The sequence below is a fragment of the Croceitalea sp. MTPC5 genome, from assembly GCF_036985505.1.
GTDB lineage: Bacteria > Bacteroidota > Bacteroidia > Flavobacteriales > Flavobacteriaceae > Croceitalea.
This window is the reverse complement of the sequence record NZ_BTGQ01000008.1, coordinates 1-115343: the sequence shown is the minus strand read 5'-3', so window position 1 is coordinate 115343 and position 115343 is coordinate 1. Positions and strand designations below refer to the sequence as shown.

The 115343-nt window shown below is 39.9% G+C and carries 112 protein-coding genes and 1 other RNA gene (1 of these 113 running past the window's edge); 74 read left to right on the top strand and 39 right to left on the bottom strand.

The genetic code is table 11. The features are described 5' to 3' along the window. The 3 genes in view from recF to AACM45_RS19685 are tightly spaced (at most 1 nt apart) and all read left to right on the top strand, a layout consistent with a single transcriptional unit that may run on beyond the window. Positions 1–563 carry the 3' portion of a DNA replication/repair protein RecF gene (gene recF / locus AACM45_RS19695; RefSeq protein WP_339144866.1) on the top strand. The gene continues 517 nt to the left of window position 1, outside the view, so only the last 563 of its 1080 coding nucleotides appear in the window; the start codon falls outside the window, past its left edge; it ends in the stop codon at positions 561–563. A gap of 1 nt (position 564) precedes the next feature. Next, positions 565–984, top strand: a complete 420-nt coding sequence (locus AACM45_RS19690; RefSeq protein WP_339144863.1) for a hypothetical protein — start codon at positions 565–567, stop codon at positions 982–984. Then, complete coding sequence (locus AACM45_RS19685; protein WP_339144861.1) at positions 984–1280, top strand: DUF721 domain-containing protein; 297 nt, start codon at positions 984–986, stop codon at positions 1278–1280. The genes AACM45_RS19690 and AACM45_RS19685 overlap by 1 nt, the downstream gene beginning before the upstream one ends. Before the next feature lie 58 nt (positions 1281–1338). Here AACM45_RS19685 and AACM45_RS19680 read toward each other — a convergent pair whose 3' ends face one another. Next, on the bottom strand, positions 1339–1758 hold the full coding sequence (locus AACM45_RS19680; protein ID WP_339144859.1) for a nucleoside-diphosphate kinase: 420 nt from the start codon (positions 1756–1758) through the stop codon (positions 1339–1341). Between the two features lie 50 nt (positions 1759–1808). Further along, a complete protein-coding gene (locus AACM45_RS19675) occupies positions 1809–2849 on the bottom strand; it encodes an alkaline phosphatase D family protein (protein WP_339144857.1) in 1041 nt (346 codons plus the stop codon). 75 nt (positions 2850–2924) lie between these two features. Between AACM45_RS19675 and AACM45_RS19670 the strand changes: the two genes are divergently transcribed. The 10 genes from AACM45_RS19670 (at position 2925) to AACM45_RS19625 (ending at position 14517) form a co-directional block, all read left to right on the top strand. Then, positions 2925–3941: a DHH family phosphoesterase gene (locus tag AACM45_RS19670; protein WP_339144855.1), complete on the top strand. Its 1017-nt coding sequence runs from the start codon at positions 2925–2927 to the stop codon at positions 3939–3941. Next, positions 3938–4486, top strand: a complete 549-nt coding sequence (gene gldI, locus AACM45_RS19665) for a gliding motility-associated peptidyl-prolyl isomerase GldI (protein ID WP_339144853.1) — start codon at positions 3938–3940, stop codon at positions 4484–4486. The genes AACM45_RS19670 and gldI overlap by 4 nt, the downstream gene beginning before the upstream one ends. 14 nt (positions 4487–4500) lie before the next feature. Further along, positions 4501–5607 (top strand): peptidylprolyl isomerase, encoded by a 1107-nt coding sequence (locus AACM45_RS19660; RefSeq protein WP_339144851.1) that lies wholly within the window; start codon positions 4501–4503, stop codon positions 5605–5607. Between the two features lie 86 nt (positions 5608–5693). Beyond that, the gene (locus AACM45_RS19655) at positions 5694–6767 is read left to right on the top strand and encodes a DUF3810 domain-containing protein (RefSeq protein WP_339144849.1); all 1074 of its coding nucleotides are present in this window, start codon (positions 5694–5696) and stop codon (positions 6765–6767) included. A gap of 75 nt (positions 6768–6842) precedes the next feature. Continuing rightward, complete coding sequence (locus tag AACM45_RS19650; RefSeq protein ID WP_339144847.1) at positions 6843–9788, top strand: amidohydrolase family protein; 2946 nt, start codon at positions 6843–6845, stop codon at positions 9786–9788. A 34-nt stretch (positions 9789–9822) separates the two neighbouring features. Beyond that, positions 9823–11112 (top strand): amidohydrolase family protein, encoded by a 1290-nt coding sequence (locus AACM45_RS19645; protein WP_339144846.1) that lies wholly within the window; start codon positions 9823–9825, stop codon positions 11110–11112. A 262-nt stretch (positions 11113–11374) separates the two neighbouring features. Next, positions 11375–12016: a hypothetical protein gene (locus tag AACM45_RS19640; protein WP_339144844.1), complete on the top strand. Its 642-nt coding sequence runs from the start codon at positions 11375–11377 to the stop codon at positions 12014–12016. Between the two features lie 192 nt (positions 12017–12208). Continuing rightward, the gene (locus tag AACM45_RS19635; protein WP_339144842.1) at positions 12209–12940 is read left to right on the top strand and encodes a helix-turn-helix domain-containing protein; all 732 of its coding nucleotides are present in this window, start codon (positions 12209–12211) and stop codon (positions 12938–12940) included. Between the two features lie 22 nt (positions 12941–12962). Continuing rightward, positions 12963–13433 (top strand): GNAT family N-acetyltransferase, encoded by a 471-nt coding sequence (locus tag AACM45_RS19630; protein ID WP_339144840.1) that lies wholly within the window; start codon positions 12963–12965, stop codon positions 13431–13433. 259 nt (positions 13434–13692) lie between these two features. After that, positions 13693–14517 carry a carboxypeptidase-like regulatory domain-containing protein gene (locus AACM45_RS19625; RefSeq protein ID WP_339144839.1) on the top strand — a complete coding sequence of 275 codons (825 nt, stop codon included), beginning with the start codon at positions 13693–13695 and terminating at the stop codon, positions 14515–14517. Between the two features lie 80 nt (positions 14518–14597). Here the strand turns inward: AACM45_RS19625 and AACM45_RS19620 are convergent, their stop codons facing one another. Beyond that, positions 14598–14783: a hypothetical protein gene (locus AACM45_RS19620; protein WP_339144837.1), complete on the bottom strand. Its 186-nt coding sequence runs from the start codon at positions 14781–14783 to the stop codon at positions 14598–14600. Positions 14784–14970: 187 nt separating this feature from the next. Here AACM45_RS19620 and AACM45_RS19615 point away from each other — a divergent pair, with 187 nt between their 5' ends. The 5 genes from AACM45_RS19615 (at position 14971) to AACM45_RS19595 (ending at position 17882) form a co-directional block, all read left to right on the top strand. Continuing rightward, positions 14971–15489 carry a nuclear transport factor 2 family protein gene (locus AACM45_RS19615; RefSeq protein ID WP_339144835.1) on the top strand — a complete coding sequence of 173 codons (519 nt, stop codon included), beginning with the start codon at positions 14971–14973 and terminating at the stop codon, positions 15487–15489. 244 nt (positions 15490–15733) lie between these two features. Further along, positions 15734–16291 carry a DUF5655 domain-containing protein gene (locus tag AACM45_RS19610; RefSeq protein ID WP_339144833.1) on the top strand — a complete coding sequence of 186 codons (558 nt, stop codon included), beginning with the start codon at positions 15734–15736 and terminating at the stop codon, positions 16289–16291. 2 nt (positions 16292–16293) lie between these two features. Next, positions 16294–16710 (top strand): SRPBCC family protein, encoded by a 417-nt coding sequence (locus AACM45_RS19605; protein WP_339144831.1) that lies wholly within the window; start codon positions 16294–16296, stop codon positions 16708–16710. Next, a complete protein-coding gene (locus AACM45_RS19600; RefSeq protein WP_339144829.1) occupies positions 16707–17033 on the top strand; it encodes an ArsR/SmtB family transcription factor in 327 nt (108 codons plus the stop codon). The genes AACM45_RS19605 and AACM45_RS19600 overlap by 4 nt, the downstream gene beginning before the upstream one ends. A 291-nt stretch (positions 17034–17324) precedes the next feature. After that, a complete protein-coding gene (locus tag AACM45_RS19595; protein ID WP_339144923.1) occupies positions 17325–17882 on the top strand; it encodes a DUF1572 family protein in 558 nt (185 codons plus the stop codon). A 161-nt stretch (positions 17883–18043) separates the two neighbouring features. Here AACM45_RS19595 and AACM45_RS19590 read toward each other — a convergent pair whose 3' ends face one another. Next, a complete protein-coding gene (locus AACM45_RS19590) occupies positions 18044–18850 on the bottom strand; it encodes a DUF6503 family protein (RefSeq protein WP_339144827.1) in 807 nt (268 codons plus the stop codon). A gap of 68 nt (positions 18851–18918) precedes the next feature. On the opposite strand from AACM45_RS19590, the gene AACM45_RS19585 reads away from it, so the two are divergent. From AACM45_RS19585 to AACM45_RS19520, 14 genes are all read left to right on the top strand, one after another. After that, positions 18919–19713 (top strand): TrmH family RNA methyltransferase, encoded by a 795-nt coding sequence (locus AACM45_RS19585; protein ID WP_339144826.1) that lies wholly within the window; start codon positions 18919–18921, stop codon positions 19711–19713. Positions 19714–19718: 5 nt separating this feature from the next. Continuing rightward, on the top strand, positions 19719–20951 hold the full coding sequence (locus AACM45_RS19580) for a M48 family metallopeptidase (RefSeq protein ID WP_339144825.1): 1233 nt from the start codon (positions 19719–19721) through the stop codon (positions 20949–20951). Positions 20952–20995: 44 nt separating this feature from the next. Then, positions 20996–23200 carry a RelA/SpoT family protein gene (locus AACM45_RS19575; RefSeq protein WP_339144824.1) on the top strand — a complete coding sequence of 735 codons (2205 nt, stop codon included), beginning with the start codon at positions 20996–20998 and terminating at the stop codon, positions 23198–23200. A 35-nt stretch (positions 23201–23235) separates the two neighbouring features. Then, the gene (locus AACM45_RS19570; RefSeq protein WP_339144823.1) at positions 23236–23691 is read left to right on the top strand and encodes a Fur family transcriptional regulator; all 456 of its coding nucleotides are present in this window, start codon (positions 23236–23238) and stop codon (positions 23689–23691) included. 12 nt (positions 23692–23703) lie between these two features. Next, complete coding sequence (locus AACM45_RS19565; protein ID WP_339144822.1) at positions 23704–24972, top strand: adenylosuccinate synthase; 1269 nt, start codon at positions 23704–23706, stop codon at positions 24970–24972. Between the two features lie 61 nt (positions 24973–25033). After that, positions 25034–28192 carry a PVC-type heme-binding CxxCH protein gene (locus AACM45_RS19560; RefSeq protein ID WP_339144820.1) on the top strand — a complete coding sequence of 1053 codons (3159 nt, stop codon included), beginning with the start codon at positions 25034–25036 and terminating at the stop codon, positions 28190–28192. A 28-nt stretch (positions 28193–28220) separates the two neighbouring features. Continuing rightward, positions 28221–29210: a ThuA domain-containing protein gene (locus AACM45_RS19555; RefSeq protein ID WP_339144818.1), complete on the top strand. Its 990-nt coding sequence runs from the start codon at positions 28221–28223 to the stop codon at positions 29208–29210. A 108-nt stretch (positions 29211–29318) separates the two neighbouring features. After that, entirely contained in the window at positions 29319–31019 is a 1701-nt protein-coding gene (locus AACM45_RS19550; RefSeq protein ID WP_339144817.1) for an OstA-like protein, read from the top strand. Positions 31020–31043: 24 nt separating this feature from the next. Further along, positions 31044–32237 carry an aspartate aminotransferase family protein gene (locus AACM45_RS19545; RefSeq protein ID WP_339144815.1) on the top strand — a complete coding sequence of 398 codons (1194 nt, stop codon included), beginning with the start codon at positions 31044–31046 and terminating at the stop codon, positions 32235–32237. An 86-nt stretch (positions 32238–32323) separates the two neighbouring features. Continuing rightward, positions 32324–33724: a tetratricopeptide repeat protein gene (locus tag AACM45_RS19540; RefSeq protein ID WP_339144814.1), complete on the top strand. Its 1401-nt coding sequence runs from the start codon at positions 32324–32326 to the stop codon at positions 33722–33724. A gap of 20 nt (positions 33725–33744) precedes the next feature. After that, on the top strand, positions 33745–34662 hold the full coding sequence (locus tag AACM45_RS19535; RefSeq protein WP_339144813.1) for a DUF368 domain-containing protein: 918 nt from the start codon (positions 33745–33747) through the stop codon (positions 34660–34662). A gap of 12 nt (positions 34663–34674) precedes the next feature. Then, a complete protein-coding gene (locus AACM45_RS19530) occupies positions 34675–35694 on the top strand; it encodes a DUF368 domain-containing protein (RefSeq protein WP_339144811.1) in 1020 nt (339 codons plus the stop codon). Continuing rightward, positions 35666–36415: a shikimate dehydrogenase family protein gene (locus tag AACM45_RS19525; RefSeq protein ID WP_339144810.1), complete on the top strand. Its 750-nt coding sequence runs from the start codon at positions 35666–35668 to the stop codon at positions 36413–36415. The genes AACM45_RS19530 and AACM45_RS19525 overlap by 29 nt, the downstream gene beginning before the upstream one ends. A 150-nt stretch (positions 36416–36565) precedes the next feature. Continuing rightward, positions 36566–38617: a DUF349 domain-containing protein gene (locus tag AACM45_RS19520; RefSeq protein WP_339144809.1), complete on the top strand. Its 2052-nt coding sequence runs from the start codon at positions 36566–36568 to the stop codon at positions 38615–38617. Between the two features lie 112 nt (positions 38618–38729). Here AACM45_RS19520 and rny read toward each other — a convergent pair whose 3' ends face one another. The 4 genes from rny to AACM45_RS19500 form a co-directional block, all read right to left on the bottom strand. Continuing rightward, positions 38730–40301, bottom strand: coding sequence for a ribonuclease Y (gene rny / locus AACM45_RS19515; protein ID WP_339144808.1), 1572 nt, complete (start codon positions 40299–40301; stop codon positions 38730–38732). Positions 40302–40351: 50 nt separating this feature from the next. Next, a non-coding RNA gene (gene ssrS / locus AACM45_RS19510) (6S RNA) lies at positions 40352–40462 on the bottom strand. Between the two features lie 52 nt (positions 40463–40514). Then, complete coding sequence (locus AACM45_RS19505) at positions 40515–40811, bottom strand: cell division protein ZapA (protein WP_339144807.1); 297 nt, start codon at positions 40809–40811, stop codon at positions 40515–40517. A 15-nt stretch (positions 40812–40826) separates the two neighbouring features. Then, positions 40827–41117, bottom strand: coding sequence for a hypothetical protein (locus AACM45_RS19500; protein ID WP_339144806.1), 291 nt, complete (start codon positions 41115–41117; stop codon positions 40827–40829). Positions 41118–41285: 168 nt separating this feature from the next. Between AACM45_RS19500 and AACM45_RS19495 the strand changes: the two genes are divergently transcribed. Genes AACM45_RS19495 through AACM45_RS19485 form a run of 3 tightly spaced genes read left to right on the top strand, consistent with a single transcriptional unit; the run spans position 41286 to position 46116 of the window. After that, positions 41286–42977 (top strand): M23 family metallopeptidase, encoded by a 1692-nt coding sequence (locus AACM45_RS19495; protein ID WP_339144805.1) that lies wholly within the window; start codon positions 41286–41288, stop codon positions 42975–42977. Continuing rightward, on the top strand, positions 42952–45450 hold the full coding sequence (locus AACM45_RS19490) for a TonB-dependent receptor (RefSeq protein WP_339144804.1): 2499 nt from the start codon (positions 42952–42954) through the stop codon (positions 45448–45450). Before AACM45_RS19495 ends, AACM45_RS19490 begins: the two co-directional genes overlap by 26 nt. 3 nt (positions 45451–45453) lie before the next feature. Then, entirely contained in the window at positions 45454–46116 is a 663-nt protein-coding gene (locus tag AACM45_RS19485; protein ID WP_339144803.1) for a hypothetical protein, read from the top strand. Here the strand turns inward: AACM45_RS19485 and AACM45_RS19480 are convergent. After that, entirely contained in the window at positions 46109–47257 is a 1149-nt protein-coding gene (locus AACM45_RS19480; protein WP_339144802.1) for a cysteine desulfurase family protein, read from the bottom strand. The two genes, AACM45_RS19485 and AACM45_RS19480, sit on opposite strands and share 8 nt — an antisense overlap. A 113-nt stretch (positions 47258–47370) precedes the next feature. Here AACM45_RS19480 and AACM45_RS19475 point away from each other — a divergent pair, with 113 nt between their 5' ends. Further along, on the top strand, positions 47371–47898 hold the full coding sequence (locus tag AACM45_RS19475; protein WP_339144801.1) for a hypothetical protein: 528 nt from the start codon (positions 47371–47373) through the stop codon (positions 47896–47898). Here AACM45_RS19475 and AACM45_RS19470 read toward each other — a convergent pair. Continuing rightward, the gene (locus tag AACM45_RS19470) at positions 47895–48434 is read right to left on the bottom strand and encodes a Smr/MutS family protein (RefSeq protein ID WP_339144799.1); all 540 of its coding nucleotides are present in this window, start codon (positions 48432–48434) and stop codon (positions 47895–47897) included. The genes AACM45_RS19475 and AACM45_RS19470 overlap by 4 nt on opposite strands. 89 nt (positions 48435–48523) lie before the next feature. Between AACM45_RS19470 and AACM45_RS19465 the strand changes: the two genes are divergently transcribed. The 3 genes from AACM45_RS19465 to AACM45_RS19455 are packed head-to-tail and all read left to right on the top strand — an operon-like array spanning position 48524 to position 49496. Further along, complete coding sequence (locus tag AACM45_RS19465) at positions 48524–48829, top strand: DUF2752 domain-containing protein (RefSeq protein WP_339144797.1); 306 nt, start codon at positions 48524–48526, stop codon at positions 48827–48829. A 12-nt stretch (positions 48830–48841) separates the two neighbouring features. Then, positions 48842–49180 carry a CCC motif membrane protein gene (locus tag AACM45_RS19460; protein WP_339144796.1) on the top strand — a complete coding sequence of 113 codons (339 nt, stop codon included), beginning with the start codon at positions 48842–48844 and terminating at the stop codon, positions 49178–49180. Positions 49181–49187: 7 nt separating this feature from the next. Continuing rightward, a complete protein-coding gene (locus tag AACM45_RS19455; protein WP_339144795.1) occupies positions 49188–49496 on the top strand; it encodes a CCC motif membrane protein in 309 nt (102 codons plus the stop codon). 35 nt (positions 49497–49531) lie between these two features. On the opposite strand, the gene AACM45_RS19450 is transcribed toward AACM45_RS19455, so the two are convergent. Further along, complete coding sequence (locus AACM45_RS19450) at positions 49532–51733, bottom strand: RecQ family ATP-dependent DNA helicase (RefSeq protein ID WP_339144794.1); 2202 nt, start codon at positions 51731–51733, stop codon at positions 49532–49534. Positions 51734–51925: 192 nt separating this feature from the next. On the opposite strand from AACM45_RS19450, the gene AACM45_RS19445 reads away from it, so the two are divergent. The 3 genes from AACM45_RS19445 (at position 51926) to lptB (ending at position 54590) form a co-directional block, all read left to right on the top strand. Beyond that, positions 51926–52891 (top strand): KpsF/GutQ family sugar-phosphate isomerase, encoded by a 966-nt coding sequence (locus tag AACM45_RS19445; protein WP_339144792.1) that lies wholly within the window; start codon positions 51926–51928, stop codon positions 52889–52891. Beyond that, positions 52891–53730 (top strand): twin-arginine translocase subunit TatC, encoded by an 840-nt coding sequence (gene tatC, locus AACM45_RS19440; protein WP_339144791.1) that lies wholly within the window; start codon positions 52891–52893, stop codon positions 53728–53730. The genes AACM45_RS19445 and tatC overlap by 1 nt, the downstream gene beginning before the upstream one ends. Before the next feature lie 119 nt (positions 53731–53849). Beyond that, positions 53850–54590 carry an LPS export ABC transporter ATP-binding protein gene (gene lptB / locus AACM45_RS19435; RefSeq protein WP_339144789.1) on the top strand — a complete coding sequence of 247 codons (741 nt, stop codon included), beginning with the start codon at positions 53850–53852 and terminating at the stop codon, positions 54588–54590. A 189-nt stretch (positions 54591–54779) separates the two neighbouring features. Here the strand turns inward: lptB and AACM45_RS20400 are convergent, their stop codons facing one another. From AACM45_RS20400 to AACM45_RS19425, 3 genes are all read right to left on the bottom strand, one after another. After that, complete coding sequence (locus tag AACM45_RS20400) at positions 54780–55019, bottom strand: DUF4198 domain-containing protein (RefSeq protein ID WP_445227738.1); 240 nt, start codon at positions 55017–55019, stop codon at positions 54780–54782. Beyond that, entirely contained in the window at positions 54995–55270 is a 276-nt protein-coding gene (locus tag AACM45_RS19430; RefSeq protein ID WP_339144787.1) for a hypothetical protein, read from the bottom strand. Before AACM45_RS19430 ends, AACM45_RS20400 begins: the two co-directional genes overlap by 25 nt. Positions 55271–55412: 142 nt before the next feature. Further along, complete coding sequence (locus tag AACM45_RS19425; RefSeq protein WP_339144785.1) at positions 55413–56135, bottom strand: CDP-alcohol phosphatidyltransferase family protein; 723 nt, start codon at positions 56133–56135, stop codon at positions 55413–55415. 98 nt (positions 56136–56233) lie between these two features. Between AACM45_RS19425 and AACM45_RS19420 the strand changes: the two genes are divergently transcribed. From AACM45_RS19420 to AACM45_RS19375, 10 genes are all read left to right on the top strand, one after another. Continuing rightward, positions 56234–57400, top strand: coding sequence for a lipoprotein N-acyltransferase Lnb domain-containing protein (locus AACM45_RS19420; protein ID WP_339144783.1), 1167 nt, complete (start codon positions 56234–56236; stop codon positions 57398–57400). A gap of 32 nt (positions 57401–57432) precedes the next feature. Continuing rightward, a complete protein-coding gene (locus AACM45_RS19415) occupies positions 57433–59310 on the top strand; it encodes an ABC-F family ATP-binding cassette domain-containing protein (protein ID WP_339144781.1) in 1878 nt (625 codons plus the stop codon). Between the two features lie 65 nt (positions 59311–59375). After that, entirely contained in the window at positions 59376–59876 is a 501-nt protein-coding gene (locus tag AACM45_RS19410; RefSeq protein WP_339144778.1) for a hypothetical protein, read from the top strand. Positions 59877–60214: 338 nt separating this feature from the next. Continuing rightward, positions 60215–60667 carry a YHS domain-containing (seleno)protein gene (locus tag AACM45_RS19405; RefSeq protein ID WP_339144776.1) on the top strand — a complete coding sequence of 151 codons (453 nt, stop codon included), beginning with the start codon at positions 60215–60217 and terminating at the stop codon, positions 60665–60667. Between the two features lie 439 nt (positions 60668–61106). Continuing rightward, the gene (locus AACM45_RS19400; RefSeq protein ID WP_339144774.1) at positions 61107–61664 is read left to right on the top strand and encodes a cob(I)yrinic acid a,c-diamide adenosyltransferase; all 558 of its coding nucleotides are present in this window, start codon (positions 61107–61109) and stop codon (positions 61662–61664) included. A gap of 124 nt (positions 61665–61788) precedes the next feature. Then, positions 61789–62013 carry a DUF2795 domain-containing protein gene (locus tag AACM45_RS19395; protein ID WP_013551418.1) on the top strand — a complete coding sequence of 75 codons (225 nt, stop codon included), beginning with the start codon at positions 61789–61791 and terminating at the stop codon, positions 62011–62013. A gap of 132 nt (positions 62014–62145) precedes the next feature. Next, positions 62146–65508: a preprotein translocase subunit SecA gene (gene secA / locus AACM45_RS19390; RefSeq protein WP_339144772.1), complete on the top strand. Its 3363-nt coding sequence runs from the start codon at positions 62146–62148 to the stop codon at positions 65506–65508. A 256-nt stretch (positions 65509–65764) separates the two neighbouring features. After that, positions 65765–66643: a sensor histidine kinase gene (locus AACM45_RS19385; RefSeq protein ID WP_339144771.1), complete on the top strand. Its 879-nt coding sequence runs from the start codon at positions 65765–65767 to the stop codon at positions 66641–66643. A gap of 60 nt (positions 66644–66703) precedes the next feature. Further along, complete coding sequence (locus AACM45_RS19380) at positions 66704–69220, top strand: M14 family metallopeptidase (RefSeq protein ID WP_339144770.1); 2517 nt, start codon at positions 66704–66706, stop codon at positions 69218–69220. A gap of 58 nt (positions 69221–69278) precedes the next feature. Further along, the gene (locus AACM45_RS19375) at positions 69279–70862 is read left to right on the top strand and encodes an amidohydrolase family protein (protein ID WP_339144769.1); all 1584 of its coding nucleotides are present in this window, start codon (positions 69279–69281) and stop codon (positions 70860–70862) included. A 9-nt stretch (positions 70863–70871) separates the two neighbouring features. On the opposite strand, the gene AACM45_RS19370 is transcribed toward AACM45_RS19375, so the two are convergent. Together AACM45_RS19370 and AACM45_RS19365 are read right to left on the bottom strand one after the other, a co-directional pair. Continuing rightward, positions 70872–71114, bottom strand: coding sequence for a hypothetical protein (locus AACM45_RS19370; RefSeq protein ID WP_339144768.1), 243 nt, complete (start codon positions 71112–71114; stop codon positions 70872–70874). 293 nt (positions 71115–71407) lie between these two features. Next, positions 71408–72085: a peptidoglycan DD-metalloendopeptidase family protein gene (locus tag AACM45_RS19365; protein WP_339144766.1), complete on the bottom strand. Its 678-nt coding sequence runs from the start codon at positions 72083–72085 to the stop codon at positions 71408–71410. 83 nt (positions 72086–72168) lie between these two features. Between AACM45_RS19365 and msrA the strand changes: the two genes are divergently transcribed. Then, on the top strand, positions 72169–72852 hold the full coding sequence (gene msrA / locus AACM45_RS19360) for a peptide-methionine (S)-S-oxide reductase MsrA (RefSeq protein ID WP_339144765.1): 684 nt from the start codon (positions 72169–72171) through the stop codon (positions 72850–72852). A 45-nt stretch (positions 72853–72897) separates the two neighbouring features. Here the strand turns inward: msrA and AACM45_RS19355 are convergent, their stop codons facing one another. Genes AACM45_RS19355 through AACM45_RS19345 form a run of 3 tightly spaced genes read right to left on the bottom strand, consistent with a single transcriptional unit; the run spans position 72898 to position 75482 of the window. Further along, the gene (locus AACM45_RS19355) at positions 72898–74388 is read right to left on the bottom strand and encodes a hypothetical protein (RefSeq protein WP_339144764.1); all 1491 of its coding nucleotides are present in this window, start codon (positions 74386–74388) and stop codon (positions 72898–72900) included. Continuing rightward, the gene (locus tag AACM45_RS19350) at positions 74360–74956 is read right to left on the bottom strand and encodes a hypothetical protein (RefSeq protein ID WP_339144762.1); all 597 of its coding nucleotides are present in this window, start codon (positions 74954–74956) and stop codon (positions 74360–74362) included. The genes AACM45_RS19355 and AACM45_RS19350 overlap by 29 nt, the downstream gene beginning before the upstream one ends. Then, on the bottom strand, positions 74940–75482 hold the full coding sequence (locus AACM45_RS19345) for an RNA polymerase sigma factor (RefSeq protein ID WP_339144761.1): 543 nt from the start codon (positions 75480–75482) through the stop codon (positions 74940–74942). Before AACM45_RS19345 ends, AACM45_RS19350 begins: the two co-directional genes overlap by 17 nt. 275 nt (positions 75483–75757) lie before the next feature. Between AACM45_RS19345 and meaB the strand changes: the two genes are divergently transcribed. The 3 genes from meaB (at position 75758) to AACM45_RS19330 (ending at position 78702) form a co-directional block, all read left to right on the top strand. Beyond that, positions 75758–76792, top strand: coding sequence for a methylmalonyl Co-A mutase-associated GTPase MeaB (gene meaB / locus AACM45_RS19340; protein WP_339144760.1), 1035 nt, complete (start codon positions 75758–75760; stop codon positions 76790–76792). An 88-nt stretch (positions 76793–76880) separates the two neighbouring features. Further along, the gene (locus tag AACM45_RS19335) at positions 76881–77843 is read left to right on the top strand and encodes a glycosyltransferase family 2 protein (protein WP_339144758.1); all 963 of its coding nucleotides are present in this window, start codon (positions 76881–76883) and stop codon (positions 77841–77843) included. After that, entirely contained in the window at positions 77824–78702 is an 879-nt protein-coding gene (locus AACM45_RS19330; protein WP_339144756.1) for a lysylphosphatidylglycerol synthase transmembrane domain-containing protein, read from the top strand. The genes AACM45_RS19335 and AACM45_RS19330 overlap by 20 nt, the downstream gene beginning before the upstream one ends. On the opposite strand, the gene AACM45_RS19325 is transcribed toward AACM45_RS19330, so the two are convergent. From AACM45_RS19325 to AACM45_RS19295, 7 genes are all read right to left on the bottom strand, one after another. Next, complete coding sequence (locus AACM45_RS19325) at positions 78696–80354, bottom strand: ArnT family glycosyltransferase (protein ID WP_339144755.1); 1659 nt, start codon at positions 80352–80354, stop codon at positions 78696–78698. The genes AACM45_RS19330 and AACM45_RS19325 overlap by 7 nt on opposite strands. Further along, positions 80351–80926, bottom strand: a complete 576-nt coding sequence (locus tag AACM45_RS19320; protein WP_339144754.1) for a phosphatase PAP2 family protein — start codon at positions 80924–80926, stop codon at positions 80351–80353. The genes AACM45_RS19325 and AACM45_RS19320 overlap by 4 nt, the downstream gene beginning before the upstream one ends. A 3-nt stretch (positions 80927–80929) precedes the next feature. Then, a complete protein-coding gene (locus tag AACM45_RS19315) occupies positions 80930–81157 on the bottom strand; it encodes a hypothetical protein (protein ID WP_339144753.1) in 228 nt (75 codons plus the stop codon). Positions 81158–81193: 36 nt separating this feature from the next. Then, a complete protein-coding gene (locus AACM45_RS19310; RefSeq protein ID WP_339144752.1) occupies positions 81194–82576 on the bottom strand; it encodes an MATE family efflux transporter in 1383 nt (460 codons plus the stop codon). Between the two features lie 43 nt (positions 82577–82619). Beyond that, on the bottom strand, positions 82620–83405 hold the full coding sequence (gene mazG / locus AACM45_RS19305; protein WP_339144751.1) for a nucleoside triphosphate pyrophosphohydrolase: 786 nt from the start codon (positions 83403–83405) through the stop codon (positions 82620–82622). 247 nt (positions 83406–83652) lie between these two features. Then, positions 83653–84012 (bottom strand): CoA-binding protein, encoded by a 360-nt coding sequence (locus AACM45_RS19300; protein ID WP_339144750.1) that lies wholly within the window; start codon positions 84010–84012, stop codon positions 83653–83655. Between the two features lie 559 nt (positions 84013–84571). Beyond that, positions 84572–85579: a 3-oxoacyl-ACP synthase III family protein gene (locus AACM45_RS19295; protein ID WP_339144749.1), complete on the bottom strand. Its 1008-nt coding sequence runs from the start codon at positions 85577–85579 to the stop codon at positions 84572–84574. Positions 85580–85776: 197 nt separating this feature from the next. On the opposite strand from AACM45_RS19295, the gene AACM45_RS19290 reads away from it, so the two are divergent. After that, a complete protein-coding gene (locus tag AACM45_RS19290; RefSeq protein ID WP_339144748.1) occupies positions 85777–88221 on the top strand; it encodes a S9 family peptidase in 2445 nt (814 codons plus the stop codon). A gap of 3 nt (positions 88222–88224) precedes the next feature. Here AACM45_RS19290 and AACM45_RS19285 read toward each other — a convergent pair whose 3' ends face one another. Beyond that, positions 88225–89535, bottom strand: coding sequence for an ABC1 kinase family protein (locus tag AACM45_RS19285; RefSeq protein WP_339144747.1), 1311 nt, complete (start codon positions 89533–89535; stop codon positions 88225–88227). Between the two features lie 13 nt (positions 89536–89548). Then, complete coding sequence (locus AACM45_RS19280) at positions 89549–90208, bottom strand: TetR family transcriptional regulator C-terminal domain-containing protein (protein WP_339144745.1); 660 nt, start codon at positions 90206–90208, stop codon at positions 89549–89551. Between the two features lie 374 nt (positions 90209–90582). On the opposite strand from AACM45_RS19280, the gene htpG reads away from it, so the two are divergent. The 3 genes from htpG (at position 90583) to AACM45_RS19265 (ending at position 94285) form a co-directional block, all read left to right on the top strand. Continuing rightward, the gene (htpG, locus tag AACM45_RS19275) at positions 90583–92472 is read left to right on the top strand and encodes a molecular chaperone HtpG (RefSeq protein ID WP_339144744.1); all 1890 of its coding nucleotides are present in this window, start codon (positions 90583–90585) and stop codon (positions 92470–92472) included. Between the two features lie 115 nt (positions 92473–92587). Next, positions 92588–93922, top strand: a complete 1335-nt coding sequence (locus AACM45_RS19270) for a hypothetical protein (RefSeq protein ID WP_339144743.1) — start codon at positions 92588–92590, stop codon at positions 93920–93922. Between the two features lie 3 nt (positions 93923–93925). Next, positions 93926–94285: a DoxX family protein gene (locus tag AACM45_RS19265; protein WP_339144742.1), complete on the top strand. Its 360-nt coding sequence runs from the start codon at positions 93926–93928 to the stop codon at positions 94283–94285. On the opposite strand, the gene AACM45_RS19260 is transcribed toward AACM45_RS19265, so the two are convergent. Together AACM45_RS19260 and AACM45_RS19255 are read right to left on the bottom strand one after the other, a co-directional pair. Then, the gene (locus AACM45_RS19260; protein WP_339144741.1) at positions 94282–94680 is read right to left on the bottom strand and encodes a hypothetical protein; all 399 of its coding nucleotides are present in this window, start codon (positions 94678–94680) and stop codon (positions 94282–94284) included. The genes AACM45_RS19265 and AACM45_RS19260 overlap by 4 nt on opposite strands. Beyond that, positions 94673–95251, bottom strand: a complete 579-nt coding sequence (locus tag AACM45_RS19255; protein WP_339144740.1) for an RNA polymerase sigma factor — start codon at positions 95249–95251, stop codon at positions 94673–94675. The genes AACM45_RS19260 and AACM45_RS19255 overlap by 8 nt, the downstream gene beginning before the upstream one ends. Before the next feature lie 136 nt (positions 95252–95387). On the opposite strand from AACM45_RS19255, the gene AACM45_RS19250 reads away from it, so the two are divergent. After that, positions 95388–95741 (top strand): DUF6249 domain-containing protein, encoded by a 354-nt coding sequence (locus tag AACM45_RS19250; RefSeq protein WP_339144738.1) that lies wholly within the window; start codon positions 95388–95390, stop codon positions 95739–95741. 66 nt (positions 95742–95807) lie between these two features. After that, a complete protein-coding gene (locus tag AACM45_RS19245) occupies positions 95808–96440 on the top strand; it encodes an MOSC domain-containing protein (protein WP_339144737.1) in 633 nt (210 codons plus the stop codon). A 55-nt stretch (positions 96441–96495) separates the two neighbouring features. Here AACM45_RS19245 and AACM45_RS19240 read toward each other — a convergent pair whose 3' ends face one another. Further along, positions 96496–96867 (bottom strand): hypothetical protein, encoded by a 372-nt coding sequence (locus tag AACM45_RS19240; protein WP_339144735.1) that lies wholly within the window; start codon positions 96865–96867, stop codon positions 96496–96498. A 198-nt stretch (positions 96868–97065) separates the two neighbouring features. Between AACM45_RS19240 and AACM45_RS19235 the strand changes: the two genes are divergently transcribed. From AACM45_RS19235 to AACM45_RS19225, 3 genes are read left to right on the top strand one after another with little or no spacing between them, the layout of a single operon-like run. Further along, the gene (locus tag AACM45_RS19235; protein ID WP_339144734.1) at positions 97066–97956 is read left to right on the top strand and encodes an AraC family transcriptional regulator; all 891 of its coding nucleotides are present in this window, start codon (positions 97066–97068) and stop codon (positions 97954–97956) included. 1 nt (position 97957) lies between these two features. Beyond that, positions 97958–98560: an alpha-ketoglutarate-dependent dioxygenase AlkB family protein gene (locus tag AACM45_RS19230; RefSeq protein WP_339144733.1), complete on the top strand. Its 603-nt coding sequence runs from the start codon at positions 97958–97960 to the stop codon at positions 98558–98560. A gap of 39 nt (positions 98561–98599) precedes the next feature. Beyond that, on the top strand, positions 98600–98878 hold the full coding sequence (locus tag AACM45_RS19225; protein ID WP_339144731.1) for a TIGR03643 family protein: 279 nt from the start codon (positions 98600–98602) through the stop codon (positions 98876–98878). A gap of 6 nt (positions 98879–98884) precedes the next feature. Here the strand turns inward: AACM45_RS19225 and AACM45_RS19220 are convergent, their stop codons facing one another. Then, positions 98885–99658, bottom strand: a complete 774-nt coding sequence (locus AACM45_RS19220) for a S1/P1 nuclease (protein WP_339144729.1) — start codon at positions 99656–99658, stop codon at positions 98885–98887. A 145-nt stretch (positions 99659–99803) separates the two neighbouring features. Here AACM45_RS19220 and AACM45_RS19215 point away from each other — a divergent pair, with 145 nt between their 5' ends. The 9 genes from AACM45_RS19215 (at position 99804) to AACM45_RS19175 (ending at position 109127) form a co-directional block, all read left to right on the top strand. Beyond that, positions 99804–100664, top strand: a complete 861-nt coding sequence (locus AACM45_RS19215; protein WP_339144727.1) for an SPFH domain-containing protein — start codon at positions 99804–99806, stop codon at positions 100662–100664. Between the two features lie 4 nt (positions 100665–100668). Continuing rightward, complete coding sequence (locus tag AACM45_RS19210) at positions 100669–101169, top strand: hypothetical protein (RefSeq protein ID WP_339144725.1); 501 nt, start codon at positions 100669–100671, stop codon at positions 101167–101169. After that, positions 101156–101314 carry a DUF4177 domain-containing protein gene (locus AACM45_RS19205; protein WP_339144724.1) on the top strand — a complete coding sequence of 53 codons (159 nt, stop codon included), beginning with the start codon at positions 101156–101158 and terminating at the stop codon, positions 101312–101314. Before AACM45_RS19210 ends, AACM45_RS19205 begins: the two co-directional genes overlap by 14 nt. Then, positions 101311–102243 (top strand): alpha/beta hydrolase, encoded by a 933-nt coding sequence (locus AACM45_RS19200; RefSeq protein ID WP_339144723.1) that lies wholly within the window; start codon positions 101311–101313, stop codon positions 102241–102243. Before AACM45_RS19205 ends, AACM45_RS19200 begins: the two co-directional genes overlap by 4 nt. Continuing rightward, positions 102236–102409, top strand: a complete 174-nt coding sequence (locus AACM45_RS19195) for an Arc family DNA-binding protein (RefSeq protein WP_339144721.1) — start codon at positions 102236–102238, stop codon at positions 102407–102409. Before AACM45_RS19200 ends, AACM45_RS19195 begins: the two co-directional genes overlap by 8 nt. Before the next feature lie 65 nt (positions 102410–102474). After that, positions 102475–104673: a DUF5916 domain-containing protein gene (locus tag AACM45_RS19190; protein WP_339144719.1), complete on the top strand. Its 2199-nt coding sequence runs from the start codon at positions 102475–102477 to the stop codon at positions 104671–104673. Between the two features lie 109 nt (positions 104674–104782). Further along, positions 104783–106978, top strand: a complete 2196-nt coding sequence (locus AACM45_RS19185) for a DUF5916 domain-containing protein (RefSeq protein ID WP_339144717.1) — start codon at positions 104783–104785, stop codon at positions 106976–106978. A gap of 39 nt (positions 106979–107017) precedes the next feature. Continuing rightward, a complete protein-coding gene (locus AACM45_RS19180; RefSeq protein WP_339144715.1) occupies positions 107018–108277 on the top strand; it encodes a DUF819 family protein in 1260 nt (419 codons plus the stop codon). A 145-nt stretch (positions 108278–108422) separates the two neighbouring features. Then, positions 108423–109127, top strand: a complete 705-nt coding sequence (locus AACM45_RS19175; protein ID WP_339144713.1) for a DUF4369 domain-containing protein — start codon at positions 108423–108425, stop codon at positions 109125–109127. On the opposite strand, the gene AACM45_RS19170 is transcribed toward AACM45_RS19175, so the two are convergent. From AACM45_RS19170 to AACM45_RS19140, 7 genes are all read right to left on the bottom strand, one after another. After that, positions 109120–109398 carry a hypothetical protein gene (locus AACM45_RS19170; RefSeq protein ID WP_339144711.1) on the bottom strand — a complete coding sequence of 93 codons (279 nt, stop codon included), beginning with the start codon at positions 109396–109398 and terminating at the stop codon, positions 109120–109122. The genes AACM45_RS19175 and AACM45_RS19170 overlap by 8 nt on opposite strands. Positions 109399–109423: 25 nt before the next feature. Then, positions 109424–110392, bottom strand: a complete 969-nt coding sequence (locus AACM45_RS19165; RefSeq protein WP_339144709.1) for a type I phosphomannose isomerase catalytic subunit — start codon at positions 110390–110392, stop codon at positions 109424–109426. 11 nt (positions 110393–110403) lie between these two features. Next, on the bottom strand, positions 110404–110811 hold the full coding sequence (locus AACM45_RS19160; protein ID WP_339144707.1) for a 6-pyruvoyl trahydropterin synthase family protein: 408 nt from the start codon (positions 110809–110811) through the stop codon (positions 110404–110406). Next, positions 110808–111335 (bottom strand): isopentenyl-diphosphate Delta-isomerase, encoded by a 528-nt coding sequence (gene idi, locus AACM45_RS19155; RefSeq protein ID WP_339144705.1) that lies wholly within the window; start codon positions 111333–111335, stop codon positions 110808–110810. The genes AACM45_RS19160 and idi overlap by 4 nt, the downstream gene beginning before the upstream one ends. A gap of 73 nt (positions 111336–111408) precedes the next feature. Then, entirely contained in the window at positions 111409–112332 is a 924-nt protein-coding gene (locus tag AACM45_RS19150) for a PorP/SprF family type IX secretion system membrane protein (protein WP_339144703.1), read from the bottom strand. 37 nt (positions 112333–112369) lie between these two features. Beyond that, positions 112370–114334: an Ig-like domain-containing protein gene (locus tag AACM45_RS19145; protein ID WP_339144922.1), complete on the bottom strand. Its 1965-nt coding sequence runs from the start codon at positions 114332–114334 to the stop codon at positions 112370–112372. 87 nt (positions 114335–114421) lie between these two features. Next, positions 114422–115343 (bottom strand): hypothetical protein (locus tag AACM45_RS19140; RefSeq protein ID WP_339144701.1); only part of this gene is annotated, 922 nt, incomplete at its 5' end.

Here is a 115343-nt window from a genome sequence, read left to right as displayed (position 1 = left end):
CCTTTGATAACGACACCCTCTCGATATACAATGAGCAATTGCACAGGCTAGGCACTGAGATCTTTGAAAAAAGATCTCAATTCTTGAATAAGTTCATTCCCATCTTCAAAACACAATACGAAAACATATCGGGTAACGAAGAAGCTGTTTCCCTGGGCTACCAAAGCAAGTTATATGACAATGACCTCGCCTCCCTTCTTGTTTCGAATTTGGATAAGGACAGAAGCCTTCAATACACAAGCGTAGGCATTCACAAAGATGATCTCGAATTCACCATAGCTGGTCACCCCATCAAAAAATTTGGCAGCCAAGGGCAACAAAAATCCTTCTTGATTGCCTTAAAACTGGCCCAATTCCATTTCATCAAGGCACAGGCACAGACCACCCCTATTCTATTATTGGATGATATTTTTGATAAATTGGATGAGACCAGGGTCGCACAAATCGTGTCTTTGGTGGATAATGATACATTTGGACAGATTTTCATTAGTGACACCCATGCCGATAGAACGGAAAATGTGGTTAAAAACATTCACCATGGTTACAAAATATTTAACTTGTAGTATGGTTCGTTTCAAAATGCTCCTTTATATTTTTTTATTGGTAGGATGTACCTCTTCGATTCCGGAAAAAAGCCTGCCCTATCTCAATGGCTATTGGGAAATAACCGAGGTCACCTTTGCGAACGGGGAAAAGAAAAATTACACGGTAAACACAAGTGTTGATTTTATAGCACTGGAAGAAATGAAGGGTTTTAAAAAGAAGGTACGACCAAAGCTTGATGGCTCATATACGACATCAGACGATGCAGAGCCCTTTACCATAATACAGCAAGGCGACACGTATATCTTACGATATAAAAACAATCTAAGCACATGGGAAGAGCAAATCACCGTTTTGAACGAAAACAATTATGTCGTTGTAAACCAAGATAATATTACTTACCATTACAAACGCTTTGAACCCCTTAAAATAGCCCCGTAATGGCAAAAAGGTATAATGATCATCAAAACTTAGGCGAGGCCCTCAATGCCTTTATCAAAGAAAATAATCTGCAAAAAGGTATCGACAAGGTCGATGTGCGCGAAACTTGGGTAAAGCTAATGGGTAACGGTGTAAACAACTACACCAATCAGGTCGAACTTAAAAACGATACCTTGTACGTTTCACTATCGTCATCCGTACTACGGGAAGAACTCAGCATGGGTAAAAGTAAGATCATAGCCATGTTGAATGAGGATTTGGGAAAGGAATTGGTAAAAAAATTAATCTTGAGATGAAAAAAAGGCCATCCGCACTATGCTGAATGGCCCTTGTATGGTATTATTGCGGTTTCTTCTAGAAAACCTCCCTTCCGGCAAAATGGAAAGCTCCTTCAATAGCAGCATTTTCGTCACTATCAGAACCGTGAACGGCATTTTCACCAATACTTGTGGCAAATAATTTTCTAATGGTTCCCTCAGCAGCTTCCGCTGGATTGGTAGCACCGATCAAAGCGCGAAAGTCTTCTACCGCGTTATCTTTTTCCAAGATAGCAGCAACAATGGGCCCACGCGTCATGAATTCAACCAACTCCCCGAAAAATGGACGTTCGCTATGTACTGCATAGAACCCTTGGGCATCGCGTACGCTTAATTGAGTATACTTCATGGCCACGATTTTAAAGCCGGCAGCCGTTATTTTTTCCAGAATTGCCCCAATGTGTCCATTTTCAACGGCATCGGGCTTTATCATGGTAAACGTTCTATTTCCTGTCATTTCCGTAAATTTTTGCGCAAAAATAACCTTTTTGACTAGGTTTACAATATTTAGTACGCCTGTTTTAGTTCTTGCAACACTTTACCATTATCCGCCATCATTTTCAACGTCGCCATTTTTGTGTCCAAATCCAATTCTATCAATCCATAGCTATTACTCGACACGACATTACCAACCCTGAATTCATTGGGTTCCCCACTAAAATTGGTATACGCATGGGTGAGTCCGCTGCTGGTAAAATCGATGAGCGGATAATCGAGTCCTTCAAGTTCCATTTTTGAAAATTCCGAGATATGGCGGTCACCAGATAAGATAAGTACACCCTTCGCCTTGGAATCCATTATTATTTTTTTCATCTTATCCACCTCGTGGGGGTGATTGGCCCATTTCTCAAAGCCATGCTCCCGTGATAAGAATTGAATGCTGCTTACTATTAAATTAAAATCCGATGTCGAATTGCTAAGTTCATCCGCCAGCCATTTCCATTGTCTTTCACCTAAAATAGTGCCTTGACCATAGGCGGTTGGGCGATATCTTCTTCCCTCGGTTTTATCTTCTACAAGCCTGGTTCGATGATATCTGGTATCTAAATTGATAATTTTGACCGACCCTTGCGGTTTTGAAATGACCTGTGTGGAGTACACCCCATTTCGTTGTCTTCGTAAGTCATTTTCCGGAACATCAAGAAAGTTTAGAAAGGCTTGCTGACTACCTTTTTTTGATTCGAATTCAACCCCGCCATCATTGATTCCGTAGTCATGATCGTCCCAAGTGCCCGTTATCAGGGTACTTTTTTTGAGTTCGGCATATTCAGGCACCGCATCTTGGTCATCATAAAAAGCTTGGATCGTTGCAACGTCATTGGTATCGGCATAAACAATGTCACCGCCCCAAATAAAAACATCAGGACCTAAATTTGAGATATCATCCCAAAATAGGTTATCCAGGCTACTTTTATTACAAGAACCAAAGGTTATGGTAAAGGTAGCTTCGGTAGTGGCTGTACTTCCTTTATTCCCTACATCGAGTGCTTTGGTCTTACAACCAGAGGCAATGCAAATAGCAGTTAAAAAAATCAGGATCGTACGCATAACTTTCATTTAAATACCATCAAAAATAAGACATATCAAATTACCGCTATATTATATTATTGTATCTTTGAGCGCATGAATTCAGCAGATATCGCTACTGTAAAGACCTTGCTTGCGAAGCCCCAAAAAATTGTGATCGTACCCCATAAGAATCCTGATGGCGATGCCATCGGTTCTTGTCTAGGTCTGGCAAAATTCTTGGAAGCCTTGGGCCAAAGCCCTGTCATAATTGCTCCAAACGATTATCCGAAGTTTTTAAAATGGATTCCCGGTAATGAAGGGATTTTAAACTTTGAACGTGAGAATTCACAATCAAAAAGACTTATTGAAGCAGCTAGCCTCATATTCACTTTAGATTTTAACCATTTGTCTAGAACAGGGCAAATGGAATCGTTTTTAGAGGCAGCGACGGCAAAATTCATCATGATCGACCATCATCAGCAACCTAGCGACTATGCGCTCGTCACCTATTCTGACGTCAGCATGAGCTCTACCTGTGAAATGGTCTATAATTTCATTGACTACTTAGAAGGGGTGCCCGATATTACCAAAGACATCGCTACCTCCCTTTACGTCGGTATCATGACCGATACCGGTTCTTTTAAATATGCCTCGACCACTAGTCAAACCCATAGGGTGGTTGCCAATTTGATTGATAAGGGTGCCGAAAACATGCAGATTCATCAAAACGTGTTCGATAACAATACGCCCGCAAGATTACATTTATTGGGTGTTGCCTTAAATAACCTGGTAATCTTAGAACAATTCAAGACCGCCTACATTACCATGTCACAAGAGGAATTGGATAGGCACAATTACAGTAAGGGCGATACCGAAGGTTTTGTGAACTATGGCCTCACCTTGGAAGGTATCATTTTTGCAGTGATTTTTATTGAAAACAGGGAAGAGGGAATTATCAAAATATCGTTCAGGTCGATTGGTGGTTTTTCGGTCAATGAGTTTGCACGAGAACATTTCAACGGGGGTGGCCATACCAATGCGGCAGGTGGCCGTAGCGACATAACCATGGAAGAAACGACCATACGGTTTGTCAAGTTGCTTGAAAAGTATAAAGATAAATTGACCCAATGAACAGAGTAATCGTAATGGTATTCGTGGTTTTGCTTTGTAGCTGTGGCGAAACAATACCCAGAAAGCCCGTACAGGTAAAATCAGGCAGTTTTTATAAGGCTTCGGTTACCCGAAGCAAAGAAATTTTAGCTCAAGAAGAAGCGGTGATTCAATCCCTCATTGAAAAAGATACAAGCCATACCTATTTTTCAAGCGCAGATGGTTTTTGGTACCATTATGAAGTTCAAAATGCCAAGGATGAATACCGACCCAAGACCAATGATGAAATCGTATTCACTTATAATGTAATGACATTGCAAGGTGATACGATTTACAAAAAAAGTACGATTGGGCTCGTACAACATGCCATAGATAAGTCGCAGCTTTTCCCTGGATTAAGAAATGGATTGAAGCTACTGAAATCAGGGGAACAAGCAACTTTTATCTTTCCCTCATCCCAGGCATACGGTTACAAAGGTGATACCAGTAAAATTGCACCTTTGACCCCGATCAAATCAAGCGTAAACGTATTGAAGATCATTAAAAGAAAAGATAGTTTAAATTAAAAATAGAGATTTCCATGAAACATTTTTTTGTTTATTTTTCCTTACTATGTATTGTAATTTCAAGCTGTAAATCAAGTAAGTACGCAGATTTAGGCGATGGTATCTATGCTGATATCCAAACTAATAAGGGTGATATCGTGGTCAAACTTCATCACGAGGCAACACCAATAACGGTCGCTAATTTTGTATCATTGGCAGAAGGCAACAATCCTTTCGTTAGTGAAGAGTTCAAAGACAAGAAATACTATGATGGCCTTACCTTTCACAGGGTAATGAAAGATTTTATGATTCAAGGTGGTGACCCCACGGCCACTGGTACGGGCAGCCCAGGTTATAAATTCAAAGATGAAATCGTTGATTCTTTAACACACTCCGGTAAGGGTATACTTTCCATGGCCAACGGTGGCCCTAAAACCAATGGAAGCCAATTTTTTATCACACACAAGGAAACCCCTTGGCTCAATGGAATCCACACTGTTTTTGGAAAGGTGGTTAATGGTATTGAGGTTGTTGATAGTATCGCCAGCGTCAAAGTACTGGCGGGTAACAAGCCCGAGGCCGATGTGATCATGAATAAGGTGGAGATTATTAGAAATGGTAAGGAAGCCAAAAAATTTGATGCCATTCAAATTATGACCGATTATTTTGAAGAAGCAGAAAAAGAAATTGCTGCAATCAAAAAAATAAAGGCGGATTTCGTGGAAGAATTGAATCAACAACTTGAGCAGGCCGAGGGAACGGCAAGCGGGTTGAAAATCTTTTCATTGAAAGAAGGCGACGGTGAAACCCCCAAAATAGGTCAAAACGTTGCGCTTCAGTATGCGGGTTGGTTAGATAATGGAGACTTATTCGATACGAGCATACCTGAGATCGCCAAAAAATTCGACAATTTTGCCCAAATCAATAAGATGCATCGCGGTAATTTTGGGCCCTTGGTTACCAAGTTTAGCCCTGATGCCCAGTTGGCACCTGGTTTTAAAGAGGGTATGTTGACCATGAAGGTCGGTGATAAGGTGCGCTTGTTCATACCGCCCCATCTAGGGTATGGTGATAATGACTATGGCCCGATACCTGGCGGTTCGACATTGGTTTTTGATTTGGAAATGGTTGAAATACAATAAACGATGAACAACTTCAACATTAAAACCCTGACTAGCATGTCGGGGTTTTTTGTTTTTTCCGATCTTGAATTCTTTATTTTTAAAGTGTGACTACAAGAACAAAGAACTATTTGGCCCTATCCATCATTCCACAAATCATTTTTGTACAATGGTTCGGCAGTTATCCTGAATTGGTCGAAAAATATTATGCTGAGGGAATTTATCCCATAATTTCAAAATTCCTGAGATTTTTATTTGGTTGGGTTCCTTTCTCTGTAGGTGATATCTTTTATACCCTTTTGGTTTTTACGGCTATTCGCTATCTCTATCTGTATGGTACTTCCATCGTAAAAAAACCGTTGGCATTTTTACGGCACCTTGGCCTAACCCTGTCCATCGCCTATTTTATATTTTATCTTTTTTGGGGTATGAACTACTACCGCCTGCCCATCAATGAGAAAATGGATTTTGATATCGAATATACCAATGAGGATTTGATAAGATTTACCTTCGACATCATAACCTATACAAACCGTTTACAGGTCAAACTGGAAAACGATAGCACCAAGGCCGTCAAGATTCCCTACTCAACTAAAGAAATTTATGCTGAAACCTTAAAAAGTTATGATCGGGCAGAAAGAGTATTTCCACATTTTGAATATAGAAATCCAAGTCTAAAAGCTTCACTGTATTCACTGCCCTTGACATATATGGGGTATGGGGGATATTTAAATCCATTTACCAATGAGGCCCAGGTCAATGCCCTGGTGCCTAATTTACGTTTACCCTCTATAAGCGCCCATGAGATAGGACATCAATTGGGGTATTCTTCAGAAAGTGCAACCAATTTTATAGGGCTATTGGTCACTTTTAGTAGCAAAGACCCCTATTTTAAATATGCTTCTATTTCGCATGTTTTGGCGTATTGCCTAACCGATTTAAAAGCAAGGGATGAGGTAGCGTTTGAGGCACTATTTAATAAACTCAATGTAGGCGTAAAGAAAAATTACCAAGAATTAAATGCATTTTGGGCACAATACGAAAACCCGACCGAGCCCATTTTTAAATCCATTTTCGATACTTTTTTAAAGGCGAACAACCAAGAAAAAGGTATTTCAAGTTACAATGCAGTTGTGGGCCTGTTGGTTAATTTTTATGGGGATTATTGGTATGAACGATAATCGAACAATTCCTGATTTGCAGAAGTAACACTGTTGCCCTACCTTTAAAACGGACTAACTTCAAAACATACCTGAATGAAAATGAAACTCTTTACGCTCACACTTTTATGGTGTGGTGCTACTTTGTTTTCACAAGATTATTTTCCTGAAAATGATGGTGTCAAATCAAAGAACAACAACTATATGGCATTCACCAATGCCAAAATCCATATGACACCTACGCAAATTATTGAAAAAGGCACCCTACTTGTACAAAATGGGAAGGTGATTCAAGTGGGTACATCGGTGGCCATTCCAAAAAACACGATTATTGAGGATTTGGAAGGAAAATCAATTTACCCCTCCTTTATCGATGTGTTTTCGGGTTTTGGCGTGGAAAAGGCCAAAAGGGCCCCAGGTAGCGGACGTTCTCCCCAATATGAAGCCACCCGTGAAGGTTTTTACTGGAATGATCATATCATGCCCGAGAATGAGGCCATAGCCAAGTTCACCTACGATGATAAAAAAGCCGAAGAATTAAGAAAGGTGGGGTTTGGGGTCGTCAATAGCCACTTTCAAGATGGTATCGCCCGGGGCACGGGAGTACTGATAGCCTTGAACGGCAGTGGAAATGATGCCGACCGTATTGTAGAGGACCAATCCGGCCAATACTTTTCATTTACCAAGAGTATTGCCAAAAGGCAATCATACCCCACCTCCTTAATGGGTGCAACGGCTTTACTACGTCAATTACATCACGATCTCGATTGGTATGCCAAAGGAAATGTAACTACCAAAGACCGTTCTTTAGAGGCGCTTTTGGAAAATAAGGACCTTCCCCAAATTTTTGCCGCTGGGGGTAACGGCAATGTATTACGTGCCGATAAAATCGGCGACCAATTCGGAATTCAATATGCTATTTTGGGCGGCGGTGATGAATATCAGCATATCGAAGCCATTAAAAATACCAATGCGACGTTGATCGTGCCGATCAACTTTCCAAAGGCTTACGATGTTTCTGACCCATATGCCGCCGAGTATGTGAACCTTTCAGATATGCGCCATTGGAATTTGGCCCCTTCAAATCCAAAGGTCTTAGAAGATAATGGGGTACCGTTTTCACTGACCTTACATCAATTGAAATCCCCTAACGATTTTAAGGATATGTTGCTGAAAGCTATCGCCCACGGCTTATCAAAAACAAAGGCCTTAGAAGCTTTAACGACCGTTCCTGCCCGCATTTTAGGTAAATCGGACCATATCGGGACCCTACAACCTGGTAGACAGGCAAATTTTTTAATAGCTTCAGGGGATGTTTTCGAGAAGTCCACTACCCTATTTGAAAACTGGGTACAAGGCACCAAGAATATCATAAATGCCAAAGATCAAAAAGACATTCGTGGAGACTATGATTTGAATGTAGGCGGTAAGACCTACACTATGGTAGTATCGGGGACCTTGGGCAAACCCAAATTGGAAATTAAAAAAGATACCTTGGCATTAAGCACTAAAATTGAATATTCAGGGGACTGGGTCAATTTTTCATTTGCCACAGAAACCGGTGATAACTACAGAATGACCAGCCTGGTATCAAATGCTTCAAACAACCTTAAAGGAAAGGTCGTTTTACCATCAGGCAAAGAAAGTTCTTTCACGGCCAAACAAACCAGTTCTTTCGAAGCTTCGGAAAATAAAAAGGCAGAAGCACAAGAAACACCGAAGTTGGTAGCACTGACCTATCCGAATATTGGATATGGTAACACCGTAAAACCAAAACCGGAAAACATACTGTTCAAAAATGCCACGGTTTGGACGGGCGATGCCATACTTGAAAATATAGACGTATGGGTCAAAAATGGTAAAATCGCCAAAGTTGGTCCTGATTTAAGGGCCAGTGGGGCGAAAACCATAGATGCTACAGGTAAACACCTTACCGCTGGGGTCATTGATGAGCATTCGCACATAGGGGCATTGGCCATCAATGAGGCAGGGCATAATTCAACTGCTGAAGTTAAGATGCAAGATGTGGTCGACCCGAAAGATATTGACCTATACAGAAATCTGGCAGGTGGCGTGACCACCATTCAATTGTTGCACGGCTCGGCAAACCCCATCGGCGGGCAGTCGGCGATCCTACGCTTGAAATGGGGTGAAGATGCTGATGGGCTATTGTTCCCCAATATGCCCAAGTTCATCAAATTCGCGTTAGGTGAAAACGTAAAACAATCGAACTGGCAGAGTTTTTCAAGATTCCCACAAACAAGAATGGGTGTAGAGCAGGTATTTATCGATTATTTTCAACGGGCCAAGGAATATGATGAAAAGAAAAAATCAGGCCAGCCTTACCGCTATGACGAAGAAATGGAGACCTTGGCCGAAATCTTAAATGGGGAACGTTACATCAGTTGCCATTCGTATGTGCAGAGCGAAATCAACATGCTCATGAAGGTAGCGGAACAATTTGATTTCAAGGTAAATACCTTTACCCATATTCTTGAGGGCTACAAGGTAGCCGATAAAATGGCGGAACACGGTGTCGGGGGTTCCACTTTTAGCGATTGGTGGGCCTATAAATATGAGGTCAAAGACGCGATTCCGCATAATGCCGCCATTATGGCAAGTCAAGGGGTTACCGTCGCGATCAATAGTGATGATGCCGAAATGTCGCGAAGATTGAATCAAGAGGCCGGTAAAACGATAAAGTATGGAGGCGCATCTGAAATCGAGGCTTGGAAAATGGTAACACTCAACCCTGCCAAGTTATTGCATATCGATGATAAGGTAGGTAGTATAGCAGTGGGTAAGGATGCTGACCTGGTCTTATGGTCCGATTACCCCATGTCAGTCTACGCCAAGGCGGAAAAAACATTGATTGAAGGAGCTGTTTATTTTGACCTTGAAACGGATAAAGCACAACGTGAAGCCATTCAAAAAGAACGTAACGAATTGATTACGATGATGCTCAACGAAAAAGCAGGTGGTGCCAAGACCCAAGGTCCTAGACAGAATAAGAAGGCCCGTTTTGAATGCGAAACGCTCTAGTTAGATGTTGGATGTTAGAAATAAAAATATCAAAATGAAATACGCGATAATTACCTTATTTTTTTTCATGGGGATGCAGATGAATGCACAGCAAACCCCAGCGGGCAAACAATCGACGCCCATTACCATTGAAGGTGCCGTTGCCCATTTGGGCAATGGCGAAGTCATTGAAAACTCGCTGATTATGTTTGCCGAGGGTAAGCTTACCTATGTAGGTGACGCCGACACCAGAATAGCACGAACGGGCAAGGTCATTGACGCGAAAGGCAAACACGTATACCCAGGCTTTATCGCCCCGGGCAAATCACTTGGTCTAGTCGAGGTCAATGCGGTGAGGGCCAGTAATGACCAAGATGAGATTGGTGATTTGATACCCCATGTACGCAGTTTGATAGCCTATAACGCCGAATCACAAGTTGTCGAAAGCATGAGGCCCAATGGGGTCTTATTAAGTCAGATTACCCCACAAGGGGGGCGTATATCGGGCACCTCGTCGATTGTACAATTTGATGCCTGGAATTGGGAAGATGCGGCCGTCAAAGTAGACGATGGCATTCATCTGAATTGGCCTAGTACGTTTCGAAGGGGCCGTTGGTGGTTAGGGGAACCGAGGGGATATCAGCCCAATAAAGACTATGGGCAACAGGTAGCCAAGGTGAAGACCTTCATGAACAATGCCCTGGCGTACGGAAAAGCTACCCCAAAAGTCCAAAACCAACCTTTTGCCGCTATGCAAGGGCTCTTCGATGGCACCCAAAAGTTGTTCGTTTATGCCCACGGACAAAAAGAGATTATGGATGCCATCAGCTCGGCCAAAACTGCTGGCGTAAAACATATCGTATTGGTCGGGGGATATCATGCCCACAAGATTACCGCCTTTTTAAAAGAACGAGATATTCCCGTATTGGTACGCTTTACCCATAGCCTGCCCTTTTTTGAGGATGATGATTATGACTTCACCTATAAGTTGCCCAAACTATTAATGGATGCCGGTCTTTTGGTAGGTATCCAAAATGCCGATGCCTCAAACTTTCAAACACGAAACTTGCCCTTCTATGCAGGTCAAACGGTTGCACAAGGTTTGGATAAAGAAAAAGCCTTACAGCTTATTTCTGGCAATAATGCCAAAATATTGGGTATCGATGCAGATTACGGAACTTTGGAAGTCGGTAAAAGTGCCACGTTGTTCATCTCGGCAGGTGATGCCTTGGATATGCGCACCAATCAATTAAGTAAAGCTTTTATTGATGGGCGTGACCTTTCTTTGGAGACGCATCAAACCGAACTATGGAAACGCTATATGGGCAAGTATCAAGGTAAATAGTTATAAGTTTTATACGGTTTGAAACAGACCTACCCGTCCGGCAGGCAGGTATGCAATTTGCTCACTGCTGTTTCTTATTTAACGGGCATCCATCGGTCGATAGACTTGGTTAGACGATAAATTTCAACCCCAATATCGTAAAGTCAACTACAAGTACTTCAATCAGCATCGCACTTTGTAGATGTCATCCATAACAGGGTATAAATCACAATTATGGGAAAAAAAATGCGTTGTAATCCATACGAGCAGCCCATAGACACTTATGAAAATTCTTCGAAATCAATTTTTCAATACCATAAGAAATTCCCTTAAGACGATAGTATTATCGCTAATCGTATCGTTAGGTTTGTTCAACATAAATGCACAAGTACAACTGAAGATAGAACCCGGGGTTCTTTTGAATACCGAATCTGAAAATTTAGGTTTGATGTTGAATATTGAGCCCTTTATCGAAATTTCAAGCAATAAGGTTATCGGATTAAGGTTTGGATTGGCCTTGAACCCGCAACGATTTGAAACCAATGATAGTTCCCAATTCTTTTTCGATGATGTAAATGATAATGCGATACTTTCTTTTATGCCCACTTTCAATCATTACTTTAACAAAAATTACACGCGTCCGTATTTAGGTATGGGGTTGGGGTATTATGTGTTTTCTTCAGTTGACATAGCCAACCCTTCAGGCGGTATAACTGAAGCACGTATAGATAATCAATTGGGATTTCTTTTAAGGGGAGGGGTTCACTGGGGAAAGACAAAATTCGGATTGGAATATAACTTTATTCCAAAAGCTGATATTAAAATAGCAAACGACCTCATCATTGGTACTGCAGCTAACAGTTATTATGGGGTATCGATCGGATTTATGATTGGAGGCACTAAAAGTACTTTGCAAGCACAATAAGCCTTATAGTTTAAAATAATAGTATTGTACCGATGAATATGAACGACCATACCGATTATCCTTCACTACGGATTTTCTGAACGATAATCCGTATATATGGTGCGTAAGGGATACATATGAAAATTTAGAATTCATACCAAAAAAATAATAACCTAACTGTTCTACGCGGTTACAGACGACCAAAACCTTTCAATGAAAATTTATGACTTTGACATAAAAAAAGGGATTTACAATTTTGAATTCGATGACCTGACTACAGAAAAACATGCGCATCCCGTTGTTGAATTCATTAGTGCCACGAGTGGAACTTTTACGCTACGAGCCAAGGGGAGAACATACGAAAATTTAGAATTTGCCATTATCGACCAGAATACCGAACACAAGGTGGTTGCAAAAAGTTGTTCGGTCAGTATACTATTGGTAGAAAGCTACAATTCCCAATTATCCGATTTTTTCGACCGCAAAGGAATATTGCTAAAAAATGGGGTTTTCATTAGAAATGTTCATGAAAAAAGAGAAGAGTTATTTTCAGAGGCCTACCATTTGGCGGTTTCCAAAGACCTAAAAACACCAGCCGACAAGAGAATCAACACCAGTATTAAATTCATTGAGGAAAATGAACTGGAATACAAAGACCTTCTTTCAAAATTGACCTCTCAGGCATTGTTATCAGACAGCAGACTTTCGCATCTTTTCAAAGAACATATCGGAATATCAATAAAAAAATACCTTGTTTGGAACAAGCTGCGACAAGCGATACATCTATATTTGAACAAAGGTACCAGTCTGACGGATGTCTCCTTACAAAGCGGATTCTTTGACCAAGCACATTTTAGCAATTCCTTTAAAAACATTTTAGGTATCAGCCCTTCAAAAGCCTACAATAGCAGAATCTTACAATCGCAGAACAATAGGGAATTTTAAATTTGCCATCAAAACACGGAAAATGGTTGGACAAATTAGAAAGGTAGAAGAAACGGACATACCAGAACTAAAAAAAGTACTTGATTCCAGTGAATTGTTTCCTCCATATTTGCTCGATGACATGATTGGCGATTACCTGGGCAATAAAGAATCAACCGATATTTGGTTTACAGCGATTGAAAAGGGAAAACCAGTCTCAATAGGCTATTGCGGGCAAGAAAGACTAACCGAAGGAACTTACAACCTCTATGCCATTGCAGTACATAAAAGCCAACAAGGAAAAGGGGTTGGAAAGAAAATGATGGAATACATAGAACATAGGTTAAGAAAAAATGGTAATCGAATCTTAATCGTAGAAACATCAGGGAAATCAGAATTTGAATTGACCAGGAAATTCTACATCAAATGTGGCTACATCAAACAAGCCGTAATCCCAGAATTTTATGAAGAAGGGGATGACAAAATCGTATTTTGGAAAAAACTGAAAATATAGAAAATGTATACAACGCGGTGTATTATTATCCACAATAATATCGCAGACAATTACGATAAAAGTTAATCGAAAGCATCACAATAGTGAAGTACAAAGATTGGATGGCAAAGTCCATTAGATGAGGACTATATTCACCAAATGCGCGACTACGGCACAACTACCCGAATTTTTGAAAAAACGATGAGGGAATTAGGCTATATTTTCTTAAAATTGCCAAACTGCGTTTCGCGGATAATCAGTAAAAAATGATAAACGGACTATGAGAATTTCCATTTCAATACTCTGCTGCCTATTCAACTTTTCGCTTTTCGGGCAAATTACGGTAAGTGGCATAATTAAAGACGCAAAAACCAAAGAATCCATTCCCTACGTGAACATTGGAATAATGAACAAAAAGAAGGGAACGGTATCAAACGAGAATGGAGGGTTTACCCTTGAAATACCATCAGAACTTATCAAAGACACCATAAAAATCTCATCTATTGGGTACGAATCCAAAATTTTTATTGCAAAAGACTTCATAACCAAGTTGAAAGAAAATCAAGTTGTTGAACTCTCAGAAAAAGCGACAGCACTAAATGAAGTTACCGTCACCAATAAAAAACTGAAAGAAAAAGTTTTAGGAAACAAAACCAAATCCAAAATGATGCGAGGGGGTTTTAGAAATGCAGAACTTGGAAATGAGCTTGGAATCAAGATTAAAGTAAAGAAGAATCCGACCCATATCAAAAAATTTCATGCCAACATAACCTCTAATACAGGCGAAAAAATGAAATTTCGACTTAACCTGTATGATATAAAAAACGGACTGCCCAACAAAAGAATAACAAATGAAAATATTATTTTCAATATCGATGCCCAAGAAGGCGCGTTTATCCTAAATCTCAGCGATTACGATATTGTTGTTGAAGATGATTTCTTTTTGACGGTTGAATTGATAAAAAATGAGGAAAACAAAGAGAGTGAGGTCTTCTTTTCAGCGGGGTTTTTAGGGAATGCTACCATATCACGTTTGACGAGTCAGGCAGAATGGGAAAAATTAGGTAGCATTGGAATTGGATTTAGCGTAACTGCCGAATATTGACAAAAAAATGGTCTTGCCTGCCCTTGATAAATAAATACTTTCTTTACAAAAGCTAGGTTATCTAAGTTTCTTTGCGCTATCTACCCTTCTATTATTCTCAGGGCTTTGTCATAGTTCTTATTGTGGTCCGCACCCCCTATTACATCAGGCATTTCCCCTTTGCTATCCACTAAGGTATAGCGCAAAGATGAAGGTAGCACTGACAACACGATTACCCAGGTTTGTTCGGATAGGCCTTTAAATAGGCTCAAAAATGTAAAGTTCATTAGATATATGCTTTTCCAGACATAGGTTGAGAATCGTTTTATTAAATGCCCTACCTATCTTTTTCTTATCATATTGTTATTCAATTCGATTATAGTATCTTGAATACAAATAGGGTTGAATTATGTAAAACCCTGCCACGGATATGTTGAATAACACAGGATTTACAAGTAATTTGAAAAAAAAGATATGACCATCAAAAAACCTTTTGTTTTTATTTTATTGTTCCTTTTCTGTGTCACGGGTTGTCAAGAGGTTAAAAAACAAGGGATTGTGGAAACTGCAAATGAAAAACCGAATTCCACAGAAGAAAAAAAAGCCATTCTTAAAACATTGAATGATGAAACCAAAGCGGCTTTCGAAAGGGATTATGATGCTTGGCAAAAAAAATGGGTTCACGACCCGAACATAACCAAAACCTATATCGACTTTGAGAAAGGTACTTTTTCTGAAGCATTGGGTTGGAATGAAATAAGTCAATTCGTTAAGACCTTTATGGATGAGCACCCTGAACCGGAACCCCTACCTGAACTATTGAATAAAATAGAGGTTCGTCTCTATGGAAATGGAGCTTGGGTCACCTATGGGCAACAAGACTCGTTACGCGGACGCAAACGTGAAACGAGGCTCATGGAAAAAATTGATGGGGAGTGGAAAATTGCAGGTATGCAAACAACAATCTACGGATTCGATTCAGACAAGAACTAGTTAAAAGGAATGCCGCAAGACCTTACGCGATGACTTGCCACTACCACCTTCGAAAAGCACTTACCGGTTTAAAGTCTCACATTTTGAGGCAAACCAAAAAAAGCATCAACCTTATTCACAACCGTGCAAAACGGGGTTTTGGCAATTATGAATGAAATACTTTTTGCATTTTCTGAAAAATTATTTTATGTAACCAAAAGGTTTTATATATTTGCGTAACTAAATAGTTACTTAAATTAAGATCATGGCATTAGGACCAAAACAAATGGGTGAGGCAATACTTCGAAACCTCAAGGAAAAAACCGGAAAAACAGTGGACGAATGGATTGCCCTTATCGAAAAGAACAAACTTTCAGAAAAAGAAGGGATTATTTATTTCTTGAAAAAAGAAAACGGTGTAGGGCACTTTCAAGCCCAAAAGATTTTTGAACATTTTACGGGAAAAGACAGTTACGAAAATCCTGAGGGGTTTGCCGACAAGTTATTCCATTCCAATCGGTCAAAGGAGCTTTACAAGTTTGTAAAATCAAAAATCCTTGCCTTGGGTGAAGATATACGGGTGCAACCTTGTCAAACTTATATCCCATTTTACCGCAAGAACCAATTCGCAATTCTGACCACTACCAAAGATGAAGACCTTATTCTGGCAGTAAATCTGCCAGACGATTTTTCAACCGATAGATTTTCCGATACTTCTTCCATAGGCAGTCGTCGAATCAATCATGCAGTGACCCTTGAAAAAATATCGGATTTCGATCAAGAAATCGAACGGGTTCTTTTAACCGCTTATCAAAACAATTAAAAATGGCAAAATCAATAACGTTGACTCGAGTATATGACTTCCCAATCGAAGAAGTTTGGAATGCCCTGACCGACCAAAAAGCATTGAGCGAATGGTTAATGCCCTGCAATTTTATTGCTGAAATTGGACATGAGTTTCAATTTAAGACAAAACCATCCCCGGGTTTTGATGGGGTTGTCAATTGTAGAGTCCTGCAAATAAAAGAAAAAGAGTTGCTTTCATTCAGTTGGAGCGGTGGTTCCCTAGAAAATACCGTGGTGACCTTCAAACTTACCCAACCGGGTGAAAAAACCCGCTTAGACTTCGAACATAAGGGATTCGAAGGGTTTGTAAATAACATCATCGTTAAAAAAATACTCTCCAATGGCTGGAAAAAGAAAATACTTACCGTCCAACTTTTAAAATACCTTTCAAAATGAGTGATGTCTTCAAAGCCATTGCGGATCCGACAAGACGAAAGATCCTCTTAATGCTTGCAGAACATCCTGAAAGCATTAATGTGATTTCAGATAAATTTCAAATGTCAAGACCGGCCGTTTCAAAACATCTCAAAATTCTGACCGATAATGACTTGGTCAAAATTGAGACTGATGTGAATGATGGCAGACAACGAAACTGTTATGCGCAATTGGAGGCTTTGGCAGAGGTAAGTGAATTTTTAAGCGAGTTGGAAAGATTCTGGGAAGGAAAATTGGACGGCCTGGGCAGCTATTTGAAAAGGAAACCCAAAAACATGGGGTAAAAAGGTATGCAAAAGTAAAGTACTGCGCAGAAGACCCAACTAAAAGCACTACGGTGCAAACATTCGTTTTAAACTTTCTAGCAGTAGTACTGTACCATTCAATAGCCTTTAAAATAATTGGATAAAACAAGCTGATTCCAAAAAAACATAAACCAGTTTCAATACCATAGTAAACTTTGAACTGTTGGAAACAACTATCAGCCTATATCAGCACACACGTTCTTAGTGAAGTTTTCGCTATATTCCACGAGGGGTGCCCATCGGTATGGTGGGTACTTGAAAGAAGGGAAAATGGAGGACAACTATCTAGACAGTGCCAGAAAACAATTCGAATATTACAAAATATTGGGTGAAAAGACTTTTGCCCAGCTGAATAACGATGACCTTTTTTGGCAATTCAATGAACAAAGCAACTCAATAGCTATTATCGTTAATCATCTTTACGGAAATATGAAATCGAGATGGAGTGACTTTCTAACAACTGATGGAGAAAAAGAATGGAGAAATCGAGATGAAGAATTTGAACCGATACTAAAAACCAAAATAGAGTTGATTGAAAAATGGGAAACTGGTTGGGGTTGTGTCTTCGAAGCCCTAAGCTCAATTAACAAAACCAATTTCAAGACCGAAATTTTAATTAGAAACCAGGGCCACTCCATAGTTGAGGCGGTCAACCGACAACTAATGCATTATGCCTATCACATCGGTCAAATCGTCTATATAGGTAGGATGATCAAGGGTAGCGACTGGAAAAGCCTATCCATCGCTAAAGGAAAATCAGGGGATTTCAATAGAAAGAAGTTTGCCAAAGGGAAGCATAAAGGTCATTTTACCGATGATATAAGGTAAACATATCTTGAGCTTCTAATATGATATCTTCACTATCATTAAATCAAATGCCTCAATTTGGTCAAAGGTCCTTCACCTACGGATATCATAAAAGCAAGCAAACCCAAATGAATGGAAATATCAAGTAGCATTGCTGTTTTTTGTTGGAGCACAATAGTTTACTATTCCTCTTTCACGTTCTCCCAAAACACTGCTTGCCCTGGTTTGGCGTAGAAATCATCTGAGCGTGGTATTTCACTTATGGAAATGTTCTCAAAATCAACAGTATTTCTGGCATCTTTGATGTCTCGACCTTCATAGTTGTGCCAAGTAATCGATTTTGGTAGTAATAGACCATTTACAGATGCCCAATCATCATAACGTATCCATCGTACGTTATCTGATTTTTCGCCACTTCTATAGGTTACCGTATAACCAAGCCAGGCCATTTGATTGGTCTCGGTATCATAGTGAACGAAATATTCATCTTTGGGTGAAGTACCTACCCCTGTTTGATAACTTATTCGAATGCCTGGGTAATTCACCCCATCAAAAACCAAGTCTTCCGTTTCGTCATATACGACACCGTCATCAGCCAATACAAAAGGCATGGCATAAAAGTAGAACATGAGGTTATGATAAAACTCGACATTGCCCTTGTAATTTTCATTTTCATCAAGTAACCAAGGTTGTCGACCGTCAAAACCCATCGAAAACCGCTCGGTATCTATGCGGTCTTTTCTACTCCGTAAGTCGGTGGTATGCGTTTCTGGATTTTTTGGTTTTGTAATTGTATAAATAAGGGTTCGCTGTTTTTTCCAAACCGCAAGTCCACCGTGGGCCTCAAAGACGTTTCGAATATTTTCTGGATACGTCTTCGCTACAATTTTTTCTTCTACATTGTTTTCAATGGGTTCTTTTTCATCTTTAGGAGCTTGTTTACAAGAAAAGACCAAAACGGACAGTATTAGAAGTAAAAAAGATTTCATGATTCGTTGTTTTGCAAATTATGTCGGTAAGTGTACCATAAAATTACGGGAATAGCTACTTTTAAACCGTGGAGCAACATAAGTTAATTTCTAGCGTTCAAAACCCCCTGATCAAAAAGGTCTTACAACTTCAAGAAAAATCAAGGGAACGTAAAAAAACCGGACTTTTCGTCATTGAAGGGATACGAGAACTTGAACTGGCCCAAAAAGGGGGCTATGAAATTGATACCCTTCTGATTTGTCAAGATGTTATCCATAATACGGTATTGATTGAAAAAACCGACTGCACAACGGTTCAAGTATCTAAATCGATATATGAAAAACTCGCTTACAGAAAAACGACCGAAGGTATAGTGGCCATTGCCAGGGCGAGACCAAATACTTTGGGCGATCTTAAGTTCAAAAGTGAAAATCCGTTGATACTGGTCGCAGAAGCCCCAGAGAAACCCGGTAATATTGGAGCTTTGTTGCGAACGGCCGATGCCGCAAACTTAGATGCCGTACTAATTGCAGACCCTAAAACGGATATGTACAATCCCAACATTATCAGGTCTAGCGTTGGATGTGTTTTCACCAATCAAATGGCAACTGGTACTTCTGAGGAAATCATACGCTACCTAAAAGGGAAGGAAGTTCATATTTACTGTGCCGCACTAACGGCATCAGACCATTATGTGAATTCAGATTTCACGAATGCCACGGCAATTGTGGTGGGTACTGAAGCAACCGGTTTAAGCAATCTTTGGCTACAAAACTCGGACCAAAACCTTATAATTCCGATGCAAGGTGAAATTGATTCCATGAATGTTTCCGTATCAGCTGCAATACTTATATTTGAGGCAAAGCGCCAACGCGGATTCTGAATTTTATGAATAGTAAAGTACTTTTTTATGCAATCATCGCAATTCTGGTGATTCAGTTTCTTATTGACTTTGTTTTAAATTATTTGAACGCAAAACGTTTTAATAAAGAAGTTCCGCCCGAATTGGCAGATGTTTTCGACCAACAAGAGTATCAAAAATCGCAAGCGTATAAAAAAAACAATTATCGGTTTGAACAATTCAACCAGACGTTTTCTTTACTGCTTACCCTTTCATTTTTAGTGTTTGGCGGCTTCGAATGGGTAGATGACTGGGTAAGGGGCTATACGGATAATAGTATTGTGTTGACATTGTTGTTCTTCGGTGTCTTGGTGTTCTCAAGTAGTTTGATATCCATTCCATTCTCGTATTACCAGACTTTCGTTATCGAAGAACGGTTTGGTTTTAACAAAACCACCAAAAAATTATTCTTTTTTGATATACTAAAGGGCTGGCTCATGACGGCCATTATTGGGGGCGGGATCTTGGCACTTGTGGTTTGGGTATTGCAATGGTCAGGACCGGATTTCTGGCTTTATGCCTGGGGTATCTTTACGGTACTATTGCTATTCATGAACCTTTTTTACAGTAAGTTGATCGTACCAATTTTCAATAAACAGACTCCCCTTGAAAACGGGGGTTTGAAAACCGCCATAGAGGCCTACGCCAAAAAGGTAGGATTTGAACTTCAAAACATATTTGTGATTGATGGCTCAAAACGATCTACAAAGGCAAATGCCTATTTTTCCGGTTTTGGAAAACAAAAAAGGATCACGCTGTTTGACACCCTTATCAGCGATTTGGAAGAAGACGAGATTGTAGCCGTCTTGGCACATGAAGTCGGGCACTACAAGCGTAAACATATTATTTTCAATATTTCGGCATCCATACTGCTAACCGGTATCACATTGTTTGTTTTGGCACTTTTCGTGAATAATCCTGAACTATCCTTGGCCATTGGTGTTAACCAACCTAGTTTTCACGCTGCCTTGATCGGCTTCGTATTATTATATAGTCCCATATCGACCCTTACTGGTTTGGCCATGAACTATCTCTCAAGAAAATTTGAGTTTCAAGCCGATGATTATGCAAAAAATACTTTCGCGGCAAAACCTTTGATTACCTCCCTAAAAAAGCTTTCAAAAAATAGCTTGAGTAATCTCACGCCGCATCCGGCCTACGTTTTTATGCACTATTCGCACCCCCCACTAATTGAACGCATACGCAACTTAAAGGCATGATATTTGTTGTTTACCTATCAAGATTACATTAATTTTAATCTAAGATGACCGAGGCGGCCCTACAAAAAGAAAATAAGGAAATTGCGAAGCAATACAAAGAATTGCTCCGTATTAGTTACCAGACACTTTCGGCCGGTGATAAAAAATTGATACGCTCGGCTTTTGATGTTGCGGTGGATGCCCATAAAGACCAACGCAGAAAATCGGGTGAGGCCTATATTTTCCATCCCATAGCCGTTGCGAAGATAGTAGCCTCAGAAATTGGATTGGATGCCGTATCCATCGCATCGGCACTCTTGCACGACGTTGTTGAGGATACCCCCTACACCTTGAGCGATATTGAACAAATGTTCGGGGAGACCATAGCCCGTATTGTAGATGGGTTGACAAAAATAGCGCACCTAAAAAAGGATAAGAACATCAGTCAACAGGCCGAGAATTTCCGCAAAATGCTGTTGACGTTGAATGATGACATTCGGGTCATCATCATCAAAATCGCCGATCGCTATCACAATATGCTTACCATGGATGCCATGCCTGAGCATAAACAGGTCAAAATTGCCTCAGAGACCCTTTACATCTACGCACCGCTAGCGCACCGTATCGGGCTTTACAATATCAAGACACAATTGGAAGACTTGAGTTTAAAGTATACCGAACCAGAGGTGTATGAAGATATTTTCAATAAAATAGAAGATACCGAAGAAGAGCAGAAAGCATATATAGACGCCTTTACGAAGGTAATTCGTGAGTCTTTGGATGTTGAGGGCCTAACCTACAATATCAAAGGTCGCATGAAATCAATCTTTTCGATCCGCAGAAAGATGATTACGCAAAACGTGGCCTTTGATGAGATTTACGACAAGTTTGCGATTAGGATCATTTACCGTGCCGATAGAAAGAATGAGAAGTTTATTGCATGGAAAATCTATTCCATTGTCACAGACCATTTCACTCCAAATCCAGTGCGCTTGAGGGATTGGATAACCTCACCGAAATCTACCGGTTATGAGGCACTTCACATCACGGTCATGGGCCCCGAGGGCAAATGGGTAGAAGTACAGATACGCAGTGAACGCATGCATGAAATTGCGGAAAAAGGGTATGCAGCACATTTCAAGTATAAGCATGGTGAGCAAAAAGAACAGGGTATTGAAGTATGGTTGAATAGATTACAAGAAGCTTTGGAAAGTGCAAATACCAACGCGGTCGATTTTGTAGAAGAGTTTAAATTAAACCTCTACTCGAAGGAAATTTTTGTTTTCACCCCAAAAGGTGAACTCAAATCATTGCCCAAAGGGGCGACTCCGTTAGATTTTGCCTTTCATATACATACCGAAATAGGTATGAAGACCCGTGGGGCGAAAGTCAACGGAAAATTAGTACCATTGACCACCGTATTGCATAGTGGTGATCAAGTTGAGATCATGACATCGGAAAGTGCGAAACCCAACCAAAACTGGCTGGATTATGCCCATACGGCAAGGGCTAGGGCAAAAATTAAATCGTCGTTGCGCGAAGAGAAAAAGGAAATTGCGGATGAGGGTAAGGAAATCTTACGTAGAAAACTAAAATCGCAAAAAATAAACCTCAACGATGATGTCATCAATAAAATGGTCATTTATTTTAAGTTAAAGACCAGTCTTGACCTATTTTTTAGGGTGGGTAACGGAATTATCGATAATCAAAGGATCAAGGAGTTCGTTTCAAACTACAACAATGCCTTTCTCAATTTTTTCAAAAATAAGATTAGGCGTACCCCTACTCCTTCAGAAGTCAACAAAGAAGAGATTACCACCAATTACGACATGCTCGTATTTGGCAGTGAAGAAGAAAAATTACCTTATAAATTGTCCAAATGCTGTAATCCTATACCCGGTGATGAGGTTTTTGGTTTTGTCAGCGTAAATGATGGCATTAAAGTACACACCAAAAATTGTCCGAATGCCATTTCGCTACAATCGAATTATGCCTATCGCATAATGACCGCAAAATGGATAGACTCATCACAAGAAGACTTTCCTGCCGATATTCAATTGACGGGTATAGACAATCTGGGCTTGGTCAATGAGATTACCAATATCATCTCTGACAACATGCATGTCAACATGCGAAACCTGAATTTTAGCACTGACGGCGGCACCTTTGCCGGTACCATTACGGTAGTGGTCAAGAATAATGCGATCCTAAAGAAATTAATTGCCAATCTCAAGCAAATAGGGGGTATTGACAAAGTAGCTAGAATTTAATTTTTAACGTACATTTGCAAGATAGTATTGGCATCATGGGCAACCTTAAAAATCAGGAAATCGTAAAGAACGTTTTTACCACCTTTTTGGAAGAAAACGGTCACCGGAAAACACCTGAACGTTACGCAATTCTTCAAGAAATCTATGAGAGTGACGACCACTTTGATGTGGAATCACTCTACATCAAGATGAAAACCAAAAATTACCGGGTAAGTAGGGCAACCTTATACAATACCATAGAACTTTTATTGGAATGTAAATTGGTTCGCAAGCACCAATTTGGGAAAAACCAGGCGCAATACGAAAAATCTTATTTTGACCGGCAGCACGACCACGTAATTTTAACTGATACCGGTGAAGTTGTGGAATTCTGTGATCCACGTATCCAATCCATCAAAAAAACAATCGAAGAGGTTTTCGACATCAAGATCAGTAACCATTCATTATACTTCTACGGAACTAGAAATAAAGAAGAAAAACTAACCGAATAACCAACAACATTCATGGTAGATTTATTGCTTGGACTCCAATGGGGAGACGAGGGAAAGGGTAAAATAGTTGACGTTCTCACTAAAAATTATGACATTATCGCAAGATTTCAGGGAGGACCGAATGCCGGCCATACCTTGGAATTTGATGGTATAAAACACGTTCTTCACACCATTCCCTCAGGTATTTTCCATAAAAATGCCATTAATGTCGTTGGCAATGGGGTGGTTATCGATCCTGTGATATTCAAGAAAGAGCTTGATAACCTCAAAAAATTCAATATCGACATCGTTTCGAAATTGTTCATTTCGAGAAAAGCACATTTGATCCTCCCTACGCATCGATTGCTTGATGCCGCATCAGAGGCTTCGAAGGGTAAGGCCAAAATCGGTTCGACCTTAAAAGGTATTGGTCCGACGTACATGGATAAAACAGGTCGAAACGGCATGCGGGTCGGGGATTTGGAATTTGATAATTGGAAGGAAAAATACCGCACCCTGGCTGACAAGCACGAGGCCATGATCGGTTTTTATGATGTTGACATTCAATACGACCTAGAAGAACTGGAAGCTGAATTTCTAGAAGGTGTCAATGAACTTAAAAAACTTAAGTTCATTGATAGCGAAGAGTTCATTTTCAGCGCAATGACCGAGGGTAAAAAGATTTTGGCCGAAGGGGCGCAGGGATCCTTGTTAGATATTGATTTTGGTACGTATCCCTTTGTAACCTCATCGAATACCACAGCAGCAGGAGCTTGTACCGGACTTGGCGTCGCACCCAATAAAATAGGCCGTGTACTTGGTATCTTTAAGGCCTACACCACACGAGTGGGCAGTGGCCCCTTCCCTACCGAACTCTTTGATGAGGCCGGTGAGACCATGGGGCGTGTCGGTAATGAATTCGGGGCCACCACAGGAAGACCCAGACGCTGCGGATGGTTAGACTTAGTTGCTTTGAGGTATGCCGTAAAGATAAATGGCGTAACCGAACTTATGATGATGAAAGGTGATGTATTGAGTGGGTTTGACACCTTAAAGGTATGCACATCTTACCAATACAAAGGTCAAGAAATCAAACACTTACCCTACAACATAGAGACCGAAAATGTGACACCGGTGTACAAGGAAATGCAAGGCTGGGAAAAAGATTTGACCAAACTGACTTCTGAAAAGGAATTTCCGAAGGCGCTGAACGCCTATATTGCCTTTTTGGAAGAAGAACTTCACGTACCCATTAAAATTGTATCAGTAGGGCCCGATAGAACACAAACCATACATCGCTAACCGCATACTTTTTAATAGCGACTTGATTGCTTATATTTAACGAATATCCTAATCGTTGAATATGAAAAGTAGCAAATACGCGCTTAATGGTGCTTTTATTTTTCTCGGTGCACTGACCCTTTTACTCCACCAAGGTTGTAACCGGCAAGACAATACCAAAATTGAGGTTGATAGCCACATCGTTCTTTTGGGTAATAACCTGGGGTCACGTATGATGGAATATGGGCATTTCGAGACCGAAATGCACTTGCGTTACCCTGAAAGCAATTTATTTATCCGTAATATTTGTGACCCCGGTGACACCCCAGGGTTTCGACCGCATTCAGGTCGAATGAACCCTTGGGCATTTGATGGTGCGGAAAAGTTTCAAACGGAATTGGCCCGAAATTCAGGTAGCGAAGGGGTGTTTGAATCCCCAGACGAATGGTTACAGCGACTTTCTGCAGATATCATTATCGCATTCTTTGGGTACAATGAGTCTTTTGAGGGTGAAGCTGGCTTGAATAATTTCAAAAATGAATTGGATGCCTTCGTCAAACATACCCTAGGTCAAAAATATAATGGTGAAAATCCACCCAAGTTGGTTCTAGTATCCCCTATAGCTTTTGAAGATCTCTCTGAAACACAAGACCTTCCGAATGGGGAGCAAACCAATAAAAATTTGCTATTATATACGAGGGGCATACAAGATATCAGTAAAAAAAACAACGTAATTTTTGTTGACGCTTTTAATCCAAGTAAAAAGTGGTTTACTGAAGGTGAGCAGCTGACTATAGACGGTTTCCAGTTAAATGCCTTGGGGTATGCCCGATTGGCGAAACTCTTGTCAAATAGTATTTTTGGTCAGGTTACCAGTCTAGATGAGGCCAAGAGGGCCGCCATCAACGAGGCGGTGGCCCAGAAAAATTTTTATTGGCATAATGATTATAAAATTCCAAATGGCGTGCACGTATTCGGGCGAAGACATGCCCCATATGGCCAAGATAATTACCCTTTTGAAATACAAAAAACCAGGGAACTGACCGCAAATAGGGACTCTTTAATCTGGGCGGTGGCACAGGGGGAGGCGTACGATCTGGTGACCGCAGATGAAAATACCTCTAAGCTTCCCCCTATAACGACCAATTATAAAATGGGCGATAGCGATGACCCTGCAAACTACCTATACGGAGAAGACGCCTTGAGTTCGTTTAAAGTTCCGAAAGGATATAAAATCGAACTTTTTGCTTCTGAAAAAGAGTTTCCTGATTTGGCAAACCCCGTACAGATTTCATTTGATGATAAAGGCAGGCTATGGGTAGCGACCATGCCTTCTTACCCACACTACAAACCAGGGGACCCCAAACCGGCCGACAAATTGATCATCTTAGAAGATACCGATCATGATGGTAAAGCGGACAAACAGACCACGTTTGCAGATAACCTGCACCTTCCCATAGGTTTTGAGTTCGCACCAGAGGGGGTTTATGTTAGTCAAAGTACCGATTTAAAGCTGTATTCAGATGCCAATGGGGACGATAAAGCCGATAAAGAGGAAATTATTTTGAGTGGTTTTGATGACCATGATACCCATCATGCCATTTCTGCCTTTACAGCTGATCCCTCGGGAGCCTTTTACATGGCAGAAGGTATTTTCTTGCATAGTAATATAGAGACCCCCTATGGTCCCGTTAGGGCTACCAATGGTGGGTTTTACAGGTATTCACCACAACAAAAACGACTCGAAAGAACCGCACAGGTCAATATTCCGAATCCATGGGGGATTGCTTTTGATGATTGGGGGCAAGACTTTTTTCTTGAGACTTCAGGTACTAAGATGCATTGGCTAATGCCCAGTACCCTAAACCCCATCTATGGTGTTGCCTCGCCCATGACCAGGGATTTAATCGAAAAAGCACATCGGGTCAGGCCCACCTCAGGATTGGAATTTATCTCGAGTAGGCACTTTCCTGATGAGGTGCAGGGTGATATCCTTTTAGGGAATACCATAGGTTTTTTAGGACTCAAACAACACCAGGTTCAAGAATCCGGAACAGGTTATGACACCAAACACCGACAAGATTTGTTGGTGAGTAATGACCCTAATTTCAGGCCCGTTGATATCGAATTCGCACCTGACGGCTCCCTTTATCTTGTGGATTGGCACAATGTACTGGTTGGACATATGCAGCATAACGCCCGCGATCCCTTAAGGGACCATGTACACGGGCGTATCTATCGCATAACCTATCCATCTCGGCCTTTGGTAGCACCGGCCAAAATCGAGGATGCTACGATAACACAGTTACTGGATAATTTAAAATTACCCGAGTATCGAAGCAGGTACCGCTCACGAAGGGAGCTTCGATCTCGAAATTCAGGGGAGGTCAGCAAGAAGTTAAAGGAATGGACCGCTAATCTAGATAGCTCAGAGGCGAATTATGAACATCATATGTTGGAAGCACTTTGGGTATCATGGGGAATAAATAAAATCGATTCCGACTTATTAAATTATGCCATCACTGCTAAAGACCACCGAGTGAGGGCGGCAGCCGTTCGGGTAGTCCGTTATGCCGGTAACAGCCTACCCAATCAAAAAGAGTTATTACTTAAAGCTGCGGATGATGCCCATGGCAGGGTACGCCTAGAGGCCGTAGTTGCCGCTACATGGATGGACAAAGCTACCGGGGAAGATATTCTTGCCGTAGCTGAAAAAGCACCCTTGGATGAATGGATGCAAGATTCCTTCGATTTTGCCAAAACGAGGTTGTCAGGGGTATATAAGGAAGCCGACCCAGATGTGGCCATCGCTTCGCATTTAAAGGGCGAGGATTTTGAGACCTTTAAAAAGGGTAAAAAGATCTATGAAACGGAAGGCTATTGTATTACCTGTCATCAAAAAAACGGTGGAGGGTTACAAGCAGGGGGCTATCCGACCCTGGTAGATCAAAATTGGGTTCTGGGTAGTCAAGAAAGGCTTATCAAACTGACGTTAAATGGCCTCTACGGCCCCATGGACGTTATGGGTATACACTATGAGGGCCAAGTACCCATGCTCGCTTTTGGCGATATTTTAAAAGACGATGAAATTGCCGCTGTCTTGACCTATGTGAGAAACGCTTTCGGAAACAAGGCCAGTGTCGTAAAAACCGAGACCGTAAAACAAGTCAGGGAAGCCACCAAGGACAAAGAAGGCTTTTGGACACCCGACGAGTTACTAAAACTACACCCCGACCAATAAGAACATAAAAACAGCTTACACGATGAAAATGCAAAACGTACAAAGAATAGGGATGCTGGTGCTTCTAGCGATACTATCCATGGCATGCAATGAAAAAAAGAAGGAAGAAAAAAAACCTCCGATAGAAGAAAAAAAACCACATATCGTCTTTGTGACCGGAGATGAAGAATACAGATCGGAAGAATCCATGCCGATGCTGGCAAGATTGGCAAAACGGGAGCTTGATGCCAAAGTCACGATTTGCTATGCGCTGGATTCCGCAGGGTATATTGCCCCAAACCGCACTGACCATATTGCGGGCCTTGAAGCCTTAGAAGATGCCGATTTAATGGTCATTTTCACCCGCTATAGAACCTTGCCTGAACAAGAGCGCAACCATATCGTTGATTACGCTGAATCGGGAAGGCCCATCGTGGGTTTCAGAACCGCCACCCATGCCTTTAAATATGAAAACGACTCCAGTTTGGTATACTGGAATGATGAATGGCCCACGAAAGTATTCGGACAACAGTGGATTACCCACCACGGCCATTTTGATGATGGTGCCAATCCATTAACAAAGGTGGTCACCATAGAAGACCAAGAAGCACATCCCATACTCAACGGTTTTGAACCCATGGAAACCTTTTCTTGGCTCTACCATGTGAATGGTGGTGATTGGAAATTATATGGGGACAGCAACCCTATTTTACAGGGAACCTCATTGAAATCAAAACACCAAATGGAAGGCAATTTAGACCAATACCCAATGACCAATCCGGTGGCATGGACAAAAAGCTATACCGGAAAGTCCGGAAAACCATCACGGGTATTTTTTACCACCCTAGGCCACCCTTACGACTTCAAACTTGCTGGAGTCAGGAAAATTGCGCTCAATGGAATATATTGGGCCTTGGAAAGAGAAAACGAAATTCCTGAAAACGGAGCCAATGTTTCTTTGGATGTTGCCTATGAACCAAACAATTCCGGCTTTGGCCAACGGTATAAACCAATGCAAAAACCGCAACAAATCGAATAAACCAAATAAAGTCTATTTTGTAAATTGTTGTTAAACTATGGCCTGAAAACAAGCAAGGGAAGTAGACAACTGCACTAAAAAAGCTACTTTTGATCAAAATTTGATGATTTGACAAGAGTTCTATTTTTTATTTTTCTCTTTTCTCTACTTATATCCAATGCTCAGGTTACCACGAAGGAAGGAAAACAAATAAATATTGTTTACGGTGGAACATTCTCAAAAGATGAGATAAACGCACCTGGTGCCTCTATATTTAGTAAAGATGAAGAACGTCAAGTTCAATTTGAGCATCAAGGCGCAGACCTATGGTGTGACATTGCTATTTTCTACGCTGCCGAAAATAAGCTAAGGGCCATTGGTAACGTACGTTTGCAACAGGGTGATTCTGTCGAAATGAACAGTGGTAAGATCAATTATGACGGAAATACCAAAATTGCAAAAGCATGGGAAAATGTTGACCTTACCGATGGTCAAATGACCCTCACGACCGATACCCTTTATTTTAACCGCGAAAAACAACAATCTTTCTACGATTCAGGTGGTAAAGTAGTCGATTCCGCAAACGTTCTGACCAGTAAGATCGGTACGTATTTTATGGAATTGAAGAAAGTGCAGTTTCAAGACAGCGTACATATCGATAACCCAGAATACACTATTGATTCAAAACAATTGGATTACTATAGAATTTCTAAAAACGCCTATATGTACGGGCCCTCGACCATTGTCGGGGAAGAATATACGATTTATTGTGAACGCGGATTCTATGATACCAAGGTAGAACAGGGCTATGGGGTCAAAAACACAAAAATCAATTACAGTAACAGAATTATTGAGGGTGATAGTGTCTATTTTGACAAAACCACTTCTTTCGCATCGGCAACCAATAATATTACGGTTACCGATACCATCAACGACGGTGTTATTCGGGCGCACTACGCAGAGATATTCAAAGAAAAAGATTCCGTTTTTGCCACAAAACGTGCCGTAGCCATTAGTTTGGTTCAATTAGATTCACTTTACATTCATGGCGACACGCTTATGGTAACGGGGCCTCCTGAAAATAGGGAATTGCGGGCCTTCAGAAATGCCAAGTTCTATAAAACCGATTTAAGCGGTAAATGCGATTCCATTCATTCTAAAGAGAAAACAGGGGTCACCGAATTGATTACCAATCCTATTTTATGGAATGTGGACAATCAAATGACCGGCGATAGCATCTATCTTATTTCTGATTTAGAGACCGAAAAGTTAGACTCCCTGAAAGTAATTGAAAACGCATTTATCATTGCCTTGGATACCATAGGAAAAACGGGGTATAACCAGGCTAAAGGAGTTAATCTCTATGGCAAGTTCATTGAAAATGAGTTGAAGATCATTGACTTGGTCAAAAATACCGAAGTCATTTACTACATTTACAATGACGACGATGAATTAATCGGTATAGACAAAACCATATGTAGTAAAATCAGGCTATTGATGGAAAATAGTGATATTGATGACATTACTTTTTTCGTAAATCCCGATGGGAATATTTTTCCGGAAAAAGACTTACCGGTCGAGGGTAGAAAATTAAAGGGCTTTATTTGGCGTGGTGATGAGCGCATTTTAACTAAAGATGACATTTTCGATGAAGATGACAATTCGATTGAATTGGTCAAAATCAGGGGTATCGATAATCCTGTGGATATTGACACCGAAGAAAGGGAACGCAATGGATTGCCACCCTTAGACCCCTCGATTCCAAAACAAAATTCAAAAGCGATAACACCCAAACGGCCCGTACTGAAAAAGTTGGGCAACACACAGTAGTTGTATTTGACAAACTGTTATACCATGAAGGCGGATTTTCACAAATACCAGGCTCAAACGACTCCACACCCCTTAGCCCTTGAAGTTTCCAATGCTCAGGGAAGCTATATCTATGACACTGACGGAAATGCCCATTTAGACTTTGTGGCAGGTGTTTCAGCGTGCAGCTTGGGGCACTGCCATCCGAAGGTAGTTCAAGCCATCAACGAACAGTCGCAACAATACCTTCACGTGATGGTATATGGCGAGTATATTCAAGAACCGGCCGTATCCTATTCAAAAATGTTGGCTTCATACCTGCCAGAAAATCTTGAGACCACGTATTTGGTGAATTCAGGCACCGAGGCAATAGAAGGGGCCATAAAGCTAGCACGCCGGGTCACGGGGCGTTCACAATTGCTGGCTGCCCACCATGCCTATCACGGCAATACCATGGGTAGTTTGAGCTTAATGGGATTTGAAGAACGAAAACAGCCTTTTCGTCCGCTTGTTCCTGATGTTGCCTTTATCGAGTTCAATAGCACAGAAGACCTCAATAAAATTACCACCAAGACCGCTGCAGTGGTCTTAGAAACCATTCAAGGGGGAGCCGGGTTTATAATGCCAAGGCAAGGGTATCTTCAACAAGTTCGCAAACGCTGTGACGAAGTGGGTGCAGTATTGATCCTAGACGAGATTCAACCTGGGTTCGGTCGCACAGGTAAACTTTTTGCTTTTGAACATTATGATATTACCCCTGACATTTTGGTCATTGGTAAAGGGATGGCCTCTGGGCTTCCCGTAGGGGCATTTGTAGCTTCATTTGAAATGATGCAACAGCTTAGGGAAAATCCAAAATTAGGGCATATTACCACTTTTGGCGGTAATCCTGTCATAGCCGCAGCATGTTTGGCAACCCTAAGGGAAATCACTGAAAGTCAAATAATTAAACAGACCCTCGAAAAAGAAAAACTGTTCCGAAAGCTTTTGGTACATCCTTTGATTAAAGAAATTAGGGGAAAAGGATTAATGTTGGCAATGCTGCTTGAAAATGTCGAAATAGCCAATTATTTGGTTTTGGAAGCCGCAAAAAAAAGGCTCATTCTGTTTTGGCTTTTATTCGAACCCAAGGCGGTGCGTATATCGCCTCCGCTCACCATTACAGATGATGAGATCAAGAAGGGATGCCACCAAATAATAGGGTTGTTGCATAATTACGAAACTGCTTCTGTTAACTAAATTGTTAATAACAAACCCAAATCTAGGACTAAAATCAGCCTATTTAAAAGCTAATTTTAAGTCCATAGGTAAACAAACAGGTTTCTATGGCGTTAGAATCTAACGAAAATACAGACAAGTCAATTCTGAAATTTGAGTCCATGCTCAAAACGGATGACGTTTATTTCTTTGATGCCGAAGACTTTGAAGGCATTGTGCACCACTACTTGAATATTGGTAAAGTGGCCTTGGGTAAAAAAGCGATTCAGATAGGTTTGCGGCAACATCCGAATTCGATAGCATTAAAGTTGCTTCGTGTGGAGGTATTGGTTTTTGAAGACCAGTTTGAGGCCGCCGAAAGTTTGTTGGATGAACTGCAGATCATAGATACCACCAATGAAGAGATCTTAATTCAACGGGCCAATATCTTATCGAAACAAGATGATCATCAGGGAGCTGTTGAAATGTTACTCAAGGCACTTCAAATGGCCGAAGATAGTTTTGACGTTTATTCGTTGTTAGGCATGGAATATTTGTTCATGGATGATTTTGAAAAGGCGAAGAACAGTTTTATGAAGTGTTTGGATTATGATGAGAACGATTACTCTTCGCTTTACAATGTTATTTACTGCTTTGAGTTCTTAGAAGATTTTGACGGCGCCATCATCTATTTGAACGATTATCTAGAACGAAACCCTTATTGTGAGGTCGCGTGGCACCAATTGGGTAAAATGTATTTCTCGAAAAAAATGCTAAAAGAGGCACTTACCGCCTTTGACTTTGCCATTATTTCAGACGATTCCTTCTTAGGGGCCTATTTTGAGAAAGGTAAGGTTCTTGAGAAATTGGGCAAATACAACGAGGCGATAGAAAGTTATCAGACGACCATAAACATTGATGACCCAACTTCACATGCCTATCTTAGGATAGGTAAATGCCACGAACGGTTGGGCAATGATGATTTGGCCAAATATTATTATTACAACACGGTTCATGAAGACCCCTTATTGGACAAGGGTTGGATCGCGATAACAGAGTTTTACACTAAAAAACGGAATTACCCTAAAGCACAGCATTACATCAACAAAGCGATAAACATTGATGGCGAAAACGCACAGTATTGGAAGAAAAGTGCCAATATCTATGTTGCTTTGAATAATTTTGATGAAGCGGATTTCGCATTTAAACAATCTGTCGATCTTGGCAATTACGAATTGGATACGTGGCAAAATTGGGCGGCCGTACTATCTAGGCTAAATGATTATAATGCCGCCATTCAAGTATTGTTACAAGGCTTGGAATTCTACCCCGATAATGCCGAAATGTATTATGAGCTTTCAGGGCTCTACCTGAAATCAAATAAAACTGCCCTAGCTAAGGAAAAATTAAATACGGCCCTACAATTAAATGCAGGAAAAGCGGTTTACTTTAAGAATAATTTTCCTGAATTTGAAAACGTAAATTGGATTAAGGATATTTTCAAAAACAATAAAAAAGCATCGACTTAATCTTAAAATAACACGTAAGCATGGGGGCTCGTAAATTGGTTGACTACACCATTATTACCCTTAAGGGAATGGCAATGGGTGCTGCCGACGTTGTGCCGGGCGTATCCGGCGGTACAATTGCATTTATTTCAGGTATTTATGAAGAACTGATTTCATCTATCAACAATATCAACCTTAAACTTTTTACCGTCTTAAAAAAAGAGGGGTTCAGTGCTTTTTGGAAACAGCTTAATGGCAATTTTTTGTTGGCCCTATTCACCGGTATCTTTATAAGCCTGTTTTCTTTGGCCAAGTTTCTTAGTTGGTTGTTGGAAAATCAACCCATCTTACTTTGGTCGTTTTTCTTTGGGTTGGTACTGGCGAGTATTTTCTTGGTGGGTAAGGAAATCAAAAAATGGAATGTCGTATCCATACTTGTTCTCATTGCAGGGGCTTGCATCGCGTATTTTATAACGACATTACCGCCAAACGAAAACGTAGATAGTTATCCATTTTTATTCTTATCAGGGGCCTTAGCGGTATGTGCGATGATATTGCCCGGTATTTCAGGGGCCTTTATTTTGGTATTGCTCGGCTCTTATAAGACCATTCTCGACGCAGTTCACGAACGTGACCTAAAAATGGTCATCACGGTAGCAGTGGGGGCAATATTCGGTTTATTGAGTTTTGCCAGACTGTTAAAGTGGATGTTCAAGAATTATCGTAACACCACACTCGCTCTATTAACCGGCTTTATATTGGGATCTTTGAACAAAATATGGCCTTGGAAAGAAGTTTTGCAAAGTAAGGTCTTTGATGACAAGATCATACCGATAAAAGAAAACAATATTTCACCTTTGGCTTTTGATGGCGACCCACAACTCACATTTGCCATAATACTGGCTTTACTAGGTTTTTCCCTTATTTTTATACTGGAAAGAATAGCTTCCAAAAAATAGGGAAGTCCCTTTATGCACCAGAACAGAACACTTTTAGATAAGTTATTTTTAATCATCAAGGGCCTTTTTATGGGTGCCGCCAACAAGGTTCCCGGAGTTTCAGGTGGCATTGTGGCATTTGTGGGCGGATTCTATGAAGAGTTCATTTATTCCCTTCAAAAAATAAATCTAAAAGCGTTAAAGCTGCTCTTTAATGGAAGGTTTAAAAGCTTTTACCATTACACCAACGCTACTTTTTTGATTTTGCTGATAACCGGGATGCTCATCAGTTATTTCAGCGTTTCCCGTTTACTGGACTACTTTTTGGAGAAAAAGGAACTGTTTGTATGGGCCGCGTTCTTCGGTATGGTACTGGGTTCCATTTATTACATATCAAAAGACTTTGGGCAATGGAACAAAAAAACCATTACGGCATGTATCGTCGGACTTTTGATAGGTGTCTCGATAAGTTTTTTGAATCCTGCAAAAGAGAACGACCATCTTCTGTTTATCTTTTTCTGTGGTATGATAAGTGTTTCGGGCATGACCCTTCCAGGGCTTTCTGGATCGTTCATTTTAATACTAATAGGCAATTATGTCTTGTTACTGGTAGATTCGGTAAACAGTCTTTACGATACATTCGCAGAAATACTTCGAGGTGATTTCAGTTTCATGGAGAATGGGGCTCGAATACATGCCTTGACCATTTTAGGGGTCTTTACCTTAGGTTCGGCAACGGGTCTTGTCACGCTATCGCATCTCTTGGGCTATGTGTTAAAACGTTACAACAATATCACAACAGCAGTGATCATAGGCTTTATTTCGGGTTCATTGGGCGTTATCTGGCCCTGGAAAGAAACAATGTTCAAGTTGGATACTTCAGGAAATGTGCTTTTAGACACCAATGGAAATGAAATCATTTCGAACTACCGGCGCTATTGGCCCGACATTTTTTCTACGGATACCTGGGGAGCGATTTTCTTCATTATTTTTGGAATCTTCATTTTATTGAGTTTAGATTGGTATGGAAAAAAAAGAAAGGAAAAAAAATAGGTTTGGCCTAATAGGTAGAAACATTTCATATTCTTTTTCCCAAGGATATTTTACCGAGAAATTCGATGAACTGGGGTTAAAAGGGCATTCTTATGAAAATTTTGACCTCAAGGATATTTCCTTTTTTCCTGACCTAATTGCCGAACAGGCCTTTAAAGGCCTCAATGTAACCATACCCTACAAAGAAGAAATTATTCCATATCTAGATCGCCTTGATGCCGAAGCAGATAGTATCGGCGCGGTCAATACGATAAAGTTTACCGATGAAGAACTCGTTGGATACAACACCGATGCCCACGGATTTCAAGAATCCCTAAAACCACATCTTAAAAAACACCATAAAAAGGCATTGATCTTAGGAACGGGAGGGGCCTCAAAAGCAATCACATATGTTTTGGACAAGTTGGGAATCGACTTTTGTTACGTTTCAAGAACCCCCTCGAAACATCAACTTTCATATATTGACCTGAATCGTGATAAGCTTGAAAAATACCAGGTTATTATCAACTGCAGCCCAGTGGGCACCTACCCGAACACCAATGAAGAACCTGATATCCCCTATCACTATATCACCGATAACCACTTGCTTTTCGATTTAATCTATAATCCAAGTAAAACAGGCTTCTTAAAACAAGGGGAACGTTATGGCGCAATGATTCAAAACGGGTTACCCATGTTACAACTACAGGCAGAAAAAGCATGGCAAATCTGGAAACGGTAATCCCAAAAATCCATCAATGCATTAGAAACCCAGAATAAAGTACCCGTCCTTAAAATCATCAAAAGAATATGGACTATCTTTGTTATTACTTGGTATAGTTAGTAACTTACCGTTAAATGCCATCAATCAAAACCTATAAAGAACATCGTGATGGACGAGAAAGAACACAACGCACAAATTGATGCGGAGAAGGAACATAGCACTGATCATCAAGAAGAATCCACTTCTGAACCCCTAGAGGAAAACAAGCCTGAACAACTTGATATCCCTGAGGGTAGCTCGAATATAAGCGAACCAGTCGCCAAATTAGAAGACGATACCCAAACCCCTTCGAAGGCCGGTCAAGACAACGAGGTACAGTCTGAGATCGACCAAGAAAATGCCGAGGATGCCGAAGACGCCGAAAATGGGAAAAGACATGAAATACCTTTTCTAGACTACCATGCAATGTCCATGGAGAATTTGGTAGGCGAATTACAGCGTTTGGTCAAAAACGAAAAAGTTCAAGCAATCAATAAACATGTAAATGAGATAAAACATGAATTTGATTTAAAATTTCAAGAATTTTTAGAACATAAGAAGGAAGAATTTGTAGCGAATGGCGGTAACGAAATTGACTTTAGATACAACTCGGTTACCAAAAGGCAGTTTAATGAGGTGTACTCAGAATACCGTGAAAAACGCAACCAATACTATAAAAACCTTGAAAAGAGCCTAAAAGAAAACCTACAGAAAAGGTTAAGCATTATTGAAGACCTCAAAGGTGTGGTCAATGTAGAGGAAGATATCAATACTACCTACAAGAATTTCAAGGCCATTCAAGAGGCCTGGCGTAATGCCGGACCAATACCAAGAAACAATTACAATGATGTTTGGCGTACCTACCATCATCATATTGAGATATTTTATGATTTCCTGCATCTTAACCGTGAGCTTCGCGATTTGGATTTCAAGCATAACCTAGAAGAGAAACTCAAATTGATCATAAAGGCTGAAGAACTTCAAAATGAGCCTGACCTCGGAAAGGCATTTCGGGAACTGCAGACGCTGCATAAAATCTGGAAAGAAGATATTGGTCCGGTAGCCAAAGAGCATAGGGACGCTATTTGGGAAAGGTTCAGCAATGCCACAAAAGCGATGCATAACCGTAGGCAAGAACATTTTGCTAAGCTAGAGGCCGGGTATGAAGAAAATTTGGTTAGAAAAAATGAAATAATAAGTGCGATAAAGGCCATTGCAGAAAATGTTTCCAATAATCACAAAGAAATCCAAAAGCAGATCAAAGAAATTGAGGCACTTCGCGATGCGTTCTTCAAAGCGGGCAAAGTACCCCAAAGGGTGAATGAAATCACTTGGGGAGCCTTTAAAGATGCCGTAAGGGACTTTAATCGTGGTAAGAATAACTTTTACAAGAATCAGAAAAAAGAACAGCATCAAAATCTAGAGAAAAAACGCGAACTACTGGCATTGGCCGTAGCAATGAAAGACAGCGAGGATCATGAGCAGGCCACACCCGAAATGAAACGCATTCAGAGTGAATGGAAAAAAATCGGACATGTACCACGAAAGTATTCCGATAAAATATGGGTAGAGTTCAAAAACGCATGTAATCACTATTTTGACCGCCTACATGCTGAAAAAAACGAGAACCAAAAAGAAGAACTGGCCAATTTTGAACAAAAGAATGCGTGTTTAGAACGTTTAAAGGCCTTTCAGCTAAGTGGGGACAAAAAAAAGGATGTTGCAACAATCAAAAAATTCATAGCCGAATGGAAGACTTACGGACGCGTACCTTTCAACAAAAAGCACATCAATGGCAAATTCAATAAAATAATCGATGCGCTCTTCAGAAAACTTGATGTCAGTAAGCAAGAATCCGAATTGTTGAAATACGGTGATAAAATAAAGCAACTTGCAAAATCGGATAACGATTACGCCATAAGCAACGAACGTACTTTTATAAAAAGGAAATTAGAGGAAAGTAAGAGTGAGATTCGACAATTGGAGACCAATTTACAGTTTTTCTCCAACGCTTCTGAAGATAGTCCCGTGGTAAAGGACGTCATTAAAAACATCAATAGACATAAGGAGGCCCTCGCCACATGGAAAACAAAGCTCAAAAATCTGAATATCCTAGAAAATAAGCTGAATAAGGAGGAAGCGGAAGATTCTAATCCTGAAAATAATACGGAAGAGGAATAATCCTCTATTCCCTTTTTCACGGACAATGGCCCAAATGATTTTTCCATTCTGGAAGTATCGATGAACCTCGAAATTTGTTCACCACCTAAATGCCCATTTCAATCGAATAGGCTTATTTGGCCACATTTACAGCCCGAGTCTCTCGAATAACGGTAACTTTTACCTGACCCGGATAGGTCATATCGGTTTGGATTTTTTGGGATATCTCAAAAGACAGTTCAGCTGCTTTATCGTCATTGACCTTTTCACTCTCAACAATAACCCGCAGTTCACGGCCAGCTTGAATTGCATAGGCTTTTTGCACCCCATTGAACCCAAAGGCAACATCCTCTAAATCTTTGAGTCGTTGTATGTATGAATCCAAGACTTGGCGTCTCGCACCTGGTCTGGCCCCACTAATGGCATCACAGACTTGAACGATCGGAGAGATCAAGGTCGTCATCTCTATTTCATCGTGATGGGCCCCGATAGCGTTACAAACCTCTTTCTTTTCACCATATTTTTCGGCCCATTGCATCCCCAGAATAGCGTGTGGTGTCTCAACCTCTACCTCTGTATTTGGTACCTTACCGATATCATGCAAGAGTCCGGCCCGTTTGGCGATTTTAGGGTTGAGCCCTAGTTCAGCAGCCATGACACCACAGAGTTTGGCCACTTCACGGGAGTGTTGTAGTAGGTTTTGACCATAAGAGGAACGATATTTCATTCGACCTACCGCTTTGATGAGTTCAGGGTGCAACCCATGAATACCCAAATCAATCACGGTACGTTTTCCGATTTCAACAATCTCTTCGTTAATTTGTTTCTCGGTCTTTTTGACAATCTCTTCAATACGCGCCGGATGTATACGTCCATCCGTAACCAAACGATGTAAAGAGAGTCGGGCTATTTCCCGTCGAACTGAATCAAAACAAGAAAGTATGATTGCCTCAGGGGTATCGTCAACAATGATCTCAACGCCCGTAGCGGCTTCAATGGCACGGATATTCCTTCCTTCCCGTCCTATGATTCGCCCTTTGACATCGTCAGACTCTAGGTTGAATACCGAAACACAATTTTCTACGGCTTCTTCAGTACCGATTCGTTGTATGGTATTGATTACGATTTTTCGGGCTTCTTGCTGTGCGGTAAGTTTGGCCTCTTCAAGTGTGGTCTGAAGGTAGGCCATGGCATCGGTTTTAGCCGTTTCTTTAAGGGACTCCAACAATTGGCTTTTCGCGTCTTCGGCAGATAGGCCTGAAATGACCTCAAGCTGTTGTACTTGACTTTTATGCAGTTTCTCTACCTCAGCTTGTTTCTTGTCAAAAATTTCCGATTTATGTTCAACTTCCTTCAACTGTCTCTCTAGTTGTTCATTCAATCGCTTGCCCTTGGCTAGTTCATTGCTGGTCTGTGATTCTTTATCACGGGTTCTTTTCTCAGCTTCGGCAATTTTCTTGTCCTTATTGATAATAACTTTTTCATGCTCGGCCTTCAGTTCTAGAAATTTTTCCTTGGCTTGAAAAATTTTATCTTTTTTGATACCCTCACCTTCTTTATTGGCCTCTTTAATGATCGCAGTGGCTTCTCTCTTGGCACTGGCCAATATTTTGCCGGCTTTGCCTTTTTCTAGCACTTTGGCTATTATAAAACCGATTGCCAAACCTGCTATTGCAGTTATGATTAGTATTGTGGTGCTATCCATTATCCCATTTTAATTTATAAAAAAAGCCCACATCGGCCAAAGTTTTGTACAAACTCCTAAATAACAGGTTTAGGGCTAACAAGCTGCTCAAGGATCCTTATACAAGTAAGGCATGCTTTTACAACCTAAACTCACCCTTTTTAATTGTAATAACGTTGAGTTTGTCAAAAAATAAATACCAATGTGGGCAGTAACTATTCTATTTTAAAGAACTTATTCTGAAACCAATTTTTGCTTTATCAAATTATCCAAAGCTTTTAACCGTTCTTTGGTCAATTTAAAGTTTTCAGATTCATTTATCCCGCTCTGCTCAATTTTTGAGGCAAACTGAAGCGCACACATGGCAAGAACATCTTGCTTGTCACGTACAGCATAATTCTGCTCAAACTTTTTGGCCAAATTATCAATATTCTTGGCCGCTTTTCGCAAACCTTCTTCTTGCTTTGGGTCAATAGTCAACGGGTATACCCTATCTGCAATAGAAAGCTTGATTTTGAGCTTTTCCTCCATAAATTATATTTTACACTATTCCGCCAGATGTGCTATACAGTGATCCAATTCGCGAATGAGTGTATTTATCTTAAGCTTTGCGTCTGTTTTATTTGTATTACTACCCAGCATCGAATTCGCCAATTTTAAAGAATTATATTTCTCTTCCCAATCCACTAAGGCCTGTTCTGCTTTTTTTTGTCCATTCTTTACGGCAATTAATTCTTCCCTTAACTCCGTGTTGGTTTGGCTGAGCAACTCTAACTTATGCAGAAGCTTACTCACTTTGTTCTCTAAAGAATCAACAATTTCAACAAGTTCCCCCATGTGCAAATCACGATGCGTATGATAACAAAGTTAACTAACCTCGACCAACAAAGCAATAGTTTTGGCAATTTATGTTAATGGCCCATCCAACTTTACCGAATCAATACGACCCCAATTTTTTAAGATTAATAGGTATTCCCTAAATTCGTATCTAAATACAGTTGGTTTATGCGGTTACGCTTTTTTTGTGCGTTATTTTTCGTTTTTTCATTTTTATTTTCGCAAGACAAATATCCTAAAGACACCTTCGGCTCCCCTTTGGATATACCCTTGGTACTGGCGGGCACCTTTGGCGAATTACGGTCCAATCACTTCCATGCAGGTATAGATATCAAGACCCAACAAAGGCAAGGACTTCCTATTTACGCCATCGCTGATGGTACCGTTACCAGAATAAAGGTATCCCATTGGGGATATGGAAAGGCATTATATGTTGCACACCCCAACGGATTCACTTCGGTATATGCCCATTTACAGAAGTTTGGTCCCGAAATAGAGGCCTATATCAGACAGCAACAATATAAAAAACAGTCTTACGAGATAGAATTGTTCCCTGACTACGGTGACTTAAAGGTAGAAAAGGGAAAAGTTATTGCCTATACGGGAAACACCGGGGGATCATCAGGGCCACACCTTCATTTTGAAATTCGCAGCAGTATTACCGAAAAACCTACAAATCCCTTATTGTACGGGTATGATGTTCGGGATGCCACGAACCCGACTTTGGTCGGTTTATATGGTTATCCCCTTGCGGATGATGCCCAGATCAACCAAGGTGCTCAAAAGGTACAGCTGAACTTTACCAAACAAAAAGATGGTTCCTTTTTAGCGGATAAAGTCACTGCAATAGGCACCATAGGTTTTGGTTTTAATGGTTTTGATAGGCAAGATATGGCTGCCAACAAAAATGGGGTTTACGCTGTAAAACAAACCGTTAATGGAAAAGTATATTCAGAGTATGATTTTGAATCCTTTTCTTTCGGGGAGACTAGATACATCAATACCTTAATCGATTACCGTCATTTTGGAAAGTTCAAACAGCGTATTCAAAAGTGCTTTAAAGACGAATCGAATAAACTTAGCATCTATAAGACCTTATACCTAGATGGAAAAATCAACATACAGGAGGGTCTAAGTTATCAGGTTGAAATCGAGATTGCCGATATTGAAGGAAATGACATCAAAATCAGCATCCCTATCGAAGGGAAACGGCAAGAGCTGAAAATCCAGAAACAGATCAAAAAAACCGAAAACCTAGTAATTGCCAGTAGACCGAATAGTTTTGACCTAGAAGGGGCGAAAGTATATTTTCCTGAAAGTACTTTTTACCAAGACTTCTATATCGATTTAAAAAAAGGGAAAGACACGGTAAGTATTCACGATGGAACCGTTGCGGCACATCGAAACTTTACGATTTCTTTCGACTTGACCAAGCATCCAAAACTCAATCGAAAAAAGTCTTTTATCGCACGAATCGATGAAAAGGGTAATCTTAGATATTCCAAAACCTATAAAAGGGCAAATACTTTCTCTACGAGAACCAAAACGCTTGGCACGTACACTATAGCCCAAGACACCATTGCCCCTACCATAAAGCCAAAAAACTTTAAACCGAAGGAATGGCTTAGCAACTACAGGTATTTAAGTCTAAGAATCCAAGATGACCTCAGCGGTATCAATACCTATAGGGCCACGATAAATGGCGATTGGATCTTAATGGAATATGAACCAAAGACCAGCACCATCACTTATAATTTCGATGATAAAATCGCTGACCAAAAGCAATGTGACCTTAAAGTCGTCGTTACTGATAATGTAGGTAATTCGACTACCTTTGAGCAGACTTTCTTTAGAAAATAATATTTTGGGCCTAGCAAGGATATTGCTGTTTTACTTTCTTTTTTTGACCTCTGGTCTTCTTTTTGGGCAAACCGCACTTATTACGGGTATTGTTCTTGATGAGAATAATAGGCCCCTAGAAAACGTTACGGTTTCAACGGACAAGACCGGCACCATTACAAATGCGTTCGGGGCGTATGAATTGGAATTGGTGCCCGATGTTAAGACCATCATTACCTTTTCGCATATTGGGCATGAGCATATTGTTCTTCAAAACATCATCTTAAATACCAATGAAACGTTTGAATTCAATCCGGTGATGAAAACGGAAGCTATTCAAATGGCCGAAGTAGAAGTTTCCCCTACCGGAAAAAAAAATGTTGAGGGCATTATTACCATCGCGCCCGATGTCGTGCGCAAAATACCCGGTGCAAATGCGGGTGTTGAAAATTTATTGAAATTGTTACCCGGCGTTTCATTTAACAACGAATTAAGCACCCAATACAATGTTCGTGGGGGTAATTTTGATGAAAATCTGGTTTACGTAAACGGTATTGAGGTTTATAGGCCGTTCTTAATACGTGCCGCCCAACAAGAAGGGTTCAGTTTCATAAACAGCAGTATGGTCGAAAATCTGGAGTTCTCGGCCGGAGGCTTTCAAGCAAGGTATGGTGATAAGCTATCTTCGGTTCTTGATATTACCTATAAATTGCCTAATACTTTTGCCCTGCAAATTGACGCCAGTTTACTTGGGGCAGCCTTGACTTTGGAAAATATTTCAAAAGACAAAAATTTTACGAATATTACAGGGGTGCGCTATCGTAACAATAGCCTTTTTGTGAATAGCCAACAAACCCAGACCAATGTCACCCCAACCTTTGTTGACGCGCAAAGTTATTTGACCTACCGCTTTTCCGATAGGTTTAAATTGAATTTTTTAGGAAATTTCGCCCTCAACGATTATCAGAACGAACCCCTAACACGGCAGACAAATTTTGGCACTATTGCTGAACCAAGGGCGCTATTGGTCTTCTATGAAGGTCAAGAGAACAATCAGTACCAAACTGAATTCGCGGCACTAAAAGGGGATTATCTTTTAAACCCCTCTACCAATATCAATCTTACGGCTTCTGTGTATCATACTACTGAAGAAGAGTTTTCAGACGTCATCGCTTCGTATGAGCTAGGTGATGTAGAAACCAACTTAGGAAGCGGGAATTTAGGGGAAGTTCTAGACTCAAGGGGAATCGGTTCACAACAAAATAGGGCGCGAAACCAATTGGACGCCCTTATTTTCAATTTATCACATAACGGTATTTTTAAAAAAAATAAAAAAACACTTAGATGGGGTATCAAATACGCCCATGAAGATTTTAGGGATCAACTGCGCGAATCTGAATTTATTGATTCCGCAGGTTTTTTTATACGACCTTCAGACCCTGGTTTTATAAACAATCAACCTGAAGAACCCTTTGAAGGTGACATCGTACCCTTCGAGGGCGTTAATGCTACTAACTTCGTTCAAACAAATCGTCTATCAGGCTATCTTCAATTCGATAATAGAATAGGTTGGAAAGGGAGCAACCTTTACTATAATTTTGGTATTCGTGCGCAACATTGGCGTATTGACGCGGTCGGTTTCGATAGCAATTCACAAATTTTGGTCAGTCCGAGGGCACAATTTGCCATCAAACCCAACTGGGAGAAAGATATGCTCTTTAGATTTGCGGTCGGAAATTACCAACAACCCCCTTTTTACAGGGAACTTAGGGATCGAACCGGAAATATAAACCCTGAAGTGGAGGCACAAAAATCCCTCCATGTTGTTTTGGGCAATGAATACAGTTTCACCCTTTGGGATAGGCCTTTTAGCCTTGTCAGTGAAGCTTATTACAAACGTATCAGGGATGTCAATACCTATACTGTCGAGGATGTTCGCATACGATACGTTGCCGATAATAACGCCGAGGCCTTCGCCTATGGTTTTGATTTTAGGTTAAACGGTGCATTGGTACCGGGTTCTGAATCTTGGCTGAGCATAGGATATTTGCGAACCGAGGAAAATATCGACGACCGGGGTTTCATCTCAAGACCTACCGATCAGCGTTTTAAATTGGGGTTGTTGTTTCAAGACTATATGCCTACCATACCAAATTTGAAGTTGTATTTGAACCTAGTTTATAATACAGGGGTGCCTGGGGGATCACCCAATAATGCCGATCCGTACGATTTTCAGAATAGATTAAGGGATTACAGACGTGCTGATTTGGGAATTTCATATATTTTTACCGATAGGGAGAATAGATTTCCGAAGGGACATTGGCTTCATAGGTTTAAGGAGTTCAATGCCGGCTTTGAAATTTTCAACCTATTTAACAATCAAAATTCAATAACGAATACTTGGGTTAGGGATGTCGATACACAACAGCAATTCGCAATTCCTAATTTTTTGACATCAAGGATTCTTAACCTCAAATTTAGTATGCGTTTCTAAATTATGGCTTTAAAAAAAATAGTACCCCTACTTCTTTTGATGGCGACATTCATTGGTCAAGCCCAAAAAAACATCTATGTGAGCAGCCGTTTTGACGAACTTAGTGACAATCACAAGGTTTTAGCGATTGTTCCTTTTTTGACACAGCTTGAATTAGAGGGGTCCATCCCTAAAGACGAAAAAGCCCAATTGGCCCAAAGGGAGGGATACGCTGTTCAAGATGCACTTGAAACGTATTTTTCAAAACGCAAAAGGCGTAAAAAATTCAACGTAGAATTTCAGAATACGGAAGATACCAATGCCATTTTGGCCCAAAATGACATTGACTACGGCAACATCGACATCTATACGACAAAACAACTTTCAAATATATTGGGGGTAGACGGTATCATTAGTGGCAACTTAGACCTGAATATTTTACTTTCTAAGGGCGTACCGACCGATTTTAGCTTTTTGGATTATTTTAACGGCAACTCAGATTATGGTAGGATAGGCATAAAAATAAGTGATGGTGAAACCGGAAAGTTACTGTGGCGCTACGAAAAGTCAATTGACAAAAAGACCGGTAAAAACACTTCGGAATTGATAGATCGCATGATGAAATTGGCCGCAAAGAAGTTTCCCTATGACAAAGAAAGAAAACGTAAAAAACGTAAACTCAACTAGCCGAAAATTCCTTTAATACTTCAATGGTATAATCCAGTTCTTCCTTAGTATTATACTTTGAGAACGAAAACCGTAATGAAGGTTTGGCGACTTCCTCTCCGTTCAAAATCTCTGATAACACGTGGGAACCCTTATTGCTTCCTGACTGACAGGCACTTCCTTTCGAACATGCAATTCCCTTCAAATCAAGATGGAACAGTAACATCAAAGATTTTTGGGAATCAAAGGGCAATCGAACGTTGGTCAAAGTATACGTGCTTCGCTCCAAATCACCGGAATACCCATTGAACTCGGCTTGTGGCAATTCTTTCTTTAACTTTTCGATAAAATATTTTTTCAACCCTGAAACGTATGCCTTTTCTTCCTCTAGATTAGCATATGCCGCAACAAATGCTTCCTCGAGGCCTACAATATTATGGAAGGCTTCGGTGCCGGCACGAAACCCCCGTTCTTGTGATCCACCCACTATTAATGGCTTTAATCCTGAATTCTTTCTAATAAAGGCAAAACCAATTCCTTTTGGCCCATGAAATTTATGCGCTGCAGCGGTTAAAAAATCAATAGGTGTTTCGGCTACATTCCAAGCAAAGTGACCCACAGACTGTACGGTATCAGAATGGAAAAGTGCACCTGCCTCTTTACAAAGTGTACCGATTGCAACAATATCGATAATATTCCCTATTTCATTGTTCACATGCATTAGACTCACCAGTTTTTTAGCTGGGTCATTATGGAGCAATTCTTTCAAATGATCCATTTTAGGGTTTCCAAACCCGTCTAAATCAACATACGCTATCTTGGTACCGTATTCCTTCTCGAGTTCTTCGGCAACATGCAGCACCGCATGGTGTTCGATTTTTGAGGTAATAATGGTCTCAACGCCCAGATCGCGCACGGCACAACGTAAGACCATATTATCGGCTTCTGTTCCCCCAGAGGTAAAAATGATTTCAGACGGATGGGCATTCAAATGTTTGGCAATGGTCTTTCTGGCATTTTCAATCGCGGTTTTGGCAGATCGCCCATAGCTATGCGTCGAAGAGGGATTACCATAGAACTTGGCCAATGCATCCTGCATTTTTGAAATAACTTCTTCACGTACTTGCGTAGTGGCTGCATTATCTAAATAGACCTTTTGCATTACTTCGATATCGTTTTAGAATTGATCAAAAATAGCTATAATTACGTTAATTTCTTCCAAATAAGAAGTGCATGAAGACCATATTGAAATCGAATTGCTTTAAATTTGACGCGATGAGAAATATATTTTTAACTGCCTTCTTACTACTGCTTCTGAATAGCTCTTGTAGTGATGGCGATTTACAAATAGAAACCATTGATTTTGATAGTGTTGCCGTACAATCGTGTGGTGATCCCGTGGCAAGTGCTGCGAACATCCTATTTAAAATAAATCAAGACGAGGCCTTGATATTGGATTTACAAAGCGGGGTTTTGAACAATGGGGTGATGCAGGCAGATACTACCGTTGTAACCGAAAGTACGGTATCGGGTCAATCCCAAATCTTTTACCGTATCTTTTCCGACAATGTCACCAGTAATTATTTCTGTGATGATTTCCCCCCCGTTACCCCGACAGTTATCGAAGAAATCGTCGCCGAAGATGGCATGGTACTTATCAATACCACTATGAGTGCTGATTCCACCTCTTTTATACACGTCATTGAATTAAGCGGAATCTCGTTGGTCAGTGATAGCGGAGAACGTATTACGGACCTTACCATCAATGAATTTGGCGAGGTGACCACTGCAATTTCAAATTAGCCGTTTTGATAAATATAGACCTCCGTAGCGCCTAATCCGTATTTTCGGTAGTCAGCATCGTAAAAATCAACCGGATACCTTTTAAAGAGATACTTCAACTCTTCTTTTAAAACACCCTCACCTACCCCATGAATAAAGACCACCTTTTGAATACGTTTTTTAATCGCAAATTCCAATTGCCTTTTAGCGGTATCAAGCTGAAGGTTCAAAATATCGAAATTTGACATTCCACGACTTGAGGGAACCAATTGGCCAATATGCAGATCCACTTCGAACTTAGGCACGTTTCGTTCTTTTGGCTTGATGGCTTTTAAGGGCTTTCTTTTAGGTATTTCTTTGCTGTCCCTTATTTTGGCCACATCATAGTTTGTAACTTCAAGTCGGCCCTCGATCTTCACCAACTGCGACGCTTCAAAATCCAATAAAAAACCGTCATCGGTCTCCACGGTTATAACGTTTGCCGAAATCTGTTTTACAGTACCTTTAATGTTATCATCGAGTACTTCAACCCCATCACCTTGTTTTAAAACCCCCATAACTAATCAGTTGAACCAAAAAATATTTTTGACTGGCATTACTTTTCAAAAATAATGGTATTTTCAACTTCGAAATACAAACCAATCACTTGAAGTACAGTTTTTACATTCTATTGGTGGCCACCGATTATATGTTGCCTTGTTTTAGCAAACAACTCTTTGGTATTGATTGCCCCGGTTGTGGTTTGCAACGATCTATCGTATTCTTATTTCAAGGGGAGTTTTTAGAAGCACTAAAGATGTACCCAGCAATATATACCTTGCTACCGCTTCTCGGTATCGTAGTCGCGAACAAAGTATTTGGCTTCAAGAGGGCAAATACCTCGATTACCGCCTTTGGCATTGCCAGTGTTATTTTAATACTAATCAATTTTATTTTTAAACTATCACACTAAACAGTTTATATCATGGAACAAAAAAAACTACCAAACGGGGTATTGATAATCGTACTTGGCATCTTCGGATTTCTTTGTTGCTGTGCTGGCCCTGTTGGCGCAATACCTGCCGGAATCGGTTTTTTTCTAGCGCGAAAATCAGAGAAGCTTTATAAGGAAAATCCCGAAGGGTATGACAATTTCGGGCAAATCAAAACTGGAAAAATAATCACCCTTATTGCTTTGATATTAAGCTTATTGATGGTTGCAAGATGGACTTATATTATTGTTGATGCCGGTGGTATCGGTGAATTTATAGAAGTTTTCAAAGAAGCATATCAGCAAGGTTTGGAACAATACGGAAATCAATAACCCAATTATGAATCAACAAGCACTACCTGGCGCAAGCACGGTGCTTACTATGGGAATAATCTCGATAGTGGTATCCATATTTTGCTGCGGCCCATTTGCTGCCATTTTTAGTATCATTGGTCTGGTAAAAGCAAAAAGCGCAGAAAAATTATTTCATGACAATCCCGAACTTTACAGTGATTACAGTAATGTAAAAACAGGTAAAATACTTTGCTATATTGGATTGGGACTATCACTGATCATGCTTATTCTTGGAATCATTTACTTTGGTGTCATATTCGCAATGATCGCTTCAGGCGATTTCAATAATCTATAAAATAAAAAGGCCCAATCTGTTGATTGGGCCTTTTTTTAATTTGCTACCTCGCTCATGAATTTTAATCGATAGATTCGAAGTTCTTCTTCTTCATATTCCCCATCAAACTCTTCTATGGCATCATCTATGGCATCAGTTTCAGCCTCAATGAAATAGTCGTGTATTTCTTCTTGTTGGTCTTCATCCAATATTTCATCGACCCAATACGCTAAATTCAGTTTCGTGCCACTGAATACGATCTGTTCCATCTCTTTGATAAGTTGGGGTATTTCCAATCCCTTGGCTGAGGCAATATCATCTAAGGGGAGCTTTCGGTCCACATTTTGAATGATATAAAGCTTTAGCCCTGAATTCGCCCCAGTACTTTTCACTACCAAATCATCGGGCCGTACGATATCATTCTCTTCAACATACGAACTTATCAACGTAACAAAAGGTTTCCCATATTTTTTTGCCTTTCCTTCCCCTACACCATGAATATTCAATAATTCTTCCATGGATATAGGATACTTCAAGGCCATATCATCTAAAGAAGGGTCCTGAAACACTACGAATGGTGGCACGTCATTCTTTTTGGCCTCTTTTTTTCTTAAGTCTTTAAGAAGCTTCAATAAATTTTCGTCGGCTACACCCCCTGAAGATTTCGCGGCGGTAATGATGGCATCATTATTTTCTTCGCTATAAACATGGTCTTTGGTCATCATAAACGATTTGGGGTTACTTAGGTAATCCATCCCCTCTTTTGTGACATGTAAAACACCGTATTGCTCAATTTCCTTTTTTAAAAGACCTGCAACCAAGACTTGTCTTGTAAGCGCCATCCAAAACGCCTCATCATGGCCTGAACCAATACCAAAAAAATCCTTTTCATCCGTTTTATGTGATGAAATCAAAGCATTTGTCTTTCCGACCAAGGCTTTTACGATTTCTTTGGTCTTAAACTTTTCCATAGTCCCTTTTACCACGGTCAAAAGCTTGACCACTTCTTCCCTAGCCTCTTCCTTAGGTTTAGGGTTACGGGCATTATCATCCATATCGGCACCCTCACCATTGACATCATCATAGTTTTCCCCAAAGTAGTGCAAGATGAATTTACGTCTCGACATAGAGGTCTCGGCATAGGCAACTATCTCTTGCAAGAGTGCATTACCAACTTCTTGCTCTGCCACTGGTTTGCCAGACATGAACTTTTCTAGTTTTTCTACGTCTTTGTAGGAATAATAAGCAAGACAATGGCCTTCTCCCCCATCTCGACCTGCCCTACCGGTCTCTTGGTAATAACTCTCAATACTCTTAGGAATGTCATGGTGAATCACAAAACGAACATCAGGCTTATCGATGCCCATTCCGAAAGCGATAGTGGCTACGACGACATCAACATCTTCCATCAAGAACATGTCTTGGTATTTTGATCGTGTTTTTGCATCAAAACCAGCATGGTAGGGAACCGCGCTTATACCATTGACCTGTAATACCTGGGCCAGTTCTTCAACCCGTTTTCTACTTAGACAATAGATAATACCCGATTTACCTTGGTTTTGCTTGATAAAACGAATGATATCGGCATCGACATTTTTAGTCTTGGGTCGTACCTCGTAAAACAAATTAGGCCTATTGAATGATGCTTTGAACACTTTTGCATCGTTCATACCCAGGTTTTTGATAATGTCTTCTTGCACCTTTGGTGTGGCCGTGGCCGTTAAACCGATGATAGGTATATTTTCATCTAAACGCCCAATAATATTCTTTAGGTTTCGATACTCTGGTCGAAAATCATGGCCCCATTCTGAAATACAGTGGGCCTCATCTACCGCTACGAAGGAGAGTTTTACCGTTTGTAAAAAATCAACGTATTCTTCTTTGGTCAAAGATTCTGGTGCTACATACAAGAGTTTAGTCACCCCGTTGGTAATATCTTCTTTAACCTGTTTTACCTCAGTTTTGTTCAAAGAAGAATTAAGAACATGGGCGATGCCATGTTCGGATGACACGCCCCTAATCGCGTCAACTTGATTCTTCATTAAGGCAATAAGCGGTGAGACCACGATCGCAGTGCCATCTTGCATTATGGCCGGTAACTGATAACACAAAGACTTACCCCCTCCGGTAGGCATGATCACGAAAGTGTCGTTACGTGCCAAAATATTTGTAATTACTTCTTCTTGAAGTCCCTTGAACTTTGAAAAACCAAAGTATTTTTTTAATGCATCGTGCAAATCAGCTAGCGTAGAACCCATTTTCAGCATTCAATTAATAAAAACAGTTGTAGGTGCCATCTCTTTTTTTGAAGAAAAGGGGTCGGTAATCATGTATTCGATGGCATCCTTTTTATTACAAATAATCAGTAAATACAATTACGTTTGTTTAATTTTGTAATCTTAAAGATAAGACAATCTTTTAGTAAAACAACCCAAAACAGCAATATTACATTGAAGCTTGACAACTCCATTCTTGGCATTGCAAAAGAAACTATCGAGAACGAGAGTGATGCTATAAAAGGTTTAATTCCATTACTGGATGGCGATTTTGAAAATGCCGTTAACTGTATTCTAGCCTCGAATGGAAGGGTGGTGGTCTCCGGAGTCGGAAAAAGCGCCTTGATCGCATCTAAAATAGTAGCTACGTTCAATTCAACGGGAACGCCGGCAATCTTCATGCATGCCGCAGATGCCATTCATGGTGATTTAGGAACGGTTCAAAAAAACGATGTGGTCATCTGTATCTCAAAAAGCGGGAATACCGAAGAGATCAAAATGTTGATCCCGCTTATAAAAAGAGGTGATAACCGCTTAATAGGTATTACGGGTAATATGGAATCCATTTTGGCCAAACAGTCAGATTTCACCTTGAACACCTATGTTGAAAAAGAGGCTTGCCCCAACAATTTGGCCCCAACGACCAGTACTACGGCGCAATTGGTCATGGGTGATGCCTTGGCCATATGCCTCTTGAAATTGAGAGGCTTCAGTAGTGCCGATTTTGCAAAATACCACCCTGGTGGCTCCTTGGGTAAAAAGCTCTACTTGCGGGTTTCCGATATTGTGGAGAACAATCAAAAACCGCAAGTGTTCACAGATTCAAAAGTCAAAGAGGTGATTGTTGAGATCTCTGAGAAAATGCTAGGGGTGACCGCGGTTCTTGAGGGTCAGGATGTAGTCGGAATCGTGACGGATGGCGATATTAGAAGAATGCTGAACAAGTATGAGAATATCGGTGGCCTTACCGCGAAGGATATTATGACCAAGGGACCAAAGACCATACATCCTGATGTTTTGGCGATAAAGGCATTAGAAGCAATGCAAGAGAAGGGAATTTCACAATTGTTGGTCATGGATAAAACAAGATATATGGGTGTCATCCATATTCATAATTTAATAAATGAAGGTATTTTATAATGGCGGAAGCGACTAAAAATCCTGATGAAATGTCCTTTTTGGATCATTTGGAAGAACTGCGTTGGCATTTGATACGCTCCATTTTAGCTATTGTCATTGTTGGATGCGTGGCATTTACTATGAGGGGTTTTATTTTCGACACGGTTCTTTTCGGCCCCAAAAAGATGGATTTTCCGACATACCAGTTCTTCTGTAGCATTGCGACCTTCTTCAAGATTACATCAGAGTTCTGTGCGGACACGTTGCCATTTACCATTCAGAATAGGACGATGGCCGGCCAGTTTTCGGCACACATCTGGACCTCGATATGGGCAGGCTTCATAGTCTCATTTCCATATGTCTTATGGGAAATCTGGCGGTTTATCAGCCCTGGCCTGCATCAAAACGAGCGTAGACATTCACGAGGGTTTATTCTTGTTGCATCAGCTTTATTCTTTTTAGGAGTGCTGTTCGGCTATTATGTGGTCGCTCCCCTTTCGATTAACTTCTTGGGTACTTATCAGGTCAGTAAAGAAGTGTTGAACGAAATTGATATTAGCAGTTTTATTGCAACGGTAAGGGCTTCCGTAATTGCCTGTGGCATCATGTTCGAACTTCCCATTATCATTTACTTCTTGACTAAAGTCGGTTTGGTCACACCGGAAATATTGAAAAAGTACCGAAAAATAGCTTTAGTGGTCGTTCTTATCTTATCAGCGGTCATTACACCACCTGATGTTACAAGTCAAATCGTGGTATCAATACCTGTACTTATATTATATCAAGTAAGTATCCATATTTCAAAATTGGTTGTCAAACGTGATGCCAAAAAAGAGGCAAAGAGTGCGCAGGGGCGGTGAAAATTCGACCCTCTAAATTCAACATGCCCTTACTTGGTGCGTGCCGAAAGGAATCAAGAAGATAAAAAAATCACAAAGACCGATTTGTTAAAACAGATTATGTTTAGTTTTGATACCTGATGAAGCTACGAGCAGAAAATATTATGAAGGCCTACAGGGGCCGAAAGGTTGTAAAAGGAATTTCTTTAGAGGTCAACCAAGGTGAAATCGTGGGTCTGCTGGGCCCAAACGGTGCCGGTAAGACCACCTCGTTCTATATGATAGTTGGTTTGATCAAACCAAACGGTGGCCATATCTTTTTAGATGATATGGAAATCACCGATTTTCCAATGTACAAAAGGGCACAAAACGGTATTGGATATTTGGCCCAAGAAGCTTCGGTATTCAGAAAACTGAGTATCGAAAAAAATATCTTAAGCGTACTTCAAACTACAGCACTTTCTAAAAAGGAGCAACACATGAAAATGGAGTCGCTTATTGACGAGTTTGGCCTAGGGCATATTCGTAAAAGTCGTGGAGATCTTTTATCGGGTGGTGAACGCAGACGTACCGAGATTGCAAGGGCATTGGCGACAGATCCCAAATTTATTTTGTTAGATGAGCCCTTTGCGGGCGTTGATCCCGTCGCAGTGGAGGATATACAGCGTATTGTGGCCCAATTAAAGGATAAGAATATCGGTATTTTAATCACCGATCATAATGTGCAAGAGACACTTGCCATCACAGAGCGGTCTTATCTCATGTTCGAAGGTGGTATCTTAAAAGCCGGCATACCTGAAGATTTAGCCAAAGACGAAATGGTTCGCAAGGTTTATTTAGGACAAAACTTTGAACTTCGAAAAAAGAAATTGGATTTTTAGCTACTTCACACCAAAGGTCAGCGTTGCCCAATTCGATTCATAATCAACACCCTCTTCTGGGCTTTTTACCATATGTGTCGTCGCAACGTACCAATTACCCGCTTGGGTCGGAATCATTGTCATTATCCCATTTTCGTCGGTTTTAGTAGAACTTTCGTTTTCATGGGCATCTATACCTGGTACGGAAGTTCAGTAATGAACAACGTGGTTTGATAATAGTTGGCCATTGTCTAAAAGTTTAAAACGCATCGGTTCATTCACCTTTGAATTATGGGGGTTGCCAATTGGAACGAATTCTACGGGATACCCAAATACCGTGTTGAACCCTTTCGTTCTTTTATCGCTGACCTGAAGTAAGGGTTTTACGTGTTTTGAATAATTTTCTTTCGCATCTTTATCAAGGCTTACGTCTTTCTCCCTTTCTTTAATGGTATCATTCTGGGCAGGGTCGAAATTCCTACAACATAAGTTCCCGTCATGCCTGACTCAAATTTCAAATAGGTAACGGCATCTTTATCGTAATAATCCGATTGAAATAAAGTACCTATTATTCGGGCATCGGAAATACGGTCTCTGGTAATTGTATTCCCACTCTTATCAAAAGTTATTTTTATAAAGAACTCGTTTAAACTTTTTGGATTGAATCGAATCTGCCTCACCGGCAGGCAGGAATAAGACATTTTTTGCCCGTTCGAAGACTTTTTTGAGGTGCACCCGCCTACCGAACGGGTAGGTAGCAGGACTACGGAATGAAAAAAAGACATAAAGTGGGTAAAAAGGGCAATTTTTTAGCCAATTAAAAAAGTTTAGGCGAGTTCAGTATTAAACCTTTTTTGAAAGCAATGAGGTTAGAACATAAAAAAGAATAATGAGGGGTATGGCTAAAAAACGTAAGGTGACCAATAGCACTAGGCTTCCTATCAAGAATAGGTATTTGACCGCATTTTCGCTAAAAGCCCAAGTATCAAATTTTAGTGCGAACAATTCGATTTTTGAGTTGAGTAAATAGGCGCTCAATAAGGTAATGCCCATCAAAAACCATTGATTTAAAATGATGTCGTTTAATACCGTGTTGTTATGGTAAAAAAGAATAAGTGGTAGGGATAGTATCAAAAGTGTGTTTGCCGGTGTGGGCAAGCCCAAAAATGACGAAACCTGATTTTCATCCACATTAAAATTAGCCAAACGATAAGCAGATGCTAGGGTAATAAGAAATCCGAATAGCGGTAAGACCTCAACCGAAGTGTGCATTCCAAAAAGATCAAGGTTCCACCCCTCCTTTTGTGCCATATTAAGAAGTTGGAACATAACAATACCAGGTACCAGCCCACTGGTAACCATATCGGCCAATGAATCCAGCTGTACCCCTATTTCACTTTTCACATTCAACAAACGTGCCGCAAGACCATCAAAAAAATCAAACAAAATCCCTAAAGCGACAAAAACGGCTGCAAACTCCAAGTTATTCATCACCGCAAAAACGGTAGCGATGCAACCACAAAAGAGGTTGAGTAGCGTAATGAAATTGGGAATATGCTTGATCATCTATATGGGTTTTTGTAAAAATAAGCTAAAAATTAAGTTTTAACCTAAGTTAAGAACAACGCGAAAAAGAAATATGTTGATATTTGTCATTCATGATTATGAGACACTATTTAACCATTGCCATTTTACTTTCAGTACTAAACAATCAAGTACTTTTTTCCCAAACGCCCACACTTTCAGAAAAAGCCCAAATAAGCGTTTTGACCTGTTCATCGGGCGATGAACTATTTTCTGCCTTTGGTCATACCGCGTTTAGGGTGCAAGACCCTGTTTTGGGTATTGATGTGGTCTATAACTATGGTACCTTTGATTTCGACAAACCCAATTTTTACTTGAATTTTGCCCAGGGAAAGTTGATCTATTCGCTTTCTCGAAGAAGTTTTGAAGCTTTCTTATATACGTATCAGTTAGAAAAAAGATGGGTCAAAGAACAGGTATTGAACTTAACGGCGAAACAGACCAACGAGTTGTTCCGGTTTTTTGAGCAAAACCATAGACCTGAGAACAGGGATTATCCGTATGACCCCCTGTTCAACAATTGTTCAAGCATAACCGGAGATGTTTTAGAACGACATTTAGATGACGATATAAATTTTAAAGCGTCGCATTTAAAGGAATCATCGACATTTCGACAACTGGTCCATAAGTATATCCCGATTAATTCGTGGGGAGCTTTCGGTATTGATTTGGCATTTGGTGGTATTACCGATCAAAAAGCCTCTGCCCGACAACATATGTTCTTGCCCTATTATACGATGTACCAACTTCGAAATACGGAGCTTTCGGGTGAGGATATCGTTATGCGCGAACGGACCATTCTCAACTATCCGGAAAAATCAGATCAAAGTACTTTTTTGACCTCTCCATTGTTTTGGTTTTGCATCTTACTTGCTTTTACGGTAGCGATTACGCTATTGGATAAAAAACACCAAGGCAGAAATCGCTGGCTAGACTTTGGCCTGTTCTTTATTTCTGGTCTGGCAGGATTCATAGTACTACTTTTATGGGTAGCGACCGACCATGTGGTTACCAACCAAAATTTCAATTTTCTATGGTTATTACCCACCAATATTATCGTTAGCTTTTATTTGCTTACTAAAAAGCAATTGCCGCTATGGTTAACTAAATACCTTTGGGCAGCGCTTGGCCTAGTAGGTTTAAGTCTTATTTTTTGGGTATTTCGAGTGCATGTACTTTCGCCAATTAATATACCTTTAATGGGTACACTTGGGGTTCGATACCTGTTTCTCTTGAAAAAGATTTGATCAACGCATACCAAGACTATTAATACGCTTTTATGAATTTGCTCACGGTAGAAAATATTTCGAAATCATATGGGGAACTAACGCTGTTTTCAAACATCTCTTTTGGTATAAATAAAGATCAAAAAATTGCATTGATCGCTAAAAATGGAAGTGGAAAAACATCGATTCTCAATATTATTTCGGGCAAGGATACCACGGAAACCGGACAAATAACAAAAAGAAAAGGAATTAAAGTATCCTTCTTAGAGCAAGAACCCGACCTCAACCCAAACCTGACTATTGAAGAGACCATTTTTGATTCAGGCAATGAAATTTTAGAGGTCATAGCAAGATATGAAACAGCCTCACAGCACCCTGAAGATCAAGAAGCATATCAAAAAGCTTTTGAGGCCATGGAACGTTATCAGGCCTGGGATTTTGAAACGCAATACAAGCAAATTCTTTTTAAACTTAACCTTACCGAACTTCACTTAAAAGTAAAGGTACTTTCGGGTGGGCAAAAAAAACGCTTGGCACTTGCCAATGCACTTATCAACAAGCCGGATCTATTAATACTTGATGAGCCTACGAACCATCTTGATCTTGAAATGATCGAGTGGCTCGAGGTTTTTTTTAAAAAGGAAAACAGTACCCTTTTTATGGTAACCCATGACCGCTATTTTTTAGAGCGTGTCTGTAACGAGATCATTGAACTCGACAACAACCAACTTTATAGCTACAAGGGCAATTATTCGTACTATCTTGAAAAACGCGAAGCCCGCTTAGAACGTGAGGCAGTGGAACAGCACAAAGACAAAATTCTTTTTAAAAAGGAATTGGATTGGATGCGACGACAACCAAAGGCAAGGACTACGAAATCTAAGTCGCGTATTGATGATTTTCACGAAATTAAATCGAGGGCAAACAAACGAAGGTCTGAACACGAAGTGCAACTCGAACTGAATATGGAACGTTTGGGCAGCAAAATCGTAGAGTTGCACAAGGTATCGAAAGCATATGGTGACAAAGCCATGCTCAATCAATTTGACTACTCTTTTTCAAAAGGGGAACGTCTAGGTATCATAGGGAAAAACGGAACTGGAAAATCTACTTTTCTTAATGTGTTGACAGGCAAAGAAAATATAGATGCCGGTAAAATTGTTATCGGTGAGACTATCAAATTTGGGTATTACACGCAAAAAGGAATTGTACCGAAAGAAGGTCAAAAAGTTATTGATGCAATCCGCGATTATGGCGATTTCATCCCGCTGAAAAAAGGGCGTCAAATATCTGCGCAGCAGCTCTTAGAGCGTTTTTTGTTCGATAGAAAAAAACAATACGATTATATTGAAAAATTAAGTGGTGGTGAACGTAAGCGGCTCTATTTATGTATCGTATTGATTCAAAACCCTAATTTTTTGATTCTCGATGAGCCGACAAATGACCTTGATATCGTAACATTGAATGTTTTAGAAAGTTTTTTATTGGATTTCCCTGGCTGTCTGATCGTTGTTTCACACGATCGTTATTTTATGGACAAAATAGTCGATCATCTTTTTATCTTTAAGGGAAATGGTGCCATACAAGATTTTCCAGGAAACTATTCTGATTACAGGGCTTACGAGAACAGTAAATTAATTGAAGAACGCGAACTCAAAACAAACGAAACTACTACCCCGGAAAAAACCAACTGGAAAGAAAAAGACAATTCTAAAAAATTATCCTATTTAGAACAAAAAGAATATAACAAACTTGAAAAAGAGATTCATAAACTTGAAATAGAAAAGATAGCACTACAAGAAAAATTCACTGACGATAGTTTATCGGGTGAAGAAATCAATACCCTCTCCATCGAGCTTGGTGAGCTCGAACAGACGATTGAAACAAAAACAGAACGGTGGTTTGAACTGGGTTCGATACTTGAAGGCTAAATCAACGGTAATCTTTATAAACAGACGGTCATTTTTAAGCAATTTCCATAATAATCTGATTGTATATGCTTTTCAGCATTAAATCATACTTGCTTTTTCTATTAAAATCCACGAATCATCACGGGGTACATTCCCCATTTGTCTTTGAGTTTGTCACGAAATGCCTTTATAATGGCTCAAATAAATCGGGATTTAAAACCTTGAATGTTCTTTTAAAAAGTGTAGGCTACTTCAAACCTGAAAACATAGAAATTAGGGCCAATACCAAGTTTGAAGCCATTTTACAAGAAGAATATCCAAAACTGGTTTTCAATCGGTTCCCTTTAGATTTTATCTATTTACAAAATCCTGATATTACTTATATGACAGAAATCTTATCCGGTGATAAAGTGCACAATGAATCTATGATCCTTATTGCAAATATTCATAAAAATGCACAAAACCTTAGAAATTGGAGGAGTATCGCGCAAGAAAATAACTTTAGGGTTAGTATCGATATGTTTTATTGTGGAGCCCTCTTCGTAAGGCAAGAACAGGTAAAAGAACATTTTACAATACGAATTTAATACCGTAATTTTAAGCTACAAGCTGTAGTATGGATTATACAATTTATATCATTTTAGGGGCCTTGGCACTTGTTTATTTTATAGTACTTTTTAATAATAAACGAAATAATCGAAGGCGAAAATCACGCTCTTTTATGGAAGGAAAAAGAAAGCATGAAAACAAGTAAATTGTTTTCGGTATGCATTTTTCAATATAAATACCGTGAAAATGTGATGACCCCATAAATCACTTCCTTTAGAAATCAAATACCGAACCCAAAAGAATATCGGAATCAAAAGTGTAATGTTTTACAATATCATCGACCTAAGCTAAAAGTAATTCTTGCAAAACAAATATTATGAAACATATACTGACACTTTTATTGATGACCATAGTGACCTTAAATGGTTTTTCGCAAAAAATAGATTATTCTTTAGACAAGGGTTATATCGCAGAAGGATATGATGTAACCGAATATTTTAACGGAAAAGCCGTAGAGGGTAAAAGTAGCTTCACCACTACTCATGACGGTGCTAAATTCAAATTTACCTCTCAAAGTAATTTGGATAAGTTCAAGGCCAATCCCAAAAAATATGTCCCGCAATATGGAGGGTATTGTGCCTATGCATTAGCTACTCGCAAAAAGAAAGTAGACCCAGACCCAGAAGCCTTTAAAATACAAGACGGACAATTGTTATTGTTTTATACGTCATGGACAACGAATACCAAGGATAAATGGGAAGAAGAAGGTCCAAAAAAATTAAAACCCAAGGCCGATACCAATTGGGAAAAGGTAAAATACAAGAAGTAAGCACGAACATTCGGTGTTATAGCTGTGGGCTCCTATTTGTAGAAATGGGAGCTTTTTTTGTGCAATTGCAATCAAAAAATGCCTAAAAGCCGTTCTTCCTTGGTTTTTATGTGGTACGGGTAGAACAAAACGTAATTAAAGTGAATTCGACTTAAGATTTATCCCCTAATGAAGGATAAAGACCATTAAATTCCATAGTTATCATTTCGAGTACTTCGATTTCGCTCGATATAAACCTTAGTTGAGAGGCCCTTGATATCGAGAACAGTATCGAATCCCCACTTTACCTGCCTACCGACAAGGCAGGTTCGATCTGACAGTAAAACATAAGCCTTTGAAAGTTTATATCGACCCCCCTTTAGTTGTAAAAAAGCAAGGTTTACCTATCTTTAAAAAATTCATGCAGACCGTTTGCATTCAATAAAAATTTTAAGGATCAATGAAAATATATACCAAAACAGGTGACAAGGCCACTACTGCACTTTTTACTGGAAAACGCGTTCCCAAGCATCATATTCGTATCGAAAGTTATGGCACCATAGATGAGCTTAATTCTTTTTTAGGTTTAGTTCGGGACCAAGATATAGATTCGCATTCTAAACAAATATTGGCCAACATTCAGAACAAGCTCTTTACCGTTGGGGCAATTTTGGCAACCGAACCCAAAAAAGACAATCGATTGAAAATACCAAGAATACATAGTGAGGATATTGAGGCCCTAGAACGTGAAATGGACCTGATGAATGAAGAACTTCCTGAAATGACCCATTTTATACTACCTGGTGGGCACATTACCGTGTCATACTGTCATATTGCTAGAACCGTATGCAGACGTGGAGAACGTATGATATCCTATTTGCACGAAAACGAGCCCGTACCCGAAACCCTTTTGGCCTATATCAATAGGTTATCAGATTACCTGTTTGTATTGGCACGAAAGTTGTCAAAAGATTTACAGGCCGATGAAGTAAAGTGGATTCCTGAAAAAATGGACTAATAATTCAGCAATTTTCACGTTGTTGAATGAAGAAGTAAAAATATTTTTTAAATAATTCAGAAATTCCTTGGCGGATTGGGTTTAAAAATTATTTTTGCAAAAAATTTAAAATCAAACCATTGCTATGTACTGGACATTAGAACTAGCCTCATATCTAAGTGACGCCCCTTGGCCAGCCACTAAAGACGAATTAATAGATTACGCCATCAGAACGGGCGCCCCTTTGGAAGTTGTAGAGAACCTGCAATCAATGGAAGAAGAAGGTGGAGAGATTTATGAATCCATCGAAGAGATATGGCCAGATTATCCCACTGAGGAAGATTACCTCTGGAACGAGGATGAGTATTGAAAACAATTGGAACAACAAGATAGGAAGCCTCATTTTTGAGGCTTTTTTTATGTAATTTTGACAGCTAGACCGACATTTTTGGTCAACCAAAACTGTGGAACAGCTTTTGCTTCATAAAACAAAAAATTACCCATGAGTATTTTAAATTCCGTACTGAAGGTCTTTGTTGGCGATAAATCTGAAAAAGATGTAAAAGCCATGCAGCCTTTGGTCAAAAAAATAAAGGCCTTTGAATCTGAACTGGAAAAGTTGGGCCATGACGAGCTTAGGGCTAAAACAAGTTCTTTCAAAGATAGCATCGCCGAAGCTTGCCAAGAGGTCAATGAAAAAATTGCCGAACTTCAAAAAGAAGTTGAAGCATCGTCTGACATTGATAGAAATGAAGAAATATATGGCGAAATCGATAAGCTAAATGAAGAGTCTTACAAGATTTCAGAGGAAGTATTAAACGAAATTTTACCAGAAGCATTTGCAGTGGTGAAAGAGACCGCCAAACGCTTTGCCAATAATAAGACCCTAACCGTAACGGCTACGGAATTTGACCGTTCCTTATCAGGCACCGCCGATTATGTTGCACTTGACGGCGACAATGCCGTTTGGCACAACTCATGGGATGCCGCCGGCAAAGAGGTCACTTGGGATATGGTGCACTATGATGTACAATTGATCGGTGGCATCGTCTTGCATCAAGGTAAAATTGCTGAAATGCAAACAGGTGAAGGTAAGACTTTGGTCGCTACCCTTCCACTTTATTTAAATGCCCTTTCTGGTAAAGGAGCACACTTGGTCACGGTCAACGACTATTTGGCAAAACGTGATAGTGCCTGGATGGCACCTATATTTCAATTTCATGGGTTATCAGTAGATTGTATCGATAAACACCAACCAAATTCAGACGGAAGAAGAAAAGCATACAACGCCGACATCACTTACGGAACCAACAACGAATTTGGTTTTGATTATTTAAGGGATAACATGGCCCACACCCCAGGTGATTTGGTACAACGCCCACACCATTACGCCATTGTAGATGAGGTGGATTCCGTTTTAATCGATGATGCAAGAACACCATTGATTATTTCAGGCCCAGTGCCCGAAGGCGACCGTCATGAATTCAATGAGTTAAAACCCCAAGTAGCCAACATTGTTCAAAAACAGCGTCAGCATTTAACCGGTGTTTTGGCAGAGGCCAAAAAGTTGATTGCTTCAGGTGACACCAAAGAAGGAGGTTTTTTATTGCTTCGTGTACACAGGGGCCTACCAAAAAATAAAGCACTGATAAAATTCTTAAGTGAAGAAGGCATAAAACAATTGTTACAGAAGACCGAGAACTTCTACATGCAAGATAACAATCGTGAAATGCCCAAGGTCGACGAAGATTTATTGTTCACCATTGAAGAAAAGAACAATCAAATTGAGCTTACCGATAAAGGCATTGAATACATCTCAGGGGATGGTGATAAAGATTTTTTCGTAATGCCCGATATTGGTGGTGAAATCGCAAAAATTGAAAACCAAGACCTTGATATCGAGAAAGAAGCCGAACTCAAAGATGAGCTTTTCAAAGAATTTGCCGTGAAAAGTGAACGAATCCATACTATGAGCCAGCTTTTAAAGGCATACACCCTGTTTGAAAAGGATGTGGAATATGTGGTTATGGACAATAAGGTGATGATCGTTGACGAACAGACCGGGCGAATTATGGACGGCCGTCGATACTCAGACGGCCTGCATCAAGCGATCGAGGCCAAAGAAAGTGTAAAAATCGAGGCATTGACCCAGACCTTTGCCACCATTACCCTTCAGAACTACTTTAGAATGTATAACAAACTGGCTGGTATGACCGGTACGGCAGTAACTGAAGCAGGTGAATTTTGGGAGATTTATAAACTGGATGTCGTTGAGATTCCGACCAATAGACCAATTGCACGAGATGATAGACATGACCTGATCTACAAGACCAAGCGCGAAAAGTACAATGCGATCATCGAAGAGGTGACCCAACTTTCAAAATCAGGTCGCCCCGTATTGATAGGTACTACATCCGTTGAGATATCGGAGTTGTTATCAAAACTACTCAGCGTTCGAAAGATTCCACATAACGTGTTGAACGCAAAACTGCATAAGAAAGAAGCAGATGTTGTTGCAGAAGCTGGTCATGGTGGTGTAGTAACCATTGCTACGAATATGGCTGGCCGTGGAACAGATATCAAGTTATCTGCGGAAGTAAAAGAAGCAGGGGGGCTTGCAATCGTTGGTACGGAAAGACACGACTCTAGACGTGTGGATAGACAGCTTAGAGGACGCTCAGGACGTCAAGGAGATCCCGGTAGCTCGCAATTCTATGTTTCACTTGAAGATAATCTCATGCGTTTGTTCGGTTCTGACCGAGTTGCTAAAATGATGGATAGAATGGGCCTTGAAGAAGGTGAGGTCATACAACACTCCATGATGACCAAATCTATCGAGCGAGCCCAAAAGAAAGTGGAGGAAAACAATTTTGGTATACGTAAAAGATTGCTGGAATATGATGATGTCATGAACGCCCAGCGTGAAGTGGTTTACAAAAGAAGACGTCATGCCATACAAGGCGAACGACTAAAAGTCGATATCGCCAATATGATCTATGACACCTGTGAGGTCATTTCTGAAACCAATAAAGCAGCGGACGATTTTAAAAATTTCGAATTTGAACTGATTAAGTATTTCTCGATTACATCACCGGTTTCAGAAGAAGAATTCAACAGCCTCGGTTTCCAAGAAATTGCAAATAAGGTATATACCGTTGCCTATGACCACTACCAAGATAAAATGAAACGCAGCGCTACAACCGCTTTCCCGGTCATCAAAAATGTGTACGAGAACGAGACGAATAAATTTGAACGAATTGTTGTTCCCTTTACGGATGGTATAAAAACATTGAATGTTGTTACTGATTTAAAAGAAGCCTATGAGAGCAATGGAAAGCAATTGATCAACGATTTTGAAAAAAATATCACTTTAGCCATCATCGATGATTCATGGAAAACCCATTTGCGAAAAATGGATGAACTAAAACAATCGGTTCAGCTTGCGGTACACGAACAGAAAGATCCCTTGCTCATTTACAAGTTTGAAGCTTTTGAGCTTTTTAAAGCAATGATCGACAAGGTAAACAAAGAAGTCATTTCGTTCTTGTTCAAGGGTGAGCTTCCCTCTGATAATACCGGTCAAATTCAAAGGGCACAAAATGTACGTCGCCCAAAAGAACAATTAAAGACCACAAAAGAGGAAATTCCCAATAGTGATGAGCTTGCCGCGCAAAATAGGGCTGCAGGCCAAACGCAAGGACAACGGCCCCAAAAAACGGAGACCATTGTTCGTGAAAGACCCAAAATCGGTAGAAATGATAGGGTTGTTATAAAGAATGTACTTTCCGGAGAGAGTAAAACGGTAAAATACAAACAAGCCGAACCTTTGATAATTAAAGGCGAATGGGTCTTGGTCGAAGAATAAAGTAAACTACCTCGGGGCAAGCCAGCAAGGCATCGAAAAGAAAATCAATTTTATTTTTCAACGCAAACGTCTGAGCATTCAAATCTCGATTATCGAGTAAAAATACGATATGAATACTTGTAAGGCGACGCCCAATTTTAGGGCGTCGTTTTTGATTATGTTATAAAACATATTTAGATTTACGTGAATTTACACCCTCAAGTTATCTTTATGTTTGATTTGATCAGCCATAAAACGAAATAACTTAAGCACATAAATGAAAAACCTAACCAAAGAAAACCAACGTCCAAGGCAAAAGGCAAGGATGTTTGAAATTTTAAACTACATGGCTGCCCTCACGGCTATTGGTTTGGGAGTCCTTTCATTGACCGAGGGTTACGGGATTGGATATTTCGTTATTTCATTGTTCTTAATGGTTTTATTCATTGCCAATGGTATTTTTTTGAAAAGTACTATTGCAAAGGGCATCTCGAATGGTATTTTAGAGAGTAAACTTCAAGAAAAGGAAATCTTACTAAAAGAAGTACATCATAGGGTAAAAAACAATTTACAAACAGTTTCCAGTTTATTGAGTCTTCAATCAAGGGCGATAGAGGATAAAAAAATAAGTAGTATCATAAAAAGTAGTCAAAATCGTGTCGTTTCAATGGCCATGGTACACGAAATGCTCTACAAACGCGATGATTACACATCTAAGATTGCTTTGAAACCATACGTGGAAGAACTTTGCGAATACTTGGTTCGTTCCGTAAAAGGCAACGACCATAATATTGACCTGAATTTAGATGTAGGTGATTTTAAATTGAGTATCGATACGGTGATTCCATTAGGGTTGATTATCAACGAGACCGTTACCAACGCCTTGAAATATGGCATTCTTGAAAATACGGAAGGTGAAATCTTGGTTCGGCTATCAAAAAAAGGGGTGAATACTTACGAAATGTATCTTGGTGATAATGGAATTGGGTTTCCTGAAGATATCAACCCAACTACGATTAAATCACTGGGGCTTAAATTAATCCATAACCTTTCAAGACAATTACGTGGTGAGGCACAACGTGATATGAAAAGTTCGGGTACGTATTATCAAATTACTTTTGAAGAGGTAATAGACGATTTTAATTCGGTAGATTAACTGGGTTTGTTTCCACTCGTTCATTATCTTTAAAGTCTAACTCAAAAGACGACCAACCCAATGTTCAAGAGATTCTTTCTTGTAGCACTATGTATCAGTGGTACACTTTCAGCACAAAACTATTTTTTCGAGAAGTTTCAACCTTTTGATTCAAAAATACCCTCGCCTGAACAATTTCTGGGCTACGCAATTGGTGAACATCATACCCGTCATGATTTGATTGTCGCCTATTTAACCAAGTTAGCCGAGGTTTCAGATCGTGCGAGTATCTATGAATACGGCAGAACCCATGAAGGGCGTAAATTGGTGATGCTAACGATTACCACTCCAGAAAATCTAAAAAACCTTGATAATATCAAGCAACAGCACCTTGCGTTTTCCGATCCAGCACAATCGGTCTCCAACTATAATGATGTTCCTATTTTTATCAATTTGGCCTATAACGTGCATGGTAATGAGCCCTCTAGTTCTGAAGCGGCTTTACTAACGGCATATACCTTTGCCGCTTCCAATAGCCCTGAGATTTTAAAATATTTGAAAAATTCAGTTATTTTTCTTGATCCTACCATAAACCCTGACGGACGCGATAGGCATACCCAATGGGCCAATATGTATCAGGGAAACCCCTTGGTCGCTGATCCACAAGATGCCGAACATAATGAATACTGGCCCAGGGGGCGTACCAATCACTATTGGTTCGATTTAAACCGAGATTGGTTATTGGGCATTCATCCTGAAAGCAGGGGCAAATTAACATGGTACCATCAATGGTACCCGAATGTTGTAACTGATTTTCATGAAATGGGCAGTCAAAGTTCCTATTTTTTCGAACCCATGAAGGTCAATGCATCCCAAGACCCTATCATGCCCAAAGAAAATTATGAAGATTTGAACAATCTCTTTGGGGAGTATTTTGCAAGTGCACTTGACAGTATTGGTTCTTTTTATTTTACCAAGGAAGTGTTTGACGGCACCTATCCAGGCTATGGGTCCTCCTATCCTGATTTACAGGGCGGTTTAGGGCTTTTGTTTGAGCAAGCCAGTTCTCGTGGCCATAAGCAAACTACAAAATTCGGGGAGATTACTTTTCCGTTTACGATCAGAAATCAATATACCTCGAGTATCACTACCGTAAGGGCCGCTGTTGAAAATAAGGCAATGCTCAGAAAATACCAGCAAAAATTCTTTAAAAGCGCGTTAAGTAATGCTTCTAAGAGTAGGGTGCGTGGTTATACGTTTAAAGATGACTACGATAAAAACCGCGTTAAAGCCTTTATCGATAAGCTATTACTACACAAAATCGAGGTTTATGAATCTGGAAACGCTTTTGTAGTACCTACAGACCAACCACAATATCGTATGGTACAAACCATGTTTGAAACCTATGATACATACCGTGATAGCGTCTATTACGACGCTTCGGCCTGGTCCGTTGCCAATTTCTACAATATGAAATATAAGCCCGTTACCAATCTAAATACCGGTACTAAAATTACTGCTACAACAGATTTGGTAAAAACGGATGCTGTTCAAAAAACGGATTATGCCTATATCATTGATTACGATGATTACAATGCCACCGCTGCCTTAAATTATTTGCAACAAAATGGAATTGTGGTCTCGTCTTCGTTCAAACCCTTTACCACAACGACCAACAAAGGCCTGACTACGTTTAACTATGGTACCCTGGTCATACCGATAAGTCTTCAAAAGAAAGATTCCGATACCGTTTTTGAATTGGCACAAAAAGCACAACAAAAATTTCAGGTCACCATACACAGCGTTAGCTCTGGCTACAGTAGTAAAGGAATTGATTTGGGCAGTAGGTATGTGTCGCCGCTTACCAAACCAAAGGCCATGATGCTCATAGGTGATGGGGTGAGATCCTACGAAGCAGGAGAAGTTTGGCATTTATTGGATACACGGGTCCACATGCCGATAACCAAAATACCCATGCGCAATTTCAATCGCGCCAATATGGACAAGTACAACACCCTTGTGATGGTATCGGGCAACTATAACTTAAGTAAAGCACAGCTTGACAAGATTAAAGATTGGATTGGAAAGGGAAATACCTTAATTACCATAGGAAACGCTTCAAAATGGGCCATTGACAAAAAACTGGTCAAAGAAAAGCTGACCGAAGGACCTAAAAAGGATAGTACTGCGGTGGCGGTTAGAAAACCGTATGTCGATGCCCCAGAAAATTTAGGTAAGGAAAGTGTTGGTGGTGCCATTTTTAAAGTGGATTTAGACTTGACCCATCCCCTAGCCTTTGGATACAGGGATACCCAAATTCCGGTATATAAAAACAATTCCGTTTGGTTGGCGCCAAGTAAAAATGAGTATGCCACCGTAGCGAAATATGCCAAAGACCCCCATATTGATGGCTTCATTACCAAAAAGAATATGGAGGGGTTTTTAAAACCTTCCGCATCACTACTTGTGAGTAAAGTAGGGCGCGGGCGCGTGGTACTCTTTGCCGATAATCCTAATTTTAGGGGAAGTTGGTACGGTACCAATCGCTTGTTCTTGAATGCGCTATTTTTAGGGGATAAGATTGATGTACCGGATTGAGATATAAGACGTAAGAAATAAGATTTGAGACATAGGGATGAACAAAACCACTAATCCAATGAAAAAACTATTCGCCTTAATTCTGGCACTAACACTAATCCAAATTGGCTTTTCCCAAGAAAAGCTGAGTGAAGGACCCTTTGAACAACTTATCATTAGAGGGGTTACCCTTATCAACGGAAATGGGGCCCCACCAAGGGGACCTATAGATATTGTAGTGGAAAATAATAAAATTGTCAAAATTCAGGTGGTTGGCTACCCCGGGGTAGCTATTAATGAAGCTAAACGACCAAAGTTAAAAGAAGGTGGTAAAGAATTGGATTGTTCCGGTATGTTCTTACTGCCAGGTTTCATTGATATGCACGGTCATATCGGTGGCGTGGCACAAGGGGCCGATTATGACTACGTCTTTAAACTATGGATGGCACATGGTATTACTTCGGTGCGGGAGCCCAGCGGTCGTGGTATAGATTGGGCCTTAGATCTAAAACGCAAAAGCGAAAAGAATGAGATTATAGCACCCCGTGTTTTTGCCTATACGGGATTTGGGCAGAGCTCAGGGAGTTTTAATCCGCTGAATGATGCACCAATCAGTACCCCAGAACAGGCCCGTAAATGGGTTCGTGCCAATGCGGAACGTGGTGCCGATGGCATCAAATTCTTTGGGGCCGCACCAGAAATTATGGCTGCGGCCCTTGACGAGAACAAAAAACTGGGCTTGCGCTCTGCCTGTCACCATGCCCAATTGGATGTTGCACGTTGGAATGTATTGCATTCTGCAAGAGCAGGCCTAACCAGCATGGAACATTGGTATGGATTGCCCGAAGCCCTATTTGAAGATAGAACCGTACAAGACTATCCGCTTGATTATAATTATCAAAATGAGCAAGACCGCTTTGAAGAAGCGGGCAGATTATGGAAACAGGCAGCAAAACCATATTCAGAGCATTGGAACAAGGTCATGAACGAATTGATAAGTTTGGATTTTACCCTAGACCCGACTTTCAATATATATGAAGCCAGCAGGGACCTACAGCGGGCACGAAGGGCAGAATGGCACGAAGACTACACCTTACCGTCACTTTGGGAGTTCTACCAACCTAGCAAAATCAGCCATGGTTCGTATTGGCATGACTGGGGCACGGAGCAAGAAGTAGCTTGGCGCGAAAACTACAAACTATGGATGACATTCGTGAACGAATATAAAAACCGAGGTGGGCGTGTAACTACAGGTTCAGATTCAGGCTTTATCTTTCAATTGTATGGTTTTGCCTATATCCGTGAAATGGAGTTGTTGCGAGAAGCTGGTTTCCATCCTTTAGAAGTTATCCGTTCGGCAACTTTAAATGGTGCTGAAGCTTTAGGTATGGATACCAAGATAGGAACTGTAGAAGTCGGCAAACTCGCTGATTTTGTGATCGTAGAAGAAAATCCTTTAAAAAACCTTAAAGTACTTTATGGAACGGGTGCCGTAAAACTGACCGAAGATAATGAGGTCGTTCGGGTCGGTGGTGTGAAATACACCATCAAAGACGGAATTATTTTTGATTCGAAGGGGCTCTTAAAAGACGTAAAAGCAACAGTAGCGAAACAAAAAGAAAAACAGAGCTACACCATAAAACAACCAGGGGTAGAAAAGTGAAGGTTATCATTATGCCATTTTAGCTTTGTTTCTTTTCGTCTTAAAAGCCAATGCCTTTTTAATCCTAGAATTTTTGAATTTATAAAGTCTGGCAACCTTAGTTTCAGATTTAAGTATCGTAGTTTGATTTAATGTGACGTTCAACTCAACTGATACTGTTTTGGCAGCAACTTTAATTTCTTTTGAAGTACTGTTTGCGAAAATTGCTGTTGAGAAGAAAATTACTGCGACAAAGGTTAAAACTGCTTTCATGACTTGGGTTGTTTTACTTTGTAAAGGTACCCTGAGGTCAATGCAGACAAGAGATAACTCGTTTTATCACAAGAATTCATCGGTAAAAAACAAAAGCTTGGATAAACGGTAAAAAACCATCGACAACGGTTTTCACCTCGATGAACAACACATCGAAACAAGATGCATTTTATCGATATCAAACTATTTTAATCAAGTAAAAAGAAGAACTATTTTCCGATTTTTGATTTGGTCGGCTTAGCAAAAAAATCCGAGTAATACCTGAAATGGCGATTTTACAAATAGTCTATTGCTCACTCTAGCGAAAAACCAAGAAGCAAGTTTGGATCTGGGCAGTTCTTTTTATAGAATCCCAATTCGTTTTGAGAACAAACTCCTGGGTAATCACCATTGAAATCACCTAAATCAAGAATTAACTGAAAATGGAGGTGGGGCGCATAATTGACATTTATAGTGGTTTCACCTAGGGTGGCAAGCACTTCTCCCTTTACAAAGGCCTTTCCTTCATATAAACCTTTCAACGATTCTAGGGACAAATGACCATATAGGGAATATAAAGTATGCCCTTCTATAAAATGCTCTAGGATAATGGTAGGCCCGTAATTGCCTAAATCCGCGTTGTTTTGAAAACTGTGCACTTTACCATCAAGGGGAACTACAACGGTAGTACCCGCTTGGCACCAAAAATCAACACCGAGGTGGATGTCCCGTACTTCATCGCCAGAGAAACGTTTGGCGCTTTTATACAGATTTCGTTTTTCAAGATAGCCCCCAAAAGCGATCTGACCATTAGTATCTTTTAAGACACTATCAATATACTTTTGACATTCCAAGGGTCTCGAAATATCAATTGTGGTCAATTGCCTATTTGATATCGACAAGTCAATAGGAACATATCGAGAAAAAGGAATAGCATCATCAAGAATGGGCACTGGTCCTTTCTGGTTTTCCAATAAATAGTTCCAATTCATTTTATAAAAACAAGCTTAACATTTTTTAACTTCTCGCGTTGTAATACTTTGTATCTTGATGCTACTAATTCGAAAAAAATACAATGAAAATAGCTAAAAATATAAGTATAATCGCTTTGGTACTCTTCTTTTTTAGTTGCCAGGCAAAAGTAAAATCTGATGATAAAAACATTGCGCAAAATACCCCTATAGAAAAAGCCATACTTTCTTCATCTGAACTTCAAGAATACGAAACGGCATATTTTGCAAGTGGTTGTTTTTGGTGTGTTGAAGCAATCTATGAAAGTGTAAAAGGGGTTAAAGAGGTCGTATCTGGGTATTCAGGTGGTAGTGAACAGAACCCGACTTATGAGCAGGTGGCCTATGGTAAGACTGGCCATGCTGAATCAGTTGAAGTATATTATGACCCTGAAGTAATTTCTTTTCAAGAATTGGTTCAGGTATTCTTTGGTTCACATGATCCTACGGCCTTGAATCGACAAGGCCCGGATAGAGGGGCTCATTACCGTTCCATTGCATTTTATGAAAACAGTGAGGAAGAAAAGATCATTCGTGATTATATTAAATTGTTGGAATCAAAAGGGCTTTATGATGCGCCTATCGTAACACAGGTCGTTGAATTTGAAAAGTTTTGGAAAGCTGAGGAGTACCATCAAGATTTTGAACGCAAAAATCCGAACCAGTCTTATATTCGAGCGGTTTCAGTACCAAGATTGAATCGATTCAAAGAGAATTTTCCAGGTTATTTGAAGGAAGGAGTGCATTAAAAGTAGGCTTTTTTGGGTATAAGCTTTCTTAACGGGTAGGTAAGGCTAGTTTTCAAGAACGACCTCTCCGTATTTTGAATTTACGCTGATTAGCTTGCCTGAATGGTTATCGATCTTATGGCCTTTGTAAATTACGGTTTCACCGCCCCTACTTTTGTCCATTATCAATTCTGATGGGTAGGCGATTTTCGAACTGGTACCATTCAAGTAAAATGATGAGGCGGTTTGAGGTACTTTACAACGAAAATCCCCGCTTACGACAGAAACATCGATATCGCTGAATTTATCAGAAATGGAATTAATGACCAATTCACCGAAATCATAAGTGACTACCGCCCTATCATTAAGCCTGTCGATAATCACATTTGAAGACACCGCATTCAATTTTAAATCCCCAACCTGTTTTAAACTTACGTGCTCAGCATAATCGGCCCTTAACCGGCCAAAATTCCATTTTTGTACCACAACCGGGGTATAAGATGCATTGATAGCGGTTTTATCACCTTCAATGGTTGAAGCTAACAAGCTTGCGTAACGCAAGCTTGCATTGATATTCTTGGTGGTTGCAGCCAATTTTACTTCACCATGTTTCACATCCATTTTGATACGTGTTGATTTGGGCAATTTAATTTTGATGCTTTTTTTGACTTTATATTTTTTAGACTCCCCATCTGACGAAAAATAAAAAATGTTGGAGCCATCATTTTTTGGGAATCGAATTACCGAACGGTCTTTTCGCAATAGTCTTTCCTTCTTTTGAATTTCTTGGCGCCTTTCTTGAATTTCCTTTCTACGTTGTTCTTGTACTTCCATTCGTTCTTGAAGCTGCTTTTCACGCTCTGCGGCCCTTTCTTCCATTTCTTTCGCCCTTTTTTCCATTCGTTCCGCTCTTTCTTGAGAACGTTCTTGATACGCTTCACCCCATTCTTCAAAGCGCTCTTTATACTCTTCGTTGAAGTTTTTTCTGAACTCCTTTGTCCATTGCTTTAAATATTTATCGCCATCCTTTTCGTAAGCATCGTAATCAAACTCCTTAAAATTTAGTGGCGGAAATGGTGGATTCACAAACACCTCGGGGAACTCAGCAATTTCGGGAAGTTCAGGGATCTCAATATCATGAAATAAAGGCTCGACATCAGACAACAAACTTTCTACGCCGAGATGTCCACTAGATAATAAACTCTGTACACCAAAGTCACCGCCATGGATTCCATATGCCCAAGAATTTCTTTTTGAGCTACTTATCTTAATTTCTTTACTGTTACCCAAAATTTTAAAGGGTTCGCTTTCAAAATACTCCTTGGCTTCTTCATCAGTGGCCTCTTCCAATACGACCGTGGCCACAATTTCAACCTGGTTCTTATCCCAAGTCTCAAATTCAATATCGGTATGTGAGGTATTGATTTCCAATACCGCATCACCTGCGACATTAAAGGTTTCTTGATAGGTTTTTGATTTTTTCTGCGCAAATGCCGCCGTTGTACAGAATACAACGGCAACCAGCACATTACATAACAGTTGCTGCTTCTTGTTCATTTTTTGATGATTTTAATTGATCTAATTTTGATTTTAATTTTTGCATTAATTGCAATCGCAATTGCAGGTTTCTTATAGAGGCCTCAATGGTCTGATCATTTGGCCCCAATTCATTCAGTTCTATATTCAGGTTTTTATACTCTTCATCGAGCTCCTTCAAACGTTCTAAAAAGCCATCTACTAATTCTTTATTTTCAGCGGAAATCTCCAAATTTGACAACGCTAAATTGATATTGGCGACATAGTAGTTTTCCACTTTTTGTAATTCGGGTGAAAGGTCTCCCAATGAAATCCCTTTTACATCTTTTTCCTTATTTTGACTTGCAACCTCGGTTGTCTTTATTGGGGTATTTGATTTTTCTTCATCGTTCAAAAAGAAATAAGCCCCAACCCCCAACAAAACCAACACTGAAGCGGCTAAAGACAGCCAATGCCAAGGGTTTGACTTCTTGTCTAGAGGAAGTTCATCTTGTAATCGGGCTAGAAAGCGATCTTCATGCCCTTGGCTCATGGTGAATTTTTCTTTCTCTCGTTGTTCTTTAAACAATTCTCTAAGATCTTGCGCCATAATTCAATGTTTTTAGCAACTCTTTTAGTTGTCCTTTTCCCCGCAACAGACGGGTTCTGGAAGCCGTTTCAGAGATATTCAAAATTTCGGCTATTTCACTATGATCGTAACCTTCAACCAAAAAAAGCTGCACTACATATTTGTATTTATCCGATAATGATACTATCGCATTTTTAACCTCTTCTAAACCAATTCCTTCATCAACCTCCCAATTATCATCATCCGTCACGTGCATATAGCCCTCATCCAACGCAACAGTCCTTTCCCGCTTTGATTTTAAGAAATCAATACTTCCATTGACTACTATTCGTTTCAACCATGCCCCAAAAGTCACTTCGCCTTTATATTGTTCCATTTTTTGAAAGGCCTTGATAAAAGATTCTTGCAACACGTCTTCAGCATCATCAACATTTTTCAAAAACCGCATGGCAACACAGAACATACCTTCACAATAATGCTTATAAAGCTTTAATTGTGCTTTTCGGTCGTTGGCCTTACACCGCGCTACCAGTTCTGAATGCAACATGGTTAGTTGTAGTTCTGTTTTGGTTGTTTTGAATTACGTATCATACTTTATGACCGAATTCTTTTAAAAGACGAATGAAAAAATTAGATGTGGCAAAAAAGTCATTTTTTGTCAAAATAAAACTGAAATAGCCAACAACATTTTGATTTATCGAAATTTAAATCCAATAAATAGTAGTTCTTGCATTCCATATCGATTCGTACATAAGAAATGTAAAGCGATGATATAAGTGGTTTGAATACTTTATTTTAGTAGTTCCTGTATTAGAATTTGTCTTGAAGAAAGAAGAAAATAAAAAAGATTTTACGACCAAACGGTTAAAAACCCTTAGAAAAAAGGACCTATCCGTACAAGGGTTGCTCGACGGACTTCTTAAGGGGGATAAATCTGCCTTGGGGCAAGCCATTACACTCATAGAAAGTACCAAGGTCAGCCATCTAAAAAAGTCTGAAGAATTAATTACACGATGTTTAAGGTATGCCGGAAATAGTGTACGAATAGGTATTACGGGGGTACCTGGTGTAGGGAAAAGCACTTTCATTGAATCTTTTGGATCACATTTGACAAAATTGGGTAAAAAAGTAGCCGTTTTAGCCGTAGACCCGTCAAGTTCATTCACAAAAGGAAGTATTTTGGGTGATAAGACCCGCATGGAGTCTTTGGCCAAGAATGCGAGTGCTTTTATAAGACCTTCACCAGCAAGTGATTCCCTTGGTGGTGTGACCAGAAAAACCCGTGAAACCATTATTCTTTGCGAAGCTGCAGGTTACGAAACTATTTTAATCGAAACGGTTGGCGTGGGGCAAAGCGAAACGGTTGTGCATAGTATGGTAGATTTCTTTTTACTATTGAAATTGGCGGGGGCAGGCGATGAACTTCAAGGTATAAAACGAGGTATTATGGAAATGGCCGATGCCATAGTGATCAATAAAGCGGACGGAAACAATTTGAAAAACGTGAAATTGGCGCAAACTGAATTCAGCAGGGCCCTACATTTATACCCACCTAAACCCAATGGTTGGGCCCCTCAGGTATTGAGTTGTTCGGCGCTAGAAAATAAGGGCATTGAAGCCATATGGAATATGATCTTAGAGTTTGTCAAAACCACCCAACAAAACTCCTATTTTGAAAAGAACCGTTCTGAGCAAAATAAAAACTGGTTCTTACAAACCGTTGAGGAACTGTTGAAGCAACAATTTTATCAAGATAGTGACACGAAACAATTATTAAAAAAGTTGTTACCTGAAGTGGAACTTAACAAAATTTCTCCTTTCGCCGCTGCGAACAAATTGATAAACGCCAGAAAATAGGGTACTATCAAATGGGGACGCCACATTTATTGGGCATATTTCAGTTGTAATTAAAAGCCTAAATTTGCCACGTTTTATACGTCTATATATGCAAATTGTAACCAACGCTTTTCTATCCATCGTAGTTCCCCTTTATAACGAAGAGGACAATGTGACACTGTTGACTGAAAAAATTCATGAAAGCCTTAACGGATATGACTACCAAATCATTTACGTAGATGATTTTTCAACAGATGATACGCGACAGGTTATAAAAAAAATGGACGATGATAAAGTGCATTTGATTGAGCTCAAAAAAAATTACGGCCAGAGTCTGGCACTGGCTGCGGGCATAGATTATGCCACTGGGGATTATATCATTACCATGGATGGTGATCTGCAGAATGACCCATCAGACATTCCTAAAATGTTGGAGTATGCCGAAGAGGGCGAATATGACCTGATTACGGGTATTCGGCAAAAAAGAAAAGACTCGCTGGTAAAAAAGATTCCTTCGAAAATTGCTAACTTTTTGGTGCGTAGGGTAACCAAATTGGATATTAAGGATAATGGTTGTGCACTGAAGGTTTTCACCAAAGAAATTGCCAAAGGCCTCAACCTATATGGTGAAATGCATCGGTTTATAACACTTTTGGCATTTCTGGAAGGTGCTCAAATCAAACAAGTGCCGGTCAAACACCATGCACGCAATGCAGGCGTTTCAAAATATGGTTTGGAACGGGTTTTCAAAGTTGTTGCCGATATGATGTTACTGCTCTTCATACGTAAATACTTTCAGCGGCCCATTCACCTCTTTGGTATTTTTGGGGTGTTCTTAATGATTCTAGGGACCTTGATTGAAATGTACCTGCTTGTTGTAAAGTTTGGTTTTGGCGAGGATATTGGGACAAGGCCACTCTTGATTTTCGGTATGATGTTAATTTTAGGGGGCATCCAACTATTTACCATTGGTATCGTAATGGAATTGCTGATTAGAACCTATTATGAATCGCAATCAAAACGCCCCTATCGAATCAAAAAAATTACCATAGGTGACGGACAAACAGCGTAAAATAGGTACTACGGCACTAAAAATAATAGTCAGCGTAGCCCTTACCTATTTTATTTTTACCAAGATAAATTTTTCAGACGTACTTGAGGTGCTGAAACGTGCTAAAGCTGGGTACCTCATCTTGGCAATTTTGCTTTTCATTATTTCGAAGGTTTTAAATGCTCTTCGGCTGAACCTTTACTTTCATTCCATTGGGGTTCAATTGACCCAGATAAGTAATTTGAAGTTATATCTTTTAGGGATGTTCTATAACCTTTTCTTACCTGGCGGAATTGGTGGTGATGCTTATAAGGGCTATGTGATCCAGAAAAAATACCGGTCTGGTACGAAGAAAGTCGTGGCTGTTTTACTTCTAGATCGTCTAAGTGGAATGCTGTTCATATTCATATATGCCTGTCTATTAGCCATTTTTTTACCAGACAATACTTTTTTAGGCTATAATTGGCTTTTAGGGCTGGCCATTCCCATCGGTATTGCAGGCTTCTGGTTCTTGAACAAGATATGGTTTTCATATACTTTAAAGGCTTTTTGGGGCTCTTTTATATATTCGGGTATTTTACAGGCTACCCAGCTATTAGCCGTGGTCTGTATTCTTAGGGCCCTGTCGATTACCTTAAATGAGGTAGCCTACTTGTTTGTATTTTTGATTTCGTCCATAGTCTCAGTGATTCCCTTAACGATTGGGGGAATCGGAAGTCGGGAAATTACTTTTTTGTATGGAGCCAAATGGTTGGGACTCAATGCAGATAGCTCCATTGCAATTAGCATGGTCTTTTTTTTAATTACAGCACTGGTTTCCTTGTTTGGCATATACCATCACTTTTACAAGCCACGGCTTAAAGTGATTGCAGATCAATAAATGTGCACTAAATGCATCTTGTTCAATTTTTTTCCCCTTGTAGAAGGTTCCAAAAACTTTAGTTGAAGTCTTGTTATCCTAAATTGGTCCACCGTAATTTGTTCGTCCCAATCAAACCCGGAAGCCTTAAGCTGCTCTAGGCCATTGGTATCGGAATATACCCAGAAATCCTTTTTCTCAGAAAGCTCATCCAAAGAGGCTATTTGAACGGGGCGTTTATTGTAAAAGTCAAGGGCCCAGGTATGTCTATTTGAGAATTTATAGATATTTTCTACCGATATACCCTTCTCCCTTACTTTTTCGGCCATAGTAGACCCACCTTGGTAATTCAACAAAGAAGGATAAAAATGCGTATTTAAAATACCGTTCAAGAGTAATGAACTACACACCGACAATGTAATAATACGCATGTAATACGCTTCGCGCTTTAAGCAGAAATAAGCAATGGTAAGTAGTGAAACCATTAAGACCACATAACTTATCCAATTTTCAAATTTGAATACATAGAAGCAGATCAAAAGTGAAAATATAAAGACCAGACTTAAAATAAAGTATTGTATCCCCAGTAAAATCTTGATTTCCCGCTCTTTTGTAAATCGATACAGGCTATGCGCATAAGATGCGGTTAAAATGGCATACAAAGGCATCATAATGTTCATATAATGTGGCAATTTGAATTGCGCAAAACTGATGATAAAAAAGATAATGGTAATGGCACCTAGAGTTAAAAATTCGTACTTTGGATTATATCGAAATCGCAACTTGACGAAGCTTTTCATCCGCCACCAATAGGCAATTAACGCCAATGCCGTCCAAGGCAAGAATACCCATAAAAAAGTGTGGAAAAAGAAAAAATAGTCACTACTGTTCTTACCCATTCCCGTACCGCTCAAACGTTCGAAACTTTGTTCCCAAAAAATAAAAAAGATACCACTGCGACTACTTCTTCCGCGAATGACCTTTTCGGGGTATAGGTCAAACTGATGGTAGTAGGCATATAACATTGGGGCGATGGCCAGTGCAAAAACCAATACGGCAACCAAAACCTTCCAACTCAAGAAAAGTTTCCACTTTCTCGTATATGCCATATGGCATAAGATACATAGCCCAATAACGAGCAATGCTATTTGCCCTTTGGTGGAAAAGGCAATTCCCGCCGCAAAAGCTCCGATTGCAATATTTTTCAGACTATTCGTCTCAATATAGGCCACCAGTTGCCATATCGCCAAAATAGTGAACCCCGTAAGTACCGCATCGGTTCGAACATCTATTACAGAGAGTACGATGGTCTGGCAAGTCATAAAAATCAATGCCGAGAATCGACCGATATCGTTGTTATAGAGTAGTTTTCCTAAACCATAACAACTGTAAGCACCTAACAACGTGGCCAATAGACCTGGAATACGATACGTCCAATCATAAATACCAAAGATTTTAAAGGAAAGTGCGGCCAACCAATAATGCATGTGCGGCTTATCGAGGTATTCATTTGGCCCTTTGAAGAGATTGATAAAATCATTTTCTTGTACCATCCGCATGGCCATTACAGCGAATTGTGCAGAATCATTCTCAAAGAGGGTAACAAACATTCCGGCGATATATACCAAAACGATCAAAGCAATTAAAACCCAATATCTTGCTGAAGAGATCATGCCCTAATTTTGAGAGTTGCAAATATATATAACTTCGAGAAGACCCAACCGAAAAGGAATCCCACCAAAATGCCGGTTAGAACATCCAATGGAAAATGCACCCCGATGTAAATACGGCTATACCCGACCAAAAATGCCCAAAGCAATAGAAAAGGGACCAGTATGCGATACTTATGCTTTAGAAGGAAGACAAAAAAAGTAGCCAGGGTAAAAGAATTCGCTGCATGTGCTGAAAAAAAGCTGAACTTACCGCCGCAATAGCCTTTGACCAGTCGCATTAAATCAATGATTTCGTTATCGTAACAAGGCCGTAACCTACCAAAACCGTATTTGAAAAAGTTGGACAACTGGTCGGTGCAGGTAATTAAAAGTGTTACCGTAATAACAAGTACAATCATTCTTTTTAAGCCAAAAGTGCGATAAGAAAGTACGAGCAACAGCAGAAAAATTGGAATGGTAACCAGACTTAAGGTTCTTGATAAATACATCCAAAAGCCATCCCAGGTTTCAGTGCCTAGACCATTCAAGTAAAGAAAAAATGCTTTATCCCATTGTATTAATTCCTCTAACATAGATCAATCATCATATCTTGAAACTTCACGATCATAAAATGCCGTAGCGGCATTGATCATATTTTCGGTTTCGGCCTCCAATTCAACTTGATCTTCTTTGCTAAATTCCTCAAGCCATTCCAACTCATCATTTTCCAAGTTAATGACAAATCTAGGGAACTCGGTATGCACAATATATATCCCATTAGGGTAATCCGTATTGTCGCCGAGTAAAAATTTAGGTAATTCCATGGGTTTATTTTTCATTTCAAATGAGCAAACGTATTTTTAAGGTAGTAACGCGGTTGATTTTGAAATTAGTTTTTTGGTCAGATAGTTAAATCGAATATACAACATTACGGCAGATGCGGTCAAACCTAGAAGCAGTCCGATCCAAATACCCGTACTTTTAAATTCCGTGAACAATCCTAAAAAATAACTGACAGGAAAACCAATCAGCCAATAGGCGATAAAAGTAATCAGTGTTGGTATCTTAACGTCTTGAAGTCCGCGAAGTGCCCCCAGTACCACTACTTGAATACCGTCAGAAATCTGAAAAATGGCTGCCACCAACAATAATTGTGATGCCATAATGATTACTTCCGTATTGTCTAATTGATTCGTAATATCATCAACATCCAAGTAAATCGTAGGCAACCAGTGCCTCCCCAGTAAAAACAAGGCAGCGAAAACCACCTCAAGTAATAGGGTCAAAAAGAAAATGGACTGTGCGATTCGCCTAAGTTCCTTAAAATCCTGCAATCCTTTTTGATTGCCCACCCTCACCATCGCGGCAACACTTAACCCCATACCGACCATAAAGGTCATACTACTTAAATTGAGTGCTATTTGATTCGCGGCCTGTGCATTTTTACCCAACACACCGCTCAACCAAATGGCAGCGGTGAATATGGCGACTTCAAAAAACATTTGTAGGGCGGATGGAAAACCCAAACCGACAATTTTTCGAATGACCTTCCTCTCTATTTTTTTAAAGTTGAAACCCGTTACATAAGTTTGGAATTTTTCTTTTCGCTTCAGTAAAAACCAGATATAAAAAACCATGATAAAACGGGCCGCTAACGTACCTATCGCAGCGCCAACAATACCTAGTTTCGGGAAACCAAAAGAGCCGAAAATCAAAAGATAATTCAGTACCACATTTACGATATTCGCAATTATCGTGGCATACATGGGGTATTTGGTTTGTGAGAGTCCCTCAGAAAATTGCTTGAAAGCCTGAAAGATAATTAAGGGTACCAACGAAAATGCCACCAATTCTAAATAGGGAATGGCCAGTCGTACTACCTCATCAGGTTGCTTCATCGCATACATCAATGGTTTGCAAAGTAAAATTATTACGAATAGGGAAAGTCCTAAGAAAGTACAAAGCACGAGACCATGTTTTAAGGCACTTTTTCCATCTGCTTCATTACCTGAACCATCAGCCTCTGCAACCAACGGTGTAATCGCCGTAGAAAAACCGATACCCAATGACATGGCAATGAATACAAAACTATTACCCAAAGAAACCGCAGCCAACTCAGCCGTACCCAATTGGCCGACCATGATATTGTCAGCAAAAGCCACAAAGGTATGCCCAAGCATGCCCAATATAACAGGGTAGGCTAATTTTAAATTATATGAAAACTCTTTCGTGTATTGTTTCAAACCAAAAATCGGATTGTTACCTTCAGTTGTATTTTACTTTTTATCATTCCGCTTTAGCCCTATTCTTCGCTTCTTCCCAATAAACATCCATCTCTGCCAATGTCATTTCTTTAAGTGTTTTGCCCAACTCTTTTGCTCTTCTTTCTAAAAATTGAAAGCGACCAATAAACTTTTTGTTGGTTAATTCAAGGGAGTTTTCAGGGTTGATATTGAGAAAACGCGCATAATTGACCATCGAAAATAATACGTCACCAAACTCTTCTTCCATTTTCTGCTGATTGTTCATCCTGATTTCTTCTTGAAACTCGGCCAATTCCTCTTGCAATTTTTCAAACACCTGTTCCGGTTTTTCCCAATCAAATCCCACACCTGCTACCTTCTCTTGAATACGATTGGCTTTTACCAAAGCGGGCAAGCTATTAGGTACTCCCTCCAACACACTTTTTTTTCCCTCTTTGAGTTTTATGTTTTCCCAATTACGCTGTACATCTTGCTCATTTTCGACTTGAACATCCCCATAAATATGAGGATGCCTATTAATTAACTTGTCACAAATCTCGTTGGCAACATCGGCGATATCAAAATTGTTGGTTTCAGAACCGATTTTGGCATAGAAAACAATGTGCAACAATACATCTCCCAATTCTTTTTTGACCTCATTCAAATCATTGTCCAATATCGCATCCCCAAGTTCATAAGTCTCCTCTATGGTAAGGTGGCGAAGCGTCTTCATGGTTTGCTTTTTATCCCAAGGGCACTGGGCCCGTAGCTCATCCATTATGGTCAACAACCTATCAAATGCCTTTAATTGATCAGCTCTACTGTTCATCCTTAAAAATTCTACGCCAAAGCTACAAAGTCATGAGGAATCAATATGACATTCAAACAAAAGAAAACAAACAGTTATCAACGAAGTCATAATACCGGTAAGTAGTAGTTTATGCCATCGGGCGCAGAACCCGAAAAAACCGTAAAGGGCAACTTTTTTAAACGTTACCAACGAAAAGAATCCCCTAAGCCCTAAAGATCATTAAATCAAAGCATTCCCTATCATTGCCATCGGGGTTTGAACTATTTCAATATTGCCCTGTTGATAAAAGCACCAAAGTACAAGCTACTTCAACTTCAACACCATTGATGGCAAGCATATCATAAAACTCAGGATTCTCAGTACCCGGATTGAAAATGACCTTTTTGGGTTTCAGGCCAATTATACTTTCATAGTACTGCTTTTGCCGTTCAGCACCCAAATACAACGTTACAATGTCAACTTTTGGTAGTTCATCTAAATTAGTCTTAATTTGCACTGAATCAATCAAACCAGGCCTTAAGCCAAAGGCAACTGTAGTTATATTATGCTCTAATAAACGTTTTACTACCAAATTACTGTATCTATTTGGTTTTAAGGATGCTCCAAAAACAAGGGTAGTCGGCATATGTTAATTTATGTGTTAAACTACTATAAAAGTCGTAACAATTGTGAAAAAATGGCGTCTTTAATGAACAAGAAAAAAATTTAGCATTGGTAAGACTGTATTTTTATAGTTAATGGTTAGTGTTTAGTATGGCTTATCAATGACATGAACCCTGACTTCTGCAAAGAAGCTCAGGGTTTACTTTTTTTAGGAACCCTTGATTCAGAATTACCTTTTAATCAGAGGGAAATGTTAAAAAAATCATCTTTTTGTAACATCGCCCCATATCATATCGTCTAGTTAGTGACATCAATCAAAACTGAACGGCTATGAAGAAGAACAATTCCAATTTTAATAATCACCTAAGGGAGGGAGCTGCCTAAAAAACAGATAACCTGGACATCTTGAAAATTTAGATAACTTATTGCTTTGGTATAAAAACACCAAAGAAAATAATGGCAATACTTCAGTCTGGCTATCGTATTGTATTTGACTTTTAAAATTAGGGCAATTGGTTGGTTAGCCCTTTTCTAAAAAGTCGACAACACCCTGAAATTCATTTTGAAGATCAGGGTTGTTTTTACCATTTAATGATTACGCTACCCCAGGTAAAGCCGCTACCAAAAGCGGCTAAAACCACCACATCGTCTTCTTTTACCTTTCCTGCCTCCCATGCTTCGGTTAAAGCAATTGGTATGGATGCAGCCGTGGTGTTACCGTATTTCATAATATTGTTATACACCTGTTCCCCTGATAATCCGAACTTCTTTTGTACAAACTGTGAAATACGTAAGTTGGCCTGATGCGGCACCAACATATTAATATCAGTAGGTTTAAGACCATTTTTTTGAAGTCCTTCCATAATGACCTCGCTAAAACGTACAACAGCATTCTTAAAGACAAATTGTCCGTTCATATAGGGAAAGTAAGATTCATCATTAGGGTCATTGTCTTCAATAATATCGGTGACCCAGCGTTTGCCCATACCAGGAGCAATCAATGATAATTCTTCTGCATGTTGTCCTTCAGAATGTAAATGGGTAGACAGTACACCCTTGGAATTATCCTCTTCCCTACTCAATACCGCAGCGCCGGCACCATCTCCAAAGATTACGGAAACCCCCCTACCCCGGGTCGTCATATCCAGACCCCTCGAATGTACCTCTGATCCAATGACCAATACATTTTTGTACATTCCGCTTTTAATATATTGATCGGCCACCGAAATACCATAAACAAATCCTGAACATTGGTTTCGAACGTCTAAAGCACCCACTGTTTTTATACCTAGATCACGTTGCACCAGTACCCCTGGGCCAGGAAAGTAATAATCGGGGCTCAATGTGGCAAAGACGATAAAATCGATGTCGTCTTTGTCGATGCCAGCTCTTTCGATAGCGATTTTTGCCGCTGCAACACCCATGGAGGTCGTAGTATCCTCTTCGGTACTCACATGTCTTCGCTCCTTGATTCCTGTGCGTTCTTGAATCCATTCATCACTGGTATCCATGACTTTTGATAAATCATTATTGGTCACCACATTTTCAGGCACATAATAGCCGAGTCCGGTAATTTTTGAATTATACATACGGTATGAGGTTTGTTACTCGTACAAGACAAGTATCTATTTTATTGAAAAGTAAAAAAATATATTGGTAGTCTAAAGAAATAAGGAATAATACCAAAACGACCGAAATAAAAAACCTTATTAAAGAGCTTATCCCCATTGCCTTGAACAGCAATTATCGTATTTTTAATTTTGGTGAAATCCTTAAAAGCCCATCCATGAAATATACCATACCATTGTTTACGTTTTTACTGAGTTTTATTGGTATCGCACAAGAAAACCTTACCTACCAAAAACCTTCAAATGAAATACTGGAATTGGTGGAAGCCCCATTGGCCCCTTCAGTACTCTTGACTGCTGATGGAAAATATATGGTGCTTTTATATCGTGATTATTACAAAAGTATCGCAGAGCTGTCTGAAAAAGAATTGCGCCTGGCGGGGTTACGTATCAATCCGAAAACAAATATTGGAAGTAGAACCAATTACTACAACAACATAAAGATCAAGCGTATTGGCGAAGAAGATGCCGAACAGGTAATTGGCCTTCCTGAAGGTTCGCGACTTGCCAATTTCAAATGGTCCCCTGACCAGTCTAAAATAGCAGTCACCAATACCACAAAAGATGGGGTAGAAGTCTGGGTATTGGATATTAAAGATGCCCAAGTAACCAAACTAACCAGTGCAAACGTAAATGCGAATATGCGCGACGTCATCAATTGGTTCAAAGATGGAAAATCCATCTTGGTGAAGATGTTGCCGTCAGATAGAAAGCCCCTTATCAACGTTTCAGAAGCCGTTCCGGTCGGGCCGACAATATCGTCTAACGATGGTAAAAAAGCACAAAATCGAACCTATCAAGATTTATTGAAAAATCCGAATGATGAATTTAACTTTGAACAACTTGCGCGTTCTGAACTTCATAAAGTAAATCTTGACGGTACCACAACCAGATGGAAAGAGACGGCTATGTATGGCGATATCAGTTTTTCACCTGACGGAAATTATGTCATGGCGGTGACTATAGATCGCCCCTTCTCATATTTGGTGCCATATTACCGCTTTCCATCAACCACAACGGTTTATGACAGAAGTGGCACTTTGGTAACTACCCTGCTTGAAGTACCGCTTATTGAAGATCTACCAAAAGGATTCATGTCTGTGAGAATGGGTATGCGTTCCATCAGCTGGCGAACTGACAAACCTGCCTCCCTGGTTTATGCCGAAGCATTGGATGAAGGAGACCCAGAGAATGAAGTGCCGTTTCGTGATGCCATTTTTCAGTTGGATGCCCCTTTCAACGGAAAAGCGAAAATGCTTTTAAAGACCCAGAACAGGTATAGTTACATACAATGGGGCGACGATGATTTGGCAATTGCCCATGATTACTGGTGGAACAATAGAAATACCAAAAGTTATGTGTTCAATCCATCAGATAATGCCATAAAACCCGTGATAATTGCCGATAGAAATTATCAGGATGTATATAGTGACCCGGGAGATTTCGTGACTGAACGAAATAAAAATGGCGAATATGTTCTTGCGCTTGACAACGATTACGGCTACCTTCTCGGTGACGGATATACAGAAAACGGGCAATTTCCCTTTGCTGATAAAATGAACTTGAAATCTTTAAAAAAGGAACGATTATATACTTCTCAGCTAGAAGGGAAAAAAGAAAACCTCATCTCTTATGATGTAAACAAAGATGAACTTTTAGTAAGAATTGAATCCCCTAGTGAATATCCAAATTACTTTTATAAGACCTTAAGAAAAGACAAGGCTGCCATTCAATTGACCAATTTTGAAAATCCCTTCAAAAGTATACAGAACGTCCATAAAGAGGTTATTACCTACAAAAGGGATGACGGTCTAGAACTTACTGGCACCCTTTATCTTCCCGTTGGTTACGATAAAGAAAAAAAAGAAAAGAAACCAATGATCCTATGGGCATATCCAAGAGAGTACAAAGACAAGAACAGTGCATCTCAAAACACACAAAACCCCAATGAATTCACCTATCCTTTTTGGGGTTCACCAATTTATTGGGTTACCAAGGGATATGTCGTTTTAGATGATGCCGCATTCCCTATTATTGGTGAAGGTGACGAAGAGCCAAATGATTCTTTTAGAAAACAGCTTGTAGCCAATGGAAAAGCGGCTATAGATGCTGTAGATAAACTGGGTTATATAAATCGTAAAAAAGTAGCGGTCGGCGGACATAGTTATGGGGCATTTATGGTCGCTAACCTTTTATCGCATTCAAACCTTTTTGCAGCGGGAATTGCAAGAAGTGGTGCATACAATCGAACTTTGACGCCATTCGGTTTTCAAAGCGAGGAAAGAAATTATTGGGAGGCCCCAGAAGTATATTATACCATGTCTCCCTTTATGCATGCCGATAAAATGAAAACCCCCTTATTATTGGTCCACGGAGAGGCTGATAACAATTCAGGTACCTACCCCATGCAAAGCGAGCGCTACTTTAACGCACTGAAGGGTTTAGGTGCAACGGTTAGATTGGTGATGCTACCAAAGGAGAGCCACGGTTACCGGGCGAAAGAGAGTATTCTTCACTTACTATGGGAACAAGACCAATGGCTTGAAAAATATGTGAAGCGATCAGAATCGCTTGATATACCCAAACCCGGCGTGAAAGATTGACAGCTAGTCTAGATACCGCTTAAAATTATTTACCTCGACGGTAGCCTTTAAATCATGTAACAGATTATAAAGGCCAAAAAAGGTGCGGTTCATATACAAGAAATGTTTGGAGCCCCGGTTACCGTTCATCTTTCGAATTTGCTCATCTTTTGAGTAGCGTTCACTTAGATTGGCTATTTTAGACCAAAACCCGTCATCCCCAAAATCGAAGGTATCCTCATTAAATGGTGAGGTAAACAAAGTCAGTAGTTCTTTAAAGAGTTCGGTAAAAAAATCAAGCTCCTTCTTGGAATCGGTTAGTGTCAAAATCTCTAATTCGTACAACTTTTCAGTAAATACCTTTTCATTATTGATGTTGTTCTTTTCGGCCAATTCAAAATAAGGAATATAAAACTCATCGGGTATCTCCTTAATACATCCAAAATCTATGGCAATCAACGTGTCGTTGTCGCTCACCAAAAAATTACCAGGATGGGGATCGGCATGGACCTTTCTCAAACCATGTATTTGGAACATATAAAAATCCCATAGTGCTTGACCTAGCTTATCGCCCTTTTCTTTTGAAAAATCCGTTTTTGAAAATTCACCAAGATGAAGCCCTTTCATCCAATCCATTGTTATGATACGTTCGCTGGAAAGGTCTTTGTAATATTTTGGGAATTCGATATTGGGTATTACTGAGCAAGCCTCGGTAATCTCTTTACTTTGCTGAAGTTCAAGAAGATAATCGGTTTCTTCTACCAGTTTATTTTCTACCTCTTTAAAATATTTATCAGAGTCTTTGCCCTGTAAGTTGAACATACGGATAGCAATTGGCTTTACGATGGCCAAATCACTACCTATACTATCGGCAACACCAGGATATTGAATCTTAACGGCCAAATTTCTACCATCTTTTGTGGCCTTGTGTACCTGACCAATACTGGCGGCATTAACAGAATCTTGTTCAAAAGTGTCGAATACCTCTTCGGGATATTTTCCTAAGTATTTTTTAAAAGTTTTCCGTACCAGGGGAGCCGATAATGGCGGTACGGAAAACTGTGACAATGAAAATTTTTCAACATAGGCATTGGGCAGCAGGTTCTTTTCCATGCTGAGCATTTGGGCAACCTTAAGGGCACTGCCCTTCAAACTTTTAAGACCATCGTAAATGTCACTGGCGTTGTCCTCATTCAATTCGTCTTTCCCCAAATCAGGATTGACTAACTTCTTGCCATAATATTTAGCATAATTACCCCCGATCTTAACCCCTGTCTTAACCAACTTACTGGCCCGTTCAATCTTCCCCGTTGGTATTCTATCGAGTGTCTTCATATATATTTATAGGTTAGGCAAAATTTTCTTTGTATAGGAATTTCCCGAAATCAATAAGGCTATCCAAGGGTGTATTGTCGAACACATCAAAATTCGTCGTGACCGATTTCTCGATGGCCAAATCGGTTTTTTCAAAACCAGCAGAAGTATCGTCCATCCAAAACTTTAAAAGAAATAAAAATTGGATCCAAGCCCCCTCTGAAAAGAAAAGTGGATTTCGTTGTGTCAACCTTATGGTCTTACCCGCATTTGCCTCTTCAATCAATTCCGTAGTGTAGTCTTTGAAATGACTTCTTAAACCTTTTAGCTCCCCCATTTTATCAAGCATCTTTCTATTGCTATCAAGGGTAAAGAGCACATAACTTCTATTTAAGGTCAGTATCTCAAAAAAGGTATAGAAAAATGATAGCATTTTATCTTTGTTGCTAAAACCTGCATATTCCTTATTTTTTTGCAATAAGTCCATGGTGTTGGCATAGAAACTGTTCCATATTTCTTTTTGCAACGATTCAAAAGATCCAAAAAACCTATAAAAATCCTCTTCCTTTATCTTGTTCTGTTTACAAAACTTGTAAATGGATTTAGGACGTGTTTCATGTTCCAAAACAAAATCCATATACCAACCTATAATAATCCCTTTTGAAATCTTCGTCGTACTCGTTTTTGCTGCCATTGTATATTCTGTTTAATCAAAAATACGATTTATCAAACTATTTTGATGTTAATGCATTTACAAATTCATCAGTAAAAAGAAAACGCGCTTCCAAGTAGTAGCGCGTTTTCAACAACCTAACCAATAAATAAACAAACTTGTAGTTCTAATTCTTTTTCATAGCAATTAGTTTACCACAACCATACCAAAAGTAAGTATTGTTTAATTATAAAAAGAATTTTTTAAACAAAAAAAATGTTAATTTTTCAATTCGACCGATGAAGACCGTAAAAATGTCAGTTTGTCACCTCAATGTCTCTTGGTACTTTTTTTGGTATATCAGGGTGATTAGTAAAATGTGAAGTTTCAAATACAACATAAAATAAAATTGGATTATGGCTACAGGTAAAATCAATGTTTCAGTAGAGAACATTTTTCCCTTGATAAAAAAGTTTTTATATAGTGATCATGAGATCTTTTTACGTGAATTAATTTCAAACGCTACGGATGCCACGTTGAAATTAAAACACCTTAGCGCAATTGGGGAGGCAAAGGTGGAATATGGCAATCCCATTATCGAAATAAAAGTTGATAAGGATAACAAGAAGATCCATATTATTGACCAAGGTGTCGGTATGACAGAGGAAGAAGTCAAAAAGTACATCAATGAGGTAGCTTTTTCCGGTGCTGAGGAATTCTTGGACAAATATAAAGATGCCGGAAAAGATGCTGGTATTATTGGGCATTTTGGCCTTGGTTTTTATTCGGCCTTTATGGTCGCAGAGAAGGTAGAGATCATCACCAAAAGTTTTAAAGACGAGACTGCGGTACATTGGACCTGTGACGGCTCACCCGAATTTGATTTAAAAGAGACCGATAAAACCGAAAGGGGAACTGAAATCGTATTGCACATCGCCGAAGATTCGACGGAGTTTTTAGAAGAGTCAAGAATCAATACCTTGTTGTCTAAATACAATAAGTTCATGCCCATTCCGATTAAGTTCGGTACTAAAACGGAAACACTTCCAAAACCAGAAGGTGCGAAAGAAGAAGATCCCGCACCAACCCAAGAGGTTGATAATATCATCAACAACCCTAATCCCGCGTGGACCAAAAAGCCGGCAGATTTAAAAGAAGAAGATTATAAAGGTTTCTATAGGGAGTTGTACCCAATGCAATTTGAAGAACCCTTATTTAATATTCATTTGAATGTGGATTATCCTTTCAACTTAACGGGAATACTTTATTTCCCTAAGTTGACCAATGATATGAATATTCAGAAGGATAAAATACAACTTTATCAAAACCAGGTTTTCGTAACCGATAATGTTGAGGGTATAGTACCTGAATTTTTGACCATGCTACGTGGTGTCATAGATTCACCTGATATTCCGTTGAACGTTTCGCGCTCTTATCTACAAGCCGATGGTGCCGTAAAAAAGATTTCTTCGTATATCACCAAAAAGGTGGCAGACAAATTGAACTCTTTGTTCAAAAACAATCGTGAAGACTTCGAGCAAAAATGGAATGATATCAAAGTGGTGATAGAGTACGGTATGCTTTCTGAGGACAAATTCTTTGAAAAGGCCGAAAAATTCGCACTCTTCCCAACCGTTGATGGATCTTATTTAACTTTTGAAGAGTTACAAGAAAAAATAAAGGACAACCAGACCGATAAAGATGAAAAATTGGTCATTCTTTATACCTCTGATAAAGAATCGCAACATAGTTATATTGAAGCGGCAAAGGCCAAAGGTTACGAGGTATTATTACTTGACTCGCCCATTGTACCGCATCTAATGCAAAAATTAGAGACTTCGAAAGAGAAGATTTCATTTGCCCGTGTCGATGCAGATCATGTTGACAACCTTATTAAAAAAGAAGATACGGCCATTTCTAAATTGTCTGATGAGGAAAAAGAAAAACTAAAAGGTGATTTGGAAAAGGTCATTGGTGAACAAAGCGGTTATACCATTCAGTTGGAAGCAATGGATAGTTCTGCACAGCCCTTTATCATAACGGAGCCCGAATTTATGAGACGTATGAAAGACATGCAGCAGACAGGTGGCGGCGGTATGTTTGGCATGGGCAACATGCCAGATATGTTCAACCTTATCGTAAACACGAACCACGAATTGGTCGGTGAGATCCTAAATACCAAAACGGCCAAAAAGCGGGAACGGTTGATCAATCAATCCTTGGATTTGGCACGCTTGTCTAAAGGGTTGTTGAAGGGTGAGGAATTGACCAATTTTATCAGCCGTAGTTACGATATGATAAAATAATAATGACCCGGTAATCTTAAAACCAAAAAAGGTTTTCATAATAGAACCGCCCTTTTCGAATTAGGGCGGTTTTTTTATGTAAAAGCTTTATCTTGAAAGCAACTAAACCAAACTAATGAACAACGATTATAAAAGCCCCTCTTTTAAAAAGTTATTGGATTCCCTACAACAGCAAAGTTGGGAATTGGAATTATTGATTTCGGGGTTTGCGATTTTTGGTCTTTTTACGGCTTATGAGCCCATCAAAATTGAAATGGTCAATGCCAGTAACGAACAACAAGTCTATGGGTTTGTTATTTACTTTTTGGCCCTGACCGCTTGTTCCATCTTACTTTTCAACCTACTACTGCATGTCATCTTAAGGGGTTTATGGATCGGTGCTCTGGGGCTTAGGTATGTTTCTGGTGATATCGAATTTGAAAAACTGAAATATGCCGACCGATTTAAAAAATACCTTAGTAAGAGAATCGTTTCATTCGACAGGTACATTGGTAGCCTAGAGAATTATTGTAGCATCTTATTCGCGGTCTCCTTTCTGTTGATTTTTTATGTTCTGGCCTTAACGGTGGTCATCATAGCATTCGTTCTGATAGCAACATTCATCATTGATAATGATGATCTACCGAATTGGATTTCAAACGGGTTTGGAATAACACTTATGGTATTCTTGGCCATCGGAATGTTTTTGACATTCTTTGACTTTATCACCCAGGGCCTATTAAAAAGAAATAGGATCATAGCCAAGCTTTATTTTCCCATTTATTGGGTATTCAGTTTTTTGACCCTGTCCTTTTTATATAGGCCATTGGTCTATAATTTTTTGGATAATAAATTTGGTAAAAGGCTGATTTTATTGTTGACCCCTATCTATATATTAATATTGATAATCGCCTCACTGGAATATGAAAAGTCTAATTTTCTAAATAAGGAGCGAAATTCCTCATCACAATTCGCCAATAAGGAAAACTATCTGGATTTAATGACGGAAGAAGGCGATTATCCGGGTGAGATGGTCATCCCATCAAAAATCATACGAACACCCTATTTACCCATCTTTATTCCGTTTCGTGAAAATTTGGAAGATCGTATCTTCGCCTACGATTCAACCCTAACACCTAAAAACGACCGTAGGGGGCTTTCTTCTGGAATTCAGTTTGGCACCAGCTGGCAAGATGAATGGAAGACCAAGGCGCAACGTGATAGTTTAAGAAAGAGGTATTTGCAAATATTCAATGAAACATACTATTTTAAGATCGACACCTTGGAGATGGATTCAGATTTCATCGTAACCACAAATAATACCGGACAACTTGGTTTTGAGACAAACCTGGGCATTCGAGACATTACCGAAGGGCTACACGTGCTGCATTTAAATAGAATTCGCAAACATAAGGACACAATTCAAAAGCTGCTTGAGGCCCAAGTCCCTTTTTGGTATTTTAAGGAATAAACTATGCAGTATCCATGGCATTTATACCTCATGGCAGGTATGTACATTATTGCGGGCATAATGCATTTTATAAAACCAAAAGCCTATTTGCGAATTATGCCCCGGTATTTACCCCATCCCAAAGAATTAGTTTTTTGGAGTGGTATCGTAGAAATCATTTTGGGTTTGGGGCTTTGTTTTGCTCCAACTAAGGCTATTTCTATTTGGGGCATCATCTTGATGTTGGTCGTTTTTCTAATAGTCCATGTTCACATGCTATCAGGCAAAAAAGCAGGAGCGGGAATTCCAAAATGGATTTTAATAGTGCGACTACCATTGCAATTCGGACTCATCTACTGGGCCTACTGGTACTTGCAATTCTAAATAAACCGCTTATCAAAATGTTTTTTGAGAAAAAATACTTGAATACAGACCATTAGACCTGTAAGAACGATGGTGTAAGACAATGTATTTGAGATTTTTACACTATGAAAAAAGTTGGTAAACCATAAATTAACATCTTGTAATCCCGATAGGTATTGCGATATATCAAGAGTCATGTCACCGTAAGCAATTCCCACCACGGTGAAAGTGACAACACACAGTAAAACAATGATCATCACATATTTTGGCACTAAAGGTCGATACACGATCTTACGACGCTGTACCGTATGAACCGCAGTCATTACTTTATCGGTGAAATCCAGTGGAGGCGTTTCCAGTTTATCATCGTTCATAAACCGATCCATCAGCTGATTTAATTCTTCTTGATCATTCATAATTGTATATCGTTTCAGAATTTAACTGTTCTTTTAATACTTTCGCCAAACGTTTTCGTGCCCTGAACAAGGCCACCTTTACATTATTCTCAGTCAAGTCCATTACCAATGCAAGTTCAGCAAGGTTTTTATCTTCAAAATAGAAAAAGGTAATCAAAGCAGCGTCTTTTGGTGCCAATCTTTCAACACACTTTTTGACCAGCTTTGATTTTTCTTTATCAATAAGGTGGTGAAGTGCATTGTCCATATGTTTGATTTCAAACCCTTCTATCTCGTCGATAGCAATGTGATGTGTTTCTTTTTTATGCTTTTTAATACGATCCAAACAGGTATTGTAGGCAATACGGTAAATCCAGGTTGAAAACTTGGAATCTCCCTTAAACTTTGCCAATGACCGGTATACCTTTACAAAGGTGTCTTGAGCAACCTCTTCAGCTTCCTCTGCATTCTTCACCATTCGCAAGGCCACTGTGAAGACCAAATTTTTATAGGCATCCACAATTTTTGCAAACTCTCGTGAGTCGCCATTTAAAATAGCCTCAATATTTGGTTGGTCGGTATTTGGCTCCATTTAAATCATAAGACGGTAATAAGACCATGGAGGTTACATAAATTTAAAAAAAAACAATCCTCATTGTAACCTAAATTTGAAAATTGTCGTCATAAGGGAAAACGAGTTTATTAATCAATTAAAAAACAATCACAACATGGCAGCAGGAATTTTAATCCCAATCAGTTTTTTTTTAATGGTATTCGCAATCACCTATTTATTCTATTCAACACGAAATAAAGAGCGGTTGGCACTAATAGAAAAAGGGGTCGATGCCAATATTTTTGTAAAAACCAAAAATGGACATGGTCTCGCCACCTGGAAAATTTTTCTAATCAACTTTGCAATTCTGCTTATTGGTGTCGGGTTGGCCATATTCACTGCTGCGGCAATGGTCGAAATATTGAATGTCTATGAAGAGGTTGCTTACCCTGGCACGATCATCACTATGGCAGGTATCGGACTGCTGGTAGGATTCAGCGTAACAAAAAAAATGGAAAAACAAGAATAACCGACAACCCATATTTTTTTATTCGAACCATCGCCTTTCAGCGATGGTTTTTTTATCTTCATAATGATGAAAGTAATAGCAACCAATATTGGAAGACCTACCAATGTAAAATGGAATGGTAAAATTATTCAGACAGGCATCTACAAGTATCCGACTGTAACTCCTTTGTTCTTAAAAAAAGAAGATGTGGTCAATGATACCGTTATAGACCGAAAACATCATGGAGGTGAATACAAGGCTTGTTACCTTTTTGCAGCGGATAATTACCCGTATTGGAAGGGAAAGTATCCGAATTTGCAATGGAACTGGGGTATGTTCGGCGAAAACTTGACCGTACAGGGTCTCGATGAAGCAAATATCAGAATCGGCAGTATTTATAAAATAGGTACTGCCCTTGTGCAAATCACCCAGCCAAGGGAGCCTTGTTTTAAACTGGGTATTCGCTTTGGTACCCAAAACATTTTAAAGGAATTTATAGCACATGCCCATCCGGGCACTTACATCAAAATTCTTGAGGAAGGTACGGTCAAAAAAACCGATTCGTTGGTTTTGGTAGAAGCATCCGATAATGCATTGACCGTTAAAGCGTTTTATGAATTGTTGTACAGCAAAGAAAAAAATAAAGCTATTTTAGACCTGGCACTGTCCAACGATGCGTTACCGCTGTCAAAAAGAAAAAAATTACAAAAATTTTTATAAAAAAACCCTGTCGAAAACGACAGGGTCTTTTGACATAAATTAACTATAAACTTAACTACTTAACTTCAACCTTTTCTTTGAAAGTCTCGTTGTTGTCAACCACAACGACCGTGTAGTTGCCTTCGAAAGCTTTTTCAAAATTGAATGCTTTTTCCACTACTACATCACCTTCGATAACTTCTTTAAAAACTATTCTTCCTTCGCTATCGATAACTTTAATTGTCACTTTTTCTTGATCTAAGTTCAAGAGGTTAACAAATAATCGCTGTCCTTTTTTCTTAAAAACTGGATCTAGCTCCACACTGATCAAGTTTTTTTCCACCTCTAAGGCCTTTTTATCAAAAGTACCTTTAGGTCCGTTGGCCAAACTTACTACTGTAGTAAACATGAAGGCCGCTACTAATGTGTTTTTCAAAATTGATGTCATAACACTCGTTTTAGATTCGTAAATAAATTACGCTACAAACATACCACCATGTGCAGCGTCGATACTACTACAGAATTTTCCAATATCTATGCTATTTTACCATAAATACTATGTTAAATATCCTTAAAAGTTAAAATAGCATATATTTTAGGTAATTTTGCATAGAATCCCTGTTTTGGTTAGGTATAATTTTACGATATGGAAAAGACAATAGCACTACATAAACAGAAACCAAAATTTGAATCGATCGCTCCAAATTTTGGACATTCTTTCACCTATAAAAAATATGAGGAAGGCAATGAAAACAAGTTTACTTCATGGCATTACCATCCTGAACTTGAACTTGTTTATATCAATGGTGGAACCGGCAAAAGGCAAATAGGAAGTCACGTTTCCTATTTTGGGGATGGTGATTTGATTTTAATTGGTTCTAACTTGCCCCATTGTGGTTTTACGGATAGGCTAACAGGCAATAAAAGTGAAACGGTCATACAAATGAAACCGGATTTTCTTGGAAATGATTTTTTTGAGATTCCTGAAATGAAGAACATCCAAAAACTATTTGATATTGCCAAGGGCGGTGTTGCGTTTGGGGGCAAGACAAAGAAAAAGGTTGGTGAAAAAATGGAAGTTTTAGAATATCAGACCGATTTTCAGCGACTCTTATCCATATTGAATATCTTGAATGAGTTGAGTGCCTCAGATGAATTCAAGGTACTGAATGCCGAGGGTTTTTCAATACAGACCGAAATAAAGGACAACGACCGTATTAATGTCGTCTTTAATTTTGTCAAGACAAATTTCAAAGAACATATCAGTCTTGATGAAATAGCCGATCTGGTAAGTATGACAGTGCCATCATTTAGCCGCTATTTCAAAAAAATCACCAATAAGACTTTCGTACAGTTCGTAAATGAGTACCGTTTGGTGCATGCCTCAAAACTTTTGGCCGAGCAGACCATGAGCATTACCGAAGTATGTTTTGAGAGTGGCTTCAATAATTTTTCGCACTTCAATAAATCCTTCAAGGTTTTTACGGGCCAAAATCCGTCTGAATATCGCAATCAACTAAAAGCGGTTTTAAGATAAGATGAGGCTGTTTGAAGATAACGTAAGCTTGAACCTGCCAGAGGCGGATATTAGTTATTATCCTAGCTTCATTGATGAAAGCAAGGCGGATCATTATTTTCAAAAACTTAAAAATGAGGTTCCTTGGCAGCAAGACAATATCACGGTATTCGGAAAAACCTACGCCCAACCTAGATTGACCGCCTTGTTTGGTAGTGATGGGCAAACCTATACCTATTCCAATATCGTTATGAGACCCCACAAATTCACAGCGGCGTTGGCTGAAATAAAATTGGACATAGAAAAAGTCTGCGGCATAGAATTTACCACATGCCTGTTAAACCTATATCGTGACGGTAAAGATAGTAACGGATGGCATTCCGATGACGAAAAGGAACTTGGGCAAGATCCCGTTATTGCATCTATCACCTTGGGTCAAGAGCGTTCTTTTCATTTACGACATAAAAAAGATAAAACACTGAAACATAAAATGGTTCTTGAACATGGTAGTTTACTCTTAATGCGGGGGGCTACCCAACACCATTGGCAGCACCAGATCCCGAAGACCGCCAAATCGATCGGCGAAAGAATCAACTTGACATTTAGGGTTATCAAAAAGTCTTGATGTTCGAAATATGGCAAATAGTGCTATTTTTGTAAGGCTATGAAAAAAGAGTTTACGGAAAGGGAATTGGACAGAATAATCGAAATGGCCTGGGAAGACCGAACCCCTTTTGAGGCCATCACCTTCCAATTCGGAATCTCAGAGCAGGAAACCATCGAAATCATGCGACGTGAGATGAAACCAAGTAGTTTCAGAATGTGGCGCAAACGGGTACAAGGTCGAACTACCAAGCATGCTAGATTGAGGGGGGATGGGGTAAATCGTTTTAAATGCACTCGACAACGCCATATATCAGGAAATAAGGTTTCTAAACGATAAGGTAGGTCAACCAAAAATTTCATTCAACACTTTTGCCAACCGAAACCCTCCCTTTTGAAGTTGTTCAAATAGAAGGTCATTGTAGGTATAGGCATACTGATAGCGTAGTTTTTCGCCAACCTCAACAGATTGATATACTTCGGCTGCCAGTACATGTGATTCATGTACCCAATCATAAAGTGTACCAGCCTGAATGGTTCTCTTTTCCTTTTTGGTCACACTTTGCACTAACTCATCACCCAACTCGTAGTAGGTCATTCCATATGCGTTGATTAGGTTCGAATCCCACAAACGGTGAAGGTTTGTTCCCTCGTCAAACCATTGCAATTGAATATCGTTTCCTCCCCTATCGGATCCCCTGCCCACATGCATGGGTTGGTGAAGGTCTCCAATAAGATGAATCAATAACTTTAAATGGAACACCTTGTCTTTATGGGTGCTATTTTCATCTTGAAGTACGGCCTTACATTTTTCGATGCCCATGACGACATCACCATATTCGCTCTTTTCTGAGTCTTCGTACCGCATGTTCATGGGGTAGTTTACGTAATGCCATGCTGAATATTTAGAAAAGCTTCGATCCGCTTTGATCTCATCTGCAAAAGTAGAGGCAAAAGCGAGGCTATGCCCATCCAACAAATTGGCTACGGCCTTTTTGGCCTTTCGAGATAAATGTTTCTGTGCGATATGACCGGTCACGCGATGACCCGTTTTAGACCACAATGTATTGGCATTACAAGTGATGGTGACAAAAAAAAGGAATAGTGCAAGAAAGCGCATGATTGATTTTTTTGATAAATGTACAATCTATATCCTTTCAAATCGAAATCCAATTGAATAATGCAGGTTTAACCATTATTTGGTAGAATGAAACTAATTCAATATATTTATGATATCATTTTAATATCACTTAATCAATCACATCATGACAAACGAGAAAATAATAACACCCTTAAACGGTTACTTTATGCTATTCATATGCGCGTTACTCTTCTTCGGGGGTATTACGGCATTGATAAACACGGGATCAGCTTGGTTCGCATTTTTGATTTTTTTAGGCCTAATAGCCGCATTTGGCTTGGTCTTGGTCAACCCGAACAGTTCACGGGTACTGCTACTATTTGGCAAATATGTAGGCACCATCAAAAAGAACGGTCTGTTCTGGGTCAATCCATTGTATTCTAAAAAGAAAATTTCACTGCGTGCGAGTAATTTCGACAGTGAACGATTAAAGGTCAATGACAAACTCGGTAATCCGATAATGATCAGCACCATATTGGTCTGGCGGGTAACCGATACGTACAAAGCAGCTTTTGATGTTGACGACTATAAGAATTTTGTCCGTGTACAGACCGATGCTGCGGTTCGAAAACTAGCAAGTATGTATCCTTATGATAATTTTGCGGATGAAGGTATTGAAGAAGATATCACGTTACGGTCAAGTGTCAACGAAGTCAGCGAGGCATTAGAGAAAGAAATCCAAGACCGGCTTGAGATGGCTGGTATTGAAGTATTGGAAGCCCGTATAGGGTATTTGGCCTACGCGCAAGAAATTGCCAATGCAATGTTGAAACGACAGCAAGCTACCGCTATTGTCGCGGCACGTCACAAAATCGTGGAAGGGGCCGTCAGCATGGTCGAGATGGCCTTGGAAGAACTAGGGGGAAAAGAAATCGTAGATCTAGATGAAGAACGAAAAGCAGCTATGGTCAGCAACTTAATGGTCGTACTATGTTCAGATAAAGATGCGGCACCCGTTTTAAATACCGGAACCTTAAATCATTGAACCTATGGGGATTTTTGAAGAAAGACAACGGTTTACCCAATGGTGGCTATGGTTTCTAATGACCATTCCCTTGGCTTTTATGCTCTTCAAGCCCCTTAAAAGAATCATTGCCGGCGAAACATTTTCCATTGTGGATTTGGATAATGGATTTTGGATTGGATTGACCACCATGAGCCTTGTTTACATCTTTGTGGCCATATGCCATTTGACCACCGTAATTGATAAAAACGGAATAACCTATCAATTGTTTCCGTTTCAAACAAGTTCTAAAAGAATATCCTGGAATGATTTGGAAAGAGCCTATGTTGGACAATACAAGCCTTTAAGTGAATATGGGGGATGGGGTTATCGACTTGGTTTAGGCGGTGGACGCGCACTCAATGTGAAAGGAAATCAAGGAATTCAATTAAAATTGAAAAATGGGAAAAAATTACTTTTGGGTACACAGAAACCCCAAGAAGCGCGATTGGTAATTCAAAAATATTTTGAGAATGAAAGAGTATAAAGTGGTTAAATGGAAAATGGGATTAACCGGAAATACCGAGAGGTTGGAAGATACTTTAAACGAATACGCAAAGCAAGGATGGCGCGCCGTCCACATTTACGAGAATGCTACCAGTATCGTATTTGAAAGGGACAAGAACAGATGAAAAAGTTTTTATATTTTATTTTGTGTGCCCAAATGTGCTTTGCACAAGAAATCGTATCTGAGAACCTCCACCTTTATAACGATAGTATTTACCTACCGGGAACCCTTAGCTATCCTAAACTAAGTGGAAAATTACCATTGGCGATTTTTATACATGGTTCGGGTAATGGCGACCGAGACGGTAACCAGGGCAACTTGGTGAAATCAGATCATATCAAACAGCTGGCAGATAGCCTAAATTCGCATGGTATCGCTTTCTATCGCTATGATAAGCGTTCCGCAACAGTGGAGAACCTAAACCACTTCAAAATGGAAACCTTTCGAATAGGTGATTTGGCCAATGATGCCGATATTGCTATTCAAAAGTTTTCCAAGGATACCCGTTTTGCCTCCCTACACCTTATAGGTCATAGTCAAGGCTCTTTAGTAGGTATGTTAGCGGTATCTGAAGCCATCGATAGCTATATATCCTTGGCTGGGCCAGGAACGTCGATCGACAAGACAATGATTCGACAACTTACTGCCCAAAATGAAGATATGGGAAAAGTCGCGGCGGCATATTTCAAAGAATTGAAAGAGACCGATACCATTCAAAACGTCAACCCTTTTCTTCTTTCGATCTTTGCGCCGATGAATCAAAAATACCTTAAAGATTGGGCTTCATTAAATCCATCAGAAAAAATCAAGGAACTGAATATACCCACCTTGATCATAAACGGTGATGCCGATTCACAAATAACCATTGAAGATGCGAATTTATTGTCAAAAAGCAAACCAGACGCCAAATTATCCATCATCAAAAAAATGAACCATTTACTTAAGACCGTAACTAATTATGCCGAAAATCAAAGGTCGTATAGTGACCCTAGTTTTCCGATTTCAGCCGATTTAATAGAGGTGATTTCAGAATTTATCAAAACAAATGAGTAAGAAAAAAGCCTTCGCATTGCGGTTGAACGAAGATATGTTCAAGGCCATTGAAAAATGGGCGAACGACGAATTCAGAAGTACCAACGGTCAAATAGAATGGATGCTTATGAAAAGCTTGAAAGAAGCTAAACGAGAACCAAAGAAAAAAAACACTGGAAAAGAGTAATGTTTTTGACATTTTTTTAACATTGTGAAGACTTAAATTTGGGCAATCAATTCAAAATTTGCAGAATGCCCAAAGGTATTATTGCCATATTCATTCTACTTATATTTTATATTGGCAAAAGTCAAGAACCACCAAAATCGTTTACCGTAAAGTATATTGAAGGGAAAATCCAACCCGATGGTATTTTAGATGAGGCTGTTTGGCAGATAGCGGAAGGACCAGAGGACTTTCATCAGTACTTTCCTTCTGACTCCACAATGGCAGAACGGCAGACCCAAATCAAAATGGTATACAACAGTACCACCTTGTTCATTGGTATTAAGGGAAATGCCGCTGGGCCGAATTACAACACCCGTTCGTTACAGCGTGATTTCAGGGGTGGTGGTATTGATCAAATTACCTTGGTGTTCGATACTTTTAACGATGCTACTACTGCATTTTTGTTTGGCATCAACCCTTTCGGGGTAAGACGAGAGGGACTTATTGCCAATGGAGGTTCTGATGGAGGGGACTTTACCACATCTTGGGATGTGAAATGGAGGGGGGATGCCACGATACACGAGGATTATTTTGTGGCCGAAATGGCGATTCCACTGACCTCTTTAAAGTTTAAGGAAGGAACTAAAAAATGGCGCTTTAATAGCTATCGCCTCGATATGCAGACCAATGAACGTACAACATGGACTAAAATACCCCAAAACCAGCCAATATTCAGTTTGGCCTTTATGGGCGACATGGTGTTTGAAAAAGGATTGGGCAAATCGCGAACCCCATTGGCCCTTATACCTTACGTAAACGGCATCGCTTCCAAAGACTTTGAAAACAATGAGACTGCCAATAGCTTCAGGGTCGGTGGTGATGCCAAAATAGCTGTAGGCAATAGTCTGAACCTTGATTTGACCATCAATCCAGATTTCTCCACAGTAGAAGTAGATAACTTTATCACTAACCTCACCCGTTTTGAAGTAGCGCTTCCTGAAAGACGACAGTTCTTTGTCGACAATAATGATCTATTTGGCAGTTTTGGAGGTGGCAGGGACGCTAACCCATTTTTTTCAAGACGCATTGGAATTGCCCAAGATACTGCTGGCAACACTATTGAAAACAGAATTATCGCAGGTGCTCGATTAAGTGGAAAGCTAAACAATAACTTAAGGCTTGGTTTCTTGAATATACAGACCGAAGAAGACGAGGGGAATGAGATACCATCAAATAATAATATGATGCTGGCTTTGCAACAGAAAGTATTTTCTCGATCAAATGTAGGCTTCTTTTTTATAAATAGACAAGCGATCAATGCGGCACGGTTTCTTCCTGAAGATGAGGAATTCAACCGAGTAGTTGGCATTGATTATAATTTGGCATCAGCAGACAATAGCTGGATCGGCAAGGCGTACGCACATAAATCCTTTCAACCTGATGATTCAGAAGGCAATTACTCGCTTGGTTTCAATCTTGGAAAAAATACGCGAAACCTATCTGCAATCGTAGATGTGGTTTCCATCGATGAAGAATTCAACTCAGACTTGGGGTTTATAAGAAGAAAAGATATTTTTAAAGTCGCCAAAATCCTTGAAGGTCGAATCTGGCCCGTAAAAGGTAAGATAAATAGATATGAAGGGCAGGTGTTTAGCGTGGTAACTTGGCGGCCAGGATTAGACTTTTTGTATTCTGACTATAACCTTTCGGTAAGCGCTGGAGCAGTATTCAACACCCTTGAAGAGGTACAACTGGCTTTTGAAAAACGGTTTGTTTTTTTAACGGATGAATTTGAACCTACTGGAAAGGATGGCGCCTTGCCCTTACCCGCGAACACAGGTTATCATTTCAATAATATAGGTATGCGTTTTGCTTCTGATCAACGTAAACTTTTTTCGTATCGCATAGCACCAAACTACGGTGAGTTTTTTAACGGAAACCGTTTTTCCATCGAGAGCAGTTTTAACCTAAGGTTTCAGCCCAAAATGGAAATAGGGCTAAACATGCAATACGATCATATAGGTCTACCCGAGCCCTTCTCAAGTACTGACATTTGGCTGATCAGCCCTAGGGTAAACATTACCTTTAACAAAGCCCTGTTTTGGTCAACCTTGGTACAGTACAGTAACCAAAGGGATAATCTGGGCATCAACAGTCGTCTACAATGGCGATTTGCACCACTTTCAGACTTATTTATTGTGTACAACGACAACTATTTTGTCAATTCGTTTATGCCCAGAAGCCGTTCGATCAACCTCAAACTAACATATTGGTTGAACATTTAGGTTTTGTTGTCAATGACATTCTTTGATCAACAAGAAAGCCATAAAACGCTTTTGGCATTTTTTTAACGTACTATACGCTTAAATTTGTGCCGCTAATTCAAACCGACCCATGGCAAAGATTTATCCTTGGCTATTCTTTTTCATTGTTATCCAAATTAGTGCCCAAGTCCAGCAAAAATCCTTTACGGTCAAGTTCATTTCAGCGGAAATCAAAATTGATGGTATTTTGGACGAGCCTATCTGGGAAAGTGCAGAAAGTGCCGACGATTTTCAACAATATTTTCCTTCCGACTCCATCTTGGCAGTGCAACAGACCGATATTAAAATGCTTTATGATGATACCAATCTGTATTTGGGCATCAAGGTTTTTACAGAGGGAAATGACTACGTAGTACCTTCTTTACAGCGTGACTTTCGAGCAGGTGGCAATGATAACATCAGTATCATGTTCGATACGTTCAACGATGGAACCAATGCCTTTCTTTTCGGGTCGAATCCCTATGGCGTACGAAGGGAGGCCTTGATTTCCGGTGGTGGTTTTAACACCGATGGTTTCACCACCTCATGGGATGTAAAATGGCGGGGAGAGTCCAAAATTTATGATGGCTACTATATCGCTGAATGGGCCATACCCCTTACCTCTTTTAAATTTAACGAAGGGGAAACCAAATGGCGCATGAATAGCTATCGATTTGATACCCAGACCAATGAAACCAGTACATGGATGAAAATTCCACAAAACCAGTTGATTTTCAATTTGGCATTTATGGGGGATATGGTTTTTGAAAAAGGCCTCGGTAAATCACGGACGCCATTGGCACTAATACCTTATATAAATACGGTGAGCGCCAAAGATTTTGAGACAGATGACAATCTGAATACGTTCAATTTTGGTGGAGATGCCAAAATTTCAGTGGGTAATAGCCTAAATTTAGATTTAACCGTCAACCCTGATTTCTCTACTGTTGAAGTTGACAACTTCATCACCAACCTGACCCGATTTGAAGTAGCCCTACCCGAAAGAAGGCAATTTTTTGTCGACAATAACGACCTGTTCGCAAGCTTCGGAAGCAGTAGGGACGCCAACCCATTTTTTTCAAGAAGAATCGGAATCGCCGAGGATATTGATGGGGAAACCGTTGAAAATGGCATCATAGGGGGAGTGCGGTTAAGCGGAAAATTGGATGAAGATTGGCGCCTTGGCTTTTTGAACCTTCAGACCGAAGAGGATATGCCCAATGAAATCGCCAGTAACAATAATACGGTACTGGCGCTACAAAAGAAAATGTTCTCACGGTCTAACCTTAGCTTCATTTTCGTTAATCGACAAACCTTCAAAGATTACGATTTTGTAGAAGAAAACGACCGCTATAACCGGGTATTGGGCCTTGACTATAACTTGGCCTCCGCCGACAACACTTGGGTAGGCAAGTTTTTCTATCACAAATCATTTGCTCGTGATATTGGTGAAGATGACAGTTCAGGTGGTATGGATTTGAGATATAATTCCAGAAACATCAATTTTGGGCTAAGGGGTAATTATGTCGGTAACGATTTTAGATCTGACCTTGGTTTTATTCGGCGTACCGATATTGTTGCCGCAAGACCTTTTATTGAATACAACTTTTGGCCTAAAAAAGGTAAAATCAATACCCATGGCTTTCAATTTTTTCCAAGTGCCATATGGAGGCCCACGTTAGACTATCAAAAAACGGATTATTCTATTTTTAGTGCATGGGGTGCTGAATTTAAAGAACAGCAGCAGGTTTCTTTACGAATGATCAATCGATTCACTTTTTTAACGGATTCCTTTGACCCTACCGGCACCGAAGGTGCGTTGGAATTGCCCGCTGATGTGGGGTATTACTACACCGCTTTCGGAGTGGAATACCAATCTGATCGCAGAAAAGTATTTTCTTATTCGGTTGAACCTCAATACGGTGATTTTTTTAACGGTACCCGCTTCTCATTAGAAGGGGGTATGAGTTTGCGGTTACAACCCAAAGTATTCTTGTCTTTAGACCTCAACTATGATAAAATAACACTACCTGACCCTTTTCCAAGTGCAAATATTTGGTTGGTAAGTCCGCGGGTCAACATCACGTTCAACAAATCGATATTCTGGTCAACCCTTATACAATATAGTAATCAACGAGACAACCTTGGTTTTAATTCAAGATTGCAATGGCGTTTTGCCCCACTTTCAGACCTCTTTCTTGTCTACAACGACAATTACTTTGTAAACTCCTTCGCCCCCCGCAGTCGCTCTATCAATCTAAAACTGACCTATTGGTTGAATATTTAGCAGATTGATTTTGTTATATTTGAAACAAACCAACTACAAATGAACTTACCCTTTACCGAAGACACCGTTATTTTTGGTCTTCTGGCCCTTTGCCTTGGCTTTGTGTTTTACACCTCGTCAATCAAGAAAGGTTTTTGGAAAAAGTTTTACGCCGTTATACCAACAGTGCTCATGTGCTATTTGCTGCCGTCAATACTTGCCAGTACGGGTATAATAGATGAAAAAGGTTCACAGACCTACTATATCGCCAGTCGTTATCTGCTGCCGGCAGCCCTGATATTAATGACCTTGAGTATTGATCTTAAGGCCATTGCCAATCTTGGCTCCAAAGCATTGATCATGTTCTTGACTGGCACGATTGGTATTATCATTGGCGGACCCTTGGCCATACTGATCGTTTCCATATTCTCGCCAGAGACTGTGGGCGGGGCAGGCTTTGACGCCGTTTGGCGCGGTTTGGCCACAATTGCGGGCAGTTGGATTGGTGGCGGTGCCAATCAGGCAGCTATGTTAGAGGTTTTTCAGTTCAATCAAGAAAAATATGGCGGTATGGTACTCATTGATATCGTGGTTGCCAATATCTGGATGGCCATTATCCTTTTAGGGGTAGGAAAGACCAAAAAAATCGACGCATGGTTCAAAGCGGACACTTCATCGATTGAAGAACTGAAGGCCAAGGTTTCTGAACACACGGCAAAAATAGCCAGGGTAACTTCATTACATGATTTTATGATGCTATTGTTGTTTGCTTTTGCAGGTGTAGGTCTGGCCCATTTTTTCGGGCATCATATTGCTGGGTTTTTAGAATCAAATTTTGAAATCATCCGAAATAAAGAAAAAGCACTTTCTTCGCTCGGGTCTAAATTTCTTTGGATGGTGGTCGTTGCAACCGTTTTTGGTATCGGGCTATCCTTTACCAAGGCAAAAAATTATGAAGGTGCGGGCGCCAGTAAAATTGGTGGGGTATTTATCTATATTTTGGTCGCCACCATTGGTATGAAAATGAACCTAAGCACCGTATTTGAAAACCCAGGCTTGATTTTAATTGGCCTTATCTGGATTACCATACATGCCTTATTATTGATTTTGGTGGCAAAACTTATAAAAGCCCCTTTCTTCTTTTTAGCTGTTGGCAGTCAGGCCAATGTGGGTGGCGCGGCTTCTGCACCTGTTGTTGCGGCCGAATTTCACCCTTCCCTTACTTCAGTAGGTATTTTGCTGGCCGTTTTTGGATATGTTGTAGGAACCGGCGGAGCCTATCTGTGCGCATTACTAATGGAAGTCGCTGCAAGCATGTGATTGATGATGTAAGAAGGTGAAATTACCATCAATTGGAGTTGGTTATGTCTTTTGTTTGGGATTATCAATATCAGCATATATCTTTTTCAAAAAAGAAGCTTTGAAAAATAAGATTTTTCGATATTTGCGCTTCTAAAGTGTACAAATGAAGAAATTATTCTCTGTTCTCATATTGGTATTCGTAGGTATCGGATGTTCAAAAAAAGAAGGGGCACTAATGAATGTATCGGGTAATGTTGCGGGCCTTAAAAAAGGAACCCTATACTTACAACACCTCAACGATTCTACTTTGGCAACTATTGATTCCCTTGAAATTAAGGGCAACGGTAACTTTTCTTTTCAATATGAAATCAAAAGTCCTGAATTGTTTTATTTGTATTTAAAGAAAGATGACAACAATACCATCAACGATCGTATTACCTTTTTTGGGGAACAAGGCGATATCACCATAAATACTTCTTGGAACAACTTCGATACAAAAGCGGAAATCGCGGGTTCTGAGTCCCATAAAAAATTTCAAGAATTTCAAGAAGTACTTTCAAAATTCAATACAAAGGAGTTAACACTTATGCAATTAAGTACTACTGAAGAAATTCGCAGTCGTTCTGAGGCAATGGACTCCATAAACAACTTGGCCGATAAAAATGCCCTCAGAAGGGTTTTATATGTCTTGAACTTTGCCCTGAGCAATACAGATTCACCCGTATCACCTTATGTGGCTTTGACAGAGGCGTCAAATACGAATTCAAAATATTTGGATTCCATACACAATAGTTTGAGTGACGAAGTTTCCAATTCAAAATATGGCTTGGCATTAGCGGCTTACCTAGATGAGGTAAAATCTAATTAGATTTATCCAATTGGTTTAATTTTTCTACCAATTCGGTCGCCTTTACTTCCAATTCTTTTCGAACTGATTTAAAGTGTTTCTTTTTATCGCCATCTACTTTGGCATTTACTTGATCCATCAAACTATCAAATGCTGCAATAGCCTGGTCGATAAGATCGGAGCCCTTTTCTGAGTTTTTATTTCCGGATGTTGCCTCCCAATGGTATACCGCCTCTATGATATCACCTAAGACAAAATTTATATCCTTCTTTAAATCACGAATATTCGCCATAATATACTTTTAATCAAAAATAGCACTAAATTGTTACTTGCAAAAGCTTGACTCCTTCCGTTTGAATGGATAAAAAAGTTGAATCAGCAGCTATCAAGGTAGTTTCCCCTTTTTTAATTGTAATCGAACCCCAATCATTTTCTATAACGGCTCCCCCATCAACACACATGAAAATAGTGAAGGAATCGCGATTTTTCAGGTCTTGTCTTATCGTTTTGGATAACGCTAAATAATCCGTTTTAAAATAAGGACAATCCACCATTTCATTTACTTCATTACCAGTTTTCGTGTAATGAACCCTAAAATCGTCTTTTTTACGATAATCAATAGCATCTAAGGCCTGTTCTGTATGAAGCTCCCGTAGCTTGCCATTTTTGTCCCTTCTATTGAAATCAAAGACCCGATATGTAATATCGGACGTTTGCTGTATCTCGGCCAACAACACCCCTGCACCGATGGCATGTATCTTACCGGTATTGATAAAGAAAGTATCGCCTTCAGAAACAATTTCATAATTTAAAAGATCCAGTAAAGTATCTTGCTCAACGCTCTTTTTATATTCTTCCTTTTCAACATCCCTATTAAAACCTACGATCAAACGTGCCCCAGGATTGGCATCCATTACGTACCACATCTCCGTTTTTCCAAAAGAATTATGACGTTTTTTCGCCAACGCATCGTTAGGATGCAATTGAATGGATAAATCTTGCTTGGCGTCAATAAATTTTATCAGAATGGGGAATTCCTTTCCAAACCGATCTACAACGCCTTGACCAAGCAAGGCAACTGCATTTTCTTCTATTAGATCTTGTAAGGACCTACCCCTTAAGCTACCATTGGCAACTACTGAAATATCACCTTTCACTGTGGAAAGCTCCCAGCTTTCTCCTGTAATATCACTTTTAATAGGTTTGTTTAGAACAGTCTTTAGTTTTGTTCCACCCCAAAGACGTTCTTTTAAAATGGGATCGAATTTTAAGGGATATAAATTCATACCAACTTTAATTATCCGGAGTAGGTTACAAAATTACGGGGGGTTTCATACAGCACCACCTCTAGTTTATTTTCTTCGACGATATGGGGTCGAAGCTTTTTCCATATGATTACGGCAATGTTCTCTGCCGTCGGGTTTAGGTTTTTGAATTCAGGCACATCAAGATTCAGGTTCTTATGATCCAAGGCATCTTCTACCTCGCTTTTGATCAAATCCTTAAGTAGTTTCATATCCATCACGTAGCCTGTTTCAGGATCAATTTCGCCCGTGACACTTACGATCAAATCGTAATTATGTCCATGAAACTTTGGATTATTACATTTTCCGAAAACGACATCATTCTTTTCAAAACTCCAGTCAGGTCGGTACAACCGATGGGCCGCATTAAAGTGCGCCTTTCTACTGATCTTTACTCTCATTGGGGGACATCTTTAATTAAATGCTCATAAAATTTTTCAAAAATGATCTTAAACCATTCGGTGTATTCATTGGGGTTTTTTAGGATATCCTCTTTAATCGAAGATGGTTTCATCCATTTCCAATCAGCGACTTCACTTTCGTTGATATCGGGATCATCTTCATAAAAACCAAGCATTACATGGTCATATTCATGTTCTGTAAGTCCGTTATCAAAAGGAGCTTTATATATAAAGGAAAATAACTCCTTTAAATCAGCCTGAAACCCCATCTCTTCTTGAAGTCTGCGTTTTCCTGCCTCAATATTGCTTTCCCCGTCCCGTTGGTGGCTACAACAGGTATTCGTCCATAGTAAAGGGGAATGGTATTTATCAGCAGCTCTTTGTTGCAGCATGGTCTCTCCATTATTGTTCATAATGAATACTGAAAAAGCCCTATGTAATACTGCTTTTTCATGGGCTTCCATTTTTGGCATTAAACCGATTTGAACGTTGTTCTCATCTACCAAGATCACATTTTCTTCCATTGCCCAAAAATAGGATTCTTCTGTCTAGCATTGGCCTAAGTATGCACTAAAATTAATGGGATTTTGAAAAAGTCTAAAAGAAACGTGGTGATTTCAAATTACCAATGGCACTTATGAAATCATAACGCAGAACGATTTCAAAAGAACCGTCGTTGAAGGTCGTGGCACCCAGCGCTGTAATTTCCCTATCATAGGCAATACCGATCAGTAATTGATCGGAGACTTGAAAACCGAACAATCCGCTAAAGGCTGCATCCCATCGGTAGGCTATACCACCTATGAACTTTTCATTGAATAAAAAGTTGGCCGATACATCTACCTGTAGCGGTGCCCCTTGTACCAATTTGGTCAAAATTGCCGGTTTGAATTTTAGAAAAGCATTCAAATCCCAGACATATCCTGTTATGAAATACCAATTCATTTGTTCCGTCGCCGTTGATAAAGAAGACTCCTCAAAATGCTCGGTCTCTAAAAATCTAGGAATTGAGAGGCCGGCATAAAAATTCTCTGTGTGGTAATATACCCCTGCCCCAATATTAGGTGAAAGCCTATTATCGATATTTTGCTGCAAGGTAGGGTCTGCACCTTGCCCCGTATCTTGATTTAATTCGGAAAAACGCACATCCAACAAATTTGCACTTGCTTTTAGCCCAAAACTCAACTTACTTTCAAAGCCTGTTTGAATGGTGTACGAAAAATCCAAATCAATATTGGATTCTGAGGTAGGGCCAATAATATCATTTACGAAAGACAGTCCGACACCTACACCTCGGTATCCCAATGGTGTATGTAAATTCAGGGTCTGTGTTTCAGGTGCACCGTCAAGACCTACCCATTGTGCGCGGTATAACCCTGCTATACTTAAATGGCCACGGGATCCAGCATAGGCAGGATTCACACTAACCGTATTGTACATATATTGGGTATATTGTGCGTCTTGTTGGGCTACCACGATAGTAGAAAAAAATAGACCTACCATCAAGATACATCGTGTCATCACTATTTTTAATTTCCTTTTTACCACAGTCATGTTTTTACCTGTTTATGTATATGTAACCCGATAATTGTCTCATACTTCCATTCAGATCCTCAAAATCTATGATATAGAAATACGTACCTACTGGCAATTTGTTGTCTTGATCTACGGTAACCCTACCTGTAGAGGTACCATCAAAAACATTACCTGAGGAGTTGTAGGACTTGGTCACATATACCAGTACGCCCCATCTGTTATAAATTTTAACTGTGTTGTTTGGGTAATCTTCTATGTTTGCGATTCGAAGTACATCATGTATGCCATCACCATTAGGGGTGATCACATTGAATACCTCTATTTCATCGACCTGGGTTGGGCCTAAATCTGGATCTAAATAATTTGGCGTACCATCATTATCAGAATCATCATTAGCGAAATCACCATCTTCATTCAAATCTTCATCTATAGTTTCAATACCATCGTCATCGTCGTCAGTATCCCTATAGTCCGGTATGCCATCTCCATCCGTATCGGGTAAATCATCTAAAGGATTATCTATCTCATCATTGACATCATCATCGATAGTCGTATCGCCCTCATATCCATCGTCAAGTCCATCGTTATCTTTATCAGAACCCGTCGCAACGACATCGGGTATACCATCGTTGTCAAAATCATGTCCTTCGATAGCATCCGGCACTCCATCATTGTCACTATCATCATCAACATAATCAGGTAATCCATCGCCATCGGTATCTTCAGGTATAAGTCCGATATTACCATTATCCTCATATGCATCATCAAGACCGTTGTTATTCAAATCGACACCACTAGGTGGTACATATCCATCGGATGGCTGAGCTTCAATATTATCAGGAATTCCGTCTCCATCACTATCAATATCCAAATAATCAGGAATTCCGTCACCGTCGGTATCGGTAGGATTTGTCGTAGGATCATTATCCCCATCTTCATTCAGATCTTCAAAACTGTCAATGATACCATCATTATCAGCATCCAGATTAGATACCATAGGTGGGGTTACCACGATGGTAACGGTTGCCGTGTCGCAATTGCCCAAATCATCACAAATGGTATAGTCAAAAGAGTCCGTTCCCTGAAATCCGGGATTAGGTGTGTAGGTTATAAAATCATCAGATGGATCATCCGGTGTACCATTGTCATTAATTACTACCGTTCCATTTGAAGGAGTAGTTGCAATTAAAGAACCTGTTGTCGGCACATCATTATCATTCCCTAGAACATCAATATCGACTGCGACATCTTGTTCTGTTGTTACTGAATCATCAAAAGCATCCACAATTGGAAGCACCTCAATGGTCACCGTTGCCGTACTACAATCACCGGAAGTGTTACAGACCGTGTAGTCAAAAGAATCAGGCCCATTGTAATCAGGGTTCGGTGTATAAGTAATGATATCATCAGTAGGATCATTGGGAGTACCATTGTCATCAATCGTTACCGAACCATTTGAAGGATCGGTGGTCGTCAATGTACCGGATGTCGGTAAGTCAGTATCATTATCAAAAATTGGAACGGCAATGGATTCATCTTCATTGACGGTAATAAAATCGTCAACCAGATTCGCCGCCTGATCTAAACAAACCACGGTAAATCTTGGTAACTGTTTAGAATTACCAGCCTTGACGATTGTAGCTACATAACGTTCGACATTTTGGGTTGCCGTTACCGTAGGTTGGGATTGATCACCCGTCAAGTTGGGATTCCAGCTAACAGTACCAGATGCTGGAATATTCGCCGTAATGTCAAGGGTAACTTCATTATCTGGGGCATTACAATTGGTAACAATAAAGTAACCGGTCGCATTTGAACCACATAGTGTACCGTCATAGGTAGCAAAGTAAATACCTGGTTGGGTAACTTCGTAAAAAGAATCCGTGCTTAATACAGTACTTGTATCGCTAGCCTCAAACCACTGGTAATTACTTTCATCACCTTCATCAGGAGCCTGGAGTAAAAACTGCGCATTCGATACTACCATTCCCAACAATAGCAATATAAAGCTGAGAATTTGTTTTTTATATGTAATTGAGATTTTCAAATCGATTTGGGATCTTTTTTGAATGAATTATTTTACTACGAATACTACGTTGATCAGTGAATTATAATCCGCTGGTTGACCAACTATCGTATACGTCAATTCACCCGTGGTAGAAATACTCATAGCCCCAAATACACTTGGGTCCGCAAAAGTTACGTGATAATCTAATTCATCATCGGCGTATACGGGAATCGTACCGCCACTACTGGCTACTGGAGATCCAAATTGGGCGATGTACTGGGCATATAGATTAATGGTAAATGTTCCATTTGCAGATGCATCTATTGCTATCGAAGGTGGATAAAAAACACGAGCCGCTTTTATAGCCGGTATTACTGGTGCTACATCTTGAATCACTTGTTCAACTGTAGTGTAGTCGATTGTAGTATCCCCATCAATATCTATAGGAGCCGTAAGGTTTACCTCGGTACCCTCTTGGTCATCGGTGGCATAGATACCGTTGGCGCGTACGTCCAATGCATTATTCGCATCGGGGCTCGCCACCGCCGTGAACTCGTTGCTGCCGTCAAGGTTCAATCCATTCCCAGCAGTGTATTGTGTGTCGTTATCGGTTCTTCCCGCGAGTTCGGCCAATGCCGCCTCAACGGTGTCCACTGTGAAGTTGTCACCGGCGTCAGCTACTGTTACCTCCCCAGCATTTTGGTCGTCCGTGGCATAGATACCGTTGGCGCGTACGTCCAGTGCGTTGTTGGCATCGGGACTCGCCACCGCCGTGAACTCGTTACTACCGTCAAGGTTCAACCCGTTGCCCGCGGTATATTGTGTGTCGTTGTCGGTCCTTCCCGCAAGTTCGGCCAATGCCGCCTCTACCGTGTCCGTAGTGAAGTTGTCACCGGCATCGGCTACCGCTACCTCCCCGGCCGTCTGGTCATCCGTGTCCGTGGCATAGATACCGTTGGTACGTACGTCCAATGCGTTGTTGGCATCG

Excerpts from the sequence above, each read along its gene's own strand:
- AACM45_RS19690 (WP_339144863.1), top strand. The coding sequence starts at position 565 with ATGGTTCGTTTCAAAATGCTCCTTTATATTTTTTTATTGGTAGGATGT.
- AACM45_RS19685 (WP_339144861.1), top strand. The coding sequence starts at position 984 with ATGGCAAAAAGGTATAATGATCATCAAAACTTAGGCGAGGCCCTCAAT.
- AACM45_RS19680 (WP_339144859.1), bottom strand. The coding sequence starts at position 1,758 with ATGACAGGAAATAGAACGTTTACCATGATAAAGCCCGATGCCGTTGAA.
- AACM45_RS19675 (WP_339144857.1), bottom strand. The coding sequence starts at position 2,849 with ATGCGTACGATCCTGATTTTTTTAACTGCTATTTGCATTGCCTCTGGT.
- AACM45_RS19670 (WP_339144855.1), top strand. The coding sequence starts at position 2,925 with ATGAATTCAGCAGATATCGCTACTGTAAAGACCTTGCTTGCGAAGCCC.
- gldI (WP_339144853.1), top strand. The coding sequence starts at position 3,938 with ATGAACAGAGTAATCGTAATGGTATTCGTGGTTTTGCTTTGTAGCTGT.
- AACM45_RS19660 (WP_339144851.1), top strand. The coding sequence starts at position 4,501 with ATGAAACATTTTTTTGTTTATTTTTCCTTACTATGTATTGTAATTTCA.
- AACM45_RS19650 (WP_339144847.1), top strand. The coding sequence starts at position 6,843 with ATGAAAATGAAACTCTTTACGCTCACACTTTTATGGTGTGGTGCTACT.
- AACM45_RS19645 (WP_339144846.1), top strand. The coding sequence starts at position 9,823 with ATGAAATACGCGATAATTACCTTATTTTTTTTCATGGGGATGCAGATG.
- AACM45_RS19640 (WP_339144844.1), top strand. The coding sequence starts at position 11,375 with ATGAAAATTCTTCGAAATCAATTTTTCAATACCATAAGAAATTCCCTT.
- AACM45_RS19635 (WP_339144842.1), top strand. The coding sequence starts at position 12,209 with ATGAAAATTTATGACTTTGACATAAAAAAAGGGATTTACAATTTTGAA.
- AACM45_RS19630 (WP_339144840.1), top strand. The coding sequence starts at position 12,963 with ATGGTTGGACAAATTAGAAAGGTAGAAGAAACGGACATACCAGAACTA.
- AACM45_RS19625 (WP_339144839.1), top strand. The coding sequence starts at position 13,693 with ATGAGAATTTCCATTTCAATACTCTGCTGCCTATTCAACTTTTCGCTT.
- AACM45_RS19620 (WP_339144837.1), bottom strand. The coding sequence starts at position 14,783 with ATGAACTTTACATTTTTGAGCCTATTTAAAGGCCTATCCGAACAAACC.
- AACM45_RS19615 (WP_339144835.1), top strand. The coding sequence starts at position 14,971 with ATGACCATCAAAAAACCTTTTGTTTTTATTTTATTGTTCCTTTTCTGT.
- AACM45_RS19610 (WP_339144833.1), top strand. The coding sequence starts at position 15,734 with ATGGCATTAGGACCAAAACAAATGGGTGAGGCAATACTTCGAAACCTC.
- AACM45_RS19605 (WP_339144831.1), top strand. The coding sequence starts at position 16,294 with ATGGCAAAATCAATAACGTTGACTCGAGTATATGACTTCCCAATCGAA.
- AACM45_RS19600 (WP_339144829.1), top strand. The coding sequence starts at position 16,707 with ATGAGTGATGTCTTCAAAGCCATTGCGGATCCGACAAGACGAAAGATC.
- AACM45_RS19595 (WP_339144923.1), top strand. The coding sequence starts at position 17,325 with ATGGAGGACAACTATCTAGACAGTGCCAGAAAACAATTCGAATATTAC.
- AACM45_RS19590 (WP_339144827.1), bottom strand. The coding sequence starts at position 18,850 with ATGAAATCTTTTTTACTTCTAATACTGTCCGTTTTGGTCTTTTCTTGT.
- AACM45_RS19580 (WP_339144825.1), top strand. The coding sequence starts at position 19,719 with ATGAATAGTAAAGTACTTTTTTATGCAATCATCGCAATTCTGGTGATT.
- AACM45_RS19575 (WP_339144824.1), top strand. The coding sequence starts at position 20,996 with ATGACCGAGGCGGCCCTACAAAAAGAAAATAAGGAAATTGCGAAGCAA.
- AACM45_RS19570 (WP_339144823.1), top strand. The coding sequence starts at position 23,236 with ATGGGCAACCTTAAAAATCAGGAAATCGTAAAGAACGTTTTTACCACC.
- AACM45_RS19565 (WP_339144822.1), top strand. The coding sequence starts at position 23,704 with ATGGTAGATTTATTGCTTGGACTCCAATGGGGAGACGAGGGAAAGGGT.
- AACM45_RS19560 (WP_339144820.1), top strand. The coding sequence starts at position 25,034 with ATGAAAAGTAGCAAATACGCGCTTAATGGTGCTTTTATTTTTCTCGGT.
- AACM45_RS19555 (WP_339144818.1), top strand. The coding sequence starts at position 28,221 with ATGCAAAACGTACAAAGAATAGGGATGCTGGTGCTTCTAGCGATACTA.
- AACM45_RS19545 (WP_339144815.1), top strand. The coding sequence starts at position 31,044 with ATGAAGGCGGATTTTCACAAATACCAGGCTCAAACGACTCCACACCCC.
- AACM45_RS19540 (WP_339144814.1), top strand. The coding sequence starts at position 32,324 with ATGGCGTTAGAATCTAACGAAAATACAGACAAGTCAATTCTGAAATTT.
- AACM45_RS19535 (WP_339144813.1), top strand. The coding sequence starts at position 33,745 with ATGGGGGCTCGTAAATTGGTTGACTACACCATTATTACCCTTAAGGGA.
- AACM45_RS19530 (WP_339144811.1), top strand. The coding sequence starts at position 34,675 with ATGCACCAGAACAGAACACTTTTAGATAAGTTATTTTTAATCATCAAG.
- AACM45_RS19525 (WP_339144810.1), top strand. The coding sequence starts at position 35,666 with ATGGAAAAAAAAGAAAGGAAAAAAAATAGGTTTGGCCTAATAGGTAGA.
- AACM45_RS19520 (WP_339144809.1), top strand. The coding sequence starts at position 36,566 with ATGGACGAGAAAGAACACAACGCACAAATTGATGCGGAGAAGGAACAT.
- rny (WP_339144808.1), bottom strand. The coding sequence starts at position 40,301 with ATGGATAGCACCACAATACTAATCATAACTGCAATAGCAGGTTTGGCA.
- AACM45_RS19505 (WP_339144807.1), bottom strand. The coding sequence starts at position 40,811 with ATGGAGGAAAAGCTCAAAATCAAGCTTTCTATTGCAGATAGGGTATAC.
- AACM45_RS19500 (WP_339144806.1), bottom strand. The coding sequence starts at position 41,117 with ATGGGGGAACTTGTTGAAATTGTTGATTCTTTAGAGAACAAAGTGAGT.
- AACM45_RS19495 (WP_339144805.1), top strand. The coding sequence starts at position 41,286 with ATGCGGTTACGCTTTTTTTGTGCGTTATTTTTCGTTTTTTCATTTTTA.
- AACM45_RS19485 (WP_339144803.1), top strand. The coding sequence starts at position 45,454 with ATGGCTTTAAAAAAAATAGTACCCCTACTTCTTTTGATGGCGACATTC.
- AACM45_RS19480 (WP_339144802.1), bottom strand. The coding sequence starts at position 47,257 with ATGCAAAAGGTCTATTTAGATAATGCAGCCACTACGCAAGTACGTGAA.
- AACM45_RS19475 (WP_339144801.1), top strand. The coding sequence starts at position 47,371 with ATGAGAAATATATTTTTAACTGCCTTCTTACTACTGCTTCTGAATAGC.
- AACM45_RS19470 (WP_339144799.1), bottom strand. The coding sequence starts at position 48,434 with ATGGGGGTTTTAAAACAAGGTGATGGGGTTGAAGTACTCGATGATAAC.
- AACM45_RS19460 (WP_339144796.1), top strand. The coding sequence starts at position 48,842 with ATGGAACAAAAAAAACTACCAAACGGGGTATTGATAATCGTACTTGGC.
- AACM45_RS19455 (WP_339144795.1), top strand. The coding sequence starts at position 49,188 with ATGAATCAACAAGCACTACCTGGCGCAAGCACGGTGCTTACTATGGGA.
- AACM45_RS19450 (WP_339144794.1), bottom strand. The coding sequence starts at position 51,733 with ATGGGTTCTACGCTAGCTGATTTGCACGATGCATTAAAAAAATACTTT.
- tatC (WP_339144791.1), top strand. The coding sequence starts at position 52,891 with ATGGCGGAAGCGACTAAAAATCCTGATGAAATGTCCTTTTTGGATCAT.
- lptB (WP_339144789.1), top strand. The coding sequence starts at position 53,850 with ATGAAGCTACGAGCAGAAAATATTATGAAGGCCTACAGGGGCCGAAAG.
- AACM45_RS19430 (WP_339144787.1), bottom strand. The coding sequence starts at position 55,270 with ATGTCTTATTCCTGCCTGCCGGTGAGGCAGATTCGATTCAATCCAAAA.
- AACM45_RS19425 (WP_339144785.1), bottom strand. The coding sequence starts at position 56,135 with ATGATCAAGCATATTCCCAATTTCATTACGCTACTCAACCTCTTTTGT.
- AACM45_RS19420 (WP_339144783.1), top strand. The coding sequence starts at position 56,234 with ATGAGACACTATTTAACCATTGCCATTTTACTTTCAGTACTAAACAAT.
- AACM45_RS19415 (WP_339144781.1), top strand. The coding sequence starts at position 57,433 with ATGAATTTGCTCACGGTAGAAAATATTTCGAAATCATATGGGGAACTA.
- AACM45_RS19410 (WP_339144778.1), top strand. The coding sequence starts at position 59,376 with ATGCTTTTCAGCATTAAATCATACTTGCTTTTTCTATTAAAATCCACG.
- AACM45_RS19405 (WP_339144776.1), top strand. The coding sequence starts at position 60,215 with ATGAAACATATACTGACACTTTTATTGATGACCATAGTGACCTTAAAT.
- AACM45_RS19400 (WP_339144774.1), top strand. The coding sequence starts at position 61,107 with ATGAAAATATATACCAAAACAGGTGACAAGGCCACTACTGCACTTTTT.
- AACM45_RS19395 (WP_013551418.1), top strand. The coding sequence starts at position 61,789 with ATGTACTGGACATTAGAACTAGCCTCATATCTAAGTGACGCCCCTTGG.
- secA (WP_339144772.1), top strand. The coding sequence starts at position 62,146 with ATGAGTATTTTAAATTCCGTACTGAAGGTCTTTGTTGGCGATAAATCT.
- AACM45_RS19385 (WP_339144771.1), top strand. The coding sequence starts at position 65,765 with ATGAAAAACCTAACCAAAGAAAACCAACGTCCAAGGCAAAAGGCAAGG.
- AACM45_RS19380 (WP_339144770.1), top strand. The coding sequence starts at position 66,704 with ATGTTCAAGAGATTCTTTCTTGTAGCACTATGTATCAGTGGTACACTT.
- AACM45_RS19375 (WP_339144769.1), top strand. The coding sequence starts at position 69,279 with ATGAAAAAACTATTCGCCTTAATTCTGGCACTAACACTAATCCAAATT.
- AACM45_RS19370 (WP_339144768.1), bottom strand. The coding sequence starts at position 71,114 with ATGAAAGCAGTTTTAACCTTTGTCGCAGTAATTTTCTTCTCAACAGCA.
- AACM45_RS19365 (WP_339144766.1), bottom strand. The coding sequence starts at position 72,085 with ATGAATTGGAACTATTTATTGGAAAACCAGAAAGGACCAGTGCCCATT.
- msrA (WP_339144765.1), top strand. The coding sequence starts at position 72,169 with ATGAAAATAGCTAAAAATATAAGTATAATCGCTTTGGTACTCTTCTTT.
- AACM45_RS19355 (WP_339144764.1), bottom strand. The coding sequence starts at position 74,388 with ATGAACAAGAAGCAGCAACTGTTATGTAATGTGCTGGTTGCCGTTGTA.
- AACM45_RS19350 (WP_339144762.1), bottom strand. The coding sequence starts at position 74,956 with ATGGCGCAAGATCTTAGAGAATTGTTTAAAGAACAACGAGAGAAAGAA.
- AACM45_RS19345 (WP_339144761.1), bottom strand. The coding sequence starts at position 75,482 with ATGTTGCATTCAGAACTGGTAGCGCGGTGTAAGGCCAACGACCGAAAA.
- AACM45_RS19335 (WP_339144758.1), top strand. The coding sequence starts at position 76,881 with ATGCAAATTGTAACCAACGCTTTTCTATCCATCGTAGTTCCCCTTTAT.
- AACM45_RS19325 (WP_339144755.1), bottom strand. The coding sequence starts at position 80,354 with ATGATCTCTTCAGCAAGATATTGGGTTTTAATTGCTTTGATCGTTTTG.
- AACM45_RS19320 (WP_339144754.1), bottom strand. The coding sequence starts at position 80,926 with ATGTTAGAGGAATTAATACAATGGGATAAAGCATTTTTTCTTTACTTG.
- AACM45_RS19315 (WP_339144753.1), bottom strand. The coding sequence starts at position 81,157 with ATGGAATTACCTAAATTTTTACTCGGCGACAATACGGATTACCCTAAT.
- mazG (WP_339144751.1), bottom strand. The coding sequence starts at position 83,405 with ATGAACAGTAGAGCTGATCAATTAAAGGCATTTGATAGGTTGTTGACC.
- AACM45_RS19300 (WP_339144750.1), bottom strand. The coding sequence starts at position 84,012 with ATGCCGACTACCCTTGTTTTTGGAGCATCCTTAAAACCAAATAGATAC.
- AACM45_RS19295 (WP_339144749.1), bottom strand. The coding sequence starts at position 85,579 with ATGTATAATTCAAAAATTACCGGACTCGGCTATTATGTGCCTGAAAAT.
- AACM45_RS19290 (WP_339144748.1), top strand. The coding sequence starts at position 85,777 with ATGAAATATACCATACCATTGTTTACGTTTTTACTGAGTTTTATTGGT.
- AACM45_RS19285 (WP_339144747.1), bottom strand. The coding sequence starts at position 89,535 with ATGAAGACACTCGATAGAATACCAACGGGGAAGATTGAACGGGCCAGT.
- AACM45_RS19280 (WP_339144745.1), bottom strand. The coding sequence starts at position 90,208 with ATGGCAGCAAAAACGAGTACGACGAAGATTTCAAAAGGGATTATTATA.
- htpG (WP_339144744.1), top strand. The coding sequence starts at position 90,583 with ATGGCTACAGGTAAAATCAATGTTTCAGTAGAGAACATTTTTCCCTTG.
- AACM45_RS19270 (WP_339144743.1), top strand. The coding sequence starts at position 92,588 with ATGAACAACGATTATAAAAGCCCCTCTTTTAAAAAGTTATTGGATTCC.
- AACM45_RS19265 (WP_339144742.1), top strand. The coding sequence starts at position 93,926 with ATGCAGTATCCATGGCATTTATACCTCATGGCAGGTATGTACATTATT.
- AACM45_RS19260 (WP_339144741.1), bottom strand. The coding sequence starts at position 94,680 with ATGAATGATCAAGAAGAATTAAATCAGCTGATGGATCGGTTTATGAAC.
- AACM45_RS19255 (WP_339144740.1), bottom strand. The coding sequence starts at position 95,251 with ATGGAGCCAAATACCGACCAACCAAATATTGAGGCTATTTTAAATGGC.
- AACM45_RS19250 (WP_339144738.1), top strand. The coding sequence starts at position 95,388 with ATGGCAGCAGGAATTTTAATCCCAATCAGTTTTTTTTTAATGGTATTC.
- AACM45_RS19245 (WP_339144737.1), top strand. The coding sequence starts at position 95,808 with ATGAAAGTAATAGCAACCAATATTGGAAGACCTACCAATGTAAAATGG.
- AACM45_RS19240 (WP_339144735.1), bottom strand. The coding sequence starts at position 96,867 with ATGACATCAATTTTGAAAAACACATTAGTAGCGGCCTTCATGTTTACT.
- AACM45_RS19235 (WP_339144734.1), top strand. The coding sequence starts at position 97,066 with ATGGAAAAGACAATAGCACTACATAAACAGAAACCAAAATTTGAATCG.
- AACM45_RS19230 (WP_339144733.1), top strand. The coding sequence starts at position 97,958 with ATGAGGCTGTTTGAAGATAACGTAAGCTTGAACCTGCCAGAGGCGGAT.
- AACM45_RS19225 (WP_339144731.1), top strand. The coding sequence starts at position 98,600 with ATGAAAAAAGAGTTTACGGAAAGGGAATTGGACAGAATAATCGAAATG.
- AACM45_RS19220 (WP_339144729.1), bottom strand. The coding sequence starts at position 99,658 with ATGCGCTTTCTTGCACTATTCCTTTTTTTTGTCACCATCACTTGTAAT.
- AACM45_RS19215 (WP_339144727.1), top strand. The coding sequence starts at position 99,804 with ATGACAAACGAGAAAATAATAACACCCTTAAACGGTTACTTTATGCTA.
- AACM45_RS19210 (WP_339144725.1), top strand. The coding sequence starts at position 100,669 with ATGGGGATTTTTGAAGAAAGACAACGGTTTACCCAATGGTGGCTATGG.
- AACM45_RS19205 (WP_339144724.1), top strand. The coding sequence starts at position 101,156 with ATGAAAGAGTATAAAGTGGTTAAATGGAAAATGGGATTAACCGGAAAT.
- AACM45_RS19200 (WP_339144723.1), top strand. The coding sequence starts at position 101,311 with ATGAAAAAGTTTTTATATTTTATTTTGTGTGCCCAAATGTGCTTTGCA.
- AACM45_RS19195 (WP_339144721.1), top strand. The coding sequence starts at position 102,236 with ATGAGTAAGAAAAAAGCCTTCGCATTGCGGTTGAACGAAGATATGTTC.
- AACM45_RS19190 (WP_339144719.1), top strand. The coding sequence starts at position 102,475 with ATGCCCAAAGGTATTATTGCCATATTCATTCTACTTATATTTTATATT.
- AACM45_RS19185 (WP_339144717.1), top strand. The coding sequence starts at position 104,783 with ATGGCAAAGATTTATCCTTGGCTATTCTTTTTCATTGTTATCCAAATT.
- AACM45_RS19180 (WP_339144715.1), top strand. The coding sequence starts at position 107,018 with ATGAACTTACCCTTTACCGAAGACACCGTTATTTTTGGTCTTCTGGCC.
- AACM45_RS19175 (WP_339144713.1), top strand. The coding sequence starts at position 108,423 with ATGAAGAAATTATTCTCTGTTCTCATATTGGTATTCGTAGGTATCGGA.
- AACM45_RS19170 (WP_339144711.1), bottom strand. The coding sequence starts at position 109,398 with ATGGCGAATATTCGTGATTTAAAGAAGGATATAAATTTTGTCTTAGGT.
- AACM45_RS19165 (WP_339144709.1), bottom strand. The coding sequence starts at position 110,392 with ATGAATTTATATCCCTTAAAATTCGATCCCATTTTAAAAGAACGTCTT.
- AACM45_RS19160 (WP_339144707.1), bottom strand. The coding sequence starts at position 110,811 with ATGAGAGTAAAGATCAGTAGAAAGGCGCACTTTAATGCGGCCCATCGG.
- idi (WP_339144705.1), bottom strand. The coding sequence starts at position 111,335 with ATGGAAGAAAATGTGATCTTGGTAGATGAGAACAACGTTCAAATCGGT.
- AACM45_RS19150 (WP_339144703.1), bottom strand. The coding sequence starts at position 112,332 with ATGACACGATGTATCTTGATGGTAGGTCTATTTTTTTCTACTATCGTG.
- AACM45_RS19145 (WP_339144922.1), bottom strand. The coding sequence starts at position 114,334 with ATGGTAGTATCGAATGCGCAGTTTTTACTCCAGGCTCCTGATGAAGGT.